The 108629-nt window shown below is 71.9% G+C and carries 108 protein-coding genes, 1 tRNA gene, 2 pseudogenes and 1 riboswitch (1 of these 112 cut by a window edge); of the genes and pseudogenes, 59 read left to right on the top strand and 52 right to left on the bottom strand.

The window, feature by feature from the left end; all coding sequences use genetic code 11:
- The 7 genes from pstS to ACZ67Q_RS23825 all read right to left on the bottom strand — a co-directional run.
- Positions 1-540: the beginning of a phosphate ABC transporter substrate-binding protein PstS gene (gene pstS, locus ACZ67Q_RS23855; protein ID WP_471185436.1), read on the bottom strand. The gene continues 591 nt to the left of window position 1, outside the view; 540 of the gene's 1131 nt are visible here — the first part of the coding sequence; the start codon lies at positions 538-540; its stop codon lies off the left edge, out of view.
- Between the two features lie 358 nt (positions 541-898).
- Positions 899-1312: an NUDIX hydrolase gene (locus ACZ67Q_RS23850; protein WP_471185513.1), complete on the bottom strand. Its 414-nt coding sequence runs from the start codon at positions 1310-1312 to the stop codon at positions 899-901.
- Positions 1313-1334: 22 nt separating this feature from the next.
- The gene (locus ACZ67Q_RS23845; RefSeq protein ID WP_471185434.1) at positions 1335-2465 is read right to left on the bottom strand and encodes a CHAD domain-containing protein; all 1131 of its coding nucleotides are present in this window, start codon (positions 2463-2465) and stop codon (positions 1335-1337) included.
- Positions 2446-4782: an RNA degradosome polyphosphate kinase gene (locus ACZ67Q_RS23840; RefSeq protein WP_471185432.1), complete on the bottom strand. Its 2337-nt coding sequence runs from the start codon at positions 4780-4782 to the stop codon at positions 2446-2448. The genes ACZ67Q_RS23845 and ACZ67Q_RS23840 overlap by 20 nt, the downstream gene beginning before the upstream one ends.
- A gap of 693 nt (positions 4783-5475) precedes the next feature.
- Positions 5476-6300, bottom strand: a complete 825-nt coding sequence (locus ACZ67Q_RS23835) for a hypothetical protein (protein WP_471185429.1) — start codon at positions 6298-6300, stop codon at positions 5476-5478.
- Complete coding sequence (locus ACZ67Q_RS23830; RefSeq protein ID WP_471185427.1) at positions 6297-7301, bottom strand: ABC transporter permease; 1005 nt, start codon at positions 7299-7301, stop codon at positions 6297-6299. Before ACZ67Q_RS23830 ends, ACZ67Q_RS23835 begins: the two co-directional genes overlap by 4 nt.
- On the bottom strand, positions 7298-7987 hold the full coding sequence (locus ACZ67Q_RS23825; RefSeq protein ID WP_471185425.1) for an ATP-binding cassette domain-containing protein: 690 nt from the start codon (positions 7985-7987) through the stop codon (positions 7298-7300). Before ACZ67Q_RS23825 ends, ACZ67Q_RS23830 begins: the two co-directional genes overlap by 4 nt.
- Between ACZ67Q_RS23825 and ACZ67Q_RS23820 the strand changes: the two are divergent.
- From ACZ67Q_RS23820 to ACZ67Q_RS23810, 3 genes and pseudogenes are all read left to right on the top strand, one after another.
- Positions 7947-8270: pseudogene (locus ACZ67Q_RS23820) on the top strand (ABC transporter ATP-binding protein); the annotation flags it as partial. The gene ACZ67Q_RS23825 and the pseudogene ACZ67Q_RS23820 overlap by 41 nt on opposite strands.
- Positions 8267-9823 (top strand): ABC transporter permease, encoded by a 1557-nt coding sequence (locus ACZ67Q_RS23815; RefSeq protein ID WP_471185422.1) that lies wholly within the window; start codon positions 8267-8269, stop codon positions 9821-9823. The pseudogene ACZ67Q_RS23820 and the gene ACZ67Q_RS23815, both read left to right, overlap by 4 nt.
- Positions 9804-10517 (top strand): ABC transporter, encoded by a 714-nt coding sequence (locus ACZ67Q_RS23810; RefSeq protein ID WP_471185420.1) that lies wholly within the window; start codon positions 9804-9806, stop codon positions 10515-10517. Before ACZ67Q_RS23815 ends, ACZ67Q_RS23810 begins: the two co-directional genes overlap by 20 nt.
- A 129-nt stretch (positions 10518-10646) precedes the next feature.
- On the opposite strand, the gene mshD is transcribed toward ACZ67Q_RS23810, so the two are convergent.
- Positions 10647-11612 (bottom strand): mycothiol synthase, encoded by a 966-nt coding sequence (gene mshD / locus ACZ67Q_RS23805; RefSeq protein ID WP_471185417.1) that lies wholly within the window; start codon positions 11610-11612, stop codon positions 10647-10649.
- Between the two features lie 183 nt (positions 11613-11795).
- Here mshD and ACZ67Q_RS23800 point away from each other — a divergent pair, with 183 nt between their 5' ends.
- Both ACZ67Q_RS23800 and ACZ67Q_RS23795 read left to right on the top strand, forming a co-directional pair.
- Complete coding sequence (locus ACZ67Q_RS23800) at positions 11796-13616, top strand: bifunctional metallophosphatase/5'-nucleotidase (protein WP_471185414.1); 1821 nt, start codon at positions 11796-11798, stop codon at positions 13614-13616.
- 410 nt (positions 13617-14026) lie between these two features.
- Positions 14027-14962, top strand: coding sequence for a hypothetical protein (locus ACZ67Q_RS23795; protein ID WP_471185413.1), 936 nt, complete (start codon positions 14027-14029; stop codon positions 14960-14962).
- Positions 14963-14988: 26 nt separating this feature from the next.
- Here the strand turns inward: ACZ67Q_RS23795 and ACZ67Q_RS23790 are convergent.
- The 7 genes and pseudogenes from ACZ67Q_RS23790 to ACZ67Q_RS23760 form a co-directional block, all read right to left on the bottom strand.
- Positions 14989-15204, bottom strand: a pseudogene (locus ACZ67Q_RS23790) (pectinesterase family protein); the annotation flags it as partial.
- Positions 15205-15572: 368 nt separating this feature from the next.
- Entirely contained in the window at positions 15573-17006 is a 1434-nt protein-coding gene (locus ACZ67Q_RS23785) for a sensor histidine kinase (RefSeq protein ID WP_471185410.1), read from the bottom strand.
- Positions 17003-17740, bottom strand: a complete 738-nt coding sequence (locus ACZ67Q_RS23780; RefSeq protein ID WP_361636066.1) for a response regulator transcription factor — start codon at positions 17738-17740, stop codon at positions 17003-17005. The genes ACZ67Q_RS23785 and ACZ67Q_RS23780 overlap by 4 nt, the downstream gene beginning before the upstream one ends.
- A gap of 87 nt (positions 17741-17827) precedes the next feature.
- Positions 17828-18061 carry a hypothetical protein gene (locus tag ACZ67Q_RS23775; RefSeq protein ID WP_471185408.1) on the bottom strand — a complete coding sequence of 78 codons (234 nt, stop codon included), beginning with the start codon at positions 18059-18061 and terminating at the stop codon, positions 17828-17830.
- A 37-nt stretch (positions 18062-18098) separates the two neighbouring features.
- Entirely contained in the window at positions 18099-19265 is a 1167-nt protein-coding gene (locus ACZ67Q_RS23770) for a S1C family serine protease (protein WP_471185406.1), read from the bottom strand.
- Between the two features lie 170 nt (positions 19266-19435).
- Complete coding sequence (locus ACZ67Q_RS23765; protein ID WP_361636058.1) at positions 19436-20458, bottom strand: LacI family DNA-binding transcriptional regulator; 1023 nt, start codon at positions 20456-20458, stop codon at positions 19436-19438.
- Between the two features lie 107 nt (positions 20459-20565).
- A complete protein-coding gene (locus tag ACZ67Q_RS23760) occupies positions 20566-21345 on the bottom strand; it encodes a response regulator transcription factor (RefSeq protein ID WP_471185402.1) in 780 nt (259 codons plus the stop codon).
- A gap of 293 nt (positions 21346-21638) precedes the next feature.
- Here ACZ67Q_RS23760 and ACZ67Q_RS23755 point away from each other — a divergent pair, with 293 nt between their 5' ends.
- The 7 genes from ACZ67Q_RS23755 (at position 21639) to ACZ67Q_RS23725 (ending at position 27414) form a co-directional block, all read left to right on the top strand.
- A complete protein-coding gene (locus tag ACZ67Q_RS23755; protein WP_471185400.1) occupies positions 21639-22475 on the top strand; it encodes an alpha/beta hydrolase in 837 nt (278 codons plus the stop codon).
- Positions 22476-22515: 40 nt separating this feature from the next.
- Positions 22516-22770, top strand: a complete 255-nt coding sequence (locus tag ACZ67Q_RS23750) for a MoaD/ThiS family protein (protein WP_469812578.1) — start codon at positions 22516-22518, stop codon at positions 22768-22770.
- A gap of 8 nt (positions 22771-22778) precedes the next feature.
- A complete protein-coding gene (locus ACZ67Q_RS23745) occupies positions 22779-24152 on the top strand; it encodes a hypothetical protein (RefSeq protein WP_471185398.1) in 1374 nt (457 codons plus the stop codon).
- 502 nt (positions 24153-24654) lie between these two features.
- Entirely contained in the window at positions 24655-25395 is a 741-nt protein-coding gene (locus ACZ67Q_RS23740) for an LmeA family phospholipid-binding protein (protein WP_471185395.1), read from the top strand.
- A 418-nt stretch (positions 25396-25813) separates the two neighbouring features.
- The gene (locus ACZ67Q_RS23735) at positions 25814-26659 is read left to right on the top strand and encodes a sulfurtransferase (RefSeq protein WP_471185392.1); all 846 of its coding nucleotides are present in this window, start codon (positions 25814-25816) and stop codon (positions 26657-26659) included.
- Between the two features lie 47 nt (positions 26660-26706).
- Positions 26707-26994, top strand: coding sequence for a DUF1416 domain-containing protein (locus ACZ67Q_RS23730; RefSeq protein ID WP_007382995.1), 288 nt, complete (start codon positions 26707-26709; stop codon positions 26992-26994).
- Positions 26995-27141: 147 nt separating this feature from the next.
- Positions 27142-27414, top strand: a complete 273-nt coding sequence (locus tag ACZ67Q_RS23725; protein WP_471185389.1) for a DUF3099 domain-containing protein — start codon at positions 27142-27144, stop codon at positions 27412-27414.
- A 19-nt stretch (positions 27415-27433) separates the two neighbouring features.
- Here ACZ67Q_RS23725 and ACZ67Q_RS23720 read toward each other — a convergent pair whose 3' ends face one another.
- Positions 27434-27796, bottom strand: a complete 363-nt coding sequence (locus ACZ67Q_RS23720; RefSeq protein ID WP_471185387.1) for a DsrE family protein — start codon at positions 27794-27796, stop codon at positions 27434-27436.
- Between the two features lie 102 nt (positions 27797-27898).
- Here ACZ67Q_RS23720 and ACZ67Q_RS23715 point away from each other — a divergent pair, with 102 nt between their 5' ends.
- The 6 genes from ACZ67Q_RS23715 (at position 27899) to ygfZ (ending at position 32659) form a co-directional block, all read left to right on the top strand.
- A complete protein-coding gene (locus ACZ67Q_RS23715; protein ID WP_471185385.1) occupies positions 27899-28627 on the top strand; it encodes a hypothetical protein in 729 nt (242 codons plus the stop codon).
- Positions 28624-29436 carry a hypothetical protein gene (locus ACZ67Q_RS23710; protein WP_471185383.1) on the top strand — a complete coding sequence of 271 codons (813 nt, stop codon included), beginning with the start codon at positions 28624-28626 and terminating at the stop codon, positions 29434-29436. The genes ACZ67Q_RS23715 and ACZ67Q_RS23710 overlap by 4 nt, the downstream gene beginning before the upstream one ends.
- Entirely contained in the window at positions 29433-30311 is an 879-nt protein-coding gene (locus ACZ67Q_RS23705) for a hypothetical protein (protein ID WP_471185381.1), read from the top strand. Before ACZ67Q_RS23710 ends, ACZ67Q_RS23705 begins: the two co-directional genes overlap by 4 nt.
- A 302-nt stretch (positions 30312-30613) precedes the next feature.
- Positions 30614-31189, top strand: a complete 576-nt coding sequence (locus ACZ67Q_RS23700) for a heme-binding beta-barrel domain-containing protein (RefSeq protein ID WP_471185378.1) — start codon at positions 30614-30616, stop codon at positions 31187-31189.
- A 44-nt stretch (positions 31190-31233) separates the two neighbouring features.
- Positions 31234-31677: a Fur family transcriptional regulator gene (locus ACZ67Q_RS23695; RefSeq protein ID WP_471185375.1), complete on the top strand. Its 444-nt coding sequence runs from the start codon at positions 31234-31236 to the stop codon at positions 31675-31677.
- A 16-nt stretch (positions 31678-31693) separates the two neighbouring features.
- A complete protein-coding gene (gene ygfZ, locus ACZ67Q_RS23690) occupies positions 31694-32659 on the top strand; it encodes a CAF17-like 4Fe-4S cluster assembly/insertion protein YgfZ (protein WP_471185372.1) in 966 nt (321 codons plus the stop codon).
- Positions 32660-32666: 7 nt separating this feature from the next.
- Here ygfZ and dtd read toward each other — a convergent pair whose 3' ends face one another.
- Positions 32667-33092 (bottom strand): D-aminoacyl-tRNA deacylase, encoded by a 426-nt coding sequence (dtd, locus tag ACZ67Q_RS23685; RefSeq protein ID WP_471185369.1) that lies wholly within the window; start codon positions 33090-33092, stop codon positions 32667-32669.
- A 177-nt stretch (positions 33093-33269) separates the two neighbouring features.
- On the opposite strand from dtd, the gene ACZ67Q_RS23680 reads away from it, so the two are divergent.
- The 3 genes from ACZ67Q_RS23680 to ACZ67Q_RS23670 all read left to right on the top strand — a co-directional run bounded on the left by ACZ67Q_RS23680 (position 33270) and on the right by ACZ67Q_RS23670 (position 36828).
- Positions 33270-33923, top strand: a complete 654-nt coding sequence (locus tag ACZ67Q_RS23680; protein WP_471185366.1) for an RsiG family protein — start codon at positions 33270-33272, stop codon at positions 33921-33923.
- Positions 33924-34375: 452 nt separating this feature from the next.
- Positions 34376-35632, top strand: a complete 1257-nt coding sequence (locus tag ACZ67Q_RS23675; protein ID WP_471185364.1) for a GNAT family N-acetyltransferase — start codon at positions 34376-34378, stop codon at positions 35630-35632.
- 287 nt (positions 35633-35919) lie between these two features.
- Positions 35920-36828, top strand: coding sequence for a winged helix-turn-helix domain-containing protein (locus ACZ67Q_RS23670; RefSeq protein ID WP_471185361.1), 909 nt, complete (start codon positions 35920-35922; stop codon positions 36826-36828).
- Here ACZ67Q_RS23670 and ACZ67Q_RS23665 read toward each other — a convergent pair.
- Positions 36818-37012: a hypothetical protein gene (locus ACZ67Q_RS23665; RefSeq protein ID WP_469812003.1), complete on the bottom strand. Its 195-nt coding sequence runs from the start codon at positions 37010-37012 to the stop codon at positions 36818-36820. The genes ACZ67Q_RS23670 and ACZ67Q_RS23665 overlap by 11 nt on opposite strands.
- A 154-nt stretch (positions 37013-37166) precedes the next feature.
- Here ACZ67Q_RS23665 and ACZ67Q_RS23660 point away from each other — a divergent pair, with 154 nt between their 5' ends.
- The 3 genes from ACZ67Q_RS23660 to ACZ67Q_RS23650 all read left to right on the top strand — a co-directional run bounded on the left by ACZ67Q_RS23660 (position 37167) and on the right by ACZ67Q_RS23650 (position 39947).
- A complete protein-coding gene (locus tag ACZ67Q_RS23660) occupies positions 37167-38042 on the top strand; it encodes a GntR family transcriptional regulator (RefSeq protein ID WP_471185357.1) in 876 nt (291 codons plus the stop codon).
- Entirely contained in the window at positions 38039-38788 is a 750-nt protein-coding gene (locus ACZ67Q_RS23655; RefSeq protein ID WP_471185354.1) for an HAD family hydrolase, read from the top strand. The genes ACZ67Q_RS23660 and ACZ67Q_RS23655 overlap by 4 nt, the downstream gene beginning before the upstream one ends.
- A 67-nt stretch (positions 38789-38855) precedes the next feature.
- Positions 38856-39947: a phosphotransferase family protein gene (locus ACZ67Q_RS23650; RefSeq protein ID WP_471185352.1), complete on the top strand. Its 1092-nt coding sequence runs from the start codon at positions 38856-38858 to the stop codon at positions 39945-39947.
- 41 nt (positions 39948-39988) lie between these two features.
- Here the strand turns inward: ACZ67Q_RS23650 and ACZ67Q_RS23645 are convergent, their stop codons facing one another.
- On the bottom strand, positions 39989-40885 hold the full coding sequence (locus tag ACZ67Q_RS23645; protein WP_471185351.1) for an NAD(P)-dependent oxidoreductase: 897 nt from the start codon (positions 40883-40885) through the stop codon (positions 39989-39991).
- Between the two features lie 48 nt (positions 40886-40933).
- On the opposite strand from ACZ67Q_RS23645, the gene ACZ67Q_RS23640 reads away from it, so the two are divergent.
- The 4 genes from ACZ67Q_RS23640 to ACZ67Q_RS23625 all read left to right on the top strand — a co-directional run bounded on the left by ACZ67Q_RS23640 (position 40934) and on the right by ACZ67Q_RS23625 (position 43004).
- A complete protein-coding gene (locus tag ACZ67Q_RS23640) occupies positions 40934-41278 on the top strand; it encodes a winged helix-turn-helix transcriptional regulator (protein ID WP_471185349.1) in 345 nt (114 codons plus the stop codon).
- 163 nt (positions 41279-41441) lie between these two features.
- Positions 41442-41894 carry a helix-turn-helix domain-containing protein gene (locus ACZ67Q_RS23635; protein WP_469930518.1) on the top strand — a complete coding sequence of 151 codons (453 nt, stop codon included), beginning with the start codon at positions 41442-41444 and terminating at the stop codon, positions 41892-41894.
- A 78-nt stretch (positions 41895-41972) separates the two neighbouring features.
- Positions 41973-42563 (top strand): hypothetical protein, encoded by a 591-nt coding sequence (locus tag ACZ67Q_RS23630; RefSeq protein ID WP_471185346.1) that lies wholly within the window; start codon positions 41973-41975, stop codon positions 42561-42563.
- 114 nt (positions 42564-42677) lie between these two features.
- Positions 42678-43004 (top strand): DUF2516 family protein, encoded by a 327-nt coding sequence (locus ACZ67Q_RS23625; protein ID WP_471185343.1) that lies wholly within the window; start codon positions 42678-42680, stop codon positions 43002-43004.
- Positions 43005-43049: 45 nt separating this feature from the next.
- Here ACZ67Q_RS23625 and ACZ67Q_RS23620 read toward each other — a convergent pair whose 3' ends face one another.
- From ACZ67Q_RS23620 to ACZ67Q_RS23610, 3 genes are all read right to left on the bottom strand, one after another.
- Complete coding sequence (locus ACZ67Q_RS23620; protein WP_471185341.1) at positions 43050-44372, bottom strand: PP2C family protein-serine/threonine phosphatase; 1323 nt, start codon at positions 44370-44372, stop codon at positions 43050-43052.
- A 702-nt stretch (positions 44373-45074) separates the two neighbouring features.
- Complete coding sequence (locus ACZ67Q_RS23615; protein ID WP_471185338.1) at positions 45075-46148, bottom strand: C40 family peptidase; 1074 nt, start codon at positions 46146-46148, stop codon at positions 45075-45077.
- A 248-nt stretch (positions 46149-46396) separates the two neighbouring features.
- Positions 46397-47209, bottom strand: a complete 813-nt coding sequence (locus ACZ67Q_RS23610; RefSeq protein ID WP_471185335.1) for a class I SAM-dependent methyltransferase — start codon at positions 47207-47209, stop codon at positions 46397-46399.
- Positions 47210-47721: 512 nt separating this feature from the next.
- Between ACZ67Q_RS23610 and mshA the strand changes: the two genes are divergently transcribed.
- Positions 47722-49059, top strand: a complete 1338-nt coding sequence (gene mshA, locus ACZ67Q_RS23605) for a D-inositol-3-phosphate glycosyltransferase (protein ID WP_471185333.1) — start codon at positions 47722-47724, stop codon at positions 49057-49059.
- Entirely contained in the window at positions 49052-49603 is a 552-nt protein-coding gene (locus ACZ67Q_RS23600; RefSeq protein WP_471185331.1) for a type III secretion system chaperone family protein, read from the top strand. The genes mshA and ACZ67Q_RS23600 overlap by 8 nt, the downstream gene beginning before the upstream one ends.
- 88 nt (positions 49604-49691) lie before the next feature.
- Here ACZ67Q_RS23600 and ACZ67Q_RS23595 read toward each other — a convergent pair whose 3' ends face one another.
- Genes ACZ67Q_RS23595 through ACZ67Q_RS23585 form a run of 3 tightly spaced genes read right to left on the bottom strand, consistent with a single transcriptional unit; the run spans position 49692 to position 51832 of the window.
- Positions 49692-50285 carry a hypothetical protein gene (locus ACZ67Q_RS23595; protein ID WP_471185330.1) on the bottom strand — a complete coding sequence of 198 codons (594 nt, stop codon included), beginning with the start codon at positions 50283-50285 and terminating at the stop codon, positions 49692-49694.
- 60 nt (positions 50286-50345) lie between these two features.
- Entirely contained in the window at positions 50346-51002 is a 657-nt protein-coding gene (locus ACZ67Q_RS23590) for a methyltransferase domain-containing protein (RefSeq protein ID WP_471185328.1), read from the bottom strand.
- 29 nt (positions 51003-51031) lie between these two features.
- Positions 51032-51832: a helix-turn-helix transcriptional regulator gene (locus tag ACZ67Q_RS23585; RefSeq protein ID WP_471185327.1), complete on the bottom strand. Its 801-nt coding sequence runs from the start codon at positions 51830-51832 to the stop codon at positions 51032-51034.
- A 49-nt stretch (positions 51833-51881) separates the two neighbouring features.
- Here ACZ67Q_RS23585 and ACZ67Q_RS23580 point away from each other — a divergent pair, with 49 nt between their 5' ends.
- Entirely contained in the window at positions 51882-52310 is a 429-nt protein-coding gene (locus tag ACZ67Q_RS23580) for a DUF2000 family protein (RefSeq protein ID WP_471185325.1), read from the top strand.
- On the opposite strand, the gene ACZ67Q_RS23575 is transcribed toward ACZ67Q_RS23580, so the two are convergent.
- A complete protein-coding gene (locus tag ACZ67Q_RS23575) occupies positions 52285-53553 on the bottom strand; it encodes an MDR family MFS transporter (RefSeq protein ID WP_471185324.1) in 1269 nt (422 codons plus the stop codon). The two genes, ACZ67Q_RS23580 and ACZ67Q_RS23575, sit on opposite strands and share 26 nt — an antisense overlap.
- A gap of 155 nt (positions 53554-53708) precedes the next feature.
- On the opposite strand from ACZ67Q_RS23575, the gene ACZ67Q_RS23570 reads away from it, so the two are divergent.
- Positions 53709-54470, top strand: a complete 762-nt coding sequence (locus tag ACZ67Q_RS23570) for a phosphoglyceromutase (RefSeq protein WP_361639144.1) — start codon at positions 53709-53711, stop codon at positions 54468-54470.
- A gap of 93 nt (positions 54471-54563) precedes the next feature.
- Here ACZ67Q_RS23570 and ACZ67Q_RS23565 read toward each other — a convergent pair whose 3' ends face one another.
- Positions 54564-55010 carry an SRPBCC family protein gene (locus ACZ67Q_RS23565; protein WP_471185323.1) on the bottom strand — a complete coding sequence of 149 codons (447 nt, stop codon included), beginning with the start codon at positions 55008-55010 and terminating at the stop codon, positions 54564-54566.
- A gap of 460 nt (positions 55011-55470) precedes the next feature.
- Between ACZ67Q_RS23565 and ACZ67Q_RS23560 the strand changes: the two genes are divergently transcribed.
- From ACZ67Q_RS23560 to ACZ67Q_RS23550, 3 genes are all read left to right on the top strand, one after another.
- Positions 55471-55692, top strand: a complete 222-nt coding sequence (locus ACZ67Q_RS23560) for a hypothetical protein (protein WP_361639138.1) — start codon at positions 55471-55473, stop codon at positions 55690-55692.
- Positions 55693-55773: 81 nt separating this feature from the next.
- Complete coding sequence (locus tag ACZ67Q_RS23555) at positions 55774-55935, top strand: hypothetical protein (RefSeq protein ID WP_471185321.1); 162 nt, start codon at positions 55774-55776, stop codon at positions 55933-55935.
- A gap of 148 nt (positions 55936-56083) precedes the next feature.
- Positions 56084-56404, top strand: a complete 321-nt coding sequence (locus tag ACZ67Q_RS23550; RefSeq protein ID WP_471185318.1) for a GYD domain-containing protein — start codon at positions 56084-56086, stop codon at positions 56402-56404.
- 89 nt (positions 56405-56493) lie between these two features.
- On the opposite strand, the gene ACZ67Q_RS23545 is transcribed toward ACZ67Q_RS23550, so the two are convergent.
- From ACZ67Q_RS23545 to phoU, 3 genes are all read right to left on the bottom strand, one after another.
- Entirely contained in the window at positions 56494-56742 is a 249-nt protein-coding gene (locus ACZ67Q_RS23545; RefSeq protein WP_471185316.1) for an SCO4226 family nickel-binding protein, read from the bottom strand.
- 199 nt (positions 56743-56941) lie between these two features.
- Positions 56942-57106 (bottom strand): hypothetical protein, encoded by a 165-nt coding sequence (locus ACZ67Q_RS23540; protein ID WP_471185313.1) that lies wholly within the window; start codon positions 57104-57106, stop codon positions 56942-56944.
- 113 nt (positions 57107-57219) lie between these two features.
- Positions 57220-57909 (bottom strand): phosphate signaling complex protein PhoU, encoded by a 690-nt coding sequence (phoU, locus tag ACZ67Q_RS23535; RefSeq protein ID WP_471185311.1) that lies wholly within the window; start codon positions 57907-57909, stop codon positions 57220-57222.
- A gap of 200 nt (positions 57910-58109) precedes the next feature.
- On the opposite strand from phoU, the gene phoR reads away from it, so the two are divergent.
- Entirely contained in the window at positions 58110-59408 is a 1299-nt protein-coding gene (phoR, locus tag ACZ67Q_RS23530; protein WP_471185308.1) for a two-component system sensor histidine kinase PhoR, read from the top strand.
- A complete protein-coding gene (gene phoP / locus ACZ67Q_RS23525; protein ID WP_030734890.1) occupies positions 59405-60085 on the top strand; it encodes a two-component system response regulator PhoP in 681 nt (226 codons plus the stop codon). Before phoR ends, phoP begins: the two co-directional genes overlap by 4 nt.
- A 90-nt stretch (positions 60086-60175) precedes the next feature.
- On the opposite strand, the gene ACZ67Q_RS23520 is transcribed toward phoP, so the two are convergent.
- Entirely contained in the window at positions 60176-60832 is a 657-nt protein-coding gene (locus ACZ67Q_RS23520; protein ID WP_471185304.1) for a copper chaperone PCu(A)C domain-containing protein, read from the bottom strand.
- 729 nt (positions 60833-61561) lie between these two features.
- On the opposite strand from ACZ67Q_RS23520, the gene ACZ67Q_RS23515 reads away from it, so the two are divergent.
- The 6 genes from ACZ67Q_RS23515 to ACZ67Q_RS23490 all read left to right on the top strand — a co-directional run bounded on the left by ACZ67Q_RS23515 (position 61562) and on the right by ACZ67Q_RS23490 (position 68508).
- Positions 61562-62044: a CarD family transcriptional regulator gene (locus ACZ67Q_RS23515; protein WP_003953493.1), complete on the top strand. Its 483-nt coding sequence runs from the start codon at positions 61562-61564 to the stop codon at positions 62042-62044.
- A gap of 361 nt (positions 62045-62405) precedes the next feature.
- Positions 62406-63155: a 2-C-methyl-D-erythritol 4-phosphate cytidylyltransferase gene (ispD, locus tag ACZ67Q_RS23510; protein ID WP_471185301.1), complete on the top strand. Its 750-nt coding sequence runs from the start codon at positions 62406-62408 to the stop codon at positions 63153-63155.
- Positions 63145-63690: a 2-C-methyl-D-erythritol 2,4-cyclodiphosphate synthase gene (gene ispF / locus ACZ67Q_RS23505; RefSeq protein WP_471185299.1), complete on the top strand. Its 546-nt coding sequence runs from the start codon at positions 63145-63147 to the stop codon at positions 63688-63690. Before ispD ends, ispF begins: the two co-directional genes overlap by 11 nt.
- 570 nt (positions 63691-64260) lie before the next feature.
- Complete coding sequence (cysS, locus tag ACZ67Q_RS23500) at positions 64261-65658, top strand: cysteine--tRNA ligase (protein ID WP_471185296.1); 1398 nt, start codon at positions 64261-64263, stop codon at positions 65656-65658.
- An 86-nt stretch (positions 65659-65744) separates the two neighbouring features.
- Positions 65745-66689 (top strand): 23S rRNA (guanosine(2251)-2'-O)-methyltransferase RlmB, encoded by a 945-nt coding sequence (gene rlmB / locus ACZ67Q_RS23495; protein ID WP_471185294.1) that lies wholly within the window; start codon positions 65745-65747, stop codon positions 66687-66689.
- Positions 66690-66807: 118 nt separating this feature from the next.
- Entirely contained in the window at positions 66808-68508 is a 1701-nt protein-coding gene (locus tag ACZ67Q_RS23490; RefSeq protein ID WP_471185291.1) for a DoxX family membrane protein, read from the top strand.
- Between the two features lie 198 nt (positions 68509-68706).
- On the opposite strand, the gene ACZ67Q_RS23485 is transcribed toward ACZ67Q_RS23490, so the two are convergent.
- The 5 genes from ACZ67Q_RS23485 to ACZ67Q_RS23465 form a co-directional block, all read right to left on the bottom strand.
- Positions 68707-69438, bottom strand: a complete 732-nt coding sequence (locus ACZ67Q_RS23485) for a nucleotidyltransferase family protein (RefSeq protein ID WP_471185288.1) — start codon at positions 69436-69438, stop codon at positions 68707-68709.
- A gap of 362 nt (positions 69439-69800) precedes the next feature.
- Complete coding sequence (locus ACZ67Q_RS23480) at positions 69801-70259, bottom strand: hypothetical protein (RefSeq protein ID WP_471185285.1); 459 nt, start codon at positions 70257-70259, stop codon at positions 69801-69803.
- 204 nt (positions 70260-70463) lie between these two features.
- Complete coding sequence (locus ACZ67Q_RS23475; protein WP_471185283.1) at positions 70464-71552, bottom strand: ABC transporter ATP-binding protein; 1089 nt, start codon at positions 71550-71552, stop codon at positions 70464-70466.
- Positions 71553-71736: 184 nt separating this feature from the next.
- Positions 71737-73962, bottom strand: a complete 2226-nt coding sequence (locus tag ACZ67Q_RS23470) for a UvrD-helicase domain-containing protein (RefSeq protein ID WP_471185280.1) — start codon at positions 73960-73962, stop codon at positions 71737-71739.
- Positions 73944-74864 (bottom strand): hypothetical protein, encoded by a 921-nt coding sequence (locus ACZ67Q_RS23465; protein WP_471185277.1) that lies wholly within the window; start codon positions 74862-74864, stop codon positions 73944-73946. Before ACZ67Q_RS23465 ends, ACZ67Q_RS23470 begins: the two co-directional genes overlap by 19 nt.
- Positions 74865-74967: 103 nt before the next feature.
- On the opposite strand from ACZ67Q_RS23465, the gene ACZ67Q_RS23460 reads away from it, so the two are divergent.
- A tRNA-Thr gene (locus tag ACZ67Q_RS23460) sits at positions 74968-75041 on the top strand.
- Between the two features lie 39 nt (positions 75042-75080).
- Here the strand turns inward: ACZ67Q_RS23460 and ACZ67Q_RS23455 are convergent.
- Both ACZ67Q_RS23455 and ACZ67Q_RS23450 read right to left on the bottom strand, forming a co-directional pair.
- Positions 75081-75557, bottom strand: coding sequence for a GNAT family N-acetyltransferase (locus ACZ67Q_RS23455; protein WP_471185274.1), 477 nt, complete (start codon positions 75555-75557; stop codon positions 75081-75083).
- 14 nt (positions 75558-75571) lie between these two features.
- Positions 75572-76498 carry an aminoglycoside phosphotransferase family protein gene (locus ACZ67Q_RS23450; protein ID WP_471185271.1) on the bottom strand — a complete coding sequence of 309 codons (927 nt, stop codon included), beginning with the start codon at positions 76496-76498 and terminating at the stop codon, positions 75572-75574.
- Here ACZ67Q_RS23450 and ACZ67Q_RS23445 point away from each other — a divergent pair.
- On the top strand, positions 76497-77150 hold the full coding sequence (locus ACZ67Q_RS23445; protein WP_471185268.1) for a rhomboid-like protein: 654 nt from the start codon (positions 76497-76499) through the stop codon (positions 77148-77150). The genes ACZ67Q_RS23450 and ACZ67Q_RS23445 overlap by 2 nt on opposite strands.
- 11 nt (positions 77151-77161) lie before the next feature.
- Positions 77162-78559, top strand: coding sequence for an NAD(P)/FAD-dependent oxidoreductase (locus ACZ67Q_RS23440; RefSeq protein ID WP_471185266.1), 1398 nt, complete (start codon positions 77162-77164; stop codon positions 78557-78559).
- Between the two features lie 94 nt (positions 78560-78653).
- On the opposite strand, the gene ACZ67Q_RS23435 is transcribed toward ACZ67Q_RS23440, so the two are convergent.
- The 3 genes from ACZ67Q_RS23435 to ACZ67Q_RS23425 all read right to left on the bottom strand — a co-directional run bounded on the left by ACZ67Q_RS23435 (position 78654) and on the right by ACZ67Q_RS23425 (position 82419).
- A complete protein-coding gene (locus ACZ67Q_RS23435) occupies positions 78654-80150 on the bottom strand; it encodes an MFS transporter (protein WP_471185263.1) in 1497 nt (498 codons plus the stop codon).
- A gap of 56 nt (positions 80151-80206) precedes the next feature.
- The gene (locus ACZ67Q_RS23430) at positions 80207-81190 is read right to left on the bottom strand and encodes a zinc-binding dehydrogenase (RefSeq protein ID WP_471185261.1); all 984 of its coding nucleotides are present in this window, start codon (positions 81188-81190) and stop codon (positions 80207-80209) included.
- A 65-nt stretch (positions 81191-81255) separates the two neighbouring features.
- Complete coding sequence (locus ACZ67Q_RS23425; protein WP_471185259.1) at positions 81256-82419, bottom strand: FAD-dependent oxidoreductase; 1164 nt, start codon at positions 82417-82419, stop codon at positions 81256-81258.
- Between the two features lie 126 nt (positions 82420-82545).
- On the opposite strand from ACZ67Q_RS23425, the gene ACZ67Q_RS23420 reads away from it, so the two are divergent.
- Positions 82546-83223 (top strand): pentapeptide repeat-containing protein, encoded by a 678-nt coding sequence (locus ACZ67Q_RS23420; protein ID WP_471185257.1) that lies wholly within the window; start codon positions 82546-82548, stop codon positions 83221-83223.
- 315 nt (positions 83224-83538) lie between these two features.
- Here ACZ67Q_RS23420 and ACZ67Q_RS23415 read toward each other — a convergent pair whose 3' ends face one another.
- Positions 83539-84039 carry a hypothetical protein gene (locus tag ACZ67Q_RS23415; protein ID WP_471185255.1) on the bottom strand — a complete coding sequence of 167 codons (501 nt, stop codon included), beginning with the start codon at positions 84037-84039 and terminating at the stop codon, positions 83539-83541.
- Positions 84040-84271: 232 nt separating this feature from the next.
- Here ACZ67Q_RS23415 and ACZ67Q_RS23410 point away from each other — a divergent pair, with 232 nt between their 5' ends.
- On the top strand, positions 84272-85669 hold the full coding sequence (locus ACZ67Q_RS23410; RefSeq protein ID WP_471185252.1) for a M1 family metallopeptidase: 1398 nt from the start codon (positions 84272-84274) through the stop codon (positions 85667-85669).
- A 37-nt stretch (positions 85670-85706) separates the two neighbouring features.
- Here the strand turns inward: ACZ67Q_RS23410 and ACZ67Q_RS23405 are convergent, their stop codons facing one another.
- From ACZ67Q_RS23405 to ACZ67Q_RS23395, 3 genes are all read right to left on the bottom strand, one after another.
- The gene (locus ACZ67Q_RS23405) at positions 85707-87263 is read right to left on the bottom strand and encodes a M4 family metallopeptidase (RefSeq protein WP_471185511.1); all 1557 of its coding nucleotides are present in this window, start codon (positions 87261-87263) and stop codon (positions 85707-85709) included.
- A gap of 322 nt (positions 87264-87585) precedes the next feature.
- A complete protein-coding gene (locus ACZ67Q_RS23400; RefSeq protein WP_471185250.1) occupies positions 87586-88104 on the bottom strand; it encodes a GNAT family N-acetyltransferase in 519 nt (172 codons plus the stop codon).
- 66 nt (positions 88105-88170) lie between these two features.
- Positions 88171-88746, bottom strand: a complete 576-nt coding sequence (locus tag ACZ67Q_RS23395; RefSeq protein ID WP_031170907.1) for a TerD family protein — start codon at positions 88744-88746, stop codon at positions 88171-88173.
- Positions 88747-88910: 164 nt separating this feature from the next.
- Here ACZ67Q_RS23395 and arfB point away from each other — a divergent pair, with 164 nt between their 5' ends.
- Positions 88911-89351, top strand: a complete 441-nt coding sequence (arfB, locus tag ACZ67Q_RS23390) for an alternative ribosome rescue aminoacyl-tRNA hydrolase ArfB (protein WP_471185247.1) — start codon at positions 88911-88913, stop codon at positions 89349-89351.
- Between the two features lie 230 nt (positions 89352-89581).
- Here the strand turns inward: arfB and ACZ67Q_RS23385 are convergent, their stop codons facing one another.
- Both ACZ67Q_RS23385 and ACZ67Q_RS23380 read right to left on the bottom strand, forming a co-directional pair.
- A complete protein-coding gene (locus ACZ67Q_RS23385; protein WP_471185245.1) occupies positions 89582-90040 on the bottom strand; it encodes a GNAT family N-acetyltransferase in 459 nt (152 codons plus the stop codon).
- Positions 90041-90090: 50 nt separating this feature from the next.
- A complete protein-coding gene (locus ACZ67Q_RS23380; protein WP_471185242.1) occupies positions 90091-90675 on the bottom strand; it encodes a flavin reductase family protein in 585 nt (194 codons plus the stop codon).
- Positions 90676-91020: 345 nt separating this feature from the next.
- Here ACZ67Q_RS23380 and cdgB point away from each other — a divergent pair, with 345 nt between their 5' ends.
- Together cdgB and ACZ67Q_RS23370 are read left to right on the top strand one after the other, a co-directional pair.
- Positions 91021-92697: a diguanylate cyclase CdgB gene (gene cdgB, locus ACZ67Q_RS23375; RefSeq protein ID WP_361631535.1), complete on the top strand. Its 1677-nt coding sequence runs from the start codon at positions 91021-91023 to the stop codon at positions 92695-92697.
- 141 nt (positions 92698-92838) lie between these two features.
- On the top strand, positions 92839-93786 hold the full coding sequence (locus tag ACZ67Q_RS23370) for a carbohydrate-binding protein (RefSeq protein WP_471185239.1): 948 nt from the start codon (positions 92839-92841) through the stop codon (positions 93784-93786).
- Positions 93787-93882: 96 nt separating this feature from the next.
- Here ACZ67Q_RS23370 and ACZ67Q_RS23365 read toward each other — a convergent pair whose 3' ends face one another.
- From ACZ67Q_RS23365 to ACZ67Q_RS23355, 3 genes are all read right to left on the bottom strand, one after another.
- The gene (locus ACZ67Q_RS23365) at positions 93883-94812 is read right to left on the bottom strand and encodes a 1-phosphofructokinase family hexose kinase (RefSeq protein ID WP_471185237.1); all 930 of its coding nucleotides are present in this window, start codon (positions 94810-94812) and stop codon (positions 93883-93885) included.
- Between the two features lie 121 nt (positions 94813-94933).
- Complete coding sequence (gene nagA / locus ACZ67Q_RS23360; RefSeq protein WP_471185234.1) at positions 94934-96169, bottom strand: N-acetylglucosamine-6-phosphate deacetylase; 1236 nt, start codon at positions 96167-96169, stop codon at positions 94934-94936.
- Complete coding sequence (locus ACZ67Q_RS23355; RefSeq protein ID WP_471185232.1) at positions 96169-97110, bottom strand: ROK family protein; 942 nt, start codon at positions 97108-97110, stop codon at positions 96169-96171. Before ACZ67Q_RS23355 ends, nagA begins: the two co-directional genes overlap by 1 nt.
- A 134-nt stretch (positions 97111-97244) precedes the next feature.
- On the opposite strand from ACZ67Q_RS23355, the gene ACZ67Q_RS23350 reads away from it, so the two are divergent.
- The 3 genes from ACZ67Q_RS23350 to otsB all read left to right on the top strand — a co-directional run bounded on the left by ACZ67Q_RS23350 (position 97245) and on the right by otsB (position 99735).
- The gene (locus ACZ67Q_RS23350; RefSeq protein ID WP_471185230.1) at positions 97245-98513 is read left to right on the top strand and encodes an ABC transporter substrate-binding protein; all 1269 of its coding nucleotides are present in this window, start codon (positions 97245-97247) and stop codon (positions 98511-98513) included.
- A 73-nt stretch (positions 98514-98586) separates the two neighbouring features.
- Positions 98587-98820: a DUF3263 domain-containing protein gene (locus ACZ67Q_RS23345; RefSeq protein ID WP_471185227.1), complete on the top strand. Its 234-nt coding sequence runs from the start codon at positions 98587-98589 to the stop codon at positions 98818-98820.
- Positions 98821-98871: 51 nt separating this feature from the next.
- Positions 98872-99735, top strand: coding sequence for a trehalose-phosphatase (gene otsB, locus ACZ67Q_RS23340; RefSeq protein ID WP_471185225.1), 864 nt, complete (start codon positions 98872-98874; stop codon positions 99733-99735).
- A gap of 10 nt (positions 99736-99745) precedes the next feature.
- Here the strand turns inward: otsB and ACZ67Q_RS23335 are convergent, their stop codons facing one another.
- Positions 99746-101143: an alpha,alpha-trehalose-phosphate synthase (UDP-forming) gene (locus tag ACZ67Q_RS23335; RefSeq protein ID WP_471185222.1), complete on the bottom strand. Its 1398-nt coding sequence runs from the start codon at positions 101141-101143 to the stop codon at positions 99746-99748.
- 231 nt (positions 101144-101374) lie between these two features.
- Positions 101375-102319: a glucosyl-3-phosphoglycerate synthase gene (locus ACZ67Q_RS23330; RefSeq protein ID WP_471185220.1), complete on the bottom strand. Its 945-nt coding sequence runs from the start codon at positions 102317-102319 to the stop codon at positions 101375-101377.
- 167 nt (positions 102320-102486) lie between these two features.
- A riboswitch (SAM riboswitch) is annotated at positions 102487-102628 on the top strand.
- Positions 102629-102646: 18 nt separating this feature from the next.
- On the opposite strand from ACZ67Q_RS23330, the gene thrC reads away from it, so the two are divergent.
- The 5 genes from thrC (at position 102647) to ACZ67Q_RS23305 (ending at position 108092) form a co-directional block, all read left to right on the top strand.
- Positions 102647-103924 carry a threonine synthase gene (gene thrC, locus ACZ67Q_RS23325; protein ID WP_471185218.1) on the top strand — a complete coding sequence of 426 codons (1278 nt, stop codon included), beginning with the start codon at positions 102647-102649 and terminating at the stop codon, positions 103922-103924.
- Positions 103921-104199, top strand: coding sequence for a MoaD/ThiS family protein (locus ACZ67Q_RS23320; protein WP_363263563.1), 279 nt, complete (start codon positions 103921-103923; stop codon positions 104197-104199). Before thrC ends, ACZ67Q_RS23320 begins: the two co-directional genes overlap by 4 nt.
- A 408-nt stretch (positions 104200-104607) precedes the next feature.
- Positions 104608-104811 (top strand): cold-shock protein, encoded by a 204-nt coding sequence (locus ACZ67Q_RS23315; RefSeq protein ID WP_004986573.1) that lies wholly within the window; start codon positions 104608-104610, stop codon positions 104809-104811.
- 316 nt (positions 104812-105127) lie between these two features.
- Positions 105128-106750 carry a chaperonin GroEL gene (gene groL / locus ACZ67Q_RS23310; protein ID WP_361631511.1) on the top strand — a complete coding sequence of 541 codons (1623 nt, stop codon included), beginning with the start codon at positions 105128-105130 and terminating at the stop codon, positions 106748-106750.
- A gap of 214 nt (positions 106751-106964) precedes the next feature.
- Entirely contained in the window at positions 106965-108092 is a 1128-nt protein-coding gene (locus ACZ67Q_RS23305; protein WP_471185214.1) for an NADH:flavin oxidoreductase, read from the top strand.
- The last annotated feature ends 537 nt before the right edge of the window (positions 108093-108629 follow it).

The following is a 108629-nucleotide window of genomic DNA, read 5'->3' as shown; positions in this document are numbered from 1 at the left end:
GAGCGCCGCGATCGCCTTGTCGTTCCAGTTGCTGATCTTGCCGTCGAAGATCTTGGCGATCGTCGAGGCGTCCAGGACGAGGCTGTCCACACCCGGCACGTTGTAGCCGAGGGCGATCGGGCCGCCGACCATGGGCAGGTCGATGGCCTGGCCGCCGGAGCAGACCTTCTTGGACTCGGTGACCTGCTCGGGCTTCAGCGCGGAGTCCGAACCGGCGAACGCGGTCTGCCCCTGCAGGAACGCGGTGATGCCCGCGCCCGAGCCGGTCGGGTTGTAGTTGACCTGCACGCCGGGGCAGGCCTGCGTGAACTGCTTCACCCAGGCGTCGATCGCGTTCTTCTGCGCCGTCGAGCCGGACGCCTGCAGCTGGCCCTTGGCGTCGTCACACTTGATGTTTCCGGCGGCCGCGGACGTCGAGGCGCCACCCCCACTGGACTTGCTGCCCGTGTCGTCGGAGCCGCACGCCGTGAGGGCCAGGGCGCCGGAGACGGCGAGTGCGCCGAGGGCGAGGGCCCGCCGGTTCATGCGCTGAAGCTTCACTGAGGAAATTCCTTCCAGGAGCCGCCGTCCTGATTCGGCGGCGTGCGTGATTGCTGCGAAGTCGGGGTCGAGCGGACGCGTCCCCCCAGATCGCGTCCCCATCGGGTAAGGCCGAAATTAGGCAGAACAGGTGAAGCGGCCGAAGGGCGTAAATGAACGCGGGGTGAACCCCTGGGGACGGTGTGGTTAGGTCACGGAACGCTTACGTCGAGGACACGGACGGATTCCGGGCAAGCGGTACGGAAGGTGGCGGTGAGGCGGCTGTGAGGGGGGTGGCCGAGGGGTTTCCGGCTGGTGCGGGCGGGCGGCCCCCCCTCGTGCCGCGCACCGTTTCAGCCCGGGCCGGCCCGGGTGGCGACTATGCCAGCCGCAGCGCCTGGAGCAGCGCGTCGACGAGCGTGCGGTCCCTCGGCTGGGTGAGGCGGGCGCGGGCCGCCGCCGGCGCCAGCCACAGGATCCGGTCCACCTCGTCGGTGGGGGTGAACATGCCTCCGGTGGCCTCGGCGGCCCAGTAGCGGACCCGCTTGGGGCGGCCGTTCGCCAGGTAGCGCTGCGTGGGCAGCTCGGCGCCGGGCGCTGCCGTGTGGCCGGTCTCCTCCAGGGTTTCGCGCAGCGCGCCGGCCAGATCGGCCTCGGCGCGCTTGAGCTTGCCCTTGGGGAAGGACCAGTCGTCGTACTTCGGGCGGTGCACCAGGCACAGCTCCGGCGTTCCGTCGAGTGGGGAGCGGCGCCACAGGACACAGCCGGCGGCCAGGACGACAGGTGCGTTCATGGGGTGCATGGCCCGGTGCTCCTTAAGGGAGTCCTACGGCTTCCTTCGCCCAGGTCCGCTGGAACGCGTACCGGGACGCTTCCACCTCGTGCCGCTGGTCGGCGTGCAGCACGCCGAGGGCGTACGCCGTCGCCGGGGCGATCCGCGGCGTGCGGGCCGCCTGCGCCGCCGCGGCCGCCGCCTCCGAGGCGTCCCGGTGCCGGTCCAGGGCCTGCCCGGCCTGCAGCAGCCGTACGTTCGGCGCGGGGTCGCCGCCGAGCAGGGCCTCCTGGGCGTAGCGGTGCAGACGCAGCAGCAGCCGGACCTGGTGCCAGGGCGCGTCCTGCGGGTGCGGGGAGGGCGGATCGGGGGACAGGCCGTGCACCAGCGCCTCGGCGTTGTACGGGCTGCCCGCGGTGACCAGCGGCAGCGCGGCCACCGCGTCGGTCAGCCGCTCCTGTGCCGCCCCGGCCAGCGGGCGCAGATCGGCCGCCGGGGAGACGAGCGGGACCTCGCTGGCGAGCACGGCGACCTTGTCGGCGACCGCGTGGAACCGGGCGGAGCCGAGGGCCTGCAGCGCGGTGGAGTGCGCCCGGGTCCGGGCCAGCGTCAGCTGCCGGTCCAGCAGCGCGCCCGCCTTGGCCGCGCCGACGGTGAGCTGGCCGCGTTCGGTCGCCGTCGAGTGGTGGATGCCGACGGACTGCGCGGGGAGCGCCGTCGCACCCGACAGCCGGTGCAACGCCGTCAGCAGCCGCTCCAGGCGGGCCTCGTGGGCGTGCTCAAGGGCCAGGGTGCCGGAGACCCAGGCCAGTTCGGGGCGCATCTCCTCCGACCAGTCGGGGTCCAGGACCGGGCGGAAGGTGTGCAGGCTGCCGCTGATACGGCGGGCCGCGCGCCGCAGGGCGCGGGCCGCGTCGACGGACGCGTGCGGTGTCTCGGCCGTCCTCGCCCCGTTCGCCGCCCCGCCCGCCCTTCCCCCAGGGGCGGTTCCGGCCGCCCTGCCTCCGTTGGCGGTTCCGCCCGTCCTGCCTCCGTTCGTCGTCCCGCCCGTCTCCCGGTGCAGGCGCAGCGCCCTCAGGAACTCCGTTGCCTGCGCCCGGAGATACTCTGCGAGCGCGTCCCCCGTCACCGGGCCGACGGTGGGATCCGTCAGGTCATGGTGTTGCTGTGCCACGCCGGCGCCTCCGGGCGTCTATGAGCATCTCCTGGACGTTGCGCAGGGGTTGACCGTCCCCGTCGGTCGCGTGCCGGGTCCACTCCCCGTCCGCGCCCAGGTGCCAGGACGCGGTGGTGCCGGACATGCCGGTCTCCAGCAGGCGGTTCAGCGCGGCCCGGTGACCGGGGTCGACGACCCGGACGAGGGCCTCGATGCGGCGGTCGAGGTTGCGGTGCATCATGTCGGCGCTGCCGATCCACACCTCCGGCTCACCCCCGTTGCCGAAGGCGAAGATGCGGGAGTGCTCCAGGAAGCGGCCGAGTATGGAGCGGACCCGGACGTTCTCCGACAGGCCCGCGACGCCCGGGCGGATCGCGCAGATCCCGCGCACCCAGATGTCGACCGGGACACCGGCCTGCGAGGCGCGGTACAGGGCGTCGATGATCGCCTCGTCGACCATCGAGTTGACCTTGATGCGCACGAACGCCGGGCGGCCCGCGCGGTGGTGCTGGATCTCCTTGTCGATGCGGGAGATCAGGCCGTCGCGCAGCGACTTCGGCGCGACCAGCAGACGGCGGTAGGTCTCCCGGCGGGAGTAGCCGGAGAGACGGTTGAACAGGTCCGACAGGTCCGCGCCGACCTGCGGGTCCGCGGTGAGCAGACCCAGGTCCTCGTACAGGCGGGCGGTCTTGGGGTGGTAGTTGCCCGTGCCGACGTGGCTGTAGCGGCGCAGCGTCTCGCCCTCCTGGCGCACCACGAGGGACAGCTTGCAGTGCGTCTTGAGGCCGACCAGGCCGTAGACGACGTGGCAGCCGGCCTCCTCCAGCTTGCGCGCCCACTTGATGTTGGCGTGCTCGTCGAAACGGGCCTTGATCTCGACCAGGACGAGGACCTGCTTGCCGGACTCGGCGGCGTCGATCAGCGCGTCCACTATCGGGGAGTCGCCCGAGGTGCGGTACAGCGTCTGCTTGATCGCCAGCACGTCCGGGTCCTGCGCCGCCTGCTCGAGGAACGCCTGCACGGAGGTGGAGAAGCTGTCGTAGGGGTGGTGCAGGAGGACGTCGCGCTGGCGCAGCGCCGCGAAGATGTCGGGGGCCGACGCCGATTCCACCTCGGCCAGGTCCCGGTGGGTGCCCGCGATGAACTTCGGGTACTTCAGCTCCGAGCGGTCCAGGCTGTGGATGCGGAACAGGCCGGTGAGGTCCAGCGGGCCGGGGAGCGGGTAGACCTCCGCCTCGGAGATCTTCAGCTCGCGGACCAGGAGGTCGAGGACCTCGCGGTCGATGGACTCCTCCACCTCCAGGCGCACGGGCGGGCCGAAGCGGCGCCGCATGAGCTCCTTCTCGAGGGCCTGGAGGAGGTTCTCGGTGTCGTCTTCCTCTACCTCGAGGTCCTCGTTGCGGGTGAGGCGGAAGGCGTGGTGCTCCAGCACCTCCATCCCCGGGAACAGCTCCTCCAGGTGCGCCGCGATGACGTCCTCGATGGGGACGTAGCGGCCCGCGGAGGCCTCCAGGAAGCGGGAGAGCAGCGGCGGGACCTTGACGCGGGCGAAGTGGCGGTGGCCGCTGACCGGGTTGCGGACGACGACCGCGAGGTTGAGGCTCAGGCCCGAGATGTAGGGGAACGGGTGCGCCGGGTCGACCGCGAGGGGGGTGAGGACCGGGAAGATCTGGTGCCTGAAGAGGGTGAACAGGCGGGCCTGTTCCTTCTCCGCGAGTTCGCTCCAGCGGACCAGGTGGATGCCCTCGTCGGCGAGCGCCGGGGCCACGTCCTCGTGGAAGCAGGCGGCGTGCCGTGCCATCAGCTCGCGGGAGCGCGCCCAGATCATCTCCAGCACCTCGCGGGGCTGCAGGCCCGAGGCGGAGCGGGTGGCGACGCCGGTGGCGATACGGCGCTTCAGTCCGGCGACGCGGACCATGAAGAACTCGTCGAGGTTGCTCGCGAAGATCGCCAGGAAGTTGGCGCGCTCCAGGAGGGGGGTGTTCGGGTCCTCGGCGAGTTCCAGGACACGTTCGTTGAAGGCCAGCCAGCTGCGTTCCCGGTCCAGGAAGCGGCCCTGGGGGAGCGTGCTGCCCTTGCCGTCCCGGCCGTCCGGGGACTCCTCGTAGCCGTCCAGGTCGGCGTCGAGGTCGGGATCGAGGTCGGAGACAGGGGCGGACACCGTGTGGGGGCGGTGCGCGGCGATGGAGCCCACGGAGGGCTGCGCGTGCTGGACCTTGTCCTGCGTCTCAGACTGGCTCATGGACCCATTCTTCCGCGCCAGGAGGGTGACGGGCGCGTCGGAAAGTGCGGGGCCCTCCGGGGGGTGCTGGGGCTCTGGCACGGCGGGCTTCATTGCGCGAGCGTCGCAAGCTCGTCTGAATCGATGGTTACGGGGATATGACGTGTGGGTGCCGGTGCGTGCGGGTGCCTGCGGCGCCGGGTGCGTGGTCGGGTGTGGGTGTCTGTGGCGTGGGGTGCGGCGTCGGGTGTGGGTGCCTGTGGCGTGGGGTGCGTGGTCGGGTGTGGGTGTCTGTGGCGCTGGGTGCGTTTTCGGGTGCGGGGTGCGTTGTGGCTGGTCGCGCCGTTCCCCGCGCCCCTTTTTATGCCTGCGGCGGCCCGTTGCGGTCCGGTGGCCGGTTGCGGTCGCGCCTGCGGTGCGTCGTGGGTCGGGGCCGGGGCGGGGGGTGTCCGTCCTCGGTCCGGCCGCCCGTTCCCGACGAGTGCAGCCTTGCCCGGGGCCGGACGCTGCGGGCGGACGCCCCCCGCCCCGGCCCCTTCCCGCCGTACGCGGGTGCCCGTCGTCGTCGCTTCAGCGCGTGCGGGTGCCATGACCTCGGAGGTGGGGGCAGTCGTGCCTCCCCCAAGCCCTTCGAGCAGGGAGGGGGGCCCAGGGCGGCACGGTGGGCGTCGGTGCTGGGGAACTCGGGATGCCGGGTCGCTTTCCCGATGCCCCCGGGCCGATGGAAACGCCGGACGCGGAAGGCCCGTCGTGAAAGTGAAACGTGCACGTCCCTCCCCCCGAAAGAAGGGACGTACACGTGGAGGCTCAGGCCGTTCGGCGGCGCAGCAGCGTGAAGGATGTCGCGGTCGCCGTCGCGGCCAGGGCCAGGACGATGCCGCACTCCACGAGCTGAAGCGGCCAGTAATGAGACTCGGGGTGGAAGACGGCGTAGTAGCCGTGCGCGTTCCGTCCGCCGGCCAGTTCCCAGGCGTGCTCGGGGAGGTCGACGGGGCGCGCGGTGGTGCGGGTCTTCGTGGGCCACAGGTCGGCCCGGTACGTCTCCAGGGTGAGCGCGAGCAGCCACATCACGGTGACCGAGGCGCCGAGGGCCGGCAGGGCGCGGCGCAGGAGGAGCGCGGCCAGGGTGCCCACGGCCAGGGCGCACAGGGCGTACGCCACCGCCGCCGGGCCGCGGGCCAGGAAGAGGGCCGGGGTGTACCAGTCGTCGAAGGCCAGGTCCCGGTTGATCGCCCAGCCCCGGTGGAACACCGTGACGAGCACGGTGAGTCCTGCGGTGAGCGTGAGCGCGGGCAGCGCCAGCTTGGCCGTCAGCCAGCGGGTCGGGGTGATGCCCTGGGTCCAGGCGAGGTGCGCGGTGCCGGATTCCAGCTCGCGGCCGATGAGCGCACCGCCCGCGTAGGCGGCGACGAGGAGGAACGCGTAGCCGGTCAGGAGGGCGATCACGCCCGCGCCTGCGGCGTAGGGGGAGGCGAAGGTGTCGCAGTAGTCCTGGGCGCAGTGGGTCTGCGCGGCGCGGGTGTCGTCCGCCGTGAGCCGGCTCAGCCAGAGCGTCCAGACGGTCAAGGCGAGGATCAGGGCGATCCACACGGCGGCCGCGGCGCGGTGCACGCGCAGGAGTGTGTTGGTCATACGGCGGCTGCTTTGCGGCCCGTGATGCGGTGCAGCGCCAGGTACGCGGCTGCCGTGAGCAGCGCGGTCAGGGCGAGGGTGAGCGCCGTCGTGGTCAGCTGCAGCGGCCAGTAGTGGGATGCCGGGTGGTAGGTGTGGAAGTGGCCGACCGCGTCGAGTTGCTCGTACCGGGCCCGGCAGTCGGGGTAGGTGCTGCCGCCGCAGCCGGGGTCGGCGAGGTGCCGGCCGGTGGAGGTGACCAGGCCCTCGTCGACGTACAGGACGTCCCCGAGCAGGTCGGCGTTGCGCAGGTCGGTGGTGTGGGTGACCGTGGGCCACAGGTGCGGCATGGCCTGGTCGGCGATCGTACGGACGACGAGGGCGAGGACCGTGCCGGACATCAGGGCCGGCAATGTGCGCTGCCACAGGAGGCCCGCGAGCGCGCCGGCGGCCAGGCCGGCCAGGGCGAAGGCGATCGTGGTGGGGCCGTTGGCGTGCAGGGTGGTGCTGTCGTACCAGGCCTCGGCGGTGTCGATACGGCCGTTGGCCGCCGTCCAGGCCAGGCGGTGCAGGGTGACCAGGAGGGCGGTGCCGGCGGTGACCAGGACGGCCGGCAGGGCGAGGCGGCCGGTCAGCCAGCGGGTCGGGGTGACGCCCTGCGTCCAGATCAGCCGGGCCGTGCCGGACTCCAGCTCGCGGCCGACGAGTGCGGCGCCCGACCAGGCGGCCACCACGAAGGGGACCGCGGTGACCGCGATGGTCGTGTACATGTACAGCGCCTTGTAGCGCAGGATCGCCGGCTGGTCGTAGGCGCACACCTCGGTGTGGCACGCGTTCCACTGACGCCAGGCCGCAGCTGCCGCGTTGGTCACCGGGCCGTACAGCCACAGGAGGGCCACGGCGGTCGCCAGGACCAGGGCGGCCCAGGTGAGCAGGGCCGGGCGGTGCAGGCGCAGCAGCCAGTGCAGGTGGCGGGGCGCGTGCGTCTTCCGGACCGGCGCGGGGGCGGATATGGCCCTCACGCGGCGGCCTCCTGGGGGAGGGCCGGTGCCTCGGGGTTGCGCAGGTGGGCCAGGACCAGTTCCTCCAGGGTCGGTGCCGAGGTGCGCCAGTCGGTGGGGAGCGGGGCTCCGGGGCGCAGGAGGGCGGTGAGCTGGCGGCCGGTGGTGCGGGACTCCACGACGGTGTGCGGGGTCAGGTCGGCGGTGTCGGCGGGGGCGCTCACGCGTGCGTGCGCCTCCAGCAGGGCGTCGATCTCGCCGGACAGGCGGACCGCGCCGCCGCCGAGCAGGAGGAGGTGGTCGCAGGAGTCCTCCAGTTCGGCGACGACGTGCGAGGACATCGCGATCGTCGTGCCGTGCTGCGCGGCCTGCGCCATGAGCGTGCCCATCAGTTCGTGCCGGGCGAGCGGGTCGAGGTCGGCCATCGGCTCGTCCAGCAGGAGCAGCTCGGGGCGCTTGCCGAGGGCCAGGGCGAGGGCGACGCGGGTGCGCTGGCCGCCGGAGAGCGAGCGGACCTTGGACCGGGGGTCGAGATCGCCCGCCGCTGTGACGCGTTCGGCGGTGGCCGCGTCCCAGCGGGCCGGGTTCAGGTCGGCGCCCATGCGCAGTGTCTCCGCGACGGTGAGCTGCGGGTACAGGGGCTTGTCCTGGGCGACGTACCCCACACTCGCCCAGGCAGGCGAGGGGCGCACGGTGCTGCTGTCCACCCACCAGACCGAGGACGTGGCGATGCTGTGCCACCGGGTGATCGTCCTGGCCGGCGGACGAGTCCGCTTCGAGGGCAGCCCCGCCGAGCTGACCGCACGGGCGGCGGGCCGTGTGTGGAGCAGCGCCGACCGCGACCCCGGCGCCCGCGCCGGCTGGCGCACCGGCACCGGCACCTACCGCAACATCGGCGACCCGCCCGAAGGTGCCGACCTCCTCGAACCCACCCTGGAGGACGGCTACCTGCTCACCCTCGACGACCTGGCCACGGAGGTGGCGGCATGAGCGCGACGATCACCCCGCCGGCGCCCGCCGTCACCGGACCAGAGCGCACCGCCCGCCCCTGGCGGACCGCACTGGCCCTGGCCCGCTTCGAGGCGCGCGAACTACTGCTGTATATCCCGGTGTTCGTCTTCCTGCTGCTGTACACCGGTTACACCCTCTGGCAGTTGCTCGCCGACGGTGACGGCATGGACCACTACCCGGTGCTCCAGGACGTCGACCGCGCCACCCAGACCGGCCCGCTGCTGGTCGCCATCGCCGTGTTCCTGTGCGTCAACCGCGCCGCGCTGCGCTCCCACCGGCACGGGACCGACCGGCACTTCGCCGTGCTGCCCGTCCCGCCCTGGCAGCGCACCCTCGCGCACGCCTTGTCCGTCGTACCGGTCGCGGCCGTCGTCGCCCTCGTCGTCACCACCGAGTTCACCGTGGCAGCCCTGCGCCCGGGCGCGGTCGGACACGGCTCGGTCGCCGAGCTGGCGGTCGGCCCGCTGTCGGTGCTGCTGGCCGGGGTGCTGGGCGTGCTGCTCGCCCGGCTGGTGCGCTCCTCCTTCCCCGCCCCGCTGTTCGTCATCGGCCTGTACGTCCTGGTGACCCTCGTCGCCGTCGCGGCGGACGGTTCCGGCCCTGACTGGGGCAACTGGCTCTCCCCGGTCGTCGACGAGAGCGGCGGCAAGCCGGTCCCCTCCGGTCTGCTGGGCCGCCCGGCCGGCTGGCACGCGCTGTATCTGCTCGGGCTGGCGGTGCTGCTGCTGTGCGCCGCGCTGCTGCGCAGCGGGCTGCGCAGCCGGTCGCTGGGCGCGCTCACCGCCCTGGCCGTCGCCGCCACCGGCGCGGGCGTCGCCGGCCAGTCCACCGGCACCGGGCACGAGGTCCTCGCGGCCCGTACGACGGCCTCGGTCCACCCGGAGCGGATGCAGCGATGTGTTCCGCACGGCACGAACGTGTACTGCGCCTTCCCGGAGTGGACCGGCCGCACCGCCGACTGGGCCGGCGAGGCCGACCGGGTCCAGCAGCTCGCCGGGGGCGCCGCGCTCCACCGCAGACTGACGGTCCGCCAGCGGATCGAGGCGCGCTACGGGCTGACGTCGGACTCCGCGCTCGCCCCGCTGACCGGGCCCGGCCAGGTGACCGTCGGCACCCGCTGGGGCGGCAACCGCGTCCCCGAGTTCGCCGTGGGTGTCGCCTCGGTGCTGGTGGCCGGGGACGAGAAGGCCGCGAGCGGGATGTGCGACGCCCGCACGGTGACCGTGATGTGGCTGGCGCTGGCCGCCCAGCCGGACCCGATGACCGCGCTGCGCGACGTCCGGCTCGACGACACCGTGACGGGCCCCGCCATCGCCCTCAGCCCCACCGACCCGGTGTCCATGAGCGCCGCGCAGACCGACGTCGTCCGGGAACTGCTGGAGAAGCCCCGCGCCCGGGTCACGGCCTCGGTCAAGGCCCACTGGGCGGAGCTGACCTCGCCGAAGACGCCGCTGACGCGGGTCGCCGCACTGCTGGGCGTATCGGCTCCGGCTCAGGTGAAGGGGGAGGGCGGTGACTCCTGTGACTCATGAGACCGCCCCTCCTCAGAGCGCCGGGGCCCCGGCCGGCCGGCGCGCCGCCGCCTTCGGCACCCTCCTGGCGGCCACCGCCCGGACCCTGCCCCGGGCCCCGCTCGTCGCGGGCGCCGCGCTCGGGCTGCTCACGGTCGCCTGCTCACGCCCGCTGTCCGACGGCCCCGCCGACCCCTGGCTGAGCCTGACACTGCTGCGCGTGGCCGCCGTGTGCCTCGGCCTCGGCCTGGCGTTCCTGCTGGACGACCCGGCCCGGCGTACGACGGAGACCGTGCCGACGGGGCGGGCGCTGCGGGCCTGCCTGCGGCTGACGCTGATCGCCCCGCTCACGGCGGTGTGGTGGGCGGCGGCCCTGCTGCTCACCCCGTCCGCCGCGCGGCCCCCGCTGGCGCGGACCACCCTGGAAGCCGTCACGCTGGCCATGCTGGCCCTCGCCCTCGCGGCGGTCGCCGTACGCCGCAGCCCCGAGCCGGAGCCCGGGCGGGCGGCGGCGGTGGGAGTGCTGTCGCTGACCGTGCTCGCCGCGCTGCTGCCGGACCGCTGGGGGCTGTTCGTCGCACAGGGCAGCCCGCACTGGGCCGGCGCTCACGACCGCTGGGCGGCGCTGCTCGCGGTGACGGTGGCGGTCTGGGTGTTGTCCATACCGGAGCCCTTGCGCCGCGGCCGGATGCGACGCCGCCCGTCGGGCGCCTGAGACGCCGCGTCCGGTCCGGAGAAGCGTTACGAGCAGCCTGAAACGCCGCGTCCGGCCGGAGAAGCCTTACGAGCAGCTGGAAACGCCGGGACCGAGCCCCCTTTGGCGACCACGCGTGGCGGCTCGCCGTCAGGTCTCCGTGCGGTACATCAGGTCCGTCTCGTACGTGGTGAAGCCCATCCGCTCGTAGACGGACACGGCCGCCTTGTTGTCGGCGTCGACGTACAGCATGGCCGTCGGCAGGCCCTGGGCCGCCAGGTGCCGCAGGCCGATGATCGTGAGCGCCTTGCCGAGTCCGCCGCCCTGGTTGCCGGGAGCGACGCCGAGGACGTAGATCTCGCCGAGCTGCTCCTCGGCGTGGACCTTCGTCCAGTGGAAACCGACGAGTTCCCGTCCCCCGGCGCCCCCCGGGGTTCCGGCCGCCCCTGCCGGCTCCCGCTCGGCCAGGAAGAACCCGGCCGGGTCGAACCAGGCTTCCGCCTTGCGGGCGTCGAGGTCCCGCTGGGTGAGGGAGCCCTGCTCGGGGTGGTGGGCGAAGGCGGCGGCGTTGACGGCGAGCCAGGCGGCGTCGTCCTGGCCGGGCACGAAGGTGCGCACCGTGACGCCCTCGGGCAGCACCGGATCGGGCAGGTCCAGGCCGGTCAGCGGGCGCCGCATCTGGCGCAGCTCGCGGAACAGGGTCAGCCCGAGGACCTGCGCGAGGTGCCGGGCGGCGGAGTGCCCGCCGTGCGCCCACACGCGCAGCCGCTTGCCGGACGCGGCGAGCAGGGCGGAGCCGAGCGCCCGTCCGTGGCCGTGGCCGCGGTGGGCGGGGTGTACGACCAGTTCGGCCGCCGGCGCCTCCACGGGGTCGGTGTCCTCCAGCTGGGCGTAGCCGACGAGTTCGCCGTCCACGGTCAGCAGCAGATGGGAGACGCCCTCGCGTTCGCCGTCGCGCAGCTGGAGCCGGCCCTGCTCGGACACCGCCTGCTGGCCGTCCGAGTGGGCGGCCTCCGCGAGCAGGCCGAGGACCGCCTCGGTCTGCTCCTCGGAGAGCGCGGCGTGGGTCTCGATGGATCGGGCGCCGGGAAGCCGTGCGATGTCGTCGCTGGTCATGCGTACGAGGGTAAGGGGCGCGGCCCGCAAAGTGGGGACAAAGGCGAGGGCAAAGGGAAACCAGGATGTAACCCCGAACCCCCTGTCGCGCTACGCGCGTTGACCCTAGGCTGCGCCCGGGCGTGGCCACTGCCGCACCGGACCCGCCAGGTCACGTCGTCACCGCACACCACAGGGGGGCGCATGCCAACCACCGACCAGCCGAACCACCCCGCAAGACGCCGCACCCGCCGGCTGCTGGCGGCCGCCGCCGCGCTCGCCACGGCCGGCGCGCTGGCCGCCGCGCTGCCCGCGTCCGCGAGCACGGACGCGCGGCACGGGCCGGGCGGCCATCACAGGCCGGTCCCCAGCCGCTACCAGGACGTGCAGCTGCTGTCCTTCAACGACCTGCACGGCAACCTCGAACCGCCGTCCGGTTCCTCCGGCCGCGTCACCGAGCTGCAGCCCGACGGCACGACGAAGACGATCGACGCGGGCGGCGTGGAGTACCTCGCCACGCATCTGCGCGACGCGCGCAAGGGCCACCCGTACTCCATCACCGCGGCCGGTGGCGACATGGTGGGCGCCTCGCCGCTGATCTCCGGCCTGTTCCACGACGAGCCGACCATCGAGGCGCTGAACAAGCTGAAGCTGGACGTGACCAGCGTCGGCAATCACGAGTTCGACGAGGGCGCTCAGGAACTGGCCCGCCTGCAGAACGGCGGCTGCCACCCCAAGGACGGCTGCTACACCGACGAGGGCTTCGGCGGCGCGGACTTCCCCTACCTGGCCGCGAACGTCCTCGACGAGAAGACCGGCAAGCCGATCCTGAAGCCGTACTGGGTCTGGCAGAAGAGGGGCGTGAAGATCGGTTTCATCGGCGTGACCCTGGAGGGCACCCCGGGCATCGTCTCCGCCGACGGCGTCAAGGGCCTGACCTTCAAGGACGAGGTCGAGACGATCAACAAGTACGCGAAGGTGCTGCAGCGCCAGGGCGTGCAGTCGATCGTCGCGCTGATCCACGAGGGCGGCTATCCGGCATCGGGGTCGTACAACTACGACTGCGACTCCCCGGGCGCCGGTGACGGCATCTCCGGCCCGATCGTCGACATCGCCAGGAACGTCACCCCGGCCGTCGACGCCCTGGTCACCGGTCACACCCACAACGCGTACGTGTGCACCATCCCCGACCCGGCCGGCAAGCCGCGCATGGTCACCTCGGCGTCCTCCTTCGGCCGCCTCTACACCGACACGACGCTGACGTACGACCGGCGGACGGGCGACATAGCGCGTACGGCGGTGAAGTCGGCGAACCACGTGGTCAGCCGGGACGTCCCCAGGGCGGCGGACATGACCGAGCTGATCGGCAAGTGGAACGCGCTGACCGCGCCCATCGGCAACCGTCCCATCGGCTACATCGCCACCGACGTGCCGAACACCGGCACCGAGTCCCCGATGGGCGACCTGATCGCCGACGCCCAACTGGCCTACGGCAAGCAGCTGGACCCGAACACGTCCCTGGCGCTGATGAACCCCGGCGGAGTCCGCGCGGGCCTGACGTACGCGGCCAAGGCGGCCGAGGGCGACGGCGTGGTGACGTATGCGGAGGGCTTCACGGTCCAGCCGTTCGCCAACACCGTCAACCTGCAGGACTTCACCGGTGCGCAGCTGGTCCAGGTGCTCAGGGAGCAGGTGTCCGGCCCGAACCAGGCCGCGCCGAAGATCCTCCAGCCGTCGGCGGGTCTGACGTACACCCTGGACATGACGAAGACCGGCGCGGACCGCGTGGTCACGGACTCCATCCGGCTGAACGGCAAGCCCCTCGACCCGGCGGCCACCTACCGTGTCGCGACGAACAGCTTCCTCGCGGGCGGCGGTGACGGCTTCCCGACGCTGGGCCAGGGCACGAACGACGTGGTCGGCACGGACGACCTGGCGGCCCTGGTGCAGTACCTGACGGCCAACTCCTCCGCCTCGAGCCCGCTCGCGCCTCCGGCGGCGAACCGGATCGCGATCTGGCAGTAGCACTACCGCCGAAAAACCGAGTCCCTCGGGGCCCGGCCGCTCCGTACGCACACCGTACGCAGCGGCCGGGCCCCGCCCATTTCCCGGCCTGGCGGGTGGCTGAGTGAATTCCAGGTGAGTCCGCCGAACAGGCCGCCCGGGCAGCCGCCGCCCACGCCTTCATCACCGCACTCCCCGACGGCCACGACCCCCGCCTCGGCCCCGGCACCGCCGCCTGATGTCCGGCGCACGACGAAACACCCGCCACGCCGGCCCGAACGGCCTGCCGTCAGCCCCGACGGGACACTCGTCCCCCAGAGTGCATATGCCAACCCCTGGTCACTCTTTGTGATGACCGCAGCATGCACCGACCGGTCTTCTGTCGGCAGGAAAGGGGCCGCACCAGCCGACGTGCCGGGGAGGAACCCGAATTGGCGACGCGTCACCGCATGCTCCTGGCCGCAGCCGCCTGCGCCCTGCTGGCTGCCTGCTCCGGTCCCGGAGGGGTGGCCCTCGGGGAGGACTGGAAGGGGCGGGCGGAGAGTCTCGCCGTGATGCCGCAGCAGGCCGATGACGGGACGAGGACGGTGAGTGCGCAGATCGTCGCGCTCTCCGACGGGCGGCGGCTGGTCACCGTGCCCCGCAAGGGCGGTGGCAGCGACCGGCGTTACGTGCTCGACCCGCGGGCCCGGTCGCTGGACGGCATGGGCACGGGAGCGGGGCCGAGTCGTGTGCTGCCGGGCAGGACGCTGGTCGGGGAGGTCGCGGGGCTGCCCGATTCCCGGACGGGGGACACGAGGGTGCTGGTGAAGGACCCGGCCGACTGGGCGACGCAGCGGGAGATCACCGTGCCCGGGACGGTCCGGTTCCTGGCGTCCGACCCGGCCTCCGTCGCCGTCTGCCTGGCCACCGACCGGGCCGTCTTCGTCGCCCGGCTGGCGAGTGGGGACGTCGAGCAGGCGGCAGCCGGGGGTGCCGTCGCCGGGCTCGCGTGTCCCGGCGGGCGGCCGGTGGTCGTGGTGACCGGCCGGGCGGGCAGCGCCGGCGGTCCCGCCCTCGGTTTGCGGCGTACGCCGACGGCCACCACCGTCACCGTCCAGCGCGCCCGGGTCGATGCCGTCGCCGCCACCGCGACCTCCGTCGTCCTCGCCGTGGCCGACGGGGAGGACACCCAGGTCGTGGAGGTCGCCGCCGGGACGGGCGAGGAGGTGCACCGGGTCCGCGTCCCGGACCATCCGGCCTCGCTCGCCCTCACCCGCACCGTGGCAGGCTGGCTGCTCTACGACGAGAAGAAGGCGACCCGGGTCGATCTCACCACGGGACGCACGACGGAGATCGATCTGCCGGGCACACTGCTCGACGCGTGAGACGGCTCCGGCGGCCGGAGCCCCGAGGACGCCGTAGGTGTCCGGTCGCCCGGCCGGTCCGCCACCTCCTGCCGAGCCGCCTGCGCGTCCGTCAGCCGGGGGCGGTCGGTGCTTGCGCCGCCCGCTCCCGGGCCGGAGTCGCGGCACTCCGCGAAGCTGTCGTCCTTCCAGGAGAAGTCGCTCATGTCGGTCCAGGGGGCGGGCTTGATCGCCGCGCTCGGGGAGGTGTTGCGGACCGTCGTCGTACTTCTCCGGATCGGCCTGCGTCGTCACGGTGACGGTCCGCCCGTCGCGGCCGCCGCACGCGCCCGTTCGGCCGAGGGCGTGGACCGAGGCGAAGCCGTCGGCGGTCTCGGCGGCCCGGGCAGGGGCGGCCGTCGGCGTCCGGTGCTGGGCACTCGCGCCGGACACCGTCGCGTACGTCAGCGTCGCGGCTGTCGTCAGGGCCGGCGGCAGACCGGCCGCGAGCGCCGTGCGGCGCCTGCGGTGACGTGACCTGTGGGGGGACGTGCGCCCTCGTACGACCGCCCTTGCGTTTCCGCTCCCGTGCGGGACCGAAGCGTCCATGGAGTGCCGCACGGGACGGAAAAGTCGCCGCGAGAAGGCGGTCCTACGGCGCCGGCGTGTCCGGAGGCGGTGTCGGCGCCCCCGGCAGCCGTACCGTCGCCACCGTGCCGCCGCCCTCCGCACGGCCCAGCGCCACCTGGCCGCCCGCCTGCTGCACCGTGCGCGCCACGATGGACAGGCCCAGGCCCGAGCCCGGCAGCGCCCGGGCCGACGGGGAGCGCCAGAAGCGGTCGAAGACGTGCGGGAGTTCGTCCTCCGCGATGCCGGGGCCGTGGTCGCGCACGGTCAGCACGCCGTCGGTCAGACGTACCTCGACGGTGCCGGACCCGGGGCTGAACTTCACCGCGTTGTCCAGGATGTTGACCACAGCCCGCTCCAGCGCGGCCGGTTCGGCACGGACGTACCAGGGCTGGAGGTCCGCCGTGATCGTCAGCTCGGGGCCGCGCAGGCGGGCGCGGCGCAGCGCCGACTCGACGGTGTCCTCCAGGGAGACGACCTGGATGCGTTCGCCGCGCTGGTTGTCGGCGCGGGAGAGTTCCTGGAGGTCGCCGATGAGCGAGGCCAGCTCCGTCATCTGCGCCTTCACCGACGCGAGCAGCGCCTTGCGGTCCGCCTCGGGCAGCGGGCGGCCGGTCTCCTCGCTGCGCGAGAGCAGCTCGATGTTCGTGCGCAACGACGTGAGCGGCGTGCGCAGTTCGTGGCCGGCGTCGGCGATCAGCTGCTGCTGAAGGTCGTGGGAGCTGGCCAGCGAGGAGGTCATGGAGTTGAACGAGCGGGACAGCCGGGCGATCTCGTCGTCGCTGTCGTCCTCCACGGGGATGCGGACGGTGAGGTCCTCGGTACGGGCGACGTGCTCGACGGCCTCGGTGAGCTTGTCCACGGGGCGCAGGCCGGTCCGGGCGACCGCGAGGCCGGCCGCGCCCGCGCCGAGCACGCCGATGCCGGAGACGAGGAGAAGGATCCAGGCCAGCGAGGACAGGGGCCGGGTGACCTCCGAGAGGGGCTTGGCGATGGACACGGCGATACCGGTCTGCACCTGGCCGGTGGCGCGTTCTACGACCGGAAGGGTGTAGACGCGCACCGGGGTGCCCTCGGTGGTCCCGGAGGTGTGCAGCGAGTTGCGCCGGAGGCCGTCGGCCACGGCCACGTCGGAGGATTCGACACGAACGGTGTCGTTGGCCGGGTTGAGGCAGGTCGAGCCGTCCGAGTAGAGGATCGTGACGATGGGGGAGTTGGGGGGCTGCGGGATCTTCTGCGGCTCGGGCAGCTGGCAGTTGCGCAGCATGCTCTGCAGCAGCCCGCTCTGGACCTGCTCGCTGCGCAGCTCCTGGTCCAGCTGGTCGTAGAGCTGACCGCGCACCAGGAACCAGCACGACAACGACACCGCCGCCACCGCGAACGCCACCGCCGCCGCCACCAGCAGGGACAGCCGCGTCCGGATCGGCAGCGTGCGGAAGCGGCGCAGTGGGCCCGTCACTCCGCGCCGCCCTGCCGCAGGACGTAGCCGACGCCGCGCACCGTGTGGACGAGCCGGGGCTCGCCGCCGGCCTCCGTCTTGCGGCGCAGGTACATGACGTACACGTCGAGGGAGTTCGACGAGGGCTCGAAGTCGAAGCCCCACACCGCTTTCAGGATCTGCTCGCGGGTGAGCACCTGGCGCGGGTGTGCCATGAACATCTCCAGGAGGGTGAACTCCGTGCGGGTCAGCTCCACGGCCCGCCCGCCCCGCGTGACCTCGCGCGTGGCGAGGTCCATGCGCAGGTCGGCGAAGGTGAGCGCGTCCTCGTCGGCCGGGTCGCCCGCGCCCACGGCCGCCGCGTAGGAGCTGCGGCGCAGCAGGGCGCGGATGCGGGCGAACAGCTCGTCCAGCTCGAAGGGCTTGACCAGGTAGTCGTCGGCGCCCGCGTCGAGCCCGGTGACCCGGTCGCCGACCGTGTCGCGGGCCGTCAGCATCAGGATGGGCGTGGTGTCGCCGGTGCCGCGGATGCGGCGGGCGGCGGTCAGTCCGTCCATGCGGGGCATCTGGATGTCCAGGACGATCAGGTCGGGTCGGTAGGCGGTGGCCTTCTGCAGGGCGTCCGCGCCGTCGACGGCGACCTCGGTGCCGTATCCCTCGAAGGCGAGGCTGCGCTGGAGTGCTTCGCGCACCGCCGGTTCGTCGTCGACGATCAGGATGCGCTGGGGGTCACGGTCGCCGTCGGCGGGGCTCATCGGTCGCGGTGTCCTCGGGTGCGGTGGGTCGGGTTTCCCGGCGGTATCAGCCTCGCATGCCGGTGGCGTGCCGGGACACGACACCGCTCAGCAGGTCACCGCCGTCAGCCGGCGCAGCGGAACCTTGTGGCGGTGGGGCCGGTCCGCGCCGGTGCGCAGGCCCATCAGGTGGGGGACGGCGATCTCGGGCACCGGGGCCTTCGCTGTCTCCGCCGCCTTCCGGGCCGCGGCCGGGGCGGTCAGGGCGTGCGCCAGGCGCGCGGTCAGGGCGGGGTCGGCCGGGCCGACGAGGGAGGCGGTGGGGGAGGCGTGCTGGATCATGTCGTACTCCCTGCTCTCAGGGAACGGGCGCGGTGGTTCAGTCGTTCGCGCCCGCCCGCAGCTTGGCCAGGTCGGCCTTGACGGTGTTGACGGGGATGGCGAAGCCCAGCCCGACGCTGCCGGCGTCCGAGGACGAGGAGGACGAGCCGGCGGCCGAGTACATCGCGGAGTTGATGCCCACGATGTTCCCGTTCATGTCGATCAGGGCGCCCCCGGAGTTGCCGGGGTTGAGGGAGGCGTCCGTCTGGATCGCCTTGTACGTCGTCGTGGAGGAGCCGGTGTCGCCGTTGAACTGCCGGCCGCCGAACTCGAACGGCCAGCCGCCGTCGGGCTGCTGCTGCCCCTCCTCGGTGGGCACCGTCACGTCACGGTTGAGGGCGGAGACGATTCCGCTGGTCACCGTGCCGGTCAGGCCCTCGGGCGAGCCGATCGCCACGACGGTGTCACCGACCTGGATGCGGGAGGAGTCGCCGAGGGAGGCGGCCTTCAGTCCGGCCGCGCCCTGCAGCTTGATCAGCGCGAGGTCCTTCTTGCTGTCGGTGCCGACGACCTGCGCGGTGTACTGCTTGCCGTCGCTGGTGCGCACCTTGATCGAGGAGGCGCCGGAGACGACGTGGTTGTTGGTGACTATCTCGCCGCCCGACGTGATGATCACGCCGGAGCCGGTGGACCGCCCGGCGTTCGAGGTCGCGTTGATCTCGACGATGCTCGGGCTGACGGCCGAGGCGATGGCCGCGATGTCGCCCCGCTTGCTGGAGGGCACGACGTTCGTGGCGGTCGAGCTCGCGGTGGTGTCCTTGCCGGTCAGCTCCTGGACACCGTACGCCGTGGCGCCGCCGATGGCCGCCGCGACGATCGCGACGGCGGCGAGCAGCGCGACCGGGCCCCGACGGCGCCGCCTGGGGGCCGGGGCGGGCTCCGCCGCGACGGATCCATACGGAGGCATCGGCGGGACCGGGGTGCCAGGGGCACCCGGCGCGGCCGCCGTGCCCGCCGTGCCCGGCGTCACCGTCGGCCGGTAGGGCGGCGGAGGCGGCCACTCCGGGTTCACGGCGGAGGGAGCATGCGGCTGAGCCTGCTGAGCGCCCTCGTGGGGGCGGTGAGCGTCCTCGTAGGGGCTCGGCTGAGCGCCCTGGTCGGGGCCCGGGTGAGCGCCCCCGTAGGGGTTCTCGTACTCGCCGTCGCGGCGGATGCTCTCGGTCATGTCATACAGAGTTCCGCGGGATCATGAGAGCTTTCTGAGGGCTGTCTGAGAAGCCCGGCAGAACCTCGTATGCCCGTTATAAAGCCGCTCCACGCGGTTCGCGGGACGCTCTCAGCCGCGTCTCATGCGCAGGCGCGTCCCATGCACCCGCGTCCTGCGCGCGCCGCGTCTCATGCGCAGCCGCACGACGTGCGCACCACCAGTCGCGACGGGAAGACCTTCAGTCGTTCCCGGCGTGAGCCGGCCACCCGCAGCCCGTCGTCCAGGACCAGGTCGACGGCCGCGCGGGCCATCGCCGAGCGGTCGGAGGCGATCGTGGTCAGCGGCGGGTCCGCCAGCGCCGCCTCCTTGATGTCGTCGAAGCCTGCCACGGCCAGCTCGCCGGGCACGTCGATGCGCAGCTCGCGCGCCGCCCGCAGCAGGCCGATCGCCTGGTCGTCGGTGGAGCAGAAGATCGCCGGCGGACGGTCGGGCCCGGAGAGGATCTCCAGGGCGACGCGGTAGGCGTCGTAGCGGTTGTACGGCGCCTCGAACAGGCGCCCCTCGGTCGGCAGGCCGGCGTCGGCCATGGCCCGGCGCCAGCCCTCGACGTGGTCGGAGACCGGGTCGCCGACGGCCGGGGTGTCGGCGGTGCCGCCCATACAGGCCACGTACTCGTAGCCGTGCTCCAGCAGGTGACGGACGGCGAGCTGGGCGCCGCCGAGGTCGTCGGTGGTGACGGCGACGTCGTCGATGGCCTCGGGGCGTTCGTGCATCAGCACCACGCGTGCGTCCCAGGCCTCGATCTCGGCGGCGGCCAGGTCATTCAGCGCGTGGCTGACGAGGATCAGCCCGGAGACCCGCATACCGAGGAACGCGCGCAGATAGTGCACCTCGCGTTCCCCGACGTAGTCGGTGTTGCCGACCAGGACCATCTTTCCGCGCTCGGCGGCGGCCCACTCGACCGCGTGCGCCATCTCGCCGAAGAAGGGCTGGCGGGCGTCGGGGATGATCAGGCCTATGAGGTCCGTACGGCGGGACGCCATGGCCTGGGCGACCCGGTCGGGCCGGTACCCCAGTTCCTTGATCGCGGCGAGGACACGCTCGCGCGTGGCCGGGGCGACCGGCCGGGGTCCGTTGTTGATGACATAGCTGACGACGGCAGTGGAAGTGCCTGCCAGTCGTGCCACGTCGTCCCGAGTCACCTTGGCCACGCGCGGAGTCTACGCGGAGAGACCCGCTCTGGGCAGGGCGTATCGAAGCGTGGATGTGCGACCGCAACGCCCTGCCGGCCGGGCCGTGCCCGGCCCGGGGAGGTCTGTCAGGCGTCCGCGGAGACCTCTGAAGCGCGCACGGAGGCTTCGCTGTCCGTCTTGCCCGGCTTTGCCTGCCCGGCTTTCGCCTTGGCCTCCTCGGCGGCGCGCTCGACCTTCTCGGGCGTAACGAATCGATAACCCACGTTCCGGACGGTGCCGATCAGCGACTCGTGCTCGGGGCCGAGCTTGGCGCGCAGCCGCCGTACATGGACGTCGACCGTGCGGGTGCCGCCGAAGTAGTCGTAGCCCCAGACCTCCTGCAGCAGCTGGGCCCGCGTGAAGACCCGGCCCGGGTGCTGCGCGAGGTATTTGAGCAGCTCGAACTCCTTGAAGGTCAGGTCCAGGACCCGGCCCTTGAGCTTGGCGCTGTACGTCGCCTCGTCCACCGAGAGATCACCGTTGCGGATCTCCATCGGGGAGTCGTCGCCCGCGATCTGCTGCCGGCCCATGGCCAGACGCAGCCGCGCCTCGACCTCGGCCGGACCCGCGGTGTCGAGCAGTACGTCGTCGACGCCCCAGTCGGCGGTCACGGCCGCGAGGCCGCCCTCGGTCACCACCAGGATCAGCGGACAGCCGGGGCCGGTGGAGCGCAGCAGCTGGCACAGGCTGCGCACCTGCGGCAGATCGCGCCGCCCGTCCACCAGGATCACGTCGGCGCCCGGGGTGTCCACCAGGGCCGGTCCCTCCGCCGGAGCCACCCGCACGTTGTGCAGCAGCAGGCCGAGCGCGGGCAGCACCTCCGTCGACGGCTGGAGGGCGTTCGTCAGCAGCAGCAGAGCGCTCATGCCTCACCTGCCCGGGTCGTCGTCTCGTCGTGCACGGTTCGCTCGCCCATAACGTCTGGTTCCTCCTCGGTCCCTGCGAGGACGTTTACGGCACTGCTCGTACGGTGCGGCTCCCCGCGCCCTCGGGAGATCCGCCGGCGGCCCCGAGGGGCCACCCATGCGATCGACGGCCCGTACACCTGCGGTTTCCCGCATTCACCTGCGGTTTGCCGCTTCGTATACAACGCTTCCGAAAGCACAAAAGGACCCGGGGGCTACGCTGCCCGGATCCTCTGCGCAGCAGAATAGCCCACATGAGCATCGGTCCGGCAGGTGATGTGGCGCGTTCCACCGTACGTCCGGAATGTGAGACGGGCCCGCGGGCGCCCACGCGCACGCTGCTGCGTACCTCCGACGGGGTGACGATCGACGCGCTGTACGAGCCCGGGACCGGCGCGTCCGACACCTCGGCGCCACCCTCGGGACGCCCGGTGTTCGTCGTGGCGCACGGGTTCACCGGGGAGGTGGACCGGCCGCACCTGCGCCGGGTGGCGCGCGCCCTCGCGCACCGCGGGGCCGTCGTCACCTTCTCCTTCCGGGGGCACGGGCGCTCGGGCGGCCGTTCGACCGTCGGCGACCGGGAGGTGCTGGACCTGGAGGCCGCGGTCCGCTGGGCGCGGGAGCTCGGGCACACGCGCGTGGTCACCGTCGGCTTCTCCATGGGCGGCTCGGTGGTGCTGCGCCACGCGGCGCTGCACGGCGGCACGGACGCCGTCGTCTCCGTCAGCGCCCCCGCCCGCTGGTACTACCGGGGCACGGCCCCCATGCGACGGCTGCACTGGCTGGTCACGCGGCCGGCGGGGCGTCTGGTGGGCCGCTACGGACTGCGCACCCGTATCCACCACCGGGACTGGGACCCGGTGCCGCTCTCCCCGGTGGAGGCGGTGCCGAGGATCGCGCCGACACCGCTGCTGATCGTGCACGGCGACCGGGACGGGTACTTCCCGCTCGACCACCCCCGGATGCTCGCGGACGCCGCCGGTGAGCACGGCGAACTCTGGCTGGAGCCCGGCATGGGCCACGCCGAGAACGCGGCCGCCGGCGAACTGCTGGAGCGCATCGCGCGCTGGGCGCTCGCGCGGGCGGGCTAGCCTGGCGGGGTTCACCGCCGAAGAGGACTTGAGGGACGAGATGGCAAAGGTCACGGTGCGCTACTGGGCCGCCGCCAAGGCCGCGGCCGGGGTCGCCGAGGAACCGTACGACGCGACCACGCTGGCCGAGGCGCTCGACGCGGTGCGCGAGCGGCACCCGGGCGAACTCACGCGCGTGCTCCAGCGCTGTTCGTTCCTCCTCGACGGCGACCCCGTCGGCACGCGCGCGCACGAGACGGTACGGCTGACCGAGGGCGGCACGGTCGAGGTGCTCCCGCCGTTCGCAGGAGGATGAGCACGCCGATGAGCAATCAGCCGTACGAGGGATACGACGACCGGTACCCGCAGGCACCGCAGCCGCAGCAGCAGGGCTGGCCGGGGGCGGAGCAGCACCCACAGCCCTACGACGACTCCCAGCAGTACACCCAGCAATGGCAGGGCCAGACCTGGGAGACCCAGCTCCAGCCTCCGGTCGCCCCGGCGCCGGAGCAGACGGCGTACCTGCCGCAGCCGGGGCACCAGCAGCACTACGGCGGCGGCGCGTACGGCGCCGGACCCGCCGGGCAGGCCCACGACGCGGGGCAGGGGTACGCCGCCGGGCGGGGGTACGACGGGCAGGATTCCGGGGCCGGGCAGGGGTACGACGCCGGGCAGGGGTACGACGCCGGGCAGGCGTACGCCGGATACACGCAGCCGGTGGCCGAGCCGTACGGGGCGCCGCAAGCCCAGCCGCACCCGCAGCCGCAGGCCCCCGCTCAGCCGCACCCGCAGCCGCAGGCTCCCGCTCAGCCGCAGCCCCAGCCGGAGGCCCACGCTCGGCCGCAGCCCCAGCCCCAGCCGGTCCCCGCCGTCCCCGAGGAGCCGGTGTCCGCTTCCGGCGGGCCGGCCTACGGACCGGCCACCCTGGCCGGCAACGCGCGCATCACCGACGCCCAGCGGGCCCGCCTCGAAGGACGGTCACCGATCATCGACCCCGGCATGCAGCCGGCGGCGCTCACCGCGCTGCTCGGCCTGCTGCTCGCGGTCGCGGCGCCGATCGGGTCGTACGCCCTGCTCGTGCCGCTGATCGCCCTGCAGGCGGTCACGGCGGCGGGCTGGTTCCGGCTGAACGGCATGTGGCCGGCCCGGCAGGGCATCGCGCTCGCCTTCCTGGGCGCGCTGGCCGCCGACGCCGCCGTCCTCGGGGCCGGCCGCGAGCACGCGCCCGCCGCGATCCTGGGCACGCTCGGTGTGTGGGTCCTGCTCTCCCTGGTCCTGCAACTGCGCTCGCACGCGGACCCGGACGAGCGGATGTACGGGCTGATGGCGACCGTCGCCTCGGCCGCGCTCGCCATCATGGCCGGCGGGCACCTGGCGGCCGACGCCGACGCGGTGTCGGTGGGCGCCGCGTCCGTCGCGGTGGCCGTCCTGGCCCGCGCGCTGCCGCTGCCCACGCCGGTGTCGGTGGGCGTCGCGCTGCTGGGCGCGGCCGGAGCGGGCATCGCGGTGGGCGGGATGACCGGTATGGGTGCGAGCGGCGCTCTGCTCGGCGCGTCCGCGGCGGCCTGCGCCCTGATCGGCCACCGCGTCGCCGCCTACGACTACCCCTCCCGCTTCGTCCACTTCACCGCGGGCGTGGCCCTCCCCCTGACGGCAGCCGCCCCGGCGGTGTACATCCTGGGCCGGGCCCTGGGCTGACCCGGCCCGGCGGGGGGCGTGACGCGGACCAGTCCCAGGAGGCCCTCGGCTCCTGGTTTCGGCTGTGGCCTCCGGCCCTCGGCCCCCGGCCTCGGCTCCGACTCCTCGTCCCGCCCCCCGCCCCAGCCCCAGTCACCGGCCCCCGGCCCGGCCCTCGGCCTCTGCTCCGGTCCCCGCCCTCCGCTCCGGCCCCGGCCCGCGGCCCGCGGCTCCCGACTCCAGTCCCCGCCCCCGGCCCCGTCCTCGATCCCCGTCCCCGGCCCCAGCGCCCGGCCTCGACTCCGGCCCCAGCCGGCGGCCTCGACTCCGGCCCTCCGCCCCCGTCCCGGCCCCCGCCCCGGCCCGCGGCCATCGGCTCCCGACCCCGTCCCCGGTGCCGGCCCCGCCCCTGACCCCGGCTCCCCAGCCGCCCCTGTCACAGCTGGTCGACAATCCTCCGGGCCTTCGTGCGACCGGAGTTACCGTGGGGTTCGGCCGGTCGTCGAGGTGGGGGAGTCTTCGGATGTCGCGCGGGGTGCGCATACTGCTGATCGTCGTGGTGGTGCTCGGTGTGCTGTTCGTGATCGCGGACCGGGTCGCCGTGCACTTCGCGGAGAGCGAGGCGGCGGACCGGGTGCGCAACGCCGAGGGACTGGCGAAGACGCCCGACGTCTCCATCAACGGTTTTCCCTTCCTCACCCAGGTCGCCGGTGGTGAGCTGGACGACGTCGAGGTCGGGATCGACAGCTACCGGGCGGCCACCGGCAAGGCCGGTCGGACCATCCGGATCGAGGATCTGAAGGCGCACATGAAGGGCGTCTCGTTCTCCGGCGACTTCAGCTCCGCCACCGCCGCCCACGCGACCGGCACCGCGGTGATTCCCTACGCCGAGCTGATGAAGACCGCCAAGTCGGAGCCGACCGAGGTGGCCCCCGGCATCACCGCCCGGGTCGTCGGCCTCTCCGACGGCGGCAACGGGAAGATCAAGGTCGCCGTGGAGGGCCGTGTCCCCGCCTTCGGGATCAAGCGGACCGTGTCCGTGCTCAGCTCCGTGGCCGTGGTGAACGGCCGGATCGAGGTCCGGGCGGACTCCCTGCCCAAGCTGGCCGCCGCCGCGGTCGCCGAGAACCGCCTGCGCGCGATCACCGACTTTCAGCAGGTCATCGACCAGTTGCCGGGCGACATCACCCTCGACTCGGTGCGCGCCGCGCCGGACGGTGTGGAGATCGGCGTGAAGGGTTCCGACGTCAGGCTGGCCGGGTAGGAGCCCCCCGGCCCCCGGCACGCTCCCCCCGACGGCGTCCGAAGCGTGAGACGGGCCCGTCCACCCGGCAGGGTCCGCGCGGCGTGTGCCGGGCCGAGAGCGGTGCGGCGACTGCCTCGGACCCCTTCCTGTCCCGCAATGCGGACGATCGCGTCTCAGGATGCGACACGGCGGTGACATGCCCGCCTGTCCGTCCCTACGATCGACGCATGAAGCGACAGGCGGATCTCACGAAGCGGCGGGCAGTGGACCTGTGCCGCGTTGCCGCCATGCTCTGTCGCACCTTCTGAGCGGACGGCCCGCGCGGCCTCCGCATCCCTCACCGCCCAGCCCCTGGGCGCCCGTGCGCCGCCACCTCGGCCTGCGCACGCCCTGATCTGTCGCACGCCCCGCCGTACCTGCCCCGGAGGAGAGAAGCATGAGTCGCAGCGACGTCCTGGTAGACGCCGACTGGGTCGAGCAGCACCTGGACGACCCCAAGGTCGTCATCGTCGAGGTCGACGAGGACACCACGGCGTACGAGAAGAACCACATCAAGAACGCCATCCGGATCGACTGGAAGCAGGACCTGCAGGACCCGGTCCGCCGCGACTTCGTCAACCAGGAGCAGTTCGAGCAGCTGCTGTCCGAGCGCGGTATCGCCAACGACGACACCGTCGTCCTCTACGGCGGCAACAACAACTGGTTCGCGTCCTACGCCTACTGGTACTTCAAGCTCTACGGCCACCAGGACGTCAAGCTCCTGGACGGCGGCCGCAAGAAGTGGGAGCTGGACGCCCGCGAGCTGGTGGCCGGCGACGAGATCCCCGAGCGCGCCAAGACCGAGTACAAGGCCAAGGCCCAGGACGCCTCGATCCGCGCCTTCCGTGACGAGGTCGTCGCCGCCATCGGCACCCAGAACCTGGTCGACGTCCGCTCGCCCGACGAGTTCTCCGGCAAGCTGCTCGCCCCCGCGCACCTGCCGCAGGAGCAGTCGCAGCGTCCGGGCCACGTCCCGTCCGCGAAGAACATCCCGTGGTCGAAGTCGGCCAACGACGACGGCACCTTCAAGTCCGACGAGGAGCTGAAGGAGCTGTACGAGGCGGAGGGCGTGGACCTCGCCAAGGACACCATCGCCTACTGCCGTATCGGTGAGCGCTCCGCGCACACCTGGTTCGTCCTGCACGAGCTGCTGGGCCAGGAGAACGTCAAGAACTACGACGGTTCCTGGACCGAGTACGGCTCCCTCGTCGGCGTGCCGATCGAGCTCGGCGCCGGCAAGTAACCCCTCAACCCGACCGACCTTCCGGTCAGACCCCTCAGGAGACAGACATGTGCGGAGCGAAGGCCGGCGGCCCGGACGCCTCGACGATCAAGCCCGGTGAGACCACGATCCAGGGCCAGGTGACCCGCGACGGCGAGCCGGTGGTGGGCTACGTGCGCCTGCTCGACTCGACCGGTGAGTTCACCGCGGAGGTCCCGACCTCCGCCACCGGACAGTTCCGCTTCTACGCGGCCGAAGGCACCTGGACCGTCCGCGCTCTCGTGCCCGGCGGCACCGCCGACCGCACGGTCGTCGCCCAGCAGGGCGGGCTGGCCGAGGTCGCCATCGCCGTCTGACGTACCCCGTCAGTGGCTGAAGGGCCGCACCCCCCGGGTTGGACGCCTGGGGTGCGGCCCTTCGGCGTGCCCGGATTTCGCGTGCCCGGATGCCCGTGCCCGGATTCGCGTGCACGGATCCCCGGGTCCCGGATCTACGCTGGAAGCATGTACGCACGGCGGCGTCACGTGTACTTCGCCATGATGGGAACCTGCCTGTTCCTCTTCGTCATGGCCTGGGGGTTCGTGCGCCTGTGGTCGGTGCCCGCGGCCGTGGGCATGTGCGTGTTCGCCATGGTCATCCCGCCGGTCGCCGCGATGGTCGCCAACCGGCGCGGCCCCGAGGACCGCTGGTGGGACGACCCCTCCGGCGACCCCAAGTCCGACGAGTGGTGGGACGAGCTGGACGGCAAGAAACGGCCGCGCCAGGACAGGCCCTAGCCGCGGGCGCCCGCGGTCGTCAGTAGACCAGCGCCTGCGTCTCCTCGCCCAGCGCCTCCTGCACGAACACCTGCGCGCCCGCGATCCGTACGCCCTCGATGACGTCCTTCTCCGTGATGTCCCGCCGGGCCGCGCACTGCGTGCACAGGGTGAGCTTGCCGGCCGCCAGGATCGAGTCGATCAGGTCCGGCAGCGGAGCCGCGTGCGGCAGCTCGAAGTCGGCGGCCCGCCCCGGCAGGGCGAACCAGGCGGACTCACCGGTCAGCCACACCGACACCTCCACCCCGCTGGCCACGGCCACCGCCGCGACGGTGAACGCCTGTGAGCAGCGCTCCGGGGCGTCGGCCCCCGCCGTCACCTTGATCACGAGCTTCTTCGCCATGTCGGAATCGTAATCAACGGCCCTACAACTGCTTGGCAGGGCCACGAGTCTCCTGAGGGCGCGGATGCGGAAGCCGCGCTTCACGTTCTTTGGGGGGACGTAGTGGAAGAAACGGAAGTTCCACCGGAGAGACAGGTCCCGCGGCGCCGTGGCCGCACGGCGCTGCTCCTCACCGGTGCCGCGGCACTCGGCCTGATCGCGGGCACCTGCGTCGGTTACGTCATCCAGGCCGACCGTGAACCGACGGCACTGCCGTCGCTGTCCCAGCCGGTGCTGCGCCAGGCGACCGGCCCGGCGCCCGCGCCGCTGTCCGCGGCGCAGGACCGCAAGGTGAAGACGGACGGCGACCTGCGCACGCTGCTGCTGGACAAGCCGGGCGGGGCCGAGCAGCACGACTGGCCGCAGTCCCAGGACGGCTGGCAGGGACTCGGACAGTACGCCGAGTTCTTCGACGAGCCGGGCGACGCGTTCGGCCGCATGGCCACCGACGAGTTCCGGCGGGCCGCCGTGACCAGCTGGCGGGTCGGTTCCGGCTACGTCGTCGACATCCGGCTCGTCCAGTTCCGCCAGGAGGAGTCGGTGGGCGCCGAACGCTCCACCGACGGCGCGCTCTACTGGGCGGAGCAGAAGGCCGACAGCGAGGGCTGGCCGCTGCCGGGCACCGACCTGGGCAGGGCGTACGTCTACCACCACCCCGACGGCGGTGTGTACAAGGCGGAGGCGCGCGCCTGGCGTGGCGACATCGCCGTGGAGATCTGGGTGCACGACACCAAGCCCGTCCCCAAGTCGAAGATCATGGACCTGGCCAAGCGGCAGCTGGAGCGGCTGTGACCGAGGAAATACCCGGGTCGCAGGCGACCCCTGCCCCCACCCCGGCCTCCGACCCGGGGAAGAAGAGGCGCCGCGGCCGTCTCGCCGCCGTCGCCGGGTCACTGGTGCTGGCCGGCGCGCTCGTGGCCGGCGTGTGCTGGACCTTCGTGACCGTGCGCGGCGCCGACCGGCAGGCGGGCGCCGCCGTATGGGAGTTCCCCGAGAAGACGCCCGCGGCCAAGGCCGCCGCCCCGGCGCAGCAGGGCCTCGCGGGCCTACTCGTGCCCTATGGGAACGGCACCTGGTCCCGCGGCCCCGACATCGGCCAGTACGGTGCCGACGCGCAGCTCAGCGGCGCCCGCGCGACGGCGCTGCGCAAGGAGTCGCTGCGGGGGCTGCCGCGTTCCCAGCGCCGGAGGCTGGAGGAGCAGATCGACAAGCAGCGCCTCCAGGGCATGGCGATGCGCAGCTACGCCGATGTGGGCACGGCGGAGGCCGACATGGAAGGCGTCGCGTCGGTGCAGATCCAACTGGTCCGGATGGGCAACGCGGCCGACGTACGGAACACCGCCAGGTTCCAGGGCGCCTTTTTGGACGCCCTCGACGTCTACCGGGCGGGTCCGGCTGTCAAGGGACACAAGAACGCCAAGTGCTTCCTCACGCCGAAGGACACCGATGAGGAACTCGAGGGCATGTTCTGCTCGGCCTACGCCGGTGACGTGCTGGTCACCGTCGTGGCGGAGGGCGCGAAACCGCTGGAAGGCAAGAAGGTCGCGGCGCTGCTGGGGGACCAGCTCGACCGCATCGCCGGGCAGGGAGAGGCCGTATGACCGAGCAGTCTCAGCTGACGGAACAGCCTCAGGCCGGCGCAGAGGTGGCGGAGGCGGCCGGTGCAGAGATGGCACAGATGGACGCCCCCGCCGCTGCCCCCCTCGCCCCGCCGGGTGACCGGCGCGTCCTGCGGGCGGTCCTGCGCTGGACCGCCGCCGTCGTTGTGTGCGCGGCCGTCGGGACGGCCACGGCCGTCGGCATCACCCGGGTGGAGCGCACCGAGCTGCCCGGCCTGGCGACCACGTCCGACGGCCGCTGGGACTACCCCGAGCTGGTCCGGCCGCCGCTCCCCGCCGGGAAGCCCGGTCCGCTCGCCGGAGAGAACAAGGCCGGCTCCCACTTCGCCGACCTGCGCGCCCTGCTGCTGCCCGCGCCGGCCGGCGCCACCGAGGACAAAACGCTGCGCGGCACGGACGGCTGGCTGCCGACGCGGACGTTCCTCGCGGAGTTCGAGGCGCCCGAGAACAAGGACATCGGCGACAAGCTCGCCGACCAGGGACTGCGGCACATCGCGGCGCGTGGCTGGACCACTGGCGACGGCACGCGCACCCGCGTCTACCTGCTCCAGTTCAACACCGCCGAGGTCGTGGCCGCGCAGGCCTTCCCCGGCCTCGCCGCCTCCAGCGGCCCGACGTACGAGCTGCGTGGTGCGTCCGCCTCCGTGTACGACGAAGACTTCCCGGTGGAGTCCGAGGTGAAGGGGGTCTCGCGGCAGGCGTACACCGAGACCCAGCCCTACGGCTCCGAGCAGGTGCGCCAGGCCGTCCTGTCCGCCGGTGACGTCCTCGCCGTCGTGATCCAGTCCCGCGCGGGCGGCGCGGCAGCCGTGCCGTTCCAGCAGACCGTCGTCCTGCAGAGCCAGCTGCTGAGCTGACGGAGCCGGCCGGCGAGCTGACGGAGCCTGCCGCGAGCCGGCCCCGGGCCCCCGGAACCCGTGTGGGGCCCGGGTCGGTTCCCGTCAGGAGGTACCTCACAAGGAGGCCCCGGCCCCGGCCGCGTAAGCTGGGGCCCGGCCCCGTACCGCCCACTTGCGCTCACAAGGAGCACCCCGTGGAGATCTTCTTCGAAACCCTGCTGGTCCTGGTCTGCGTCGGCGTCCTCGCCTTCGCCTACCTGACCGTGAAGAAGCTGTACCAGGGCCAGCGCTGACCCTCTGAACCAGGAAAGCCGTCGCTCATGATCGAGATCCCGTCCGACCTGCACAAGGACCTCGTCCCGCTCGCCTTTCTGCTCGGCAACTGGGCCGGCGCGGGCGTGCACGACTTCCCCGGCTCGGAAAAGTGCAACTTCGGGCAGGAAGTCAGCTTCAGCCACGACGGCCGGGACTTCCTCGAGTACCACTCCCGCACCTGGGTCCTCGACAACGAGGGCAACAAGGTGCGGCCGCTGGAGACCGAGTCCGGCTTCTGGCGGATCGACGCCGAGCGCAAGGTCGAGGTCACGATGACCCGCGACGACGGCGTCATCGAGGTCTGGTACGGCGAGATGGCCGACAAGAAGCCGCAGATCGACCTGGTCACCGACGCCGTCGCGCGTACGGCCGCCTCCCGCCCCTACACCGGCGGCAAGCGCCTGTACGGCTACGTCAAGAGCGACCTGATGTGGGTCGGCGAGAAGCAGACCCCCGAGGTCGAGCTGCGGCCCTACATGTCGGCCCAGCTGAAGAAGGTCGTCACCCCCGAGGAGGTCGAGCGCTGGGCGAAGGCCCTGCCGGAGGACCTCCCGGACGACGGGATCGCCTTCTTCAAGTAGCCGCACCCCGGTGTCACGCCGTCCGTGGTCCTAGACTCGTGGGTGTGGTGAGCACCGACTGGAAGACGGACCTGCGGCAGCGCGGCTACCGGCTGACGCCGCAGCGGCAGCTTGTCCTCGAAGCCGTGGACACCCTCGAGCACGCGACCCCCGACGACATCCTCGCGGAAGTGAGGAAGACGGCGTCGGGGGTCAACATTTCCACCGTCTACCGAACGCTGGAGCTGCTGGAGGAGCTGGGCCTGGTCAGCCACGCGCACCTGGGGCACGGGGCGCCGACGTACCACCTGGCCGACCGGCACCACCACATCCACCTGGTCTGCCGGGACTGCACCAACGTCATCGAGGCCGATCTGTCGGTGGCCGCCGAGTTCACCGCCAAGCTGCGCGAGCAGTTCGGCTTCGACACCGACATGAAGCACTTCGCGATCTTCGGCCGGTGCAAGAACTGCACCGGGGACCAGCAGCTCAAGGATTCAAGTACCTAGTCGTAGGCTTGACGCCATGAAGAGCCCCCTGCTGTCCCTGCCCGGCGCCGTCCCCGCCGAGGGGCTGGACGAAGGCGTCGCCGCCCACTACGGCGACCTGTTCCGCGAGCAGCGCGCCCTCGCCGACGGCACCGGTTTCGTCGACCTCTCGCACCGCGGTGTCGTCACCGTCTCCGGTGAGGACCGGCTCGGCTGGCTGCACCTGCTGCTCACCCAGCACGTCAGTGAGCTGCCCGTGGGCGAGGCCACCGAGGCCCTGATCCTGTCCGCGCACGGCCACATCGAACACGCCCTGTACCTGGTGGACGACGGCACCACCGTCTGGGCCCACGTCGAGCCCGGCACCGAGGACGCGTTGACCGCGTATCTGGAGTCGATGAAGTTCTTCTACCGGGTGGAGGTCGCGAACCGCACCGACGACTTCGCGGTCGTGCACCTGCCCGCCGGGTCCATCGCCGAGGTCCCCGAGGGCGTCGTCGTGCGCGAGACGGCGCACGGCCGTGATCTGTTCCTGCCCCGGGAGCGCCTGGAGTCCTTCGCCGAGCAGGCCGGGCCGCCGGCCGGGATCCTGGCGTACGAGGCGTTGCGCGTCGAGCACCACCGGCCCCGCCTCGGGTTCGAGACCGACCACCGCACGATCCCGCACGAGCTGGGCTGGCTCGGCACGGCCGTGCACCTGCAGAAGGGCTGCTACCGCGGTCAGGAGACCGTCGCCCGGGTGCAGAACCTCGGCAAGCCGCCGCGCCGGCTGGTCTTCCTGCACCTGGACGGCAGCGAGGTCCATCTGCCCACCCCGGGCACGGAGATCCGGCTCGCCGCGGACGGCCCCGACGGCCGCAAGATCGGTTTCGTGACGACGTCGGTGCGCCACCACGAGCTGGGCCCCATCGCGCTGGCCCTGGTCAAGCGGAACGTCCCGGTGGACGCCCCCCTCGTCGCCGGTACGACCGCGGCGGCCCAGGAGGTCGTCGTCGAGCCGTAGGCCGGGCCTACACCTCGATGAGCACGGTGAACGGGCCGTCGTTCGTCAGCGACACCCGCATGTGCGCGCCGAAGCGGCCCGTCGCCACCGTCGCGCCGAGCGCGCGCAGCTGGGCGACCACCTCGTCCACCAGCGGCTCGGCCACGTCGCCGGGGGCGGCCGCGTTCCAGGTGGGGCGGCGGCCCTTGCGGGCGTCGCCGTACAGCGTGAACTGGCTGATGACGAGCAGCGGGGCGTCGATGTCGCTGCACGACTTCTCGTCGTGCAGCATCCGCACGCTCCACAGCTTGCGGGCCAGCTGGGCCGCCTTCTCCTTGGTGTCCTCGTGGGTGACGCCGACGAGGACGCACAGCCCCTCGCCCTTGACCTCGCCCACCGTTTCGCCGTCCACGACGACGCTCGCGCCGTCCACCCTCTGCACCACTGCTCGCATACGACCATCATGCCGGGCCGCCGCACGCGTCCCGCGCGGGCCCCGGCGGGGCCTTACGGGGCCTGTTTCCGGTCCATGTCCCGCCATGTGGGGCCGTTCGGGGGCACTCGGTCACATAGTGGCCACGCGGGGTGGCACGATGCTGGCACACGCCGGTCGAGGGGACGGTTGAGGCACATGAGCACACCGAGTACCGGGCAGCCGCCCGGGGCTGTCGCACCCGCGCGCGGGGCGAGGACCACGGCCCCGCGTCCGCCCGCACAACGCACCGGCGACCCGGACGCGCCGTGCGCCGACGGCGAGACGGAGGGACCGCGGCTGCCGGCCGGGCCCCGCGAAGGGGACCTGATCCTGCTGAGCCTGCCGGAGCTGCGCACCCTGCGCCGTGACGCCCAGCGCGACGAGGCGGACCTCAGCTATGTACGACGGCTGTTGCAGGGGCGGATCGACATCCTGCGCGCGGAGCTGCTGCGGCGCGCCCCGGCGACGGTGGTGGCCGTCGGGGAACCGTCCGTCGTCGAGCGGCTCCCGGAGATCCTCACCGACGCACCGGCCCGGCACCGTTCCTCCGCCCGCCACGTCACGGTGGGCACCCCGCACAACGAGGAGTACGGGCTGCTGGCCGCCGAGATGCTCGCCGAGGTCGAGCTGTCGGACCTGGGGGCCCGCACCGACGAGGAACTGAACGAGGCCATGGGCCGCCTGGTGCGCTACGAGCAGCAGGTCTCGCGCCGCCGGCACCGGCTGCAGCGCACGGCGGACGACTGCAGCGCGGAGATCGCCCGCCGCTACCGTGACGGGGAAGCGCAGGTCGACGATCTTCTGATGTGACGTTCCGCCGATACGCGCCCGCCGGCGGAAAGCCCTGCCGGTCCGCCGGAGACGCGGGTCGAGGGACGCGGACGTGGGCGGCGCGTCGGCCTGTCCGCTCGCCGTCGGCCCCGCGGGGCGGGGCCTGCGGACGCGTCGGCCGATCCCGGCCGGGCCCGGTGTCTCCGGCGCCCCGGCGTCCCGGCGCCCGGCGCCCGGCGTCCCGGCCGAGGTCGGACGAGGCCGCGTCGGCCTGTCCGCTCGCCGTCGGCCCCGCGGGGCGGGACCTGCGGACGCGTCGGCCGATCCGGGCCGGGCCCGGTGTCTCCAGCGCCCCGGCGCCCGGCGTCCCGGCGCCCGGCCGGGATCGGCGTCCCGGCCGAGGTCGGCCGCGGTCGGCGGAGGCCGAGCGGTGTTCCGGGGTGCGGGAAATCCGCGCGACACCTCGGCGTCGTCCACCTAGCGTGGGCCCCATGACCCACCGCAGCTCCGACATCGACGTACGGGCGATCACCGACGACGAGTTCGCCGACTGGCAACGGGCCCTGGACACCGGGTTCCTGACTCCGCCGGACATCACCCCGGAGATCCTCGAGGCGCGGCGGCGGCAGTTCGTGCCGGGGCGGCTGCTGGGGGCGTTCGACGCAGGCCGCTGCGTGGCCACCTTCCGGTCCTTCGGGCAGGAGGTCACGGCCGTCGGCGGTGCCCCGGTGCGGGCCGACGCGATCTCCAACGTCACCGTCAGCGCCACGCACCGCCGACGCGGTCTGCTCACCCGGATGATGACCCGGGACCTGGCGGCGGCGAAGGAGCGCGGTGACGTCGTGGCGACGCTGATCGCCGCCGAGTACCCGATCTACGGCCGGTACGGCTTCGGCGTGGCCACCACGACCGCCGAGTGGACGATCGACGTGCCGCGCACCGGGCTCGACCCGCGCTGGGCGGGCCCGGACGACGGCGGCCGTATCGACCTCGTGGACGGCGAGGACGTCCGCAAGCTCGGCCCGGAGCTGCACGAGCGGCTGCGCCGCATCCAGCCGGGCGTCGTCAGCCGGGGCGAGCTGTGGTGGCAGCTGCACACGGGCGCGGTGCGCTTCCACGCCACGTGGAAGGAGCCCTTCTACGCCGTCTACCGCTCGGCGGCCGGCGAGGTCGAGGGCCTGGTGACGTACGAGTGCGACGAGACGTGGGGGGACGCCAAGCAGCCGCTGAACACGGCGACGGTGCGGCGGCTGATCGCGACCACCCCGGCGGCCGAACGCGCCCTGTGGCGCTATGTGTGCTCCATCGACTGGATCGTGAAGGTCAAGAGCGGCGGCCGGACCCCCGACGACCTGCTTCCGGATCTGCTGCCCGACCCGCGGGCGGCCGCGATCACCACGCAGGCGGACTGGCTGTGGGTGCGGCTGCTGGACGTCGCGGCGGCGCTTCGGGCGCGCACCTACGAGGGCACCGGTGCGCTGGTGCTCGATGTCGTGGACCGGCAGGGACTGGCGGGCGGGCGGTATCTGCTGGACGCCTCCCCGCAGGGTGCGTCGGTGGAACCGACCTCGCGGGCGGCGGATCTCACCCTGGACGTGGGGGAGTTGGCCTCGCTCTGGCTGGGGGACGCCTCGGCGGTGCGGCTGGCGGCGCTGGGCCGGGTGCGGGAAGAACGAGCGGGCGCCGCCCATGTGGCCGACGCCCTGCTGCGTACGTCCCGGCGGCCGTGGTGCCCGGACGTGTTCTGAGGTCTGCTCCTTCCTGCCGACGACGGGGCCGCGCGCTGCATCCGTAGCGAGCTGTTCGGTTGTGGTTGTGGTGGTGCGGCGGTGCCGACCGGTCGGGCTCCCGGCTCCCCTCCGGAAGGGAGCCCGCTCAGTCGTCTGGATGGGCAGGTGCGGCCAACCCTTGAATCTTCTGACCATGTGGGTGAAGTTGGCCGCCAACTTCACTGTGCTTATCTCCACTTGGAAGGGACTCATAACCACCCGTCCAGGAACTGCCGCAAGATGGCGGGAAGTTGTAGCGTTCGGTCGTGGACCCGGAACACGCCCCCACCCCTGGGCGGAAGCGGCCCCAGCGGTCACGGCCGTCGCCTCGCGAGGTGGCCGACGCGCTGCGCGCCCGGATCAGGTCCGGGCAGCTGCGACCGGGCGAGCGCCTGCCCACCCAGGCCGCCCTCGCCGAGGAGTTCGGGGTCGAGCGCGGCACGGTCCGCCAGGCCCTGCGTGCCCTGCGCGACGAGCGCCTGCTGACCGGGGCCTGTCGGGGCAGCCCCGCGACCGTCGCGCCCGATCCGGGCGTCACCGGCCCGCTCACCGGCCCGGCGGCCCCACCGCAGCCGACCACGGTGGGGCTCGCGCCCCGCATCGTGGAGGCGTTCACCGCCTCCCACGTGGAGATCGACGCGCTGTGTCTGACCGCCGTCTCCCTCACTCTGGCCCTCGGCGAGCCGCTGCGGCTGATCCACGCGGGGCGGCACAAACCGGCCACGGTCCACGTGCGGGTCCTGCTGCCCAGCCGCCACATCGACCTGGCCTTCCCGGCCCCGGTCGACTCGGCGGCCGACGGGCGGCTGCACGAGCGCTGGCTGGCCCAGCGCAACGCCCAGGGCCAGGTGCTGCGGCACACCCTGCTCGCACTGCGCGCCACGCACGGCATCGACGTGCGCGTCACCTTCCGCGCACTGCCCTTCACCCCACCGGTGAAGCTGTACCTGCTCAACGGCGCGGAGGCGCTGTTCGCGTACTACACCCTGCGGCGTCGCGAGACGGAGATCGACCACCGGCCGCTTCAGCTCTACGACGCCGAGGGCACCCGCTCGGCGCTGTTCGCCTTCGCGCGGGGGGCGGGGGCGCGGGACGCCGCGTTCGTGGAGCAGTCGTGCCGGTGGTTCGACGCGCTGTGGGAGACGATCAGTTCCGATCTGGTGCTCACGAGCTGAGCGCGGGTCCGGCGACCAGCAGGGCGAGCACCACGGCGCCGGCCGAGCTGAGGGCCGGCCTGCGGGCCTTGATGCCGACGCTGAGCAGGACCAGGCCGACGGCTCCCGCGGTGCCGTAGCGCCACTGGATGGTCTGTTCGACGCCGACGGCGAAGACGGCGCACAGGAGGGTGAGGACGGGCATGGTGGTTCCCCCTTCGGGCGGCCGGCCGGCGGAGGCAAACCCTCCGCCAACTTGGGGAAGTTGGCAACCAACTTTGATAGAGTTGTCCCCACTTGGCCACTACTCATAAACAGGTTTCAAACAACTCCCGTAAGATGGATTGGAGTTGTAGCGTTTGGTCGTGACCCAGGAGAACGTGGCAGTGAACGGCAGCCGACGGTTCACGCCCCAGGAGATCGCCGACACGCTGCGCGAACGCATCCGCACCGGCGACCTCAAGGCGGGCGACCGTCTGCCCACCCAGGCCGAACTGGCGGAGGAGTTCGGGGTGGAGCGCGGCACCGTGCGCCAGGCCCTGCGCGCGCTGCAGGAGGACGGCCTGCTGACCAACGTCAGCAAGGGCAGCCCGCCGCGGATCGCCGAACCCCCCGTGGCCTCCGAGGAGCCGCAGCCGACCATGGTCGGCCTGGCCCCCCGGCTGGTCGAGGCGTTCGCCGCGCCCAGGGTCCGCATCGACGTGCTCTCCCACACCGCCGAGACGTTCATGCTCGCCCTCGCCGAGCCGCTGCGCCTGATCCACGAGGGCCGCATCCACCCGCAGTCGATCGACGTCCGCGTCCTGCTGCCCTCCCGGGACATCACCCTCGCCTTCCCCGTCGCCGTCGAGGGCGACGACGACTCCGTGCACGAACGCTGGCTGGCCATGCGCAACGCCCAGGGCCAGGTGCTCCGGCACAACCTGCACGCTCTGCGCGCCACCCACGGCATCGACGTCCACGTCACCTTCCGCGCCCTGACCTTCACCCCGCCGGTGAAGCTCTACCTGCTCAACGCGGAGGAAGCGCTGATGGGCTACTACGTCCTGACCCGGCGCGAGGAGGAGTACGTGGGCCAGATGCTCGACATGTACGACGCGCTGGGCTCGAAGTCCCTGCTGTTCTCCTTCCACCGCGGCAGCGGCCGGCGCGACGCGGCGTTCGTGGAGGAATCCCAGAAGTGGTTCGACGCCCTCTGGGAAACCATCACCCGGGACCTGACACTCTCCTCGTGACTTCTGATACGACGCAGACGGAAGCGAAGCCGGAAGAGACCGGGTGGCTGCGTGACACGGTCGCCCGGGCGCAGGTGGTGCTGTGGGACTTCGACGGGCCTCTCTGCCGGCTCTTCGCCTCCCACCCCGCCCGGAAGGTGGCGGACGAACTGGTCGACTGGCTGGCGCGGCAGGGCCTCACCGGCCTGCTCGACGACACCGAGCGCGCCTCGCCCGACCCGCACGACGTGCTCCGCGCGGTGGACCGCCGCCACCCCGGCGGCAACCTGGTCACGGACCTCGAGGAGCGCCTCACCCAGGAGGAGCTGAAGGCCGCCGCGTCGGCGATGCCGACGCCCTGGGCCGACCCGCTCATCCGCACCTGGACGGCCGTGGGTCCACGGATGGCCGTCACCAGCAACAACTCGCCCCGGGTGGTCACCTCCTACCTCGCCGGCCGCGGGCTGCTGCCCTGCTTCGCCCCCCACGTCTACGGCCGCACCCGTGACCTGCGCCTGCTCAAGCCGGACCCGCACAGCCTCGACCGGGCCCTGGACGCGCTGGGCGCCGCCCCCGGCGACGCCCTGATGATCGGCGACTCCCCCTCCGACCACGACGCCGCCACCGCCGCCGGTGTGCCCTTCCTCGGATACGCCCGCAACGCCCGCAAGGCCGAGCTGCTGACCGAGGCGGGCGTCAGCCGGGTGATCGGCTCGCTGCAGCCGCTGCTGACCGCGGTCCGGGCGCACGCCCGAGCCGGCGGCTGACCCGAACGGGCGCTGCCGGGGCGGTCGTCCCCTCCGGCGCGCGCGGCAGCCACTACCCTCTGCCGCCATGCCCCCTCTGTCCCGGCCGGCCCGGGAAACACGCGCGGCCCTGCTGCAACGCCACATCGAGCGGGCCGCGCGCGGCCGGGGCGAGACGCTGAGCGGCCACCACAACACCAACCACGTCCTGCGGTGCGGCGTCGTGCCGGCGCTGCTGCTCGGCACGGTGCCCTTCGCACCGCTGAAGTACCGGGTGCCGCGCGAGACCGTCGAGGTGGTGCCGCGTCTGTGGCCGCGCGAGGGTGACGTCCTGCGTGTGGTGTGCCGGTATCTGCCGGAGGTGCCGCGCTGCCTGGCCGTCCTGGACGGCAACCACTCCCTGCACGCCTACCGCCGGGGCGTCGTGCTCAGCGAACGCAGCCCGCACGGCCCTGTCGGCGAGGACCTGATGCGGCAGTTCGCGCGGTTCTTCGCCCGCCTCGCCCGCATCCCGGCCGGCCGGCTGCCCCCGCTGCCCGCGAACTGGCCGGCCGACGGCGACAGCGACGGCTTCCTGCGCCGGCTCGCCGCGTTCACCGAGGAACGCGTCCACCGGCCCCACCGCGACCGCTTCGGCGCCCTCTTCGACGCCCTCGGCATCCCCGAGGACGCCATGACCCGGTTCCTGCACGGGCCACACCGGCTCGCCCGGCGCCCCTTCGTGCTGCTGCACACCGACGTCCACCGGGCCAACGTCGTGGTGCGCCGCAACCGGATCACCGTCATCGACTGGGAGCTCGCGTCGTTCGGCGACCCCCTGCACGACCTGGCGACCCACGTCGTCCGCATGGGCTACGACAAGGAGGAGCAGGCCCGGATGACGGCGCTGTGGGCCGAGGCGATGACCGCGGCCGGCCGCACGGACCTGACCACCGGGCTCCACGACGACCTGGGCACCTACCTGGCCTTCGAGTACGCGCAGTCGGTCTACCCGGACGTCCTGCGCGCCGCCCTCGCCCTGCCTCCCGGCGCCACCGCGGACGACGCCCGCACCGCCGCCCACCGCATCGCCCGCGCCCTGGGCCGCGCCAGTGAACCCCTGCGGCTGATGGACGTCCCGAACGAGTCCCGGATCGCCGAAGCGCTGCGGGACTGGCACCGGGGGCACGGGCGGGACTGAGGCAGTCGCCTGCCGCCCCGGGACGCGTCACGCCTCGCGCGTCAGCGCCTCGAGAGCAGGTCCGTCACGCGGATGAAGCCGTCGCCGCCGTGGCCCAGGCCGATGACGCGGCGGGCCTGGCCCTCGATCACACGCATCAGGCTCGCGTCGATGCCGTGCTCCTCGGAGGCGTGCACGACGTGGGTCATCGTGGAGACGGCCGAGGTGATCGGGTTGATCCCGCCCGAGTAGGTGCCGTCGTCCGCGTCGCCGGCGAACGTCTCGAACAGCGGCGGAAGGATCGCCGCGATCCCCTGGGCGAAGGGCGCCAGCTCCCGCCCGCTGATGCCCTCCGCCCGGGCCACGGCGAGGGCGTGCGCGTAACCGCCCATCGCCGTCCAGAAGACGTCCAGCAGCGCGAGGTCGTAGGCGGCGGCCCGGCCGGGGTCGTCGCCGAGGTGGGTGTGCGTGCCGCCGAGCGCCGCCAGCACCGGCCGGTGCTCGTCGTACACCTCGCGCGGCCCGCTGTGCAGGAACACCGCGTCCGGGGTGCCGATGCTCGGCGCCGGGGTCATGATCGCGCCGTCCAGGTAGCGGATGCCGTGCCGCTCGGCCCAGGCGGCGGTGTCCCGGGCGCGCGCCGGGGTGTCGGCGGAGAGGTTCACGACGGTACGGCCCTTGAGGGCGGCGGTGACCTCCTCGTCGCGCAGGATCGCGTCGGAGGCGTCGTGGTTCACCACGCAGACGACGGTCAGCGTGCTCGCGGCGACCGCCTCGCGTGCGCTGCCGGTGGCGTGCGCGCCTCGGGTGAGCAGGTCGGCGTCGCGGCCCGGGGTGCGGTTCCAGACGGTGGTGATGAACCCCGCGTCGAGGAAGGCACCGGCGAGCGCCCGTCCCATCGGCCCGAGGCCGAGGACGGTGACGGTGACCGGCGGGTGGTGCCTGGTGTGCGTGGACATGGCTCAACTCCCTGATCGACAATGGCACTTCATGACAAGGGGGGAAGGATGACCAGCAAACGGACGGTGCCGGAGCAGCAGTCCTGCGGAGTGAACGCCGCGCTCGCCGTGATCGACGGCAAGTGGAAGTCGTCCCTGCTGTGGTTGCTGGAGTCCGGCCCGCAGCGTCCCGGAGAGCTGCGGCGCCGGCTGCCGGGCCTGACCGAGAAGGTGCTGACCCAGGCGCTGCGCGAGATGGCGGAGGACGGCCTCGTCCGCCGCGAGGTCCACGACGTCGTGCCGCCGAAGACCGAGTACTCCCTGACCACCGCCGGCCGCGAACTCGCCGACGCGCTGACCCCCCTCTCGCACTGGGGCCACCGCCGCCTGGACCGGCTCGCGGAGGCCCGCTGATCACGACTTCCAGCCTCGGGGGAGCGGGCGGCGCTGCCAAGTACCCACAAAAAAGTGGGTACCTGCCGTGTACGGCACTGTGCGTCCCTGTCGCTCCGACGCGCTGTTGCACGCTTGCAAGCAGTTGCTTGCAATAGTTAGCGCGGTGCGGCATGGTGGAGGCATGGCATCGCTCAACGTCGGCAATCTCGGTGAGTACCTGCGCGAGCAGCGGCGCAACGCGCAGCTGTCGCTCAGGCAACTCGCGGAGGCCGCCGGGGTGTCCAATCCGTACCTGAGCCAGATCGAGCGCGGGCTGCGCAAGCCCAGCGCGGAGGTGCTCCAGCAGGTCGCCAAAGCCCTGCGGATCTCCGCCGAGACGCTGTACGTGCGCGCCGGCATCCTCGACGCGGAACGCGGCCGGGACGAGGTCGAGACCCGCGCGGTCCTCCTCGCCGACCCCTCGCTCAACGAGAAGCAGAAGCAGGTGCTGCTGCAGATCTACGAGTCGTTCCGCAAGGAGAACGGGTTCGGTGGCCCCGACGGCGCCGAGCAGGCCGACCAGGGCGACGCCGCCGTACACGACCCCCGCACGGTCGGCGGACACGACGCGGGACCGCAGCAGACGGCCGGTTGACCGGACCAGGGAACACCCGGCCGCCGGCTGCGGACCACACAGACCCTCATCCGAAAGAATTCCGGGAGGACCCTCACCATGGCCATCACCGACGACCTGCGCAAGACCCTCAGCGACCCGACCCCGCTCTATTTCGCCGCCGGCACCGCCGACCTGGCGCTGCAGCAGGCCAAGAAGGTGCCGGCCCTGGTCGAGCAGCTGCGCGAGCAGGCGCCGGCCCGCTTCGAGGCCGTCCGCAACACCGACCCCAAGGTCGTCCAGGAGCGGGCCACCGCCCGGGTCAAGGAGACGCAGGAGACCCTCCAGACCAAGGTCACCGAGTTCATCGGCTCCCTCGACGGCGACCTGAAGAAGATCGGCGAGAGCGCCCAGGACTTCGCCCTGCGCGGCGTCGGCGTGGCCGCCGAGTACGCCGTGAAGGCCCGCGAGGCGTACGAGAAGGTCGCCGAGCACGGCGAGCAGGCCGTGAAGACCTGGCGCGGTCAGGCCGCCGAGGAGATCGAGGACCTCGCCGTGGCCGTCGAGCCGAACGCCGAGCCGGTCGAGGTCAAGCCGGCCGACACGACCGCCCCGTCGGCCGAGGAGTCGGCCGCGAAGAAGGCGGCGGCCCGCAAGGCCCCGGCGAAGAAGACCACCACCCCGAAGAAGACGTCCCCCGCCGCGGAGTAAGCGGCGTCACGGGCGGCAGTTCCGCGGGCCGGGCACCCTGGGGGTGTCCGGCCCGTTCTACGGGTACGGTGACCGCGTATCGACGAGCCGAGTCGGGTGGTGGACGTTGTGCTGATGCAGGGTTTCGCGGGGTTCATGTGGTTGCTGTACCTCGCGATGCTGGCGATGGCTGTCGTGGCCTTCGTGATGGCCGCGCTGTTCCGTGAGGACGCCTACCGCGCCGCCGACAAGCAGAACAAGGGCTTCTGGCTGATCATCCTCGGCGTGGCCGTCGCGGTGAACCTGCTGGTGCCGATGCTGTTCCTCCAGCTCGCCGGGCTCGTCGCGTCCATCGTCTTCTTCGTCGACGTGCGCCCGGCCCTCTCGCAGGTCAGCCCCCGCCGCCGGGGCCGCGGCTCCAGCAGCGACGGCCCGTACGGCCCGTGGAACGGCGGGCGGTAACCCCCGCGCCCGGGCGGTGACCCGGGAGCGTGGGCGGGGCGGCCTTCAGGAGAGGCGGTCCAGCAGGACCACCGCCACGTCGTCGGTCAGCTCGCCGCCGTTCAGTTCCCGGGCCTCCGTGACCGCCCGCTGGATCAGATCCTCACCGCGCAGGCCCTCGGCATAGCGGCGGGCGACCATGTCGACCATGCCGTCCTGGCCGAGCCGCTCGCGGCCCTCGCCGATACGGCCCTCGATCAGACCGTCGGTGTAGAGCATCAGGCTCCACTCGGCGCCCAGGTCCACATGCATCCGCGGCCAGCGCGCACCCGGCAGCAGACCGAGCGCGGGGCCGTTGTTGTCGTACGGCAGCAGCCGCGGCCTGGCGCCGGGGCGCAGCAGCAGCGGGGACGGGTGGCCGGCCAGGCAGAGGCCGGCGCGGCGGCCGTCCGGCGTGATGTCCACCGTGCACAGCGTGGCGAAGATCTCGTCGTCGCCGCGCTCGTGCTCCAGCACCTCCTGCAGCGTGCCGAGCAGCTCGTCACCGCACAGTCCGGCCAGGGTCAGCGCCCGCCAGGCGATGCGCAGCTCCACGCCGAGCGCCGCCTCGTCCGGGCCGTGCCCGCAGACATCGCCGATCATGGCGTGCACGGTGCCGTCCGGGGTGCGGACGGTGTCGTAGAAGTCCCCGCCGAGCAGCGCGCGCGAGCGGCCGGGGCGGTAGCGGGCGGCGAAGCGCAGCGAGGAGCCGTCCAGCAGCGGCGTGGGCAGCAGGCCCCGCTCCAGCCGGCGGTTCTCCTGGGCGCGCAGCCGGCCCTCGGCGAGCTTGCGCTCGGCCGTGTCGGACCGCTTGCGCTCGACGGCGTACCGGATCGCGCGGCTCAGCAGCCGCCCGTCCAGCTCGTCGCGGAACAGGTAGTCCTGCGCGCCGACGCGCACGGCCTCGGCGCCGCGCTCGGCGTCGCTGGAGGAGGTCAGCGCGAGCACGGCGTGCCGGGGCGCGAGCTCCAGCACGTGCTTGAGCACGGCGAGCTCGTCGTGGTCACCGTCGGCGTCGGCGGTCCTGCCGGGTGCCGGCAGGGCGAGGTCCAGCAGGATGCAGTGGACGTCGTCGGTGAGCAGCCGCTCGGCCTCGGTGAGGTTGCGGGCGGTGCGCACGCGGATCGGCTTGCCGGCCGAGTCGATCAGATCGGGCACGATCGGCGAACCGCCGGGATCGTCCTCGATCAGCAGCAGTGTGAGGTTGTGGTGGGTGGTGGCGGCGTTGTTGTCGACCGTGGCTTCCTTGCGCGGGGTCTCTTCCTTGGAGGGGCCGCCTCGACGGACGGCCGGCGCCTGACCACTCTCCACGGCCGGGATCGCCCTGGGCCGCGGTACGGGTACGGGCATTGTCTTGGGTTCCTTCCCTCCCCCCGAGGGCATGGTGGGGCGAGGGTCCTCGATCCACCGACGGGGACCATAGCGGGTGGGAGCGCGGTAAAGGAATGGTGTGAGGCACGTCGCTCGGCCGAAGGGCACCGTCATATGCCGCGTTCTGTACCGCAGTTGGACAGGCGGGACGCGGAAAGGGGATGACGAACGTCACGTCGGCCGCGGTTCGGCCCCTTGATCCACGTGCGGTGGGTCACGTGACGCGCCTTACAGGGGCGTTGGGCGCCCGTGCGGTGGGTCACGCAGACGCGCGACGGGCGTTGGACAAGCCGGCGCGGCGAGACGCCGGCCGCGCCGACGCGGCCGGAAGCCAGCGGCCCGGGGGCCCGCGCAACGGCCCGCGCGCCCACCGCCCCACGGGCTCCGGGTCACGCCCGCACACCCGTCACGATGGCGCGCCCGGGGCGTCAGCCGTTCGACGGGCCCTGCGTCACTCCCGCGGTCGAGCGTCAGGCGTGCCGCACAGTCGACGTCGGAGGCGCCCACGCGCGGTCGGCGTCACAGGCCTCGATGTGCGGTCGGCGTCACCCGCGTCCACGCGCGGCCGACGTCACGCGGCGCGCGGTCGACCGCATGTGCCCACTCCTCGCGCCCGCCCCTCGCGCCGACCCCTCGTGCCGCTCCGCGCGCCGACTCCTGCCCGCCCGCCCCGCGGGTTGTCTACATATCCGGCCGCACGACGCCCAGGATGGGCATCGTCCCCGCACCGGTGAGGGTCACGGTGCGCCCCGGGCGCGGGGCGTGCACGATCGTGCCGTCACCGACGTACATCCCGACATGGCTGGCGTCGTCGAAGTAGATGATCAGGTCGCCGGGCCGCATGTCCTTGATGTCGACATGCTTCAGCTGGGCCCACTGCTCCTGCGAGGTGCGCGGGATGGGCTGCCCGGCGTGCGCCCAGGCCTGTGACGTCAGCCCGGAGCAGTCGAAGGTCTGCGGGCCCTCGGCGCCCCACTCGTACGGCTTGCCGATCTGGGCCGTCGCGAAGGCCACGGCCTGCCGGCCCCGCTCACTCGCGTCGGCCTTGATGTCCTTGAGTATCCCGGTGTCCAGCCAGGCGGTCTGCGCCTTGGCCGCGGCCTGCCGCTCCAGCTCGGCCAGGCGCGCCTTCTCCTTCGCCTCCAGCTGGGACTCGAGCTTCTCGGCCTCGGCGATCTGCTGCGTGATCTTCTGCTTGGCCGTCTCCTTGGCCTTGCGGTTCGCCTCCAGCTGCCGCCAGCGTTCGGAGGCGTCAGCGGCGTACTGCTGCAAGTCCTCCTGGGTACGGGCCATTTCCCCGAGCAGGCCCTTGATGGCCCGCTGGCCCTGCAGAAGAAGCCCGGTGCCGTCGAGGAACTCCTGCGGGTCGTCGCTGAGCACCAGCTGGGCCTCGGTCGGCAGGCCGCCCGTGCGGTACTGGGCGCGGGCCGCTGCACCGGCCCGGTCCTTCAACTGGTCGAGGCGCTGCTGCCCTTGGGCGATCTTCTTGGTGAGCTCGACGATCTGCGCGGACTGCTGCTTCGACTTCTCCTCGGCGGCGTTGTAGGCGTCGGTGGCGACGGCCGCGTCGTGGTAGAGCTTCTCGAGCCGCTGGCGGACGGCCTCCAGGTCCTTGTTCGCGGGTATGGCCGGCGAGGCGGAGGGCGTCGGGGCGGGGGTGGGAGCCGCGAAGGCCATGCCCGGTGCCCCCAGCACGGTGACGGCGCAGACCACGGTCACTGCCGCCGCGATCAGGCTGCGCTTGCCCGCTGCCATACCTCATCCCCCAAACCTGATTTACCGTCAGTAACTTATCGGTGCCGGAGGGATCGTGCCATGCCCGCGCGAAAAGCGACAGAGGCAGTGCTTCCCGGCCCCCCGCTCCCGCCCGGCCCGGCCCCCCAGCCGCCCGAGACGATCTCCCTGCCCGTTCGACGTACGGCCCCCGGAGATCGTTCCACCCACCGCGACACTCACCCGATCAAGTGACACGCCCCAGGAAAACGCAGGTCAAGGACGCGGCATCAGTGGCGGGGGGCCAAGGCCGCCCAGGTCACGGTCACTTCACCCTGTCGCCACCGCGCCGGCCCGTCCACGACCGGCCAGTCGGCCGTGAGGTCGCGCACCGCGCGGATCCAGCGCTGCCGGGCGCCGTAGGAGGCGTAGGGTGCGGCGGCCGCCCAGGCGCGGTCGAAGTCCCGCAGGAAGGCGTGCACCGGCTCACCGGGAACATTGCGGTGGATGAGCGCCTTCGGCAGCCGTTCCGCGAGGTCCGACGGACGCTCCAGGGAGCCCAGCCGGGTCGCGAAGGTGACCGTGCGCGGCCCCTCGGGCCCGAGCGCGACCCACACGTGGCGGCGCCCGATCTCGTCGCAGGTCCCCTCCACCAGCAGCCCGCCGCCGAAGCCGCCCTCGGCCGGGGCGAGCCGCGCGCACAGCCGCTGCCACACGCCGGCGACCTCGCCCTCGTCGTACTGCCGCAGCACGTTGGCGGCACGGATCAGCGCGGGACGCCCGGGCACCGGCACCTCGAAGCCGCCGTGCCGGAAGACCAGCCCCTCCCGCTCATAAGGCAGCGCCGCCGCGACCCGGGCCGGCTCGATCTCCACACCGACGACACGCACGCGTGGCGCGACCGTCCGCAGCCGCGTCAGCAACTCCACGGCGGTCCAGGGCGCGGCCCCGTACCCCAGGTCGACCGCCACGGGCTCCGCGACCCGCCGCAGCTCGGCCCCCTGCACGGCCGCGATCCACCGATCCATCCGCCGCAACCGATTCGGATTGGTAGTCCCCCGCGTAACGGATCCCACAGGACGGGTCGACGCACGGGAACTCATACGTACGAGGGTATGCGGAGCGCCCGGGGGCGGGATGCGGAGACCCGGTGTTCCCTTGCCCCAGCGCCCACCCGTGCCGCCCTGGGGGTCCCCCCTGCGCGAAGAGCTCGGGGGAGGGGACCGCCCGCAGCTGTGCGGGTACGGGCACCGAGGACGGACACCCCTCGCCCCGGCCCCGACTCGGAACCGGCCCCAGGCGACCGCAACCGGCCACCGGACCGCAACCGGCCACCGGACCGCAACGGGCCACCGGACCGCAACGGGCCGCCACAGGCACAAACAGGGGCGCGGGGCTGTATTCGGTATACGGCTCCGCCGCGTGAGCGCGACCAGCACAACGAAACGCGCACAGGCCGCCGCAGGCACAAGCCCCCCCCCGACGCCCCCACCCCTCACCAGGTTCACCGAACCCCGGTAACGCCCAGGCAAAATCACCTCCGCAGGAATGGGAACCCGCCCCACCGGCGTTGCCCTGTCGGAGGACCATGCCCGCCCGCAAGGAGGATCGCCACGTGAGCCACTACGTCAGCAGGCTCGGGCGTCGCTCCCCGTCCGCCTCCGCACGGCTGAGACTGCACCGCAGGCCCCGCCGCGTGGCCATGCTCTCCGTGCACACCTCTCCGCTGCACCAGCCCGGCACCGGCGACGCCGGCGGCATGAACGTATACATCGTCGAGCTCGCGCAGCGCCTCGCCGCGATCAACATCGAGGTCGAGATCTTCACGAGGGCCACCACCGGCGGCCTCGACCCCACCGTGCAGCTCGCCCCCGGCGTCCTCGTGCGGCACGTCGACGCCGGCCCCTACGAGGGCCTCGCCAAGGAGGACCTGCCCGCCCAGCTGTGCGCCTTCACGCACGGCGTCATGCAGGCGTGGGCCGGCCACCGCCCCGGTTATTACGACCTCGTCCACTCCCACTACTGGCTCTCCGGCCACGTCGGCTGGCTCGCCGCCCAGCGCTGGGGCGTCCCCCTGGTGCACGCCATGCACACCATGGCCAAGGTCAAGAACGCCAACCTCGCCGACGGTGACACGCCTGAGCCCGCCGCCCGCGTGATCGGCGAGACCCAGATCGTCGCCGCCGCCGACCGGCTCATCGCCAACACCGCCGAGGAAGCCGACGAGCTGGTCCACCACTACGCCGCCGACCCCGGCAAGGTCGCCGTCGTCCACCCCGGCGTCAACCTCGGCCGCTTCCGCCCCGCCGACGGCCGGGCCGCCGCCCGCGCCCGCCTCGGCCTGCCCCAGGACGCCCTGATCCCGCTGTTCGCGGGCCGGATCCAGCCGCTGAAGGCCCCCGACATCCTGCTGCGCGCGGTCGCCGCCCTCCTCGACGAGCGCCCCGAACTGCGCTCCCGGATCCTGGTGCCCGTCGTCGGCGGCCCCAGCGGCAGCGGACTCGCCAAGCCGGAGGGGCTGCAGAAGCTCGCCGCGCGCCTCGGCGTCGCCGACGTCGTACGGTTCCGGCCGCCCGTCGGTCAGGAGCAGCTCGCCGACTGGTTCCGGGCCGCGTCCGTCCTCGTCGTCCCCTCCTACAGCGAGTCCTTCGGCCTGGTGGCCATAGAGGCACAGGCCACGGGCACCCCGGTGCTGGCCGCGTCCGTCGGCGGCCTGCCGGTGGCGGTACGGGACGGCGAGACCGGCTACCTGGTGCAGGGGCACGACCCGAAGGCGTACGCGCGCGTGCTGGAGCGCTTCGCCGACGACCAGGACCTCACCCCGCGCCTCGGCGGGGCCGCGGCCCGGCACGCCCTGTCCTTCGGCTGGGACACGGCAGCCGCCGCCACCGCCGACGTGTACACGGCCGCGCTGCAGGCCCACCGCCGTCGCGTACGCTCGCACCATGGGTGATGCACACAGGGCTGATGCACACAAGGCGGCTGACGCGCACGACACTGCTCACGCAGGCAACGCGGCGGCGCAGGTCATCGAGGACACTCTGAAGGACGCCGAGCTGGAGTGGGAGAGCCCGGAGCCGGGCCACTTCGTCGTCAAGCTCCCCGGCACCCACAAGCTGTCCACGACGGTCTCGCTGATCGTCGGCCGCCACTCCCTGTCCCTGAACGCCTTCGTCGTCCGCCACCCCGACGAGAACGAGGCCGGCGTCCACCGCTGGCTGCTGGAGCGCAACCTCAAGCTGTACGGCGTCGGTTACGCCGTCGACGGCCACGGCGACGTGTACGTCACCGGGCGGCTGCCGCTCGCCTGCGTGACCCCCGACGAGATCGACCGCCTCCTGGGTCAGGTCCTGGAGGCGGCCGACGGGGCGTTCAACCCGCTGCTGGAGCTGGGTTTCGCCACCGCGATCCGCAAGGAGTACGCCTGGCGGGTCTCCCGCGGCGAGTCCACGCGCAACCTGGAGGCGTTCGCCCACCTCACGCAACGCCCGGAGTGACCGCGCGGCGTCCGGAGTGACCGCGCAGCGGCCGGAGTGACCTCGCACCACTCTGCGTGAACCGGCCCGGGCGCCCTGCCCTGCTTGCCTACTTGGTCTTCTCGGGCTTGGGCTTGTCGAGCTCGTCGGCGAGCGCCCGCAGCGCGTCGGCCAGGTCCTTCTTCGTCGGCAACTGGTCGACCTTCCGGTTCAGTTCGTCGATCTTGCGGTTCAGCTCGTCCAGATCGACCGGGGCGGAGGGGCTGGGGCTGGCCGGAGGGGCGGTCGGACTCGGGTCGCCGTCGCCCCCGCTCACGGCCCCGCCGTCGACCCCGCCGGACCCGCTCACGGACCCGCCGTCGACCCCGCCGGACCCGCTCACGGACCCGCCGTCGACCCCGCCGGAACCCTCGTCCCCACCCCCGGTGGTGACCCCGGCGGAACCCCCGTCGCTCCCACCGGAGGTGACCCCGGTGGACCCGCCGTCCGTGCCGGCGCTGTCACCCCCGGACGTGTCCGCAGGGGTGCTGTACGACGCGGTGGGCGGGGTCGGGTCGCCGTCCCCGTCGGCCGCGAGGGCGGCGCCGACGGCGAGCGTGACCAGGGCCGCCGCCCCCGCGACGGCGGTCGTGACCCGGCGGGCGCGCAGGGAGCGGGGTGCGGAGGATGTGGTGGGTGTGCGGGTGTCCTGTGTGTCATCCATGGCCGGAACGTTATCCGAACGCATGTCCGGACAGGGCGCTTCCGTCCATCTCGTCGGCCCTCAACTCCCGCCGCTGGGAAAGAGGTTGCCGTGCAGGACGTGGTAGCCGACGAAGGTGAACATCTGCTGCCCCGGCGGTAACACCCCCGGCTCCCCGGTGAAGCGGTGCTCGCCGACGCCGTACGGAACCTCCGGGCCCGAGACCCACAACGGCTCGAAGCCCCGCTTTTCCAGCCAGGTGCACACGTTGGTGTCGTGGTGCCGGGTCCGCGTCCACACCACCGTGCCGCCCTTGCGGCACAGCTGCGTGCAGTGGTCGAGCGTGCGCTCGATGTCGGTGTCGGTGAGGTTGCCGAGCACTCCGCACAGCAGCACCAGGTCGGCCGGGGCGTAGGCGGTGTAGTGGTCGGTCAGCGCGGCGTCCCCGCACACCACGTCGACCCCGTCCAGACCGGCGGCCGCGGCCGCCGAGCGCGCGAACAGCACATTGCGCTCGTCCAGTTCCACCAGCCGCGCCCGCACGTCCGCCCGCCGGGGGTGCCGGGCCAGCGCGCCGATCAGGTCCCGCCCCTGCCCGGCGCACAGGCTGACGGCCGTGAGCGGGCCCGGCGGCGCGGTGTCCAGCGCGTGCCGGACCCGCTCCTGGACGAGGGCGAGACGGCGGCCGAGATAGGAGTCGGGTACGTCGTACGCGTCGTGCCACGCATGCCAGTCCATGAGCGGCAGACTACGGAAGGGTGCGGCTTTCAACCATGGCGCAAAATGGCGTATTTACCCGGCGTCACTCCCACCAACTTCCTGAAGTGGCGGGTGAGATGGGCCTGGTCGTAGAACCCGGCGGTGGCCGCGACCGCGCTCGCCGGCTGCCCCTCCAGCAGCAGCCGCCGCGCCCGCTCCACCCGCCGGGACGTCAGGTACTGATGCGGCGCGATGCCGTAGGCCCTGCTGAACGCCCGCACGAGGTGGGCGGGATGGGCCTGCACCACCCGCGCCGCCTCCTCCAGGGTGATGCCCTCGGGCACGCGCGCGTCGAGCAGTTCGCGCAGCCGGCGGGCGAGCACCGGGTCGGGACGCCGCGCCTCGATGGCCCGCCGGGGCCGCAGATGGGCGCGCAGCCGCTCGGCGACGAGGGTCAGACGGCTCTCCGCCTCCAGCTCCTCACCAGGCCGGGCGAGCGCCGCGTGCACCTGACCCACCCGCTGCCGCAGCAGGGGATCGCGCAGGTCTGGGGTGTCCGCGGCGGCCCCGATCAGGTCCTCGCCGAGCCGGGAGGAGTCGAGATAGAGAACCCGCTTGCGGAAACCGTGCGCGGTGGCGGGGGCGCCGTTGTGCGCGACGTGCGGCGGCAGCAGGGACACCGTGTCCCGCAGCGTGCCGTGCTCGTGCCGCTCGATGTCGTAGCGCACCGCGCCGTCGTCGACGATCAGCAGCGTCCACGCGGCGTGGACGTGCATGGGGTAGGCGTACTCGGTGAAGTGGGCGTGGAAGACCTCGACGACCCCGGGGACGCGGGGCCGCCACGCGGACACCTCACGCTGCGCGGCCATGCAAAGAACGTACAAGACGGGTCCGTACGACGTCGGCGAGTCTCATTGCATGAACGACGCCGAACCGATCCGCTTCGACACCAAGATCGCCGTCCTGCTGCGCGAGGACCTGGAGTCCTGGCAGCGCCTGAACGTCACCGCGTTCCTGGTCAGCGGCCTCGGCACGCAGCTCCCCGAGGTGATCGGGGAGCCGTACGAGGACGCCGACGGGACGGACTACCTGCCGATGTTCCGCCAGCCCGTGCTGGTCTTCGAGGGCGCGAAGGAGACGCTGGCGGCGGCCCACGCGCGCGTGCTCTCCCGCGCGCTGCCGCGGGCCGTCTTCACGAGCGACCTGTTCACGACGGGCAACGACCGCGACAACCGGGCGGCGGTCCGGGCGGTGCCGACGGCCCAGCTGGACCTGGTGGGGCTGGCGGTGTACGGGCCGCGCAACGCGGTGGACAAGGTGCTCAAGGGCGCGCGGATGCATCCGTGACCTCGGCGGCGGGCGCCGGGAGGGGCTGCGGCTCCTCCCGGGGCAGGCGCCGCATCAGTACGGCGTATCCGGCGCCCGCCGCCGTCCCGACGACCGCGGTGAGGCCCCACAGCCACTCCGCCCCGTACCGGTCGATGACCGCACCCGACATCAGCGGGGCGACCAGCGCGGCCACGGACCACGACAGGGTGTACATGCCCTGGTAGCGCCCGCGCCCGTGCACCGGCGACAGCGCCACGACGAGACCGGTCTGCGTCGGCGCGTTGACGATCTCGGCGAGGGTCCACACGCAGACCGTGAGCGCGAAGACGCCCACCGATCCGGCGAAGGCGGTCAGCCCGAAGCCGTACCCGGCGAGCAGCGAGGACGCGATGAGCAGCCGCCGGGGGTCGCGGTGCTCGATGAACCGGGTGACGGGGATCTGGAGGACGACGATGAGGATGCCGTTGACGGCGATGGCGAGCCCGTAGTCGGCGGGCGTGAAGCCGGCCGTGCCCATGGCGACGGGCAGTCCTACCGAGCCCTGCTGGAAGATCAGCGCCACGAGGAAGGACAGTCCGACGACCCCCATGAACCGCCCGTCGCGCAGTACGGTCCGAAGACCGACGTCGGGCGCCTTGGGGCCGTCGGCGCTCTGGACGGGCCGCGACTCGGGCAGCTTCAGGAAGACGACGATCGCGCACACCAGCGTCATCCCGGCCTCTATGAGGAAGCCGGCCTGATAGCTGACCTCGGCGATGAAACCTGCGGCCATGGAGGAGACGGCGAAGCCGAGGTTGATCGCCCAGTAGTTCAGTGAGAACGCCCGCACCCGGTCCTCGGGCCGCACGATGTCGGCCATCATCGCCTGCACCGCGGGCCGGGAGGCGTTGGAGGCCATCCCGACGAGGAAGGCGACGGCGGCGATGGCGACCGGGTCGGTCATGAAGCCGAGCAGGGCGACGGAGGCGGCCGTGGCGGTCTGCGCGAGGAGCAGGGTGGGCCGCCGCCCGAGCCGGTCGGCCATGACCCCGCCGGCGAGTGAGGAGACGACGCCGCCCAGCCCGTGCAGGGAGGCGACGAGGCCCGCGTAGGAGGCGGAGTAGCCGCGGTCGAGGGTGAGGTAGAGGGCCATGAAGGTGGCCACGAAGGCGCCGAGCCGGTTGACGAGGGTGCTGGTCCACAGCCACCAGAAGGCGCGGGGCAGCCCGGCGACGGACTCCCGGGCGGCACGTCTGAGGTCGGACAGTGCGGCGGACGGCATGGCGGAGTCCCCCCGTGGGATGTAAGTGGCGCAACAGGTAACCGCAACTTACATAGCCGATGCCGGGGAAACCACTCGATTGACAAACCCCGTCAACCGTCCGCGCAGCGAGCGCCCACGCCACCGGCCGAGGGCCTTCGATTACGCTCATCCTTATGGCCGACGCACCGTACAAGCTGATCCTCCTCCGCCACGGCGAGAGCGAGTGGAACGAGAAGAACCTGTTCACCGGCTGGGTGGACGTCAACCTGACCGCGAAGGGCGAGAAGGAGGCGACGCGCGGCGGCGAGCTGCTCAAGGACGCCGGCCTGCTCCCCGACGTCGTCCACACCTCCCTCCAGAAGCGCGCCATCCGCACCGCTCAGCTCGCCCTTGAGTCGGCGGACCGCCACTGGATCCCGGTCCACCGCTCGTGGCGCCTGAACGAGCGCCACTACGGCGCCCTGCAGGGCAAGGACAAGGCGCAGACCCTCGCCGAGTTCGGCGAGGAGCAGTTCATGCTGTGGCGCCGCTCCTACGACACCCCGCCGCCGCCGCTGTCGGAGGACTCGGAGTTCTCCCAGGCACACGACGCCCGCTACGCGACGATCCCGCCGGAGCTGCGCCCGGACACGGAGTGCCTCAAGGACGTCGTCATCCGGATGCTCCCCTACTGGTACGACGCGATCGTCCCCGACCTCCTGACCGGTCGCACGGTCCTGGTCGCCGCCCACGGCAACTCCCTGCGCGCCCTGGTCAAGCACCTGGACGGCATCTCGGACGCGGACATCGCGGGCCTGAACATCCCGACGGGCATCCCCCTCTACTACGAGCTCGACGCCGACTTCCACCCGGTCACCCCGGGCGGCAAGTACCTCGACCCCGAGGCAGCCGCAGCGGCGATCGAGGCCGTGAAGAACCAGGGCAAGAAGAAGTAAGCGCCCACGCCTGAGCCCCCTGCCTGCGGTTGTTTCGCTGGTGGGGGGCTTCTTGCTGCGGCCAGGCGGGCCCTGTCCCGGCCCGGCGGGGGATCAAACGCGCTCGGCGTGTTCGGCTACCGCGATCCGGGCCAGTTTCGTCAGCATCATGCCGTTGCGGATCGCGACGAAGTAGTCCACCGGGAGTCCGTGCATCCGGGTGCCGGGGCCCCGGAGCGGGTGCCAGTCGAGGGTGAAGAGGGTGTGCTCGCCCCAGGGGGTCAGCTCCATGGCGATGCGAGCCGCACCGAAGGGCTCCGCCTTCGCCTCCAGTTGCAGTCGGCGCCGCGGTTCGCAGATGCGGACGACGCAGGTGTCGTAGAGAGCCAGAGGGCCGGCACCGACGCGGACCTTCAGCCGGGCGCCCACCTCCGGCCAATGCGGGTCCACGGCAAGGATCTGGCGGGTCCCTGTCACCCACTCCGCGTAGCGGTGGCCATCGGACAGCAGGCGCCAGACCTCGGCCGGCGTACTGAGGATCAGACAGCGATTCCGGGCCATCATCACGCTCCTGGAGTATGGGCAGCATCGAAGCATCCCCGCTCGTGGCGCCCTCCTCCAGCGTCATTCCGACAGCGCCGCCTGCACAGTCCGGGAGATCCGGACGGGTGAGCCGACGGCCGGGGGCGAGTGTGCGGCGGTCGACGCGGAGCAGCCGCAGCGCACGACGCAGCCATCGCTTGGCGAGAACGCGTCCGCCGTTCTCCTCCGAAATCGCCTGCTGAAGTGGGGGGTTGGGCGCTGAGCGCCACCAGGGCGGCGGGGCGGCCGGCTCCGCGTCGTTCGCCACGGTGGCCTGCTCGGTGAGTGGGCGGTCACGGTGGGTGCTGGACGCCCCGGGTCGAGTTTCTTCGCCGAGTCCGCTGCGAAACCGCAGGTCAGCGGCGCGCGGCGGTCTCGCCTCGGCGGGATTGTGCCCGTGGCCACAGCGGAGCGCGTGCGCGTGGGCTCATACTGAACCATGACGAAGCCTGCTGCACCCAAGCGTCACCTGCCGACCAGTCCTTTCAAAGCCCCGGTCGCGCCGGCGCCCAAGTACTTCGATCTGGGCGACCAGGTCACCCACGACGTGTACGGCCTCGGCCGGGTCGTCGGCATCGAGGACGGGATCGCGGCGCTCGTGGATTTCGGCACGGCGCAGATGCGGATCTTGAGCCCGTACGCCAAGATGACCAAGTTGTAGGACCGCTGTGCCCGGTCACGGCACACCAGGCTCCCTCAGGGACCTGTGACGAAAGAGAGTCCTCCCATCGAACTGACACAGATGTTCTCCGCCCCGGAGGGGCACACCCACACCTCCGGTGCGGCATCGCCGCCTCCCGTGACGAACCCCTTCCAGGCACCGGACTTCGGGGAGGACGACACCTTCGCGTTCGAGGACGCACTGGACTCCGCCCCGGAGCCCGTGCGGCGCGGACGCACCTGACGACGGCACCGTCCCCCTGCGCGTCGTGGTCGGACCGGCGGCTGCCGCGCGGCGCCAACGAGTGAATCCAGGCGCGCCGGGTGTGGGGACGGGGGCCCGCGCGGGAAGGTCCTTGGCGTATCGGATCAGCGACGGGCCGGGAGTCCCCATGCCGAAGTTCCTCATTCAGGCCAGTTACACGCCCGAGGGCACGAAGGGGCTCCTCAAAGAAGGGGGGAGCGGCCGCCGTGCCGCGGTCGACCGGGTCGTCACCGAACTCGGCGGGACGGTCGAGGCCATGTACTTCGCCTTCGGGGAGGACGACCTCGTGTGCGTCATCGACCTCCCCGACCCGGTCTCCATGGCCGCGATCAGCCTCACCGTCAAGGCCAGCGGGGCGCTGACGACCCGTGCCACTCCGCTCCTCACGGTCGAGGAGATCGACCAGGCGACCCGCCGGCAGGTCGCCTTCCGCACCCCCGGGGCGTAAGCACCCCACGCGTTCCAAAACACCACGGCAGCGGTACGGCCCGGACCGCGCGCGGTACCGGACCGGCTCAGGCCGACAGCGGTACCGGCTCAGACCGACAGCGAGACCTCGTGCACCTCGTCCGCCTTGTGACCTGCGCGTTCGTGGACCCGCTGGACCGCTTCGGCCGACGGGGCCTCCGAGAGGCAGTAGACCTCACCGGACTTCGGGTCCGCCCAGGCCCTCTTGAAGTGGACGTTCTCCTCGCCTTCGACGGCGAGGTCGGCGTTGTGCGCCTCCGTCAGCTGGTCCGCCGTGATGCCCTTCATGCCGTGGTGGATGTCCATGAACTCGGGCATGGTCCGCACCTCCTTCTGCCGTGGGTGCGTTTTCTCCTCCTCATGCTCCGCCCGCGCCCGCGGCCGCGCACGCCGAAGGCCCCGGCACGCGGAAGGACCCGTCAGCCCCCGCACGCCGAACACGCCGAAGGCGCTCGCGCGCCGAAGGCCCCGGCGGCGCCGGAGCGGCGGCCGGGGTCCTCGGTGGCGCGTCAGTGGGTCAGCCGCACTGGCACGGGTTGCCCGACTGGCAGCCGCACCCGCAGCCCGAGCCGCAGCCGCAGGCAGCGATCAGGTTGAGGTTCCTGATCTCCGCGGGCTGCTCGGTCGGGCGCTCCTGGGTCGGCTCGGACGTCGTACCGGGCGTGCTGGGGGAATCGGCCATGGTTCCTCCTCGACGAGGCTCGTGCCTGTGCCCATTGCATGCCCGGTCCGTCGGGCGCATCAACGGCGCATACGAGCGCGCGCGGTCCGGTGCGCGCCCCCGCGAGCACCGCTTCAGGCGCTCTCCGTCCCCGGCACGGACTGGATGTCCGCCTGGAGCTCGTCCGCGTGCTCGCCCGTGACCAGGTACACCACCCGCTTGGCGACGGCGACCGCGTGGTCGGCGTAGCGCTCGTAGTAGCGGCCCAGCAGGGTGACGTCGACGGCCGTCTCGATGCCGTGCTTCCAGCGGTCGTCGATCAGGTGCTGGAAGAGCGTGCGGTGCAGCAGGTCCATCGCGTCGTCGTCCTGCTCCAGCTGGAGTGCCAGGTCGACGTCCTTGGTGATGATCACCTCGGCCGCCTTCGCCATCAGGCGCTGCGCGAGCTGGCCCATCTCCAGGATCGTGGCGTGGATGTCCTGCGGCACCGCCCGCGCCGGGAAACGCAGCCGGGCGAGCTTGGCCACGTGCTGGGCCAGGTCGCCGGAGCGCTCCAGGTCGGCGCTCATGCGCAGCGAGGTCACCACGATCCGCAGATCCGTGGCCACCGGCTGCTGCCGCGCCAGCAGCGCTATCGCTCGCGCCTCCAGGTCGTGCTGCAGTTCGTCGACCTTCTGGTCGGCCTCGATGACGCTCTCGGCCAGCTTCAGATCGGCGTCCAGGATGGCGGTCGTGGCGCGCCCGATCGCCGACCCGACCAGCCGGGCCATCTCCACCAGACCGTCGCCGATCGAGTCCAGTTCCTCGTGGTACGCGTCCCGCATCAGGTTCCCTCTCGTGCGTGTCGTCCGGGGTTTTGGGCAGGGCTCCCGACCCCACGCTCCCACGTTCCGGCCCTTACGCGTCCGGTTCCGCGACCCCAAATGAACCCATCCTGGCCCCAAGGTGAACTCTGGGCGACGAGTGTTCGAGCTGACACCCGGACGGCTGTGGGCATGTCGGATCCCATGCCTAACCTGGTGGCATGGACGTGAACGCGGCGGTCGCCGCAGCGGCTGCGATCGCCGGGGTGCTCACCGGTGTGATCGCCATGCTCGCGTTCCGCTGGAGCGAGCGGGAGCAGAAGCGCCCCACTCGTACCTCTCTGCACACCGAGGCCGTGCTCCCGCCCGGCGTCGACACCGTCCTGTCCGTACTCCGCTCCTCCGCCGTCGTCCTCGACGAGGCGGACGCCGTGGTCAAGGCCAGCTCCGCCGCGTACGCCCTCGGGCTGGTGCGCGGCGGCCGGCTCTCCGTGGAGCCGATGCTCCAGATGGCCCGCGACACCCGCAGGGACGGGGAGATACGACAGGTCGAGCTCGACCTGCCCAGGAGGGGCACCGGACGCGGAGAGGCGCTCGCCGTCTCCGCGCGGGTCGCGCCGCTCGGGTCGCGGTTGGTGCTGCTGCTCGTCGAGGACCTCACCGAGGCCCGGCGCATCGAGGCGGTCCGGCGGGACTTCGTGGCGAACGTGAGCCATGAGCTGAAGACACCGGTCGGCGCGCTCTCCCTGCTGTCCGAGGCCGTCATGGACGCCTCCGACGACCCGGAGGCCGTGCAGCGGTTCGCCGGGCGCATGCAGATCGAGGCGACCCGGCTGACCAACCTGGTCCAGGAACTCATCGACCTCTCTCGGGTGCAGAACGACGACCCGCTGGAGGACGCCGAGCCGGTCCGGGTCGACGAACTCGTCGCCGAGGCCATCGACCGGTGCCGCCACCAGGCGGGCGCCAAGCAGATCACCATGGCGGCGGGCGGCACGGCGGACCTGGCCGTGTGGGGCAACCGCGGGCAGCTCGCCGCCGCCCTCGGCAACCTCGTCGAGAACGCCGTCAACTACTCCCCGGCCCGCACCCGCGTCGGCATCGCCGCCCGGCGGCTCACCGCACCCGGCGGTGACATGATCGAGATCGCCGTGACCGACCAGGGCATCGGCATCTCCGACAAGGACAAGGAGCGCATCTTCGAGCGCTTCTACCGCGTCGACCCGGCCCGCTCCCGTGCCACCGGAGGCACCGGCCTGGGCCTGGCCATCGTCAAACACGTGGCCGCCTCGCACGGCGGGGAGGTCACGGTGTGGAGCGCCGAGGGACAGGGCTCCACCTTCACCCTGCGACTGCCGGAGGCGGGTGCGGGCCGGGACCGCGCCCAGCAGCACCCCGACCTCGAAGGCGAGGACGACCCCGACGGGGCCGGCCGGTCCACCGAGCCGTCGCGCGGCTCGTCCCACACCCCCGACTCATCCGCGTACGAAACGCTTTCCGCCCCGGAGGTCCTTCCGTGACCCGTGTGCTCGTCGTCGAGGACGAGGAGTCCTTCTCCGACGCCCTGTCGTACATGCTCCGCAAGGAGGGCTTCGAGGTGGCCGTCGCGGCCACCGGCCCCGACGGACTCGACGAGTTCGAGCGCAACGGCGCCGACCTCGTTCTCCTCGACCTGATGCTGCCGGGTCTGCCCGGTACGGAGGTGTGCCGGCAGCTGCGCGGCCGCTCCAACGTCCCGGTGATCATGGTGACCGCCAAGGACAGCGAGATCGACAAGGTCGTCGGCCTGGAGATAGGGGCCGACGACTACGTGACCAAGCCCTTCTCCTCGCGCGAACTGGTCGCCCGCATCCGCGCGGTGCTGCGTCGCCGCGGCGAGCCGGAGGAGGTCGCCCCGGCCGCGCTGGAGGCCGGCCCGGTCCGCATGGACGTCGACCGGCACGTGGTCACGGTCGGCGGCTCCAAGGTCGACCTGCCGCTGAAGGAGTTCGACCTGCTGGAGATGCTGCTGCGCAACGCGGGCCGCGTCCTGACCCGTATGCAGCTCATCGACCGCGTCTGGGGCGCCGACTACGTGGGCGACACCAAGACCCTCGACGTCCACGTCAAGCGGCTGCGCGCCAAGATCGAGCCGGACCCGGGCGCGCCGCGCTACCTGGTGACGGTGCGGGGCCTCGGCTACAAGTTCGAGCCGTAAACCGCGGTCGCGGATCTGTGACTACGGCGAAGGGCGGCACCCCGAGTGGGGGTGCCGCCCTTCGCCGTCGTGCTGCGGTACCGCGACGGCTCAGTGGCCGGCCGACGGGGAGGTGCTCGCGGACGCCTGGTCGGACGGAGTGCCGGAGGGCGACTTCGAGGTGTTCGGCGACGGGGAGCCGGACGGGGAGCCGGAGGGCTTCTGGGCGGGGCTTTGCGCCGGAGTGTTCGGAACCTCGCTCGGACCCCACTCGGAGAAGTAGCTCTTCGCCGGCACGATGTAGGCGCTCAGGGTCACGTCCCCGGCCTTGCTGAACGTGAAGGTGATGTTCTGGACGCTGCCGTCCTGCGTGGCCTCGCGGCTGCCGTGCAGGGTGGCCGCGGCGTTGCCCTTGCCGCCGATGACGACAGAGCCACCGGCGGGGACGATCACCTTGCCGTTGCCCGTGGCGGGCTTGAGGTCGGCCGGCTGGGCGACGCCCGCCACCTTGACGGTCTCCAGCGTCTCGTCGGCCGGCCCCGAGTTGTACAGGGTGGCGGAGACCGCCGCCGGGCCGGTGGACTCGCGGTCGGGCTGGGTGATGACGAGCGCGTTCTGGATCTTGATGTCCCCGACGCTCGTGGCGGCGTTGTCCGGCTTGATCTGCAGGGTCTGGGCGTTGTTCCCGGAGCCACAGGCGGCCAGCGAGGCGATCGAGAGGGCGGTGACGGAGGCGGCGAGGGCGCCGCGTCGAAGGCTGCTGCTCACGGCGGCGGCAACTCCTTGAACGCAGGGGCAGCTTTCCTTGTAAAGCCGCCCTAAGGGTCAGTCAGCGCGCTTAGGTTATCGAGCCGTTCCCGCGCCGCCGCACCCGACCCTCCCCGGAGCCCCGGGATCGCTCGGCAGGCGGTACGGGGAGGGACCTCGCCGCGGGACATCGTCGTGGGCCCTCCCTCACCGGGCTCCTGAGTCACTTCTGACTCACCAGTCACTTAGAGCACTGCCTTCGTACGCCATTCACATAAGTCACCGCAGGTCTTGGCGGTGCCGTAGGCGAATATTCCGTGAAGAATGCACGGCCGTCGCCGGAATTGATCACGCCGGGAAGAGCCGGCACCCTTCCGGCCGCCTTCCCGCTCCCTTCCTGCTTCCTTCCGGATCGCTTCCCGGCGCCTTCCGCGCCGGGCGTGATCAATTCCGGATTCGGCGCGTAAGCGCCTCCGGTGGGCCGAACGGAGTAGCGCAAGTCGCACACACGGAACCAGACATTTGGGGATGTTCGACCCCGTGAAGGGGCCTCCCAGAGGTTGTGACGGGCGCGTTTCCTGTGCCCCGGGAAGCGCCTCCGACCTGCGAATACCTGCCTCCGCTCGCTCGCCGCAGCACGTCCCCGTCGCTGTTGTCAAGCCCCGAGATATGCCCTGACCTGCGAAAACGCCATTCAGAAGACGCCGTATCCGTGTTACTCTGGATAGCCACGGAAGGGGTACCTGTCACATGACGTTCAAGGTTGGCGACACCGTGGTCTATCCCCATCACGGGGCCGCGCTGATCGAGGCCATCGAAACTCGCCAGATCAAAGGCGTGGACAAGACCTACTTGGTGCTGAAGGTCGCCCAGGGTGACCTGACGGTACGTGTGCCAGCGGACAATGCGGAGTTCGTCGGCGTGCGTGATGTGGTCGGTCAGGACGGGCTGGACCGAGTCTTCGAGGTGCTGCGCGCTCCGTACGCCGAGGAGCCCACGAACTGGTCCCGTCGTTACAAGGCAAATCTGGAGAAGCTCGCCTCCGGCGATGTCATCAAGGTCGCGGAAGTCGTGCGTGACCTGTGGCGTCGTGAGCGCGAGCGCGGACTCTCCGCAGGTGAGAAGCGCATGCTCGCCAAGGCGCGGCAGATCCTGGTGAGCGAGCTCGCCCTCGCGGAGAACACGAACGAGGACAAGGCCGAGGCCCTCCTCGACGAGGTTCTCGCGTCCTGACGCGGCCCCGTCCGCCTCAGTTCAGCACGGTGTGAAATGCCGCGGTGCCCGATGACCTGACTGTGTCGCCGGGCGCTGCGGCATGTTCGTTTCCGCCGCCACGTACGCGTGTCGCTGCGTACGCTACGTCTCGTACGTTTCCATATCCGCGCACGTGACGCCGCTGCGGTCCTGCTGTCGTCCTGTCGAGCTGTCGTACTCGAGCCGTCGTCCTGTCCGCGGGAAAGCCCCCGACACCGATGTGCCGGGGTCGGCCCGCCGACTCGACCAGGGTCACGGAAGGGTCCGGTCAGAGCGTCGCGCGCCCGGCACGGTGAGGCCATACCCACCGGGGCCGAGCACACAAACCTGACAGGAACCGATGTCTGACGTTTCGCGTCCTTCAGCCCCCGAGCCGCGTACGGCCGTGGTGATTCCGGCCGCAGGTCGCGGCGTACGCCTGGGGCCCGGCGCCCCCAAAGCGCTGCGCGCGCTGAGCGGCACGCCGATGCTGGTGCACGCGGTGCGCGCCATGGCGGCGTCGCGGTTTGTCTCCCTCGTCGTGGTCGTGGCTCCGCCGGACGGCGCAGGAGAGGTCAAGAGCCTGCTCGACGCGCACGCGCTCCCCGAACGGACGGACTTCCTCGTCGTGCCGGGCGGGGAGTCACGGCAGGAGTCCGTGAAGCTCGGGCTGGACGCGCTGCCGGGTGAGTACGACATCGTGCTGGTCCACGACGCGGCGCGGCCGCTGGTGCCCGTGGACACGGTGGACGCGGTGATCGAGGCGGTGCGCGGGGGTGCGGTGGCCGTGGTTCCGGCGGTGCCGCTCGCGGACACCGTGAAGGAGGTGGAGCCGGCGGTGGAGGGGGACCCCGAGCCGGTGCTGGCCACGCCGTCGCGGGCGCGGCTGCGGGCCGTGCAGACGCCGCAGGGGTTCGACCGGGCGACGCTGGTGCGGGCGCACGAGAGCGTGACCGGGGACGTGACGGACGACGCGAGCATGGTCGAGCAGCTCGGGGAGCCGGTGGTGGTCGTGCCGGGGCACGAGGAGGCGTTCAAGGTGACGCGGCCGTTGGATCTTGTGCTGGCGGAGGCGGTTCTCGCGCGGCGGAGGCTGAACGATGGGTTCTGAGGCTGTGCCCGGGGTTGAGCCTGCGGCTGTGCCTGGGGTTGGGCCGGCGGCTGTGCCGCTGCTTCCTCGGGTGGGGATCGGTACCGATATCCACGCCTTCGAGGAAGGGCGTGAATTGTGGTGCGCGGGGTTGAAGTGGGAAGGGGAGGGGCCCGGGCTCGCCGGGCACTCCGACGCGGATGTCGTCGCCCACGCGGCGTGCAACGCCTTGTTCTCCGCGGCGGGGCTGGGGGATCTCGGGCAGCACTTCGGGACCGGGCGGCCGGAGTGGTCCGGGGCGTCGGGGGTGACGCTGCTGGCGGAGGCCGCGCGGATCGTGCGCGAGGCGGGGTTCGTCATCGGGAACGTCGCGGTGCAGGTGATCGGGGCGCGGCCGAAGATCGGTAAGCGGCGGGGCGAGGCGGAGGCGCTGCTGTCGTCGGTGGTGGGGGCGGAGGTGTCGGTGTCCGGGGCGACGACGGACGGGCTCGGGTTTCCTGGGCGGGGGGAGGGGCTCATGGCGGTGGCCACGGCGTTGGTGGTTCGGGCGGGCTGAGGTTCGGGCGGGTTGAGGTTCGGTCGGCCGCGGGTGTGTTGTGGCTGGTCGCCTTTGCCTGCGGCGCCTGGTCGTGTTTCGGCTGCCGGCCGGTGGGGGTTCGTCGCGCCGTTCCCCGCGCCCCTTTTTTGCCTGCGGCGGCCCGTTGCGGTCGCGTCGTGGCGTGCGTCGCCTGCGGCCGGTGAGTGGGTCGGGGCCGGGGCGGGGGGTGTCCGTCCTCGGTCCGGCCGCCCGTCCCCGACGAGTGCGCCGTTGCCCGGTGCCGGCCGCTGCGGGCGGACACCCCCCGCCCCGGCCCCTCACCTCCGTACGCGGGTGCACCACCGCCGTGGCGCGCGCGGCCGCGGGTCGCCGTCCCGCGTAGCTGCGGCGGGCGGCCGTCGCACGGGCTGGGGCGCCCGCCGGCGGCGGTGAGCGTGCCCACCCCCGGCCGGCCACGATCCCGGGCGCCGGTGAACGCCGGACCGCTCACCCTCCGCCCCCGCCGGAGGCGGACGCACAGGTCACGAAAGCGTCCCCGTGAGCCCGCCGCGGCGCCTGGCATCGGTGCGGGGCCACTACTCTGGATGCGTGACCATTCGCCTGTACGACACCAGCGCCCGGCAGATCCGTGACTTCACCCCCCTCACGCCGGGTTGTGTCTCGATCTACCTGTGTGGCGCCACCGTGCAGGCGGCCCCGCACATCGGGCACATCCGTTCGGGGCTGAACTTCGACATCCTGCGCCGCTGGTTCGCCTACCGCGGCTACGACGTCACCTTCATCCGCAACGTCACGGACATCGACGACAAGATCATCGGGAAGGCCGCCGAGCAGGGCCGCCCCTGGTGGTCCATCGGGTACGAGAACGAGCGGGCCTTCAACGACGGCTACACCGCCCTCGGCTGCCTCCCGCCGACGTACGAGCCGCGCGCCACCGGCCATGTCACCGAGATGGTCGAGATGATGCGCACGCTCATCGAGCGCGGGCACGCCTACGAGGCCGACGGCAGCGTCTACTTCGACGTCCGCTCGTGGCCGTCGTATCTGGAGCTGTCGCGGCAGGACCTGGACGAGATGCGCCAGCCCGCCGAGGAGGGCATCACCGGCAAGCGGGACCCGCGGGACTTCGCCATGTGGAAGGCCGTCAAGCCGGGTGAGCCGAGCTGGGAGACGCCGTGGGGGCGCGGGCGTCCCGGGTGGCACCTGGAGTGCTCCGCCATGGCGCACAAATACCTGGGGCCGTCCTTCGACATCCACGGCGGCGGCCTCGACCTGATCTTCCCGCACCACGAGAACGAGATCGCCCAGGCCAAGGCGTTCGGCGACGACTTCGCCCAGTACTGGCTGCACAACGCCTGGGTCACCATGAGCGGCGAGAAGATGTCCAAGTCGCTGGGCAACTCCGTGCTCGTCAGCGAGATGGTCAAGCAGTGGCGGCCCATCGTGCTGCGGTACTACCTCGGTACGCCGCACTACCGCTCGACCATCGAGTACAGCGAGGAGTCGCTGCGCGAGGCCGAGTCCGCGTTCGCCCGTATCGAGGGCTTCGTGCAGCGGGTCGTGGAGAAGGCCGGCCAGGTCGAGCCCGCCGCCGAGGTGCCGCCCGCCTTCGCCGAGGCCATGGACGACGACCTCGGCGTCCCGCAGGCCCTGGCGGTCATTCACACGACGGTGCGCCAGGGCAACAGCGCGCTGGCCGCCGACGACAAGGACGCCGCCGTCGCACGGCTCGCCGAGGTGCGGGCCATGCTGGGCGTCCTCGGGCTCGACCCGCTCGACGAGCAGTGGGCCGGCGAGAGCGACCGGGGCGACGATCTGCACGGGGTCGTCGACAGTCTCGTACGCCTGGTCCTGGAGCAGCGTGAGTCCGCTCGGGCGCGCAAGGACTGGGCCACCGCGGACGCCATCCGGGACCAGCTCGGCCAGTCCGGGCTGGTCATCGAGGACAGCCCGCAGGGCCCGCGGTGGAGCCTCGGAGCCCGCTAGAACACCGCGAATGTGCCGCTCGGGGCTCCGGGCGGCACACTTGCACTGACGTACGTACACCAACGCATCACGGAGACAGGTAGGTCATGGCCGCGAACAACCGTCGCATGTCCGGTAAGAAGGGCGCGCAGGTCGGCAGTGGCGGCAAGCGGCGCCGGGGCCTTGAGGGCAAGGGCCCGACTCCGCCCGCCGAGATGCGCAAGGGACACGCCAAGCAGCGTGCGGCGCAGTCGAAGGCCCGGCGCGCGCAGGGGCGTGCGCCGCAGCGCCGGGGCGGCGGCAAGTCCGCCTCCGAGCTGGTCGTCGGCCGTAACCCGGTCTACGAGGCGCTGCGCGAGGGCGTGCCCGCCTCCACGCTGTACGTGCAGCAGTTCATCGACAACGACGAGCGGGTGCGCGAGGCGCTGCAGCTCGCCGCGGAGCGCGGTGGCATCAACCTGATGGAGGCCCCGCGTCCCGAGCTGGACCGGATGACCAACGGGCTCAACCACCAGGGCCTCGTCCTGCAGATCCCGCCGTACGAGTACGCCCACCCCGAGGACCTCGCCGACGCCGCCGCGGACGAGGGCGAGGACCCGCTGATCGTCGCCCTCGACGGGGTGACCGACCCGCGCAACCTCGGTGCCGTCGTGCGGTCCGTCTCCGCCTTCGGCGGGCACGGTGTCGTCGTGCCCGAGCGGCGTGCGGCCGGCATGACCGCCGGTGCCTGGAAGACGTCCGCCGGTACGGCCGCCCGGACGCCGGTCGCGCGCGCGACCAATCTGACGCGTGCGCTCGAGGCGTACAAGAAGGCCGGGATCGTCGTCGTCGGCCTGGCCGCCGACGGGGACGTCGAGATCGGTGAGCTGGACGCGCTCGGCGGGCCGGTGTGCATCGTCGTCGGCAGCGAGGGCAAGGGTCTGTCCCGGCTGGTCGGTGAGACCTGTGACTTCCGGGTACGCATCCCGATGCCGGGTGGCGCCGAGTCGCTCAACGCCGGTGTCGCCGCGGGCATCGTCCTCTACGAGGCCGCGTCCCGCCGTCGGGCCTGAATGTCTGTTCGCTGATATCGCCCACACGGGGGATTACGGGCTGTCCGGACAACCTTGACGGGGTCCGGACAGATCCACGCGGTCAAGGCAGTGTCCTATCTCGGCGTCACTCGGTTAGATGAGTGTGGACACCAGAACACCCCGCACACCCACGGGGGACCGCTCGTCGGGTTACGACGACGCTCCCGCGCTGAGCATGGTGAAGGTGCCGAGCGATCCGGCGCAGATCATCGTGAGCCACGCGAGCTTCCGCGTGCAGTTGGGTGCGTCGTCCGTGCGCACCCGGTCCCCGCGGATCGCGCGGCACTTGAGCGCGGGCCAGGACACCGCGCGCGTGACCGCCGCCGCGGCCGCAGGGGCCGCCCGTCGGCGACCCGTCGTCTGGAGCGGCCGGTCCGACCCCGACGACACCGGCGCCCACCGCCTGCTCCAGGCCGTGCGGGCCGGCAGCGTCGGCCACGTCGAGCCCTCCGCCGGTGACGCCGGAGCCACCCAGGTGCTGCCCCGCGTCGCCCCCGGCCACGAGGGCTACGTCGGCTACGACGACCTGGCACAGACCGTCGAGACGCCCGTCGTCGGCGCCCAGCGCACCTCCGAGGACGGCGCGGGCACCCGCCTGCTGCCCGCGATGCGCAGCGTCGGCAGCGTCTACGACGAGCTCGGCGAGCCCGGACACGGCGATGCCGGGTACGGCGATCCCGGGTACGGCGGCTTCGGTGACGTCGGCGAGAGCGGCGAGGACAGCGGCGAGACGGACGCCCGCGGCCGGCGCCACGGTGACGATCCCGCCCGGCACGCGTACTACCCGCACCGCCGGATGAACCTCGGCGTCGTCCTGCTCCCGCTGCGCATCTTCCTCGGCTTCATCTCCATCTACGCCGGCATGGGCAAGCTGTGCGACCCCGTCTACTTCGACGGCGGCAAGCGCGGCTCCATGGTCAAGTGGCTCAACACCCTGCACCCCTGGGAGGTCGCCGAGCCGCTGCGCCAGTTCGCCCTCCACCACCCCGTCGGCTCCGGCCTGGTCATCGCCTTCCTCCAGGTGGTGGTCGGCGTGCTGACCGTCCTGGGCTGCTGGCAGCGGGTCGCGGCCGTGTTCGGCGCGATGCTGTCGGCCGCGCTCATCGTCACCGTCAGCTGGAAGACGGTCCCCGCCTACGACGCCCCCGACATCATCTACCTCGCCGCCTGGTCCCCGCTGATCATCGCCGGCGCCCCCGTCTACTCCGTCGACGGCCGCCTCGCCGCGAGCGCCTGGCGACGGCTCGGGCCGCGCTCCGACATCTGGGAACTGCGGCGCTATGTGCTGCGCCGCGGTGCGCTGATCACCGCGGTCGCCACCGGGCTGACCCTGCTCGTGGGTTCGCTGCTGGGCGGTGCCGTGCGCGACGCGGACCGGGTCGTCGCACCCGGGCCCGGCGAGGCCCCGCGCAACGAACTGCCCGGCTCACCGCTGCCGCAGCGGCCCGGTGAGCACACCCGGCGGCACACGCCGTCGGCGTCCGCCGCCCCGACGCGGGGCGCGGCCTCCTCCGGCCCCCAGCACGAGACGCACAAGCCGGGGGCGACGCGTTCCTCGGGTACGGCGACCACCGGCACGCCCAGCCAGACGCAGGGCACCGGCGGACAGGCGCCGTCGCGGCACTCCTCGCCGACCGGTCAGGGCCCGAGCACCAGCTCCGGGCCGACCTCCGGCGGCGGCACGTCGGGCGGCTCCGGGTCGTCGGGCGGCAGCGGCGGTGGCTCCGGGTCGTCCTCTTCCGGTGGCTCCGGCTCCTCCTCCGGCCAGTCCGGCCTTGTGGGCGGCCTGTTGGGGTAACCGGGCCGGTGGGCGACATGCTCGGGTAGCCCACCGGCCGAATCCTCCGACGATCCTTCGGCCGACCCGGCGGCCGGTACGGCGATGGGGCTCCGCGTGCGGTGTGCGGAGCCCCATCGGCGTGCGGTGCGGTGGTCGCGGCGTGGTGCGCTGACTGCGGTGGCGAGTGTGCCGTGCGTGCGCTGCGCTGCGGTGCCGTCAGCGGCCCAGGGCCGCCAGTTCCTTGGCCGCCTCGGTCAGGTCCTTCGCCGTGTCGATCGCCCGCCAGTAGGCGCCCTGGGGGATCGGGAAGCCGGCCAGGCGGCGCTCCCGGGCCAGGTGCGGGAACGTGGTGCGCTCGTGGTCGCCGCGCTCGGGGAGGAGGCCGGCGAAGGCCGGGGAGAAGACGTAGACGCCCGCGTTGATCTCGAACGTCGACGGCGGCGCCTCGATGAAGTCGGTGATGTGGCCGAAGCCGTCGGTCTGCACGGCGCCCCAGGGGATGCGGGGGCGGGCGAGGGCGAGCGTCGCCAGGGCGTCCCGCTCGGTGTGGAAGTCGGCCATGTCGCGCAGCGAGAAGCGGGTCCAGATGTCGCCGTTGGTGGCGTACCAGGGGCGGTCCGGGTGCGGCAGGTGCGCGGCGGCGAACTTCAGGCCGCCACCACGGCCGAGCGGCTCCGCCTCGACGACGGTGGTGACGCGCACGGGCAGGTCGGCCGACCGGAGCCACTGCTCGAGCACGTCGGCGAGGTGGCCGCAGGAGACGACCACGTCGGTGACGCCCTCTTCGGCGAGCCAGGTGAGCTGGTGACCGATGATGGGGGTGCCCGTCCCGGGGATCTCGACCATCGGCTTGGGCCGGTCGTCGGTGTAGGGGCGCAGCCGGGAACCTTGGCCTCCGGCCAGGATGACGGCTTGGGTGGGGCGGGTCAGGGCGTGCGGATGGGTCATGCCGGAAGACTACGGGGTGCCTCCGGCGGCTTGGCCGGGTGTGCCTGCGGCGGCTTGTTCGGGTGCCTGTGGCGCCGGCCGTTCTTTGCCCGCGGGTGCGTGGGTGGTTGCTCGCGCCGTTCCCCGCGCCCCTTGTGTGCCTGCGGCGGCCCGTTTCTGTCCGGTGGGTGGCTCGCGTCGCGCCTTCGGTTCGGTGTGGGTCGGGGCCGGGGTGGGGGGTGTCCGTCCTCGGTCCGGCCGACCGTCCCTTACAAGGGTGCCGTGTCTCGGTGCCGGACGCTGCGGGCGGACACCCCCCACCCCGCCCCCTTCCCGCCGTGCGCGGGTGCCGGGGCGCCGGGGCATGGGGTCCTTCGGGGGCGTCAGCTGTGGGCCGCCAGGACGCCCGAGGCGTACGACGTGTCGCAGACCGGGCGGGCGAAGGACTGGGCGCGGGACGGGCCGTAGATGCGGACAGCGGCGCGGCCCAGGGCCCGGGCGATGGAGGTGCAGTGCTTGGCCAGTGAGGGCCTGTCGTTGACGGCCTGCTGGAGGTGGGTGAGGGCGATGCCGGGGTCCTTCTGCTGGAGCTCGGTGAGGAGCTGGTCGCGCAGGAGGTCCTGCGGCGCGCGGGGGGCGGAGTTCCTGGCGTCCGTCACGCCCGTCACGTCGGTGGCGGTGAGCACCGAGTCCGAGGGGTTCCCGGACCAGTTGACCCGGGTGACGGCGAGGGTCCCGGAGAGCACCAGGACGACGGGCAGGACGAGGGCGAGGGAGCGGCCGATGCGGCGGGCGGGGCCCCGGTGACCGCGTCGCGTCTGTTGGGTGGTGGAGTGCTTCACGCGTGTGAGGGTAGCGCCCGGTAATGATTTGGCGACATTTAGTCACCTGTTCGGGGGACGGCAGAGGGGGGATTTTGCGGTAGTGGGTTGACGTACGGCAGTCGAAAGGGGGCTTTTGCCGGGGTATTTGTCGACAACGAAAAGGGCCCCGCTCCAGTTCGCGGGGCCCTCGTCGTCAACCTGGGTGAATCATGCGCCGGAGGGTCAGTCCGACAGGCGCGCGCCCGTCGACGTGGAGAACACGTGGGTCTCGCCCGAGCGCGGCACGACGTGCAGCGTGCTTCCCTTCTCCGGCACCTCGCGGCCGCCCACGCGGACCACGAGGTCCTTGGTCTCGGCGCCGACCTTGGCGGTGCCGTAGACGAACGCGTCGGAGCCCAGCTCCTCCACGACGTTGACGGTGACCGCGACACCGAGGTCGGAGTCGGGTCCCGCCACGTCGAAGTGCTCGGGCCGGACGCCGACGGTGACGGTCTTGTCGGTGGCGGCGGCCAGCGCGTCGCGGTCGACCGGCACGACGCTGTTGCCGAACTTCACGCCGCCGTCGGTGATCGGGACCTCGACGAGGTTCATCGCCGGGGAGCCGATGAAGCCGGCCACGAAGAGGTTGGCGGGCCTGTCGTACATGTTGCGCGGGGTGTCGACCTGCTGGAGCAGACCGTCCTTGAGGACCGCGACGCGGTCGCCCATGGTGAGGGCCTCGACCTGGTCGTGGGTGACGTAGACCGTGGTGATGCCCAGGCGGCGCTGGAGGGAGGCGATCTGGGTACGGGTGGAGACGCGGAGCTTGGCGTCCAGGTTGGACAGCGGCTCGTCCATGAGGAAGACCTGCGGCTCGCGGACGATCGCGCGGCCCATCGCCACACGCTGGCGCTGACCGCCGGAGAGTGCCTTCGGCTTGCGGTCCAGGTACTCGGTGAGGTCGAGGATCTTCGCGGCCTCCTCGACCTTCTGCCGGATCTCCGCCTTGTTGACGCCGGCGATCTTGAGCGCGAAGCCCATGTTGTCGGCGACCGTCATGTGCGGGTAGAGCGCGTAGTTCTGGAACACCATGGCGATGTCCCGGTCCTTCGGCGGCAGGTGCGTCACATCGCGGTCGCCGATGCGGATGGCGCCGCCGTTGACGTCCTCCAGGCCCGCGAGCATCCGCAGGGAGGTGGACTTGCCGCAGCCGGACGGACCGACCAGGACGAGGAACTCCCCGTCGGCGATCTCGATGTCCAGGGCGTCGACGGCGGGCTTGGTGGAACCCGGGTAGATCCGGGTCGCCTTGTCGAACGTGACAGTGGCCATGGTGAATGGGCCCCCTTCTACCGGCAGGAACGTGCCGGACGATCCGTTGTAGGAAGGTGGTTGGTGTAGTCCACGCAGGTGAACTGGCACAGGACGGTACCTGGCGTTCACCTGGTCTGTCAGTAGGCGAGCCCCTGTGAACTTCGCGGAAATTTTCGATCGGGGCGGGTGATGGCAGCGGCGATCAGAGGGTTGCAACCCCTGCGTCGAGGGCTTTGGTGACGATGGTGCTGAACTCCCCCTCCTTGGGGGCGAAGACGTTCAGGTGACTCTCGGCACGACTGACCGCGAGGTAGAACTGGGAGTACAGCGCGCGCATGGCACTGCCACCCTGTCCGTACTCGTGCACTCCCCCTGCCCCGCCCACCACGACGGCGTGCGAGAACTGCAGGCCGGCGGCGTACTCAGCCGCTGTGACGATCAGGGCACGACGGGAGTACCGCAGGCGGTCAATGTCGTCACGTCCTTCGATCAAGACGACTGAAGCCTTGGAGAATTCCGGTGCTTGGAGGGCCTGCTTGATCGCCTCCAGATCGCCGTTGGCCACCCCGATCAGAGCCACGCGCTGTTCCTGGCCGGCGTTCTTAAGGTACTCCAACGCGCTGCGGAGTGCCGTAGTAGTCAATGCCTCGCGATTTATGAACTGCACACGCGGCAATTCATAACCCTCTTCGTCCGAAGCGCTCGGGGGTTGGTACTCCCAGTCGTGCCCCATCTCTACCATGTTGGGCATCGAGCTATGAAGGTGCTGAACGAATGCGAAAACGGGGGCGGAGAAGCGGTGCACCTTCTCGAGGTCGATGGAGGAAACCGTCTGAGTTCGCTGGAACACCTTCCCGGAGCCCCTGCTGAGCTCGTTCTCGGAAAGACCCGTCAGCAGGACGAAGATTGACTGATGCGGGTCCATGGCCATGATGAGCTTTGGGTGAAGCTCAGCTTCGCGTGTGAGGTGATGAAGGAGATACCGCTCCGAATCGCTGAAGAGATGGAATTCATCGACGAAAATAAGGTCGTATCCGCGTGATTCACGCAGAGTGTGCCACGTGTATGTCTCTAGGTAGCGCCGGAAGTCGTCCACCATCTGATCCGTGGTGAGCTGCTTTTCATCGTTCAGGCTCTTGATGTAGAAACGGTAGGCGGAAAAAGCGAGTTCACGGTCCGCGGTGGTGTCCAGGGGTACCATCCAAGGTTCGCGCTTCAATGCGCGATATTCCTCCAGAGCGTTGAAGCTCGGCTTGATCTGGTGCGTGTCGAACACCTCTGCGTATTCTCGAAGCAGTGCCCAACACAGTCGTAGCCGCTCTGACTGCTCGGATGCCGCGTTCACGCCGTCACTCACCCAAGGACTCACGAAGTTCTGGTAGGACGACCAGGTGTTGGCTCTGATCCGCTCGATGGCGGCGTTGATGAGTTTCATCTGCTGCTGTTTGCCATCGAGGCTGTCCTCACCCAGTACCTCCAGTTCTGTTCCCTGGAGCCACTGGCAGAGGAAAGTCAGCGGCATTACCTCGATGTGGTCACACAAACCTCGCTCGTCGAGCTTGTGGAGCGCCTCTTCAACCTGCTGGGCGATGGCCCAGCTGTGCGTGAGAAATAGGATCCGGAATGGCTGCTTGCCGAGTGCTTCTGCTTGGTACAACTCATGCAAGGCTTTGAGTTGCAGAATAAGTGTCTTCCCGGAGCCTGCTGCACCCCTGATTTTCAGCGGATTCACCAGGTCGTTGTTCAGGACATTGCGCTGCATCTCGGTGAGATAGGGGAGCCACTCCGAGAAGGTGCGGCCCTTGAGCAATGCGCCGGTGCCAACGCGCTCTAAATCGACAGAGTTCTGGACTCGCTGCGGCTTCGGGGTGCGGCGCGCGAAACTGGTCCGAGCGGTCTCCAGTGCGGCTTGGTAGGACGCCAGCGCCGCATTCGATGGCTCGAGGTCCCGCTCTGCCCTGAACTTCTGCAGGGTCATGTGGTCCTCTCGGCTGGTGAGCGCCCAGAAACAGAAGTGGCCCCCACCCAGTGACTCTGCTATCCACCGGAGTGAGTCCGGGTTGCTGTTTTTCGGCAGTGCGAAGAAAGCCAGAAGGTTCTCATAGGAGAACTTGCTCCATGCTGACGGGAGAGACACAGGAGGCCGTGCCATCGCCTGAGCAGCACGGTCCACTCGCTCTAAAAAGCGAGCGGCGTCGTACTCGTCATGGTCGAGGATATGTTCCCAGCACCACTGCTCAATCAGCACAAGACTGCTGAGTTCGGTGTCATCTCGGTGAATGAAGAAAGTCGCGTCGTCGACCCGCGTAGTCACGACGTCGTCAGAGATGAACTCATCCTGCGATCCGCGGTCTCCGGCCGCGTAGAAGTTCTGCAGGTAGGTGGTCAGGCTGGTACGAGTGAAGACGATCAAGTCGACGTTCCCCATTCTTCCGTGATTTTCGTCAGGCGGTGGTCCCGAGCGAATTCGTAGTCTTCCGGAAGGCCGATGTCGGTGAAGACCTGGGCCATTTGCTGGACGACGCGGTGGCAGAAGAGAGTGCTAAGTCGAGCCACGCGCCGGGCTTGCGTGGACGAGGTCTCGTCCATTGGTCTCACTGAAACGACTGATTCATGAACGCTGCTGACCAGGCGTAGCAGGGCGACGTATCCGGCGGGGTGCTGCGGGCTGGGCCTGTGCATGTACAGGAAGTCGCCGGGGAATCGCTTCAAGCGGTCCCGTACACTCGTCCTCAGCATCTGGTCTGCGCCCTTTTTACCCGGCTTCACCTTGTCCAGCCGCCTGCAATGAGCTTGAACGCAGCGACAGAAAGGATGGGTGTGGGCGCAGTTGGATAGTTCCTTGACGGACTTCTCCAGTGCCAGCAGGGTCCGGATGTCGGTCGCGAGGCCCTCGCGCTCCTTGCTGTTTACGGGAAGTAACTCTGCTACGTCGTCGGGATCGTATCCGAGCCGGATCATTTCAAAGGCGCGGTCCACTTGGTCGGTTGTGCTGGCATCCCTGAAATATTTCTGGATCGAGCGCTCGGAGGTGGATCGCTGGGTATCGATCTCTTTGGGGATGACAAATTGCTGCACGTATGAGTCGACTGGAATGGCGGGAACGTAGGTTATGAGGTTCCAGTTTTTGCCGTATGCCAGGTCGCAGTTTGCGGTGACAACGATACCCAGTGTCTTGTCGCTGTCGTGCGGAAATTCCTCCTTGGAGGACAGGAAATGCAGAACATCCCCTTGGCGAATAGGGCCGTCACCGTCAGCGGTCAGTCGCTCGTGCTCGGCGAATAAGCCCTCGTCGCGCGCGTCACCGAGTGCGAGTGTGGTGTCAGTCACACGGAGAGCGTACTCGCGGTGATCGGATAGCGGGAGAGGGCTGTGGCCTAGTCAGGCCGTCACTGTGTAAGGTGACCGGGACTTCACCTCGGTCGCTGTGCCTGCCTCCTTAGCTCAGCTGGTTAGAGCACCGCTCTTGTAAAGCGAAGGTCGTCGGTTCGAATCCGACAGGGGGCTCCGTGGAGCCCAGGTCAGCTGTGCTGGCCTGGGCTTTTGTCATTCCGTGGCCAGCTTCGTCAGGGCCTCGTCCGTCAGGCGGTATACCGTCCACTCGTCCTGGGGGCGGGCGCCGAGGGCGTCGTAGAAACCGATCGCGGGTTCGTTCCAGTTGAGGACCGACCACTCCAGGCGCTGGTAGCCGCGCCGGGTGCAGATGCGGGCGAGTTCGGTGAGCAGGGCCTTGCCGTGGCCGCCGCCGCGGGCCTCGGGGCGTACGAAGAGGTCCTCCAGGTAGATGCCGTGCGTTCCGCGCCAGGTGGAGAAGGACAGGAACCACAGCGCGAAGCCGACCGGCTCGCCGGTGTCGTCGTCCTCGGCGATGTGCGCGAAGGCGGCCGGGTGGTCGCCGAAGAGGGCGTCGTGGAGCTGGGCGGGGGTCGCCTTCGCTTCCTGCGGGGCCTTCTCGTAGGTGGCGAGTTCCCGGATCAGGGTGTGGATGACGGGGACGTCGGCGGGGGTGGCGGGGTGGATCATCGGGGCTCTTCTCGTCAGGGATGGGCGGGCGGGCGCAGGCGGCGGGCGATCTCGAGTTGCTCCGGGTCCAGGGGGCGGCCGTCCTCGATGTCCCACAGGGCGTTCTGCAGGAGGCGGCCCAGGGTCCACGCGCGGGCGCGGTCCCGGTCGAGGCCCATGACGGCCGTCATCGCGTCGAAGCGCCACCGGACGTCGTCGGGGTCGTAGCGGTTGTCGAGGGCCGGCCAGAGTTCGAAGCCGGGGTCGCCGGCCAGCGGTTTGGGGTCGATGGCCAGCCAGTCGGCGCGGTCGGCGGCCAGGACGTTCTCGTCGTGCAGGTCCCAGTGCAGCAGGCGGTCGCCGGGTTCGGCGACGACCTCGCGTACGGCCGCGGCGCAGTCGGCGATGATCCGGCGGGTCTGGGGGTCGGGGATGCGGGGCAGCGCCCCGGGGGTGCGGTCGAGCATCCGCTGCGCGATGTCGCCGAGGCGGCGCAGGCCGGGTGGGGCGGGGGTGGCGTCGAGGTGGGCCAGCAGGGTGGCGATCACCTCGACCGCCTCGTGGACGTCGGGGTGGTGGGCGAGCATGCGGGTGGCGTCGAGGCGTTCCAGCAGCATCGTGCCGGTGGGCTCGTCGTGGTCGATGAGGCGTACGGCGCCGTCGCCGTTCCACAGGCGCAGGGCCAGCGGTTCGCCCGCGCTCTCTTCGTCGAGGAGCTGGAGCTTGAGGACGGCGCGCAGTCCGTCGGCGCGGACCACGGGCAGCACCAGGGCGCACACGCCGTACATCGGCTTTCCGTCCAGCCGCAGCCGCCAGCGGTCCAGGAAGTGAGCCGTGAGGTCCGGCAGGCGCGCGACGAACGCGCGGCCCGCCTCGCCGTTGTACTCCGCCTGTGACGCCGCCAGCTCGTCCGGGATGTCGATCACCGATCGGACGATACTGCTGTGCGTGAATCGGCTCATGCGAATTACGCGGGGTCTGCGCCGGGTCGGGGCCTACGTCCGCAGCGCGCCGGGGACGTACGTCTGGCTGGGGATTCTGTTCGTCACCACGGTGGCCCTGCACCACATGTCACCGGAGTTCGAGCGCGAGTTCCTGCGGCAGCGCTCGACGAACCTGGAGGAGCTGTCGCAGAACCCGGTGCGGGTGCTCATCGCCAGCGGGATGTGGATCGACGGCGGCCGGTGGCTGCCGTACGCCGTGCTGTACAGCGTGTTCCACGCGCCGGCCGAGCGGTGGCTGGGGACGGCGCGCTGGCTGGTGGTGTGTGTCGCGGCGCATGTGCTGGCCACGCTGCTCAGCCAGGGGGTGCTGCTGGTCGCGATCCGCCGCGGGCTCGCCCCGCACTCGGAGGCCGACGCGCTGGACATCGGCGTGAGTTACGCCCTCGCGGGCGTGGTGGGTGTGCTGACGTACCGGATTCCGGGGCCGTGGCGGTACGTGTACCTGTTCGCGGTGCTGGTCTTCTACGGTCTTCCGCTCGCGGCCGGCCCGACCTTCACCGACCTCGGTCACTTCGCGTCCGTGCTGATCGGGCTCGCGTGTCATCCGCTGACCCGGGGGCGGGAAATTCCACGGAATCCGAAGGAGACAGGGGTCACGCCGGCGGGTTAACGTCCGCTCTCATGAGCAGCAGTGTCGTGAACGGCGGCATCTCCTTCTGGTACGCGGACGACGGCCTTCCCTCCGTGCGGGAGCCGCTGCCCGGTGACACCTCCGCCGACGTGGTGATCGTCGGCGGCGGATACACGGGTCTGTGGACGGCCTACTACCTGAAGAAGGCCGCTCCTTTTCTGCGGGTCGTCGTCCTGGAGCAGAAGTTCTGCGGATACGGCGCCTCCGGGCGCAACGGGGGCTGGCTGTACAACGGCATCGCCGGCCGCGACCGGTACGCGAAGCTGCACGGCCGCGAGGCGGCGGTGCGGTTGCAGCAGGCGATGAACGACACCGTCGACGAGGTGATCGCGGTCGCCGAGGCGGAGGGCATCGACGCGGACCTGCACAAGGGCGGCGTGCTGGAGGTGGCGACCACTCCGGCCCAGCTGGCCCGGCTGAAGTCCTTCCACGCGGCGGAGGTCGCCTTCGGGGAGAAGGACCGCGAGCTCTACGGCGCGCAGGAGACCGCCGAGCGGATCCGCGTGGCGGGCGCGGTGGGCTCGACGTGGACGCCGCACGGGGCCCGGCTGCACCCGGTGAAGCTGCTGAAGGGGCTCGCCGATGCCGTCGAGGCGCTCGGCGTGATCATTCACGAGTCGACGCCGGTCACCGAGATCCGGCCCAAGCACGCGGTGACGCCGTACGGGACCGTGCGGGCGCCCTATGTGCTGCGCTGCACGGAGGGGTTCACGGCCTCCCTGAAGGGGCAGCGGCGCACCTGGCTGCCGATGAACTCCTCGATGATCGCCACCGAGCCGCTGAGCGAGGAGCAGTGGGCCCGGATCGGCTGGGACGGCCGGGAGACGCTCGGCGACATGGCGCACGCCTACATGTACGCGCAGCGGACCGCCGACGGGCGGATCGCGCTGGGCGGGCGCGGGGTGCCGTACCGCTTCGGCTCGCGGACCGACAACGACGGGCGGACGCAGGACGCGACGATCGCGGCGCTGCGGGAGATCCTGGTGCAGTTCTTCCCGTCGCTGGCGGGGGTCGGCATCGCACACGCCTGGTCGGGCGTGCTGGGCGTGCCGCGGGACTGGTGCGCGACGGTGACCCTGGACCGGTCGACGGGGCTGGGCTGGGCGGGGGGTTACGTGGGTTCGGGCGTCGCCACCACCAACCTGGCCGCGCGGACGCTGCGTGACCTGGTGCAGCAGGACTCCGGGCAGGGCGGCCGCACCGATCTGACCGAACTGCCGTGGGTGGGGCACCGGGTGCGCAAGTGGGAGCCGGAGCCCTTCCGGTGGGTGGGCGTGCAGGGGATGTACGCCGTGTACCGGGCGGCGGATCGCCGGGAGCGTACGACCCACGGCGCCGAGTCCTCCCGGCTGGCGCGGCTCGCGGACCGGGTGGCGGGACGGAGTTGACGTCTGCGGCGGCTCGGGCCGTCGCGGGTGCGCGGGCCCGCCCTGCGGGGGCCGGGCCGCCGACTCCGGTACCGGTGTCTTCGCGGGGGCTCCGTCAGGCCACCGACTCCGGTACCGGCGTCTCCGTCGGGGCTCCGTGGGACGGCGGGCGGACGGTGACCATCAGGCCCGCCACCAGCCCGGCGAGGAGCATGACCGCGGCCGCGCACCAGATCGCGACCGTGTAGCCGTGGACCACGCCCTCGCGGATGATCAGCGCCCGCTGCCCGGGGTTCGCCAGGTGGGCGGTGATCCAGGCGGCGCTGCTGGTGGTGGCGACGGTGTTCAGCAGCGCGGTGCCGATGGAGCCGCCGACCTGCTGGGAGGTGTTCACGGTCGCCGAGGTGACGCCGGAGTCCTGCGGGGCGACGCCCGCGGTGGCCGTGGAGAACACGGGCATGAAGGTCAGGCCCATGCCGAGGCCCATCAGCAGCAGCGCGGGGAGGATCTCCGTGGTGTAGGAGGAGTCCACCGTCATCTGCGTGAGGATCACCATGCCGCCGGCGGCGAGGATCATCCCGGGGACCATCAGCATGCGCGGTGCCACGTGGGGCAGCAGGCGGGCGGAGATCTGGGTGGAGCCGACGATGATCGCGGCGGTCAGCGGCAGGAAGGCCAGGCCGGTGCGGACGGGCGAGTAGCCGAGGATGACCTGCAGGTAGTAGGTCATGAACAGGAACAGCCCGAACATGCCGATCACCGCGAGCATCATGGTCAGGAAGCAGCCCGCGCGGTTGCGTTCCTTGATGATGTGCAGCGGGAGCAGGGGGCTCGGCGCCCGGGTCTGCCACCAGACGAAGACGGCGAGCAGGACGACGCCGGCGGCGAAGAGGCCGAGGACCAGCGGGTCGGTCCAGCCGCGCGGCTGGGCCTCGCTGAAGCCGTAGACGATCGCGACCAGGCCGCCGCAGCCGAGGACGACGCCGGGCACGTCGAGACGGACGCCGGCGTGGCCGGGGCGGTCGTGCAGCAGGGTGAGCGCGCCGACGACGGCGACGACGGCGATGGGCACGTTGACGTAGAGGCACCAGCGCCAGTTCAGGTACTCGGTGAGCAGCCCGCCGACGATGAAGCCGATCGCCGACCCGCTGCCGGCGAGGGCGCCGTAGATGCCGAACGCCTTGCCGCGCTCCTTGGGATCGGTGAACGTCGTGGTCAGCAGGGAGAGCGCGGACGGGGCGAGGACGGCCGCGAAGGCGCCCTGCAGGGCGCGGGCGCCGAAGAGCATGCCGGCGCCGGTGGCGGCGCCGCCGAGCGCCGAGGCGGCGGCGAAGCCGACCAGGCCGAAGACAAAGGTCCGTTTGCGGCCGACGAGGTCGGCGATCCGGCCGCCGAGCAGGAGCAGGCCGCCGAAGGCGAGGGTGTAGGCGGTGATCACCCACTGCCGGTTGGCGTCGGTCATGCCCAGGTCGCGCTGGGCGGAGGGCAGCGCGATGTTCACGATGGTGGCGTCCAGCACCACCATCAGCTGGGCGAGCGCGATGATCACCAGGCCCCACCAGCGGTGCGGGTCGGCCCCCGTCGCGGGTTCGTCTGTTCGGGTGACAGTCACTCGGTCAGAAGACCATGAATCGGGGCGTATCGCATCCCGGGGTGTGCGGTGCCGTTTCATGGCTCCAGGACCACCTTTCCAGTCGTGCGTCGGGTCTCGAGGGCACGGTGCGCGGCGGCCGCCTCGGTGAGCGGGAAGCGCTGGACGGCCGGGACGAGCCGGCCCGCGCCGGCCTCGGCGAGCGCGCGCAGTTCGAGGGTGCGCAGGGGGTCGGGGCCGCCCGCCCGGGCGAACATCGCCGGGCCGAGGACCTGCTCGGAGACGCCGTCGACGAGGTACGGCTCGCCGTCGCGGATGCCCTGCGCGGACCAGCCGAAGACCAGGTGCCGGCCGCCGGGGCCCAGCAGGGCGACCGCCTCACGGGCCGCGTCGCCGCCCACGCCGTCGAAGACGACGGTGGCGGGCCGGCCGCCGAGGAAGGCGCGGACCTTGTCCGGCCAGGCGGGGTCGGTGTAGTCGACGGCGAGGTCGGCGCCGTTCGCCTGGACGCGGGCGGTCTTGTGCGGGCCGCCCGCGAGCCCCACGACGGTGGCGCCGGCGTTCCTCGCGTACTGCACCAGGAGGGTGCCGATGCCGCCGGCGGCCGCCAGGACGACGGCCACGGAGCCGGGGCCCAGGTCGTCCGCGAACTGAGCGATCCCCATCGCCGTACGGCCTGTGCCGATCATGGCGACCGCCTGCGCGGGGTCCAGACCGTCCGGGATCTCGTGCAGCCGGGCCGCGTCGGTGACGGCCAGCTCCGCGTAACCGCCGGGCGCGAAACCGAGATGGGCGACCACGCGCTTGCCGAGCCAGGACGGGTCCACGCCGTCGCCGAGGGCGTCCACGGTGCCCGCGACCTCGCGGCCCGGCACGGTCGGCAGGACAGGCAGCTCGGGCAGGGGTCCCCGCACGCCCTCGCGCAGGGCCGTGTCGAGGAGGTGCACCCCCGCGGCGGCCACGGCGACACGGACCTGACCCGGGGCGGGCACCGGGTCCTCGACCTCCTCATGGGTCAGGTTCTCGGCGGGACCGAAGGCATGAAGACGGATCGCGTGCATGGACATACCCCGTTCGCGGTGTGTTCGGTTTCGCGGCGTGTTCGGACGGAGCCCACTCTTCGACCTCAAGCGCGCTTGAGGTCAAGCGTGTGCCGGTGTCCCAGTGCCAGCGATACGGCCGTCAGCGCGCTGGTGAACGAGACCTCCGACAGCACACCGGGCGCGGCGACCTGGTCACCGGCGAGATAGACGCCGTCGCCGCGGTCGATGGCGGGTCGGTCCCGCCAGCTGGTGCCGGGCAGGTCCACGGCCCCGGTCCGGCCCTCGCAGGTGGCCTCGCTGCGCCAGGTGACCCGGTCGCGCCAGCCGGGGAAGCCGAGGTCGAGCAGTTCCTCGGCGCGGGCGACGCCGTCGGCGCGCCTCTCGTGCGGGGCGAGCGGGATCTGACCCTGCACCAACTGCTCGCCGACCGGGGCAAGAGTGCGGTCCTGCGCGCTGAACCGCTCGATCCACCCGGGCGCGTCCAGATCGGACACGGCGAACGCGTCGCCGCGCCGGGTGCGCACCGCCAGGTCGATCAGGGCGGTACGGCCGCTCGGCCAGGTCAGCGAGTCGTCCTTGAGCAGCCGGCGGGCCGCGGCCAGGGAGGTGGCGACGACGACCGGGGTGTCGGTGGGCAGGGTGTCGACACGGGACAGGGTCTCGATCCGCACCCCCAGATTCCAGGCGCGGCCGGCCATCCGGTCGATCACGCTCGCCCAGCCGCCGCGCGGGTAGTGCGCCTCCGGCGGCAGCTTGGTGGCCCGGCGCAGCCGCTCCTGCACGAACGCGGCGGACAGCGAGCCCGGGTCGTGGTGGAAGAGGGCGACAGCCGCGTAGTGGGCGGCGGCCCGGGCGCCCTCCTCACCGGCGATGCCGGTCGCCCAGCTGAGGAAGTCGGTGTCCACGGGCGCCTGCGGCAGCCGCCGGCGCAGCAGCTTGAGCATCGCGAACGGCGGCGTGCGGCGCAGCACGCCCTGGTGGCGCAGCCGCAGCCGGGCCGCCTCCAGGGGCGGCAGCGGGGCCAGCGGCCCGATCAGGTCCCGCTGTTTCAGCCAGGTCCAGTGGGGGCCGCCGTTGTACAGGGCGTGCGGTCCCTCGTTCGTCCGGTACGGCCCCTCGGCCGTGCGGGCCCGGCCGCCGAGGGTGTGGTGCGCCTCGTACACGGTGACCTGGGTACCGGCCTCGGCGGCGGTGATGGCGGCGGTCAGGCCGGCGAATCCGCCGCCGACGACGGTGATGCGGTGCATGGGGCCTCTCCCTCTGCTCGGGCTACCACGTGCACCCCTATGACCGCCGACGGCGCCCGAATGTGACATCACCCGCGTCCTCGCAGGTCAGCGCGATTGTCAGTGGCCGGGTGCAGCATGGGGGGCATGGCAAGGGGAACGCGTGGCGGGACGGGCGTGAAGGCGGCGCGGCGGCCGGAGGTACGCCTGCCGCCACTGGAGCGGTACGGCAAGCAGGGGCTGGAGCCCGACGGGGACTACGACGGCCTGGAGTTCGCGGCCGCGGACCTGACCGGCGAGGACGGCGCGGGGGCCCGCTTCATGGACTGCGCGCTCAGAGGCTGCGTACTGGACGGGACACGGCTGCATCACGCCCGCGTACTGGACGCGGTGCTGTCGGACGTCCGGGGCGTGGGCACGGACCTGGCGGAGTCCACCCTGCGCGACGTCGAGCTGACGGACCCGCGCCTCGGCGGCGTCCAGCTGCACGGCGCGGTCCTGGAGAGGGTGCTGATCCGCGGCGGCAAGATCGACTACCTCAACCTGCGCGGTGCCCGCCTGCGAGACGTCGTCTTCACCGGCTGTGTCCTGGTGGAACCGGACTTCGCGGGCGCCCGCCTGGAACGGGTGGAGTTCACCGACTGCGCCATCAAGGGCGCGGACTTCACCGGCGCGACCCTCACGGACGTGGACCTGCGCGGCGCGAGCCCCCTGGACATCACCCACGGCCTGGAGAGCATGGCCGGCGCGGTCATCAGCACGGCCCAACTCCTGGACCTGGCCCCCCAGCTGGCAGCGGGTCTGGGCCTCAGAGTGCAGGACTGAGAGGCCGCCCCCGCAGCCGCGTACGGTGGGAAGGGGCCGGGGTGGGGGGTGTCCACCCGCAGCGTCCGGCACCGGGCAAGGGCGCCCTCGCCGGAACCGGCCGGCCGGACCGAGGACGGACACCCCCCGCCCCGGCCCACAACGAGCGGCAGGCGCGGCAGCAACCGGCCACCGGCCGGAAACGGGCCGCCGCAGGCACAAAAAGGGGCGCGGGGCTGCATTCGGTATGCGGCTTCGCCGCGTGAGCGCGACCAGCCACAACGCAACCCGCACGTGCCGCCGCAGGCAAAGGCAGCCCACCAAGCCGCCGGCAGGCTACGGCACCCGAGGAAACCGGGCCTGAAGCGTCCAGATCGCCGGATTGTCCGCGAGGTCCTCGTGCATGTCGCACAGATCGGCGATCAGGTCGTGCAGGAAGTCCCGGGCCTCGCGGCGCAGTTCGGCGTGCGAGAAGGACAGCGGCGCCTCCTCGGCCGGCACCCAGTCCGCGGTGATGTCCACCCAGCCGAAGCGGCGCTCGAAGAGCATCCGGTCGGTGGACTCGGTGAAGTCCAGCTCCGCGCGCTGCGGCCGGGCGGCGCGGGAGCCGGCCGGGTCGCGGTCGACGCGCTCGACGATGTCGCACAGCGCCCACGCGAAGTCCAGCACCGGAACCCATCCCCAGGCTGTGGACAACTCCCGGTCGGACTTGGTGTCGGCGAGGTACACGTCCCCGCAGAACAGGTCGTGGCGCAGGGCGCGGACGTCCGCGCGCCGGTAGTCGGTCTGTGGCGGGTCCGGGAAACGGGAGGAGAGGGCGTAGCCGATGTCGAGCACCAGCCGATGGTGTCACGCCCACCGCCGAGAACCGGAGCCGCCCGAACCACCCGCCCCGCCCCCTCGCCCGAGCCACCGGCCCGAGCCACCCGCCCCGCCCCCTCGTCCGAGCCACCGGCCCGAGCCACCCGCCCCGCCCCCTCGCCGGAGCCGCCCGCCCGCCACGACCGAACCGGCCCCCCGCCCCATCGGTCTGTCAGGGAGACACCCCGACGACCCTAGGATTCCCGACGTGTCCCGACATGCGCCCGCCGTCCCCGCGCTCCTGCTGACGCTCGCCCTGTCCGCCTGCACCGGCGGTGGCGGCGTCGACGGCACCCCGGGCGGCGCCGGCCTGCGCGACCCCTACTTCCCGAAGGCCGGCAACGGCGGCTACGACGTCACCCACTACGCCCTGACCCTCGCCTACGACCCCCGCGCCCGCCGCCTCACCGGCCGCGCCGAGATCACCGCCCGCGCCACGCAGGACCTGTCCGCGTTCGACCTCGATCTGAAGGGACTGACCGTCGCGGACGTCACCGTCCAGGGTGCCGGCGCTCTGTTCAGCAGGGCAGGCCAGGAGCTGACCGTCCGCCCGCACGACGAGATCCCGAGAGGGAAGACGCTGCGGGTCGAGGTCCGCTACTCCGGCACCCCCGAGACGATCAACGACGCGGACGGGTCGAAGGAGGGGTGGCTGTACACGAAGGACGGCGCGCTGGCGCTGGGCGAGCCGGTCGGCTCGATGGCCTGGTTCCCCGGCAACCACCACCCGTCCGACAAGGCGTCGTACGACATCACCGTGACCGTGCCGCAGGGTCTGACGGCCGTGTCCAACGGGGAGCTGGCGAGCCGGAGCACCCGGGACGGGCACACCACCTTCCACTGGCACACCGCCGAGCCCATGGCGAGCTACCTCGCCACCCTCGGCATCGGCCGCTACGACGTCCGCACCGGCACCCTCGGTGCGGACCGGCTGCCGGTCTACACCGCCGTCGACCCGGTGAGCGCCGAGGACAGCAAGGCCGTGCTGGCGAAGCTGCCGGAGGTGATGGACTGGCTGCGGCTCAACTTCGGCCCGTACCCGTTCTCCTCGACCGGCGTGATCGTCGAACGGGAGGAGGACTCGACGTACGCGCTGGAGACGCAGAACCGTCCCGTCTTCCCCGGCGCCCCGGACACCCCGACCCTCGTCCACGAACTGGCCCACCAGTGGTACGGCGACTCGGTCACGCCGAAGACCTGGCGGGACATGTGGCTCAACGAGGGCTTCGCGACGTACGCGGAGTGGCTGTACGCGGAGGACCACGGCGGGCAGAGCGCCCAGGAGCGCTTCCAGGAGCTGTACGACCACGGGGAGGAGGAGTTCGAGGATCTGTGGGACTTCCCGCCGGGCAAGCCGAGCAGTGCGGCCGTGATCTCCGCGAACCCGGTCTACCAGCGCGGCGCGATGGTCGTGCACAAGATCCGGCAGACCGTCGGCGACGACGCCTTCTACGACATCGTGCAGGGCTGGGCGGCCGCCCACCGGCACGCCAACGCCTCCACCGGCGACTTCATCGCCTACGTGGAGGAGCAGGCGCCGGAGAAGGACTTCTCCGGCATCTGGCGGGACTGGCTGTACGGCGACGGGCGACCGGACCACCCGTGAGGGACGCTCACGAGTCCGGCCGCCCCGCCGGGCGCGGCTAGTTGACGTTCACCGCCTTCCAGGCGGCCGCCACCGCGTTGTACTCGGCGCTGCCGGAGCCGTACAGGTCGGCCGCCGCCTGCAGGGTGCCGGTGCGGGCGGCCGCGTAGTCGGTCGAGGAGGTGAAGTACGTGGTCAGGGCCCTGTACCAGATCTGGACGGCCTTGTCCCGGCCGATACCGGTGACCGCGGAGCCGTTGTACGTGGGCGAGTTGTAGGAGACGCCGTTGATGGTCTTGGCGCCGCTGCCCTCGCTCAGCAGGTAGAAGAAGTGGTTCGCCACGCCGGAGGAGTTGTGCACGTCGAGGCGGCCCACGCCCGAGGACCAGTAGTCGGCGGAGCTGCCGTCCTTGCTGGGCTTGTCCATGTAGCGCAGCGGGGTGCCGTTGCCGTTGATGTCGATCTTCTCGCCGATGAGGTAGTCACCGGGGTCGGAGGCGTTGTTCGCGAAGAACTCCACCGACGTGCCGAGGATGTCGGAGGTGGCCTCGTTCAGACCACCCGACTCACGGCGGTAGTTGAGGCCGGCGGTGGCCGCGGTCAGGCCGTGGCTCATCTCGTGGCCGGCCACGTCGAGCGAGGTCAGCGGCTTGACGTTGCCCTGGCCGTCGCCGTACGTCATGCAGAAGCAGCTGTCGGACCAGAACGCGTTGACGTAGGCGTTGCCGTAGTGGACACGGGAGTAGGCGGCCTTGCCGTCACCGGCGATGCCGTTGCGGTTGAACGCGGACTTGTAGAAGTCCCAGGTGACGGCGGCACCGTAGGCGGCGTCCACGGCGGCGGTCTGGCGGTTGGCCACCGTGCCGTCGCCCCAGCTGTCGTCGGCGTCGTGGAAGAGGGCGCCGGTGCCGGTCGTACCGCCGTTCAGGTCGTACGTCTTGTGGCCGCCGCGGGCGCCGTCGATCAGGTCGTAGCCGCCGGAGGCGGACGCCGTGGAGTTGACCGGGACGGTGCCGCTGTACTGGCTGGTGCCCGTGCCGGTGTCGATCGCCTGGTAGGAGTAGATCTCCTTGCCGGTGGTGGCGTCGGTGATGACGTGCAGCTCGCTCGGGGTGCCGTCGTGCTGCAGGCCCGTGACGACGGATTCGTAGGCGAGGACGGGCTTCGAGCCGGCCGCCCAGATCACCTTGCGGGCGCTGGTGGCGGTGGCCTTGGCGGAGTCGGCGGCCTTCAGCGCGTTCGCCTTGGCGGTGGTCGCGGAGACGGCCGGGTCGGTGGAGGCCACGGCTATCCGGGCCTTCGCCGCCTTGGTGACGCCCTTGAGCGCGCCGGACTTCGCGACATGGGTGACCAGGTCGCCGCCGAGGACGGGCAGTCCGGCGTAGGTGCGCTCGTAGCGGGTGTGGACGGTGCCGTCGGCGTCCTTGATCACGTCACGGACGACGAGCTTCTCCTCGGCGCCCAGCCCGAGTTCACGGGCGGTGGCCGGGGCGGCGTCCTGGGCCGACCTGATCGCCTGGGCGCGGGCGGCGGCCGTGAGGGGGAGTGCGGTGGCGCCGTCGGTGTGCGCGGGGGCCGCGGTGGCGGCGCCGTTCTGCACGGCGAGGACGACCATCGCGGCGGAGCCGATCAGGGCTGCGGCGCGCAGTCGGGTGGAGCGAGAGGTGGGACGGGCGGGGTGTCTCACTCGGTCTCCTTCGTCGCTGGCCTCGTGGGGTTGAGGCACAGGAGGGGCACAGGGTGCGGCGGCGAGGAGAGAGTGGCATTGAGAACCTGCTGTTTGACAGAGGTCCGTCAGGAATTTACATGTTCGTATCCGAATTCCGTGGCGACGTATCCGCTATGCGGACAGCTGAGGTGAAGTCAGGGCCTCGTTGATACAGCGGAATTGCCGCGCGCAGTGTCACACCTTCGGCTGCTTGCGGCAGCGCGCGGTGTCACACCGCCAGCTGCTTGCGCAGCACTGCGCAGGCGCGGCCCTGCCGGAGGTCGGGGCGGCGGTCGATCACCTCGTAGCCGAGGGAGGTCCAGAAGGCCAGCGCCTTGGGGTTGTCGGCCAGGACGGCCAGCCGGACGGCGCTGCGCCCCGCGTCGCGGAAACGGTCCTCCACGGCCGTGGCGAGGCGGCGGCCGTGCCCCTGGCGCTGAACGCCCGCGTCGACCATCAGCAGCCCGATCCACGGGTCGGGGTCGGCCGGGTCGGGGTGGTGCGCGAGGGTGATGGCCACGCCGACGAGCTGCCCCTGGCTGCGGGCCAGCAGCACCTCGGTGTCCGGGTGCGCCGTCTCGTCGGCCAGCGCGGCCGCCACCTGCTCCGGCCGGATGTCGTCCGGATCCGGGAAGTCGCCGCTGAGGGCCTGGAACTCGCGCTGGGAGGCGTACAGAGCGGTGAGTTCGGTGAGCAGCGGGGCGGGGATGTCGTGGTCGGCGGTGCGGGGGAGGGGTTCGAGGATCATGGCGGGACCGTAATGCGCCGAAGCCCCCGGCGCTCGGCCGGGGGCTTCTTCACGCGGGGCGTCGGATCAGACGTTGACGCCGAAGTCCTGGGCGATGCCCACCAGACCCGAGGCGTAGCCCTGGCCGACGGCGCGGAACTTCCACTCCGCGCCGTTGCGGTACAGCTCGCCGAAGACCATGGCCGTCTCGGTGGCCGCGTCCTCCGACAGGTCGTAGCGCGCGATCTCGGCGCCGCCGGCCTGGTTGACGATGCGGATGTAGGCGTTGCGGACCTGGCCGAAGTTCTGGCCGCGGTTCTCGGCGTCGTAGATGGAGACCGGGAAGACGATCTTGTCGATGTCGGCCGGGAGGGCGGCGAGGTTGACGTTGATGGCCTCGTCGTCGCCGGCGCCCTCGCCGGTGCGGTTGTCACCGGTGTGGACGATGGAGTTGTCCGGGGTCTGCTTGTTGTTGAAGAAGACGAAGTGGGCGTCGGAGTAGACCTTGCCCTGGCCGTTGACCGCGATCGCGGACGCGTCGAGGTCGAAGTCCGTGCCGGTGGTGGTGCGGACGTCCCAGCCCAGGCCCACGGTGACGGCGGTCAGGCCCGGAGCCTCCTTGGTGAGCGAGACGTTGCCACCCTTGGACAGGCTTACTGCCATGGTCGGGAGTCCTTCCTCGATGCGCTGTGTGTACGAGGCTTCGCACTGGGGACGAAGCTACCGTCATCCCTACGAACGTCGCGGCCCGGTGGATGGTTCCAGCCCGCTTTACCTTTTTTACCCGACGGGAAATGGGATGACGTGGACCGGGCCCAGCCGGGAACATGGACCGCATGTCCGGTCCCCATCTCATCCGCGGTTCCGTCGCGCTCCCCGAGGCCGAGCTGATGTGGCGCTTCTCGCGGTCGTCGGGGCCCGGCGGACAGCACGTCAACACGTCCGACTCCGCCGCCGAGGTCCGCTTCGACCTCGCCCGCACCGAGGCGCTGCCCGAGGTGTGGAAGCGGCGTGCGCTGGAGCGGCTCGGGCCGCGGCTGGTCGACGGGGTGCTCAGCGTGCGCGCCACCGAGCACCGCTCGCAGTGGCGCAACCGGGAGGCCGCCGCGGTGCGCCTCGCGGCGCTGCTCGCGGAGGCGACGGCTCCGCCACCGAGGCCGCGCAAGCCGACGCGCGTGCCGCGGGGTATCAACGAACGCCGGCTGCGCGAGAAGAAACAGCGCGCGGAGACCAAGCGGGGGCGTACGGGACGGGACTGGACGCGGTAGAGGGTCGGCGGGCCGGGGACGAGCGACCCCGCGGTAGAGGGTGCGCGGGCCGGGGACGAGCGACCCCGCGGTAGAGGGGTGCGCGGCCCGGGCGAGTGACCCGCGCAGGCTGTCCGGGCCGACGTCAGCCGAGCTCCGGCACCCCTCCGCGGGCCGGCGTCAGCCGAGCTCCGGCACCCCTCCGCGGGCCGGTGTCAGCCGAGCTTCAGTACCGCCACCGCGGGCCGGTGTCAGCCGAGCTTCAGCACCCCCACCGTCTGATCCCCGCTCACCTCGCCGTTCTTGCGAAAGCCCAGGCCCAGGTAGAAGGCCTCCGGGCCGTCGGGGCCGGGGTGCCAGCTGACGTACATCTCCTCGGTGCCCCGCCGGCGCAGTTCCTCCGCCACCGCCCGGACCGCGAAGCGGCCGTAGCCGCGGCCCTGGGCGTCGGCCGCGATGTTGAGGCGCCACAGGCCGGAGCGGTGCACGGTGCCGTCGCCGTGCCAGTCGATGCCGAGGAAGGCCATCAGAAAGCCGACCGGCCGCTCACCGTCGACGATCAGGCGGGGCCACGCCACGCCTTCGGGGTGGACGTAGGCCTCGGCGAGGGACTGCATCACCGGCGAGACCGCGTGTTCCTGGTCGGGGCGGACCCGGATGCCCACGGCGGCGTCGAAGGTGTGCGGGGTGATCTCCTCGAGGTGGGTCATCTCTGCACCCTAAGGACGCCGGACGGCCACCGGCGAGGGGTTTTCGGGCGTCACCCCAACTGCCGGTACCGCCCCTTGAAGTACATCAGGGGGCCGCCGTCCGCGCTCGGTACGCGGGCCGTCAGGACGCGGCCGATCACCAGGGTGTGGTCGCCGGCCGCGACGCGCTGTTCGGTGCGGCACTCCAGGGTGGCCAGCGCGCCGCCCACCAGGGGCGAGCCGGTGACCTCGCCGCGCACGTACGGGATGTCCTCGAAGAGCAGGCGGTCGCTGATGCGGCCCTTCATCGCGAAGCGGCCGGCGATGTGGCGCTGGCTCTCGGCGAGGACCGAGACGGCCCACATCGGCTGCTCGGCGAGCAGGTCGTCCATGCGTGAGCCCTCCCGCAGGCTGACGAGCACCAGCGGTGGGTCGAGGGAGACCGACATGAACGCGGTGGCGGTCATGCCGACGTCCTCGCCGGTGGGCGCGTCCGGGTCGTCCGGGTCGAGCGGCGGCTCCTGCGCGGTCACCAGGACCACGCCCGCGGCGAGCCGGGACATGGCGGCGCGGAACTCGTCGTGGGTCACCCCCTCAGCATGCCCGGCGGGGGCGGGTGTGAAGGGGGAGGGCACGGCAGGGGAAGTCTTCAGCACGCCGGAAACGCTAGTCTCCGCTCCACAGGCCCCGCATCGGACCCTGGACCGGGCGCGGACCTAGGTCTTCCGCCTGACTCCGGCCCGGAACGGCCGCCGATGCCGCATACTCGCAAAGTGTCCGTTCGGTTAACGCACAGGAAAAACGCAGAAACTCCACTTTATTGTTCACGTTTTGCTGTGACTTGAGTCACAAGGGCAAGGAAATGTTGACCCTGTGTACCGAGTGAGCAGCGCGCTGTGATTCAGTGGCGAAAGACGCAGTACGAGACGCCACCAGGCTCAGACGACGATACGCCGACGACAACCCTTGATTCGCTGCGAAGTCTCGGGGGGAGGGCGAGCATGGAGACCGAGTCGGAACCCTACGTCCGTCTTGCGTCCCTGCGGCAGCTGCACCAGGTCATGGCGGACATGAACACCGCCCGCAGCCTGGCGGACACCCTGCAGACCGTCGCCGACGGCGTGGTGACCGCCCTCGGTTACGAGCTGGCGTGCGTCAACCTCGTCCGCCCCGACGGGGATCTCGTCGTCGCCGCCTTCGCCGGCAACCCCGCCGCCGAGGCACTGATCACCGGCCGCGTCGGCTCCCGCCCGTCCTGGGACCGCCGCCTGGCCATGGGCGAGCAGTGGGGCGACCTGGTGTTCATACCGCACACCGAGGGCTGGGTCCTCGACGACGACGACGTCCCGCAGTGGTACACCGACGGGCCCGCGCCCCGCTTCGAGGACGAGTGGCACCCCTCCGACCGGCTCTTCGCCCCCATGTACGCGCCCGGCGCGCAGGGCGGCCCGCGCGGCGAACTGCTCGGCGTACTGTCCGTGGACCGGCCGCGCAACGGCCGCAGGCCCGGCGCGTGGGGCCGCGAGGCCCTGCAGATGTATGCCTTCCAGGCCGCGATCGCGATATCCAACGCCCGGCTGCGCTCCAACATGCAGCGCGCCCTGGTCCGCCTGGAGCGTGAACAGCAGGCCCTGCGCGCCAGCGAGGAATCCTTCCGCCAGGCCTTCGAGTACGCCCCCTCCGGCATGGCCATCGCCGAGATGGGTGGCGACCAGCACGGCCGCATCCTGCGCACCAACGACGCGCTGTGCCGGCTCCTCGGCCGGCCCGCCTCCGCGATGCGCCGCTACTCCTTCTCCGACCTGGTCCACCCCGAGGACATCGGCACGCTGCTGCGCACCTCAGCCGAGGGCGGCCGCGCCGAGCTGCGCCTCGGCCGCCGTGACGGCACCTACGTCTGGGTGTCGCTGCGCAACTCCGTCGTCGCCGACACCGCCGACGGCCCCCGCTTCCTGCTCACCCACGTCGAGGACATAGAGGAGCGCAAGCGGCGCGAGCTCCAGCTCGCCCACCGCGCCTCCCACGACTCCCTCACCGGCCTGCCCAACTCCGCCGAGCTGCGCTCCCGGCTCGCCGCCCGCCTGTGCCGGCGGCCGCAGACCGCCCACCCCGCGCTCGACGCGTACGACTCCTTCGACACCGCCGAGGCCGCGCACGGGCACCCCGCCGCCTTCGACGCGAACGGCCACGGCTTCGACTTCCGGCCCGCCCCCGACGGCTACGACGCCTACGACCACCATGTGCACACCGTCGCCCCCGAGGGCGAGCGGGACGACGGCGCCAAGGGGCTCGCGGTGCTCTTCTGCGACCTCGACGGCTTCAAGTCGATCAACGACCGGTTCGGGCACAACGCGGGCGACGCGGTCCTCATCGAGGTGGCCCGGCGCCTCAGCAACGGCGTGCGCGACGGCGACACCGTCGCCCGGCTCGGCGGCGACGAGTTCGTGATCCTCGCCGACGGCCTCGGCCGCGCCGACGCGCAGGACCTCGCCGTACGCCTGCGCAACGAGATCATCCAGCCGATCCGCGCCGAGGGCCGGGCCGTGCGGGTGGGCGCCAGCTTCGGCATCGGCTGGGCGCACTGCGGCATGACGGCCGACGAGGTCCTCAAGTCGGCGGACGAACGGATGTACGTCGAGAAACGATCTCGTCCCAAACAGCACAGGCGCGCGGGGTAATCCGCAGGTCAGCGCGGTTGCGGGGAAAACGGTGCGGTTCGGGTCACCCGTTTGGGTCTTGTGGAGCGGGTAGGCTCGCCCTCTGCCACACCCCACACCAAGGACCCCATCCGCCCCCCACCTGTTGAGGAGAACGAAGGGATGACGCCCGGCAACAACGGCCCGAGCACCCCCGAGGACGACGACCCGTTCGGCTACCTCTACGCCGACGGACAGGCCCGGGGTGCCCAGCCGCCCGCGGGAGGCTACGGCTACCCGAACTCCGTCAGCCGGGTGCGCACCGTCGGGGAACGGCAGTACGGGCAGCAGGCGCCGACCGCCGCGCCGTACGGCCAGGTTCCGCAGCAGGGTGCCTACGGCAGGACCAACGCGCACTACGCGGCCCCCGAGACGTTCCCCGGCGGCGCGCCCACCGCCCCGCAGCACCAGGCCGCGGCCGGCGGGTCCGGCTCCGGCGGGCGGGGCCGCGGCCCCAACACCAAGGGCCTGCTGATCGGCGCGATCGCCGTCGTCGCGGCGGTGGTGGTCGGCATCGGCGTGGTGATGATGAACGGCAACTCGGACGACAAGAAGAACGACCAGTCCGGTACCGCCCCCACCCAGTCCCAGCAGAGCAGCACGCCGAGCCCGTCGTCGAGCGCGAGCGGGGACGCGGAGGTGAAGCTGCCGACGATCGATGCGAAGGCGCTCCGCCTGGAGGGCGGCGCGACGCTGGCGTCGGACGTGAAGGGTGCCAAGGCGGACGGCGGTGTCTATGTCACCGGCTTCAACGCCGTCGGCGCCAAGGTCACCTGGACGGTGAACGGCATCAAGGACAAGGGCACGTACCGCCTGTACGTGCGCTACGGCATTCCGGGCGCCGATGCGAACGCCACTCTCTCGGTCAACGGCAAGCCCAACACCCAGCCGCTGAACATGAAGAACTTCGGCGGTACGCCGGCGGGCGACTGGGAGAAGGGCTGGAAGGAGACCTGGGCCAACGTGAACCTGACCGAGGGCACCAACACGCTCGAGCTCTCCTGCCAGCAGGGCAACCAGTGCAACGCCGTGCTGGACCAGATGTGGCTCACGACGGACCCTCCGGCCTGACGCCGCCGCCCGCTCCCCGCCGGCTGCGGGGCGCGGGCGCCGCATACCGATGAGCACGGCCCGGTCCGGCTTGAGGCCAGTTGCGAAACGGGCCCCTCAAGCCGCCGTCGCCTCCGTCGTCACCGCCACCTTCCCCAGCAGCTCCTCGTAGGCCCTCGCGTCGTACTCGCCCGCTGCCGGGGCGAGGACCGTTGCGGCGGAGAGGGCCACCGCTCGGGTGAGGCGGTCCGGCCAGGGGAGGCCTTCCACCAGGCCTGAGACCAGGCCGGCGACGGCCGAGTCGCCGGCGCCGGTCGGGTTGCCGTGGACGCGGCCCGGCGGGGTGGCCCGCCAGCGGCCCTCCGGGGCGGCGGCCAGGAGGCCGTCCGCGCCGAGCGACGCGACGACCGCGCGCGCCCCGCGCCGCCGTGTGTCCTGCGTCGCGCGCACCGGCTCGTGGGAGCCCGTCAGTTCCGCCAGCTCGTCGGCGTTGGGCTTGACGATGTCCGGGCGGGCGGCGACCCCTCGGCGCAGCGGCTCACCGCTGGTGTCCAGCAGTACGGGTACCCCCGCCGCGCGCGCCGTACGGATCAGGCCCGCGTACGCGCCCACCGGCACGCCCGGCGGCAGGCTGCCGCACAGGGCCACGGCGGAGGCGGAGGCGATCAGCTCCTCGTAGCGGTCCTGGAAGGCGTCCCACTCGGTGGGCGCGATGACCGGGCCCGGTTCGTTCAGCTGGGTGGTGTCGCCGCTGCGCTCGTCCACGACGGCGATCGTGCGGCGCGTGGCGCCCGCGACCGGCACCAGCGCGTCGCGGACACCGGCCGTGTCCGTCAGCAGGTCACGGACGACGCGCCCGGTGGCGCCGCCCGCGAAGCCGGTGACCGTCACCTCGTGGCCGAGGGCCGCGAGGACCCGCGCCACGTTGACCCCCTTGCCGCCCGGCCGTTCGGTGACGTCCGTGACGCGGTGGGAGGTGTGCGGCCGCAGCGAGCGGACGCGGTAGGTGATGTCGAGAGCGGTGTTCAGTGTGACCGTGAGGATCACCTGGGCCGACCTCCCCCGCATACGTGTGCTGACCGTGGACTTCCGGAGAGCCGATCATGCCAAAGAGACGGCGGTCGGCCCAGCCCCGGGACCGGCCACCGTCCCCGTACGAGCGGACGGATCAGGCCAGTTGGGGGCCAACCACCCACTCGCCGCGGCGCATCACGCCCTTCAGGTCGAAGTGCTCGTCCAGCAGGACCAGGTCCGCGTCCTTGCCCGGCTCGAGCGAGCCGACGCGGTCGTCCAGTCCGAGCAGTCGCGCAGGGTTGGCCGACAGCGCCCTCACCACGTCCTCCACCGGCAGCCGGTCCACCGTCACCGCCCGCTTGAACGCACGGTCCAGGGTGAGCGTGGAGCCCGCGATCGAGCCGCCCTCCACCAGCCGCGCCACACCGTCGGCGACCTCCACCTCCAGCGGTCCGAGCATGTAGCGGCCGTCGCCGAAGCCGGCCGCGTCCATCGCGTCCGTGATGAACGCGACCCGGTCCGCGCCCGCGTGATGGAACGCCAGTTGCAGGGCCGCCGGGTGCAGATGGACCCCGTCGTCGATCAGCTCGACCGTGATCCGCTCGTCCTCCAGCAGCGCCGTGATGGGCCCGGGGGCGCGGTGGCCGATCGGCGGCATCGCGTTGAACAGGTGCGTGGCGACCGTCGCGCCCGCGTCGATCGCCTCGAGGGTCTGCTCGTAGGTGGCGTCCGTGTGCCCGATCGCCGCGATCACGCCGTGCTCGGCGAGCAGCCGTACGGAGTCGACGCCGCCCGGCAGCTCGGTGGCGAGGGTGACCATCTTCGCGTGCCCGCGCGCCGCGTCGATCAGCTTGCGCACCTCGGCGGGCTCCGGGTCGCGCAGCAGTTCCTCGGAGTGCGCGCCCTTGCGGCAGGGCGAGATGAACGGCCCCTCGAAGTGGATCCCGGCGATGTCGCCCTGCTCGGCCAGCTCGCTCAGCAGCCCGGCGCGGTGCGTCAGGAAGTCCATGTCGCCGGTGACGGTGGAGGCGACGAGGGTGGTGGTGCCGTGCAGGCGGTGGGTGTGGATGCCCTTGAGGACGTCCTCGACGGTGCCGGAGGTGAAGGAGGCTCCGCCGCCGCCGTGGTTGTGCAGGTCGACGAAGCCGGGGACCACGTAGTGGTTGCTTACGTCGATGACCTGGGCGTTCACGGGTGCCGTACCGGTGATGCGGCTGCCGTCGATCACCACCTGGCCGTCCGGGACGGTGCCTGTGGGGAGGACGACCGTTGCGCCGGTCAGCACCACGGGGGTGCCGGCCGTGGTGGGGTGCGGCGTCGTCGTGGTTTCTCGCGCCCCGCGGCCGAGCCGCACATGGGCGCTGTCCCGCGCCCCTGGGTCGGTTGCCATTACGGCGTTTCCTCCTTGCCGTTCGTGGTGTCGAGGAGGTCCCAGGCCAGGAGGCCTGCGCCCAGGCATCCGGCCGTGTCGCCCAGGGCGGCCGGGACGATCTCCGGCAGTTTCTGGAAGGTGACCCGCTGCGCGACGGCGTCCCGCAGTGGTGTGAACAAGGTTTCCCCCGCCTCGGCCAGGCCGCCACCGATGATCAGGGTGCGCGGGTCCAGCAGGGTGAGCGCGGTGACCAGGCCGTCGGCGAGGGCGTCGACCGCCTCCTGCCAGACGCGGACGGCGTTCGGGTCGCCGGACGCGACGGCCTTGGCGCAGTCCGCTGCGTCGGCTTGCGGGTCGCCGCAGGCCGCGGCCCACGCCTGGCTGACCGCCGACGCGGACGCGAACCGTTCCAGGCAGCCGCGCTGCCCGCAGGGGCAGGGGGTGCCCCCTGGGCGTACGACGATGTGGCCGATCTCGCCCGCGAAGCCGTGCGCGCCCGCCTCGACCCGGCCGCCGATGCCGATCGCGCCGGCGATCCCGGTGCCCAGCGGCACGAACAGGTAGCGGTCGGCGCCCCGGCCCGCGCCGAGGCGCCCCTCGGCGAGTCCGCCGGCCCGCACGTCGTGGCCCAGGGCGACCGGCGCGCCGAGCCGCTTCGCGAGCAGGTCGCGCAGGGGCAGGTCGCGCCAGCCGAGGTTGGCGGCGTAGGCGGCGATGCCGTGCTGTTCGTCGACGATGCCGGGGACGACGACACCGGCCGCGGCGGCGGGCTCGCCGAGGTGTGCCTCGCCGTGGGCGCGCAGGTCGGCGGCGAAGCCGAGGATGTGCTCGACGACCGCGTCCGGCCCGTGCTCGCGGCCCGTGGGCCGGCGTGCCTGGTGGAGCAGTTCGCCGTCCGCCCCGACCAGGGCGGCCTTCATCCCGGTGCCGCCCACGTCGAGGGCGATGACATGTCTCACGGGGGACAGTGTGGCCCCACCACCCGCGAGAGGTCTAGTCCACTCGCATGGTGTAGACCTTAATCCGTTAATCGGAAAGTGGTTCAGACGTCTCCGACGGGTCAGACGTCTGCGAGGGTGGGGGAGCCGGAGCGGTGCAGCGGCGAAGGACGACGACGATCGCGGGGATCTCCGCGCTGGGAATGGCAGCGGTGCTCACCGGCTGCGGCGTCACCGGCGGCTCCGGTGACGTGACCCTGAAGCTGGTCGCCGCCGACTACGGCGACAACGACTCCAACAGCTCCCGGCACTACTGGGACGGCCTCGTCAAGGACTACGAGAAGCAGCACCCCGGCGTGAAGATCGACGTCAGCGTGTACTCGTGGAACGACGTCGACCGCAAGGTCAAGGAGATGACCGACGCCGGACAGGCGCCCGACCTGGCCCAGATCGGCGCCTACGCCGACTACGCGGCCAAGGACGAGCTGTACCGGGCCGACGACGTGCTCTCCATCTCCACCCAGGCCGACTTCGTCTCCCAGTTGGTGTCGGCGGGACAGGTGCACGGGGTGCAGTACGGCATGCCGTTCGCCGCCTCCACCCGGCTGCTCTTCTACAACAAGACCCTCTTCGACAAGGCGCACATCGACCCGCCCAAGACGTGGGCCGAGCTGGCCGCCGACGCAGCGGTGCTCAAGGACAAGGGCGTGAAGTACCCCTACGCGCTGCCGCTCGGGCCGGAGGAGGCGCAGGCCGAGACCATGCAGTGGCTGCTCAGCGGCGGTGGCGGCTACGTCGACACCGTCGGCACCTACGGCATCGACTCCTCGCAGAACGTGCAGACCTTCACCTGGCTGAAGAACGAACTGGTCGGCAAGGACCTCACCGGGCCCGTCGCACCCGGTGAACTCAACCGCGCCGACGCCTTCACCGCCTTCGCCAACGGCGAGGTCGGCATGCTCAACGGGCATCCCTCACTGATGCAGATGGCCGCGAAGAAGGGCGTGAAGTTCGGCATGGTCACCATGCCGGGCGTGAACGGCCCCAGCCGGTCGGTGATGGGCGTGGCCGACTGGATGATGGCGTTCAAGAAGAACGGCCACCGCGAGCAGATCCGCGACTTCCTCGACTTCGTCTACAGCGAGAAGAACGTCCTCGACCTCTCCCGCACCTACGACCTGCTGCCCGTCACCACCTCCGCCTCCGCGGCGATGAACGGCTCCGGGCAGGACAAGGACATCCAGCCGTTCCTGGAGCAGCTGCCGCTCAGCGAGCTGTACCCGGTCGGCAAGACGTCCTGGGCTTTGGTCAGCGCCGACATCAAGAAGCGGATCGGGCAGACCGTCGACCCCACGGGCAGCGCCGTGTCCGTCCTCGGGCAGATCCAGTCGGCGGCGGTCGCGGCGGACAGCGCGCAGCCGTAGGCGTCCGGGGCCGTCGCCCGTGGCCCAGCCGCGGCCGGCGGCGTTGTCAGTGGCCGGCGGTACCGTTTCGGGCATGGATCAGGATCGGCTCGGGGCGCGCGAACAGGCGATCCTCGCGCTGGAGCGCCGGGGCTTTCCCGGCCCCGGCGCGAAGGAGCGCGCCATCCGTGAGGAGCTGGGCCTCGCCCCCGTCCGCTACTACCAGCTGCTCAACGCCCTGCTGGACGACACCCGCGCCCTCGCCCACGACCCGGTGACGGTGAACAGGCTCAGACGGATACGGGAAGCCCGCCGCGCCGAGCGGTGACGACACCGGTCTCCAGGTTCGGCGGGGGCCGTCCGGGGATAGGTTCGCGGTATGGGCAGCCATGACACGCAACCCCCGGACCTTCCCGAACCGGTGACCGCGCAGGGCCGCGAGGGCCTCGACGCAGTCCTCGCCCGCCCCGGCGGGGCGGTGATCGGCCTCGACTTCGACGGCACCCTCGCCCCCATCGTCGCCGACCCCGAACAGGCCCGCGCCCACCCGGACGCGGTACCGGCCCTCGCCCGACTCGCCCCCGAGGTCGCCTCGATCGCGGTGGTCACCGGCCGACCCGCGGGGGTCGCCGTACGGCACGGCGGTTTCGCGGGCGTGCCCGGCCTGGAGCGCCTCGTCGTCCTCGGCCACTACGGCGCCGAACGCTGGGAGGCCGCCACCGGTGAGCTGACCGCCCCGCCGCCCCATCCGGGCGTCGCGGCGGTGCGCGCCGAGCTGCCCGGGCTGCTGGACTCGGTCGGCGCCTGGCGGGGCACGTGGATCGAGGAGAAGGGCCGCGCGGTCGCCGTGCACACCCGCCGCGCCGAGGATCCGCAGGCCGCGTTCGAGGCGCTGCGCGAGCCGCTGGCGGACCTGGCGGCGCGGCACGGGCTGATCGTCGAACCCGGCCGCCTGGTCCTGGAGCTGCGCCCGCCCGGCGTCGACAAGGGGGTGGCACTGACGGAGTACGTCCGCGCGGTGGGCGCCGGGTCCGTCGTCTACGCCGGCGACGACCTGGGCGACCTGCCCGCCTTCGCGGCCGTCGACGCCCTGCGCGCCGAGGGCGTCCCGGGCCTGCTGGTGTGCAGCGGCAGCGCGGAGGTCACGGAGCTGTCGAAGCGGGCGGACGTGGTGGTCGACGGCCCGGAGGGAGTCGTACGCCTGCTGTCGGCGCTGGCGGACCGGGTGACCCGGCCCGCGTAGCCGCGCGGGGTCACCCCTGCAACGCCTCCAGCTGCTCCAGGAACCATTTGGCGGGCGGCAGCGCGGTCGCCGCTGCCGCCAGCCGCTTGGCCCGCTCGCCGCGCTCTCCCGCCGGCATGCTCAACGCCTCGTGCAGGGCGGCCGCCGTACCGGTCACGTCGTACGGATTGACCGCGATCGCGTCCTCGCCCAGCTCCTCGAACGCCCCGGCCTCCCGCGACAGCACCAGCGCGCACCCCTCGTCGGAGACCAGCGGCACCTCCTTGGCGACCAGGTTCATGCCGTCCCGGATCGGGTTGACCAGCGCCACGTCCGCGAGCCGGTACGCCGCGAGCGAGCGCGCGAAGTCGTCCTCGACGTGCAGCACGACCGGCGTCCAGCCGTCCGTGCCGTAGTCGGCGTTGATCTCCTCGGCCACCCGCTGCACCTCGGCCGTGTAGTCCCGGTAGACGGCGAGGTCCTGCCGGGACGGGTAGGCGAACGCCACGTGCACGACCCGCTCGCGCCACTCGGGGTGGTCCTCCAGCAGTTGCCGGTACGCCAGCAGGCCGCGCACGATGTTCTTCGACAGTTCGGTGCGGTCCACCCGGACGATCGCCTTGCGGCCGGCGCCGATCTGCTCCCGCAGCGCCGCCATCCGCTCGCCCACGTCCGTCCGGTGTGCCCGCTCGCGCAGGAAGTCGGCGTCCGCGCCGAGCCCGTGCACCCCGATCCGGGTGGTACCGAGCCCGCCCGCGAACTGCTCGCAGCACGCCGTGAAGGCGTCCGCCCAGCGCTGGGTGAGGAAGCCGAGCCGGTCCGCGCCCAGCATCCCGTCGAGCACCTGGCGCGCGATGTCGTCCGGCAGCATCCGGAAGTACTCCGGCGGCGCCCACGGCGTGTGCGAGAAGTGCCCGATGCGCAGGTCGGGGCGCAGCTCGCGGAGCATCCCCGGGACCAGGGTCAGGTGGTAGTCCTGCACGATCACCACGGCGCCCTCGGCGGCCTCCTCGGCCAGCGCCTCGGCGAACGCCCGGTTGTACGTCTCGTACGACGCCCACTGCCTGCGGAACTCCGCGTCGAAGACGGGCTCCAGGGGCGTCTGGTAGAGCATGTGGTGCACGAACCACAGCACCGAGTTGGCGATGCCGTTGTAGGCGTCGGCGTGCACCTCGGCCGGGATGTCCAGCATCCGCACGCCCTGCTCGCCCACCCCGCGCCGCACCGCCTCGCGGTCGCCGTCGGACAGCGCGGAGCACACCCACAGCGCGCCCGCCTCCGGTCCGATGGCCGACAGCCCGGACACCAGCCCGCCACCGCCCCGCTTGGCGGCGAGCGAGCCGTCGTCGCCCACCGAGTACGACACCGGGCCGCGGTTGGACGCGACCAGCACTCGAGCCCTCTGATCAGCAACGTGCGTGGAAGCCATACGCCTCAACCTAGCCCGCCCCGGAAAAACTCAAACGTATGGCCGGATCCGGTGGCCGGTCGTACACCATGAGCTCACGCGGCCCCTGCGCGACCGCTGGTGAAGATCCTGACAGCGCCGGTCCGGCGGCCGGGCCGGCTGACCGTCGCACCGCCGTCCGCCGAGGGCATCCGCCGCCTCGCCGTCCGCCGGGGGCGTCCGCCGCCTCGCCGTCCGCCGGGGGCGTGCGCCTCACGCCACCTTCCGCGCCGCGTACTCGGCGATCTCCATCATCGGGGGGCGTTCCTCCGTGTCCACGGAGTACGTGCGCGGCTCGAAGCCGTCCTCGCCCCGCTCGAACTGGGTCAGGGCCGGCCGGATCAGGTGGCCGCGGGCCAGCCGGAGCTGGGCGGTGCGGTAGATCGCCGCGGCCATCCGGCCGAGGGCCTGGCCGTCCTGGTGGCGGTGGATGCGCACACCGACGTCGACCTGGGCCAGGGCGTCAAGACCGACCAGGTGCAGCGCGTCGACCAGCATGCCCAGCTCCACGCCGTAGCCGACGGGGAAGGGCAGCTGTTCCAGCAGGGAGCGGCGGGCCGCGTACTCGCCGCCGAGCGGCTGGACGAAGCCGGCCAGCTGCGGCCAGTGCATGTTCAGCAGCGGGCGGGCCATCAGTTCGGTGACCCGCCCGCCCTGGCCCGCGGCGCCGGCCAGCGGGCGGTCGTACATCGCCTTGACCAGCTGCACCTCGGGGTCGGTGAGGAGCGGGCCGACGATGCCCGTGACGAAGTCGGAGGAGAACTCCTTCAGATCCGCGTCCACGAAACAGACGATGTCGCCGCTCGTGACCAGCAGGGAGCGCCACAGCACCTCGCCCTTGCCGGGGACGGCGGGTATGCGCGGCAGGATCTCGTCGCGGTGGACGACCCGGGCGCCCGCCGCCGCGGCCACCTCGGCGGTACGGTCGGTGGAGCCCGAGTCGACCACGACCACCTCGTCGACCAGCGGGACCTGCTGCATGAGGTCGTGCCGGACGATCGCGACGATGTCGCCGACCGTCTCCTCCTCGTTGAGGGCGGGCAGCACGACGGAGACCGTCTGCCCCGTGGCGCGCTTGGCGGCCAGGACCTGGTGCAGCGGTCGATCGGTCACGGACCAGGAGCGGGTGGTCAGCCAGCGCTCGACTTCTTCAAGCACGGTCTGCGGCTCCTCACTGTCGTGATCACACCGGCTCGCACCGGGTGAAGGGTGATCCATCTCGCGGTTCGGACGACTATCTCAACTGTCCTGGCCTTCGGTTACAGTCTTGAACAACGCTGATGACCATCGCATGTCGGGGGTCGGCCGCGTTCACAACCGAATACCGCTCATCCAGAGGGGCAGAGGGACACGGCCCGGTGAAGCCCCGGCAACCACCCTGACTCCGGACTCGTTCAGGCGAGGCTCCCGGCCGGGGAAGGTGCCAATTCCGTCTCACGGCGAGATGCGTCGTGAGGAAGATGAGGAGAAAGGGCCTCGCCTCACATGGCTGCGCAGACAGTTACCAGCACCTCCACCGTCGACCTCGGTCCCGCCGCGGCCCTGAGCTGCCGCGAATGCGGTCACCGCGTCCCGCTGGGCCCGGTCTTCGCGTGCGAGGAATGTTTCGGCCCGCTCGAGATCGCCTATGACTTCTCGGCCTACGACACCGAGGAACTCCGCAAGCGCATCGAGGCGGGACCCGCGAACATCTGGCGCTACGCACCACTGCTGCCCGTCCCCGCGGACGTGGCCGACAAGCCGAACATCAACCCGGGCTGGACCAAGCTCGTCAAGGCCGACCACCTCGCCGCCGAGCTCGGCGTGACCGGCGGTCTGTACGTCAAGGACGACTCCGGCAACCCGACCCACTCCTTCAAGGACCGCGTCGTCGCGCAGGCCCTGGAGGCGGCGCGCGCCTTCGGCTTCACCACCCTGTCCTGCTCCTCCACCGGCAACCTGGCCGGCGCCGTCGGCGCCGCCGCCGCACGGGCCGGCTTCCGCTCCTGCGTGTTCATCCCGCACGACCTGGAGCAGGGCAAGATCGTCATGGCCGCGATCTACGGCGGCGACCTCGTCGGCATCGAGGGCAACTACGACGACGTGAACCGCTTCTGCTCCGAGCTGATCGGCGACCCGGCCGGCGAGGGCTGGGGCTTCGTCAACGTCAACCTGCGGCCGTACTACGCCGAGGGCTCCAAGACCCTGGCGTACGAGATCTGCGAGCAGCTCGGCTGGCAGCTGCCCGACCAGCTCGTCATCCCGATCGCCTCCGGCTCGCAGCTCACCAAGGTCGACAAGGGCCTGCAGGAGCTGATCAAGCTCGGCCTGGTCGAGGACAAGCCGTACAAGATCTTCGGTGCGCAGGCCGAGGGCTGCTCGCCGGTGTCCACGGCCTTCAAGGCCGGGCACGACGTGGTGCGCCCGCAGAAGCCGAACACCATCGCCAAGTCGCTGGCGATCGGCAACCCGGCCGACGGCCCGTACGTCCTGGACATCGCGCGCCGCACGGGCGGCGCGGTGGAGGACGTCACCGACGAGCAGGTCGTCGACGCGATCAAGCTGCTGGCCCGCACGGAGGGCATCTTCGCGGAGACCGCCGGCGGGGTGACCGTGGGTGTGACCCGCAAGCTGATCGAGAACGGTGTCCTCGACCCGACGAAGACGACGGTCGTCCTGAACACCGGTGACGGCCTGAAGACCCTGGACGCGGTGGCCGGCACCGGCCTGACCGCCACCATCCGCCCGAACCTGGACTCCTTCCGAGAGGCTGGCCTCGCATGAGCGTGACCGTTCGCATCCCCACCATCCTGCGCACCTACACCGGTGGCCAGGCCGAGGTTCCCGCCGACGGGGCGACCCTCGCCGAGGTCATCGCGGACCTGGAGAAGAACCACACCGGGATCGCCGCGCGGGTGCTGGACGACCAGGGCAAGCTGCGCCGCTTCGTCAACGTGTACGTCAACGACGACGACGTGCGGTTCGAGCAGGGTCTGGAGACGGCCACCCCGGACGGCGCGGGCGTGTCGATCATTCCGGCGGTCGCCGGCGGCTGCTGACACACAGAGTTCATCGCATTGCCCCCTCCGTGAGAGAAACGGAGGGGGCAATTCCATGTGATTAGGCGCGGTAGAGTTGGGGAACGCGCCCCGGAATCGACGGGGGCGCGATCTCATGAACCTGCTGCACGGGCGACAAGAAGTAGCCAAAGTACGCGGGTCTTTTGTCTTTTTTGCCCCCTTTGTGTGGCCCGACTTGCTCGGAATTCAGGTGAATTCTCGCGAGATTTCGGACCGGGCTCGTCCAGAATTCTCGTCCGATTGACCTGTTGCAGACGGCAGTTGGACAGATACATTCAGCCGCGGTCGACGCGTTCCGGCGCACGCCCCCTTCCATCGGGGGGCGAGGTCTGACCCGGATCCGCGAAGTGTGGATCTGTGCAAGGGCCAGTAATAGGGGAGTTAGGCATGGCTCAGGGCACCGTCAAGTGGTTCAACGCGGAGAAGGGCTACGGCTTCATCGCGGTCGACGGTGGTGCGGACGTCTTCGTCCACTACAGCGCCATCCAGATGGACGGCTACCGCACCCTGGAAGAGGGCCAGCGGGTCGAGTTCGAGATCTCGCAGGGCCAGAAGGGTCCGCAGGCCGACATGGTTCGCGTCACCGCCTGAACGTTCATTCACGCACGAAGGGCCCGCACCTCGCACAGGGTGCGGGCCCTTCCGCGTGCCCGGGCACGTCCGGACGGCGCCGGGGGCGTGTTCGCGGGCGGCTGATCCACCGCCCGGACCCCGTCAGGCGCTTGCACTCGACCATGCCGAGTGCTAATCATTGCGTTAGCACTCTGAAGGTGAGAGTGACAACGTAAGGACCGGGTCGGTGAGGCCGGGGCCGGGCGGGGCAAGGAACCCGCGGGTCTTGGTCGTCCGTCGCGGGCGCGGGCGCGGTCCGAAGTAATCACCCCCAGTCCTGGAGGGACCACTTCACATGGCCAAGATCATCGCGTTCGACGAGGAGGCGCGGCGCGGCCTCGAGCGCGGCATGAACCAGCTCGCGGACGCCGTGAAGGTGACGCTCGGCCCCAAGGGCCGCAACGTCGTCCTCGAGAAGAAGTGGGGCGCGCCCACGATCACCAACGATGGTGTGTCCATCGCCAAGGAGATCGAGCTCGAGGACCCGTACGAGAAGATCGGCGCCGAGCTGGTCAAGGAAGTCGCCAAGAAGACGGACGACGTCGCCGGTGACGGTACGACCACCGCGACCGTGCTCGCCCAGGCCCTGGTCAAGGAAGGCCTGCGCAACGTCGCCGCCGGCGCCAACCCGATGGCTCTGAAGCGCGGTATCGAGAAGGCCGTCGAGGCCGTCTCCGCCGCCCTGCTGGAGCAGGCGAAGGACGTCGAGACCAAGGAGCAGATCGCCTCCACGGCCTCCATCTCCGCCGCCGACACCCAGATCGGCGAGCTGATCGCCGAGGCGATGGACAAGGTCGGCAAGGAAGGCGTCATCACCGTCGAGGAGAGCAACACCTTCGGCCTGGAGCTCGAGCTCACCGAGGGCATGCGCTTCGACAAGGGCTACATCTCCGCCTACTTCGCGACCGACATGGAGCGCATGGAGGCGGTGCTCGAGGACCCGTACATCCTCATCGCCAACTCCAAGATCTCCTCGGTCAAGGACCTGCTCCCGCTGCTGGAGAAGGTCATGCAGTCGGGCAAGCCGCTGCTGATCATCGCCGAGGACGTCGAGGGCGAGGCCCTGTCGACCCTGGTCGTCAACAAGATCCGCGGCACCTTCAAGTCCGTCGCCGTCAAGGCCCCGGGCTTCGGCGACCGCCGCAAGGCCATGCTCGGCGACATCGCCATCCTCACGGGCGGCGAGGTCATCTCCGAGGAGGTCGGCCTCAAGCTGGAGAACGCGACCCTGGACCTCCTGGGCCGCGCCCGCAAGGTCGTCATCACCAAGGACGAGACCACCATCGTCGACGGTGCCGGCTCCTCGGACCAGGTCGCGGGCCGCGTGAACCAGATCCGCGCCGAGATCGAGAACAGCGACTCCGACTACGACCGCGAGAAGCTGCAGGAGCGCCTGGCGAAGCTCGCCGGCGGTGTCGCGGTCATCAAGGCCGGTGCCGCCACCGAGGTGGAGCTCAAGGAGCGCAAGCACCGCATCGAGGACGCCGTCCGCAACGCCAAGGCGGCCGTCGAGGAGGGCATCGTCGCCGGTGGTGGCGTGGCCCTGCTGCAGACCACCCACGTCTTCGACAAGCTCGAGCTCGACGGTGACGAGGCGACCGGCGCCCAGGCCGTGAAGCTCGCGCTCGAGGCCCCGCTGAAGCAGATCGCGGTCAACGCCGGCCTCGAGGGCGGCGTCGTGGTGGAGAAGGTGCGCAACCTGACCCCGGGTCACGGCCTGAACGCCGCGACCGGCGAGTACGTCGACCTGGTCGCCGAGGGCATCATCGACCCGGCCAAGGTGACGCGCTCCGCGCTGCAGAACGCCGCATCGATCGCCGCGCTGTTCCTCACCACCGAGGCCGTCATCGCCGACAAGCCGGAGAAGGCCGCGGCCCCGGCCGGCGGCGGCATGCCGGGCGGTGACATGGACTTCTGATCCTTCTCGGATCACCTGTCCTTGTCCGGTCTTCGCGAAGGCCACTCCGAGGGCGGCACCCCCAGCTTCCGGCTGGGGGTGCCGCCCTCGGGCGTGTCCGGGGTCACATATGCCGGGCCCGGTCGCCGGAATGAGGGGTGGGCCGCACATGGTTGCTTCAGTGAGTGCAACAATGCGCGCGCACATACCAACCGGTCACCAGAGGAGCCTCCCCATGACCCTCGCCGAGCCCGCCGCCGCCCGCGCGGCCGCCCTGCTCTCCCGTCCGACGACGATCAACGGTCTGACCGTCCCGAACCGCATCGCGATGGCGCCGATGACCCGGATGTTCTCGCCGGGCGGCATCCCCGGTGAGGACGTGGTGTCGTACTACGCCCGCCGCGCCGCCGCCGGTGTCGGTCTGATCGTCACCGAGGGGACGTACGTCGGACACGAGTCGGCGGGGCAGAGCGACCGGGTGCCGCGGTTCCACGGTGAGGAGCAGCTGGCCGGGTGGGCGAAGGTCGCCGAGGCCGTGCACGCCGGCGGCGGCACGATCGTGCCGCAGCTGTGGCACATCGGCATGGTCCGCAAGCAGGGCGACCCGCCCTTCCCGGACGCCCCGGCCATGGGCCCCTCCGGCCTCGTCACCGCCGGTGCCGAGCCCACCGGCAAGGCCATGACGCAAACGGACCTGGACGACGTCGTCGCCGCGTTCGCCCAGGCCGCGGCCGACGCCGAGCGCATCGGTTTCGACGGCGTGGAGATCCACGGCGCCCACGGCTACCTCGTCGACCAGTTCCTGTGGGAGGGCACCAACCGCCGCACCGACGCCTACGGCGGCGACCCGGTGTCCCGCGTCAGGTTCGCGGCGGAGATCGTCGCGGCCGTCCGCGAGAAGGTGTCGCCGGAGTTCCCGGTCCTCTTCCGCTACTCGCAGTGGAAGCAGCAGGACTACACCGCCCGTCTCGCCGAGACCCCCGAGGAGCTGGAGGCGATCCTGACGCCGCTGGCCGCCGCCGGTGTCGACGCCTTCCACGCCTCCACCCGCCGCTACTGGCTGCCGGAGTTCGACGGTTCCGACCTCAACCTGGCCGGCTGGACCAAGAAGCTGACCGGCAAGCCCGTCATCACCGTCGGCTCGGTGGGCCTCGACGGCGACTTCCTCCAGGCCTTCCAGGGCGAGGGCTCGCCGGTCAAGAACATCGACAACCTCCTGGACCGCCTGGAGGCCGACGAGTTCGACCTGGTCGCCATCGGCCGGGCCCTGCTCCAGGACCCCGAGTGGGCGGCGAAGGTGCTGGCCGGCCGCTTCGACGAGCTGAAGCCGTACGACGCGGCGGCGCTGAAGACGCTGAGCTGAGCGGTACGGCGCGTTCGCGCCGGACGACGGCCGGGGTGTCCGGGTATCCGGAGCCACCCCGGCCGACGCGTGTCCGGAGACGACTCCGGCCGCGCGACCGACACGGCCCCGGCCCTACTCGCCGTCCCGCCCACGCCGTTCATCCCACACCGCCGCGCTGCCGCACCGCCGCATGGCCGCCCCGACGGGCGGGGGCGGGGAGTCGGGGTCGGCGGAACCGCCGGGCGGGGGCGAGCCCGCCGGGGAGCCGGGCTTGGCCAAACCGACGGGTCGCCGCCGCACCGCTTCACGGCCTCGCCGCGCCGCCGGGGAGCCGGCCGGGGCGAACCGACGGGTCGCCGCCGCGCCGCCTCGCGGCCTTGCCCAACCGCCGCACCGCCGCACGGCCGCCCCGACGGCGGGGGCGGGGAGCCGGGGTCGGCGAACCGCCGGGCGGGGGCCAGCCCGCCGGGGAGCCGGGCTTGGCCAAACCGACGGGTCGCCGCCGCACCGCTTCACGGCCTCGCCGCGCCGCCGGGGAGCCGGCCGGGGCGAACC

The sequence above is a fragment of the Streptomyces sp. NPDC036813 genome (assembly GCF_055609245.1).
Note: the sequence above shows the minus strand (reverse complement) of the source record. Positions and strands in the feature narration are given on the sequence as shown.

What these genes read in the sequence shown, in the direction of transcription:
- ACZ67Q_RS23680 (WP_471185366.1), top strand. Translation starts at nt 33,270, where the DNA reads ATGAGCACACCGAGTACCGGGCAGCCGCCCGGGGCTGTCGCACCCGCG.
- ACZ67Q_RS23470 (WP_471185280.1), bottom strand. Translation starts at nt 73,962, where the DNA reads ATGGGGAACGTCGACTTGATCGTCTTCACTCGTACCAGCCTGACCACC.
- ACZ67Q_RS23640 (WP_471185349.1), top strand. Translation starts at nt 40,934, where the DNA reads ATGACCAGCAAACGGACGGTGCCGGAGCAGCAGTCCTGCGGAGTGAAC.
- ACZ67Q_RS23665 (WP_469812003.1), bottom strand. Translation starts at nt 37,012, where the DNA reads ATGCCCGTCCTCACCCTCCTGTGCGCCGTCTTCGCCGTCGGCGTCGAA.
- ACZ67Q_RS23720 (WP_471185387.1), bottom strand. Translation starts at nt 27,796, where the DNA reads ATGGCGAAGAAGCTCGTGATCAAGGTGACGGCGGGGGCCGACGCCCCG.
- ACZ67Q_RS23675 (WP_471185364.1), top strand. Translation starts at nt 34,376, where the DNA reads ATGACCCACCGCAGCTCCGACATCGACGTACGGGCGATCACCGACGAC.
- ACZ67Q_RS23490 (WP_471185291.1), top strand. Translation starts at nt 66,808, where the DNA reads ATGAGTGTGGACACCAGAACACCCCGCACACCCACGGGGGACCGCTCG.
- ACZ67Q_RS23475 (WP_471185283.1), bottom strand. Translation starts at nt 71,552, where the DNA reads ATGGCCACTGTCACGTTCGACAAGGCGACCCGGATCTACCCGGGTTCC.
- ACZ67Q_RS23305 (WP_471185214.1), top strand. Translation starts at nt 106,965, where the DNA reads ATGACCCTCGCCGAGCCCGCCGCCGCCCGCGCGGCCGCCCTGCTCTCC.
- ACZ67Q_RS23705 (WP_471185381.1), top strand. Translation starts at nt 29,433, where the DNA reads ATGACCGAGCAGTCTCAGCTGACGGAACAGCCTCAGGCCGGCGCAGAG.
- ACZ67Q_RS23595 (WP_471185330.1), bottom strand. Translation starts at nt 50,285, where the DNA reads ATGGATGACACACAGGACACCCGCACACCCACCACATCCTCCGCACCC.
- ACZ67Q_RS23775 (WP_471185408.1), bottom strand. Translation starts at nt 18,061, where the DNA reads ATGATCCAGCACGCCTCCCCCACCGCCTCCCTCGTCGGCCCGGCCGAC.
- ACZ67Q_RS23850 (WP_471185513.1), bottom strand. Translation starts at nt 1,312, where the DNA reads ATGAACGCACCTGTCGTCCTGGCCGCCGGCTGTGTCCTGTGGCGCCGC.
- ACZ67Q_RS23650 (WP_471185352.1), top strand. Translation starts at nt 38,856, where the DNA reads ATGCCCCCTCTGTCCCGGCCGGCCCGGGAAACACGCGCGGCCCTGCTG.
- ACZ67Q_RS23755 (WP_471185400.1), top strand. Translation starts at nt 21,639, where the DNA reads ATGAGCATCGGTCCGGCAGGTGATGTGGCGCGTTCCACCGTACGTCCG.
- ACZ67Q_RS23400 (WP_471185250.1), bottom strand. Translation starts at nt 88,104, where the DNA reads ATGATCCTCGAACCCCTCCCCCGCACCGCCGACCACGACATCCCCGCC.
- ACZ67Q_RS23835 (WP_471185429.1), bottom strand. Translation starts at nt 6,300, where the DNA reads ATGACCAACACACTCCTGCGCGTGCACCGCGCCGCGGCCGCCGTGTGG.
- otsB (WP_471185225.1), top strand. Translation starts at nt 98,872, where the DNA reads ATGGGCAGCCATGACACGCAACCCCCGGACCTTCCCGAACCGGTGACC.
- ACZ67Q_RS23320 (WP_363263563.1), top strand. Translation starts at nt 103,921, where the DNA reads ATGAGCGTGACCGTTCGCATCCCCACCATCCTGCGCACCTACACCGGT.
- mshD (WP_471185417.1), bottom strand. Translation starts at nt 11,612, where the DNA reads ATGACCAGCGACGACATCGCACGGCTTCCCGGCGCCCGATCCATCGAG.
- ygfZ (WP_471185372.1), top strand. Translation starts at nt 31,694, where the DNA reads ATGAAGAGCCCCCTGCTGTCCCTGCCCGGCGCCGTCCCCGCCGAGGGG.
- ACZ67Q_RS23425 (WP_471185259.1), bottom strand. Translation starts at nt 82,419, where the DNA reads ATGCACCGCATCACCGTCGTCGGCGGCGGATTCGCCGGCCTGACCGCC.
- ACZ67Q_RS23740 (WP_471185395.1), top strand. Translation starts at nt 24,655, where the DNA reads ATGTCGCGCGGGGTGCGCATACTGCTGATCGTCGTGGTGGTGCTCGGT.
- ACZ67Q_RS23630 (WP_471185346.1), top strand. Translation starts at nt 41,973, where the DNA reads ATGGCCATCACCGACGACCTGCGCAAGACCCTCAGCGACCCGACCCCG.
- ACZ67Q_RS23560 (WP_361639138.1), top strand. Translation starts at nt 55,471, where the DNA reads ATGACGAAGCCTGCTGCACCCAAGCGTCACCTGCCGACCAGTCCTTTC.
- groL (WP_361631511.1), top strand. Translation starts at nt 105,128, where the DNA reads ATGGCCAAGATCATCGCGTTCGACGAGGAGGCGCGGCGCGGCCTCGAG.
- ACZ67Q_RS23405 (WP_471185511.1), bottom strand. Translation starts at nt 87,263, where the DNA reads ATGGTCGTCCTCGCCGTGCAGAACGGCGCCGCCACCGCGGCCCCCGCG.
- ACZ67Q_RS23625 (WP_471185343.1), top strand. Translation starts at nt 42,678, where the DNA reads ATGCAGGGTTTCGCGGGGTTCATGTGGTTGCTGTACCTCGCGATGCTG.
- ACZ67Q_RS23745 (WP_471185398.1), top strand. Translation starts at nt 22,779, where the DNA reads ATGAGCAATCAGCCGTACGAGGGATACGACGACCGGTACCCGCAGGCA.
- ACZ67Q_RS23345 (WP_471185227.1), top strand. Translation starts at nt 98,587, where the DNA reads ATGGATCAGGATCGGCTCGGGGCGCGCGAACAGGCGATCCTCGCGCTG.
- ACZ67Q_RS23540 (WP_471185313.1), bottom strand. Translation starts at nt 57,106, where the DNA reads ATGGCCGATTCCCCCAGCACGCCCGGTACGACGTCCGAGCCGACCCAG.
- ACZ67Q_RS23700 (WP_471185378.1), top strand. Translation starts at nt 30,614, where the DNA reads ATGATCGAGATCCCGTCCGACCTGCACAAGGACCTCGTCCCGCTCGCC.
- ACZ67Q_RS23615 (WP_471185338.1), bottom strand. Translation starts at nt 46,148, where the DNA reads ATGGCAGCGGGCAAGCGCAGCCTGATCGCGGCGGCAGTGACCGTGGTC.
- ispF (WP_471185299.1), top strand. Translation starts at nt 63,145, where the DNA reads ATGGGTTCTGAGGCTGTGCCCGGGGTTGAGCCTGCGGCTGTGCCTGGG.
- ACZ67Q_RS23600 (WP_471185331.1), top strand. Translation starts at nt 49,052, where the DNA reads ATGGGTGATGCACACAGGGCTGATGCACACAAGGCGGCTGACGCGCAC.
- ACZ67Q_RS23440 (WP_471185266.1), top strand. Translation starts at nt 77,162, where the DNA reads ATGAGCAGCAGTGTCGTGAACGGCGGCATCTCCTTCTGGTACGCGGAC.
- cdgB (WP_361631535.1), top strand. Translation starts at nt 91,021, where the DNA reads ATGGAGACCGAGTCGGAACCCTACGTCCGTCTTGCGTCCCTGCGGCAG.
- ACZ67Q_RS23815 (WP_471185422.1), top strand. Translation starts at nt 8,267, where the DNA reads ATGAGCGCGACGATCACCCCGCCGGCGCCCGCCGTCACCGGACCAGAG.
- ACZ67Q_RS23635 (WP_469930518.1), top strand. Translation starts at nt 41,442, where the DNA reads ATGGCATCGCTCAACGTCGGCAATCTCGGTGAGTACCTGCGCGAGCAG.
- ACZ67Q_RS23485 (WP_471185288.1), bottom strand. Translation starts at nt 69,438, where the DNA reads ATGACCCATCCGCACGCCCTGACCCGCCCCACCCAAGCCGTCATCCTG.
- ACZ67Q_RS23620 (WP_471185341.1), bottom strand. Translation starts at nt 44,372, where the DNA reads ATGCCCGTACCCGTACCGCGGCCCAGGGCGATCCCGGCCGTGGAGAGT.
- ACZ67Q_RS23750 (WP_469812578.1), top strand. Translation starts at nt 22,516, where the DNA reads ATGGCAAAGGTCACGGTGCGCTACTGGGCCGCCGCCAAGGCCGCGGCC.
- ACZ67Q_RS23590 (WP_471185328.1), bottom strand. Translation starts at nt 51,002, where the DNA reads ATGGACTGGCATGCGTGGCACGACGCGTACGACGTACCCGACTCCTAT.
- dtd (WP_471185369.1), bottom strand. Translation starts at nt 33,092, where the DNA reads ATGCGAGCAGTGGTGCAGAGGGTGGACGGCGCGAGCGTCGTCGTGGAC.
- rlmB (WP_471185294.1), top strand. Translation starts at nt 65,745, where the DNA reads ATGGCCGCGAACAACCGTCGCATGTCCGGTAAGAAGGGCGCGCAGGTC.
- ACZ67Q_RS23420 (WP_471185257.1), top strand. Translation starts at nt 82,546, where the DNA reads ATGGCAAGGGGAACGCGTGGCGGGACGGGCGTGAAGGCGGCGCGGCGG.
- ACZ67Q_RS23730 (WP_007382995.1), top strand. Translation starts at nt 26,707, where the DNA reads ATGTGCGGAGCGAAGGCCGGCGGCCCGGACGCCTCGACGATCAAGCCC.
- ACZ67Q_RS23575 (WP_471185324.1), bottom strand. Translation starts at nt 53,553, where the DNA reads ATGCCGTCCGCCGCACTGTCCGACCTCAGACGTGCCGCCCGGGAGTCC.
- ACZ67Q_RS23555 (WP_471185321.1), top strand. Translation starts at nt 55,774, where the DNA reads ATGTTCTCCGCCCCGGAGGGGCACACCCACACCTCCGGTGCGGCATCG.
- ACZ67Q_RS23770 (WP_471185406.1), bottom strand. Translation starts at nt 19,265, where the DNA reads ATGACCGAGAGCATCCGCCGCGACGGCGAGTACGAGAACCCCTACGGG.
- ispD (WP_471185301.1), top strand. Translation starts at nt 62,406, where the DNA reads ATGTCTGACGTTTCGCGTCCTTCAGCCCCCGAGCCGCGTACGGCCGTG.
- phoU (WP_471185311.1), bottom strand. Translation starts at nt 57,909, where the DNA reads ATGCGGGACGCGTACCACGAGGAACTGGACTCGATCGGCGACGGTCTG.
- phoR (WP_471185308.1), top strand. Translation starts at nt 58,110, where the DNA reads ATGGACGTGAACGCGGCGGTCGCCGCAGCGGCTGCGATCGCCGGGGTG.
- ACZ67Q_RS23450 (WP_471185271.1), bottom strand. Translation starts at nt 76,498, where the DNA reads ATGAGCCGATTCACGCACAGCAGTATCGTCCGATCGGTGATCGACATC.
- ACZ67Q_RS23430 (WP_471185261.1), bottom strand. Translation starts at nt 81,190, where the DNA reads ATGCACGCGATCCGTCTTCATGCCTTCGGTCCCGCCGAGAACCTGACC.
- nagA (WP_471185234.1), bottom strand. Translation starts at nt 96,169, where the DNA reads ATGGCAACCGACCCAGGGGCGCGGGACAGCGCCCATGTGCGGCTCGGC.
- ACZ67Q_RS23545 (WP_471185316.1), bottom strand. Translation starts at nt 56,742, where the DNA reads ATGCCCGAGTTCATGGACATCCACCACGGCATGAAGGGCATCACGGCG.
- ACZ67Q_RS23565 (WP_471185323.1), bottom strand. Translation starts at nt 55,010, where the DNA reads ATGGCCCGGAATCGCTGTCTGATCCTCAGTACGCCGGCCGAGGTCTGG.
- ACZ67Q_RS23335 (WP_471185222.1), bottom strand. Translation starts at nt 101,143, where the DNA reads ATGGCTTCCACGCACGTTGCTGATCAGAGGGCTCGAGTGCTGGTCGCG.
- ACZ67Q_RS23780 (WP_361636066.1), bottom strand. Translation starts at nt 17,740, where the DNA reads ATGAGCCCCGCCGACGGCGACCGTGACCCCCAGCGCATCCTGATCGTC.
- ACZ67Q_RS23315 (WP_004986573.1), top strand. Translation starts at nt 104,608, where the DNA reads ATGGCTCAGGGCACCGTCAAGTGGTTCAACGCGGAGAAGGGCTACGGC.
- ACZ67Q_RS23735 (WP_471185392.1), top strand. Translation starts at nt 25,814, where the DNA reads ATGAGTCGCAGCGACGTCCTGGTAGACGCCGACTGGGTCGAGCAGCAC.
- ACZ67Q_RS23760 (WP_471185402.1), bottom strand. Translation starts at nt 21,345, where the DNA reads ATGAGCGCTCTGCTGCTGCTGACGAACGCCCTCCAGCCGTCGACGGAG.
- ACZ67Q_RS23445 (WP_471185268.1), top strand. Translation starts at nt 76,497, where the DNA reads ATGCGAATTACGCGGGGTCTGCGCCGGGTCGGGGCCTACGTCCGCAGC.
- thrC (WP_471185218.1), top strand. Translation starts at nt 102,647, where the DNA reads ATGGCTGCGCAGACAGTTACCAGCACCTCCACCGTCGACCTCGGTCCC.
- ACZ67Q_RS23515 (WP_003953493.1), top strand. Translation starts at nt 61,562, where the DNA reads ATGACGTTCAAGGTTGGCGACACCGTGGTCTATCCCCATCACGGGGCC.
- ACZ67Q_RS23550 (WP_471185318.1), top strand. Translation starts at nt 56,084, where the DNA reads ATGCCGAAGTTCCTCATTCAGGCCAGTTACACGCCCGAGGGCACGAAG.
- ACZ67Q_RS23645 (WP_471185351.1), bottom strand. Translation starts at nt 40,885, where the DNA reads ATGTCCACGCACACCAGGCACCACCCGCCGGTCACCGTCACCGTCCTC.
- ACZ67Q_RS23840 (WP_471185432.1), bottom strand. Translation starts at nt 4,782, where the DNA reads ATGAAGCCCGCCGTGCCAGAGCCCCAGCACCCCCCGGAGGGCCCCGCA.
- ACZ67Q_RS23455 (WP_471185274.1), bottom strand. Translation starts at nt 75,557, where the DNA reads ATGATCCACCCCGCCACCCCCGCCGACGTCCCCGTCATCCACACCCTG.
- ACZ67Q_RS23800 (WP_471185414.1), top strand. Translation starts at nt 11,796, where the DNA reads ATGCCAACCACCGACCAGCCGAACCACCCCGCAAGACGCCGCACCCGC.
- arfB (WP_471185247.1), top strand. Translation starts at nt 88,911, where the DNA reads ATGGACCGCATGTCCGGTCCCCATCTCATCCGCGGTTCCGTCGCGCTC.
- ACZ67Q_RS23570 (WP_361639144.1), top strand. Translation starts at nt 53,709, where the DNA reads ATGGCCGACGCACCGTACAAGCTGATCCTCCTCCGCCACGGCGAGAGC.
- ACZ67Q_RS23370 (WP_471185239.1), top strand. Translation starts at nt 92,839, where the DNA reads ATGACGCCCGGCAACAACGGCCCGAGCACCCCCGAGGACGACGACCCG.
- ACZ67Q_RS23725 (WP_471185389.1), top strand. Translation starts at nt 27,142, where the DNA reads ATGTACGCACGGCGGCGTCACGTGTACTTCGCCATGATGGGAACCTGC.
- ACZ67Q_RS23580 (WP_471185325.1), top strand. Translation starts at nt 51,882, where the DNA reads ATGAACGACGCCGAACCGATCCGCTTCGACACCAAGATCGCCGTCCTG.
- ACZ67Q_RS23385 (WP_471185245.1), bottom strand. Translation starts at nt 90,040, where the DNA reads ATGACCCACCTCGAGGAGATCACCCCGCACACCTTCGACGCCGCCGTG.
- ACZ67Q_RS23395 (WP_031170907.1), bottom strand. Translation starts at nt 88,746, where the DNA reads ATGGCAGTAAGCCTGTCCAAGGGTGGCAACGTCTCGCTCACCAAGGAG.
- ACZ67Q_RS23585 (WP_471185327.1), bottom strand. Translation starts at nt 51,832, where the DNA reads ATGGCCGCGCAGCGTGAGGTGTCCGCGTGGCGGCCCCGCGTCCCCGGG.
- ACZ67Q_RS23610 (WP_471185335.1), bottom strand. Translation starts at nt 47,209, where the DNA reads ATGAGTTCCCGTGCGTCGACCCGTCCTGTGGGATCCGTTACGCGGGGG.